We start from the raw sequence: 115,343 nt of genomic DNA on the forward strand, positions 1-115,343 counted from the left end.
ATTCTCAATGCCGCACGTGCAAACAATGTTTTCATTCCTGCTATTTGTTATTTGACACGATGTAGCCCTACATTGGCATGTCGTCTGTGTTTGGTAGAGGTGGATGGCAAGCAGGTCTATGCTTGTAATGCCAAAGTTAAGGAGGATATGGAGATCACGGTTGATACACCAAATATCCTTGAAGAGCGCCGTGCGATTATGGAGGTTTATGATGTGAACCACCCACTTCAGTGTGGCGTCTGTGACAAGTCTGGTGAATGTGAACTTCAGAACTATACCCTTGAACTGGCAGTGGACTCTCAAAGCTATGCTATCCCTGATACCAAAAGAGAGACTAAGAATTGGAGTTCAGTACTTCACTATGATGCAGGATTGTGTATTGTCTGTGAAAGATGTACAACCGTTTGTAAGGATATGATTGGTGATACAGCAATTAGTACAACCAAAAGAGGTGGAGAAGTACTCGATAAGGGTTACAAAGAAACAATGCCAAAAGATGCTTATGCAATGTGGAATAAACTTCAAAAATCAATCATTGCACCAAGTAATGGTACAGATTTTACTGACTGTTCAGACTGTGGTGAGTGTACAGCAGTTTGTCCAGTTGGTGCATTGACGGGAAGAGATTTTGTTTATGCCTCCAATGCTTGGGAGCTAAACCGTGTACCTGCAACTTGTGCGCACTGCTCATCAGGTTGCCAGATTTACTATGAGACAAAGCATACCTCAGTCTTTGACAGAAGCGAGAAGATTTATCGTGTTACAAATGAATGGAATTATGTCTCTCTTTGTGGTGCAGGACGCTATGGTTATGACTTTGAGAATTATGTAGATGGTAAAGATGAAGTAGCTTTCAATAGGGCAATTGAAGCACTTAAAAAAGCAGATACTATCCGCTTTAACTCTGTTATTACCAATGAAGAAGCATTGATGCTCCAGACACTAAAAGAGAAGATGGGGGTTAAGCTTGTCAACCCTGATGCATATGCTTTTCAAAAATTTCTTGGTGCATACAGTATAGTAGCCGGACACTCACTTTATAGCTATGACTTTAAGCAGGTGATGGCAACAGATTTTGTTATTAGCATTGGTGCGTCATTGCGTAATGATAACCCCAATGCACGTTATGCATTCAATAATGTTCAAAAGCTTAACAAGGGTGCAGGGCTCTACTTTCATCCAGTAGGCGATACATTAGTGCCAACCTTTGGAAAGAGTGTAGAGGTTTTTACGCATAAAGTAGGTTTAGAAGAGGCAGCACTTTATTTGATACTTGATCTTTTCTCAGATAAAAAGCAACTACCTACTAATGTGAAGGAATATATTGATAGTTTCAAATCTACTATAACTAAGACAGTTAAAGAGACGGTAATAAAAGAGGTTATCCAGACTGTTATTGATGAAGAAACTGGTGAAGAGAAGGAGGTTAAAAATAAGGCTTCTGAAGTAATAGAAAAAGAGATTACTATAGAAAAGAATGGTTTGATTGATTTGCTTGGTGGTGATAGTAATAGTTTTACTGAGACTTTTAAGAAGATGATGAAGAAAAAAGAAACATTTTCTATGATTATTGGAGAGGATCTATACTTTCATCCAAAGGCAGAGAATATTGCTAGACTTATTGCACTTATTGAGCAGACCTCTCCTATACATATTGCAATGATTCCACCAAAGACAAATTCTTTGGGTGTTGCACTTATTTGCGACCTTGACAATGAAGCCACAGGTTATACCGTTGGATATAATGAAAATGGTGATTTTAAACTCTCTGCACTTGGAGATGGTGACCTTGATATGCCAGCAATGAACCAGCAAGAGGGAACGCTGACTAACATGCATAAACGTGTTACGCCAACTAATGCCGCATTAGAATACAAAGGATATAATCTTAATGACTTAATGAAAGTTTTGGTAGGTGCACCCAATTTTACAGTTGATTGGACAGAAAAACTACCAATGCAAAAGGGTTTCAAGAAAACTAAATTTGATGATTTGCCAAATGGATATCTCAACAATGGTACCGAGAATAGGGGGTATATGCTTGAGAATATTGCTTGCAAAGTAGAAGAGATTGAAGTTAAAAATTTTGATGAGAATGAAGTACTCGAAGGTGAGATTATCTATCGCTGTAATCCACAGAGACAGTTTAATGACTTTAGCAATAAGGCACACCAGATTTTTGAAGCTTTTGGACTCTATGTATCTTCTGAAAAGGCAAAAGAGTTGGGTAAAAAGGTTGAGATTGACTTTGATGGCAGGAGTATTACGGTTGATGTGATTGTAGATGACCGTATGACAGGTGATATTGCAGCACTCTCTGATTTCAAGAGTGCAGAAGATGTCTATAGCCTCTTTGGTAATTCACGATATCAGAAAGTAACAATGAGAAAGGTATAATTATGAAAGCAACAACATATACAAATGTAGAGACATTTGTTACACACTTACCTGAAGTAACAGTGGTGGGCGTATGGATTAAGGCTGTCATTATTTTGGCTGTCATCTCTGCAATTGCAGGATTTGGTACTTACCTTGAAAGAAAGGTATTGGCATTTATGCAACGAAGACTTGGACCAATGCATGTTGGACCCTATGGATTGCTTCAGCTCATTGCTGATGGTATTAAGTTATTTACCAAAGAGGATATTGTGCCGCAGAATGCCAATAAGTTTATCTTTATGGTTGCACCAATTATTACTGCAGCAACAGCATTTATTGCATTAGCAGCAGTACCAGTATTTCCTGACTTCACAATCCCTGAACAGATTCCTGTTTTAGGTGGGACATTTGTTCCTTCTATTGCATCAGATTTAAATATTGGTATCTTATTTGTACTTGGTATGATGGCAGCAGGACTTTATGGCCCACTGCTTGCTGGTATGTCGCAGGCAAACAAATGGGGTATCATTGGTGCAGCACGTACAGCAATACAGTTTCTCTCCTATGAGGTAGTAACAGGGCTTTCTATTCTTGCACCAATTATGTTAGTGGGCTCACTCTCTTTTGTTGACTTTAATAATGCACAAGCAGGTGGGATTAGCCACTGGCTTATTTGGCAACAACCGGTTGCATTTGTACTTTTTCTTATTGCAGGATTTGCAGAAACAAATAGGACACCATTTGATTTGCTTGAAAATGAGGCAGAGATTATTTCTGGTTATGCGACAGAGTATTCTGGTATGCGATGGGGGATGTTTTTTATTGGTGAATATGCAAACATGATCACCATCTCTATTATTGCTGCAATAGTATTTCTTGGTGGATACAGTGAAGGTGGTATTGGGTGGCTAACAATCATTCTAAAAATTGGTTTCTTCTTCTTCCTTATGTTGTGGGTAAGGGCATCGTGGCCTCATATTAGACCTGATCAACTGATGTGGCTTTGCTGGAAGGTATTAATGCCAATAGCGGTAATCAATGTAGTTATCACTGGTATAGTGATGGTGGTATAAGGAGTAGTTATGGGATTAGAACAATTTAAAAATAGAAATATTGGACAACAGGAGTATGTACTTCTTGATCTTGGAGAGACACCGGTAACAGGAATGGCACAGTTTCAGCAGGTTATTAAAAGAACCTTCAAGGGAGAACTCTTTGTGGGGCTTTGGATAACGATGAGAGAGATGATTAACGCACTTTTTAAAGGGCAGATGCATACCGTAAAGTATCCATTTGAGAAGCTACCAATATCACCAAGATACAGAGCAATACATGATATGCTAAGATTACTTGAAAGTGGTCACTATCGGTGTATTGGTTGTGGTTTATGTGAAAAGATTTGTATCTCTAACTGTATTACGATGGATACACGATATGACGAAAACCAGCGCAAAGAAGTGAGTGAATACACTATTAATTTTGGGCGTTGTATCTTTTGTGGATACTGTGCAGAAGTATGTCCAGAGTTAGCGATTGTGCATGGACCCCGTTATGAGACAGCATCAGAGCAGAGAGCAAGTTTCTCTCTCTTTGAAGATATGCTTACACCAATTGATAAGCTCAATTTACAACAGGAGTATGATGGTTTTGGTGCCATCACACCTGATGCAGATGAGAATATTAAGAAAACGCCATTAGCGTATTAAAGGAGAGAAGATGCATGAAACAATAGCTTTTTATCTATTTTCGGTTTTAACAATAGGACTCTTCCTCGTCACTGTAATGAGCAAGAATGTACTATATGCAATGACATCATTGGCAGCAGGTATGGTACTTATTTCTGGATTCTTCTTTATTTTGGGGGCAGATTTTCTTGGTGTTGTACAGCTGATTGTTTATGTTGGTGCAGTGATGGCACTCTACTCGTTTGCTATGATGTTTTTTGATGCAACCAAAGATATTAATGAGAAAAATACATCCGGATCACTCGTCTTTCTTCTTGGGGGACTTAGTGCACTAGTGTTGGTACTAATGTTTATAGGACCAATTCATTCTGAAGCTATCCATGCACTCTATCCAATACATGAGAGTGTGGGTAATGCACAGGATGTGGGTATTGTACTTTTTACAAAGTACCTTGTGCCATTTGAAGTAGCTGCAGTGATGTTGCTTGTGGCAATGATTGCTGGCATTATTCTCGCAGGTAAGAAAATGGATCAGAGTTTAACAAAAGACATAAGTGTAGATGATGAAATCTTGACACAAAAGGATACAAAATGATAGGTCTATCACACTACCTTGTCGTATCGGCAATTCTTTTCTCAGTTGGGTTAATGGGTGTGCTTAGGAGAAGAAACTTACTAATGCTCTTTTTTGCAACTGAGGTTATGCTTAATGCGGTTAATATTGCATTTGCGGCAATTTCATACTACTACAATGATTTAACAGGTCAAATGTTTGCATTCTTTATTATTGCTATTGCAGCGAGTGAAGTGGCAGTAGGTCTTGGTATTCTGATTGTACTTTATAAGAAGCACGGTAGTCTTGATCTTGATGATCTTGCAACAATGAGGGGATAAGTATGGAAAATTTAATATATATAGCACTATTTGCTCCATTTGTAGGATCACTCTTTGCAGCACTATTTGGAATGAGTGAGAGAAGGATATTTGTTGGAATCATTGGTTCAGCTTTGATTGGTATCTCATTTTTGGCATCTGCTATGCTGGCACTATATGTTTTTCAGACAGGTAAAGGTGTGCATGTAACAATGATGGACTGGATTAGTGCAGGTGATCTTCATATTCCATTTGGTTTTATGATTGATCAGGTCTCTGTCACTATGATGACAGTTGTTACACTGGTCTCAACCATTGTTCATATATACTCTATTGGATATATGGATCATGATAAGAGTTTTAACCGCTTCTTCTCATACCTATCTGCATTTGTTTTCTCTATGATGGTTCTTGTTATGAGTGATAACTTTGCAGGACTCTTTATTGGCTGGGAAGGTGTTGGTGTCTGTTCTTGGTTGCTGGTTGGTTTTTGGTACCATAAGCCTGACCAGACAAGAGAAGAGAATCCATCCATCTCTCCTTCTTGGGCAGCGAATGAAGCATTCATCATGAATCGTATTGCTGACCTTGGAATGTTAATTGGTCTTTTTATTATTTATTGGAATGTTGGAAGCTTGCAATATAATGTAGTTTTTTCAACAGTACCTGAACTAAGTGGTACAGTACTTAATGCAGTAGCAATCGCACTTTTCATTGGAGCAATGGGGAAATCAGCACAGTTTCCATTGCATACATGGCTGACAGATGCAATGGAAGGTCCTACACCTGTTTCGGCACTGATTCATGCAGCAACAATGGTAACTGCGGGAGTCTTTTTGGTTATTCGTGCCAACCCTATCTTTGGTATGACACCAGAAGTGAGCTATTTTATCGCAGCACTGGGAACTTTTGTTGCATTTTTTGCAGCATCCATGGCACTGGTTAATAGGGACTTAAAACGCATTATTGCCTTTTCGACCCTTTCACAACTTGGCTATATGTTTGCAGCAGCAGGTCTTGGTGCCTACTGGATTGCACTTTTTCATCTTGCAGCACATGCTTTCTTTAAAGCCCTTCTCTTTCTTGGTGCAGGTAATGTTATGCATGCGATGCACGATGAACTTGATATCTTCAAGATGGGTGGATTAAAACGTGTGATGAAGTGGTCCTATATTTATATGGGTGTAGCATCATTGGCCTTGGCAGGTATTCCATTTTTTGCAGGCTTCTTTTCTAAAGATGCAATTATCGAAACTGCATGGAATGAAGGAACAATTGTACTTTGGGCAATCCTTGTAATTACTGCAGGAATGACAGCATTCTATAGTTTTAGACAGGTATTCTTGACCTTTAAAGGAAATGAACGATATCCTGAAGAAATTAATTACTTTAAAGATGGGAAGCATCATCCACATGAGATGTATGGTTATGTGTTGATTGCTATGTCTCCACTTGCAATTCTTGCAGTGGTGGCCGGTTTTGGAATGAATAAATTTGAACATTTTGTAACAAAATTACTTCCAGAATATCATATGAGTGAGCATACACATCATATTGCATGGATTCTTGGATTTATTGTATTGATATTTGCTGTAGGTGGTATTGTATTGGCATATAAAAAGTACTATAAGGAGCTTAAGAGAGATGATATACTTGAGCAAAGTTGGTACTATAAATTACTTGCTAATCAGTACTATATTCCAAATATCTATGAAGAGTTTATTACCAAGCCTTACGCAATGATCTCTGATATGATGTGGAATAAGATTGATCTTAAAATTGTTGATACAACAGTTGATGGGATTGCAAAGTTCCTTTACAAGACAGGCGATAGTTCAAGAAAAATGCAAACAGGTAATCTCTCTAACTATCTAAATTGGATGGCTGTGGGTGCCGTATTACTGCTAGTTGCTGCAACAATCTCTGTTGTAGTGCTAGGTTAAGGAGAGCCAAATGGATAGTATTTTAAGTGTATTAATATTTTTCCCAGCAATTGCAGGATTGCTTGGATTTGTTGTAGATAAAAATAGTGCAAGAGTCTATGGTATCACTGTTGCTATAATTGAGTTTCTACTCTCTTTATGGCTTTGGTTTAGTTTTGATGCTAATGATGCAGGTATGCAGTTCGTTGAAATGATTCCATTGATCCCTAACCTTGGAGTAAATTATTATCTTGGAGTAGATGGTATTTCTCTCTTTATTGTTCTTATGACAACACTCATGACCATGATTGGTATGATTAGTATGACCATAGAGAAAAATATGAAAAATATGGTTATCACACTTCTCTTTCTTGAGATGACCATGATTGGTGTTTTCATGGCGCTTGATGCAATTATTTTTTATCTTTTTTGGGAGTTATCGCTGGTACCAATGTTCTACATTGTTGGTGCATGGGGAGGCCCACTACGTATTTATGCTGCAATCAAATTTTTCCTCTATACCTTTATGGGATCTTTAATTATGCTAGTTGGTATGCTTTTTGTTGCATATGTCTACCATAGCTTGACTGGTATATGGAGCTTTGCAATTACTGATTGGTATGCATTGGTATTACCTATAGATTATCAGCTATGGCTCTTTGTGGCATTTTTTCTTGGGTTTGCTATTAAGGTACCAATGTTTCCGTTTCATACATGGCTTCCCTATGCACATGGTCAGGCACCAACTATCGGCTCAGTCATTCTTGCTGCAGTTTTATTGAAGATGGGTACTTATGGATTTGTAAGATTTTCTCTACCAATACTTCCTGACGCATCCGTGATGATGATTACACCAATTGCAGTACTCTCAATTATTATGATCATTTATACTGCAATGGTTGCCTATGCACAAAAAGATATGAAGCAGGTTGTTGCCTATTCATCTGTTTCGCATATGGGTATTATTATGATTGGTATTTTTGCTATGAATGCTGAGGGTATTGGTGGTTCTATTTTCCAGATGCTTTCGCATGGTATTGTTTCAGGGGCACTTTTTATGCTTGTTGGTGTTATCTATGACCGAAGACATACAAAATTGATGAGTGAGTTTGGTGGACTTGCGGCAGTCATGCCTAAATATGCTGTCATTTTTGGGATTATGCTGATGGCATCAGTTGGTTTGCCATTGACAATTGGATTTGTTGGAGAGTTTTTGGTACTACTTGGTTTCTATCAAATTTCTCCAATTATGACAATATTTGCTGGCACATCAATTATTATTGGTTCGGTCTATATGCTAGCAGTCTTTAAAAAGAGTTTTTTTGGTCCTGTAACTAAAAAGGAGAATCAAAAATTAATAGACCTTACACCAAAAGAAATATGGTCGCTTGTACCACTTGTGGCAATAGTAATTTGGCTGGGGGTTTACCCTAAGCCAGTCCTTGACCCAATCAATAAGTCAGTTAATGCAATGTTAGTTTTCATGAATGAAAAAGCAATCACAAGTGAGGCAAAGGATATTATTAGAGTGCCAAAGTTAGTGATTAATGCAGGGGGGGTAAAATAATGTTAGAACCAATTAAAGTAAGCTTGGAGAGTTTAAACCTTGTTGCCCTAGCACCAATGCTGCTTGCTATTGCAGGTGGCTTAGCGATTTTGATACTTGATTTGATTAATGAAAAGTTACACAAGTCACTTTATGTTATGTTGACAATCTTAATCCTTATGGTTGATTTTGGTGTAACTATTGGTCTTAATATCAATGAACGTGGTTTTTTTGATGTAATGCTCATAGATGGTATTTCTATCATATCACAATTACTAATTATTGTGGCATCTATTCTGTTTACACCACTTGCATTAACATCTAAGCGTTTTCATGAGTACTCTTACCCAGAGTTTTTTGCACTTTTCCTTTTTATGGTAGCAGGTCTTCAGTTTATGGTGGCAAGTGATAATTTAATTTTAATTTTTGTAGGTCTCGAAACAGCATCACTTTCACTCTATACGTTGATTGCACTACACAATAGGAGCAACTCCTATGAGGCAGCAGTTAAGTACTTCACAATGGGTGCATTGGCAGTAGGTTTTTTTGCAATGGGTTCGGCAGTTATATATGCATTGACTGGTTCGGTAGAGCTTTATCAAGTTGTAAAGGTACTTTCAGTACGGCTCAATGAACCAGACACCATGATGTTGATTTTTGGTTCTTCTGTATTGCTAATGGCAGCACTAGCATTTAAGTTATCGCTCTTTCCATTTCATACTTGGGCACCAGATGTCTATGAAGGTGCTTCTGCGCCGTTAGCTGGATATATGTCCATTGTACCAAAGATTGCATCATTTGTAGTAGCAATCAGAATATTTGGAATGTATCTTGATCTTGGTGTGGAATGGGTTCGTACTATGATTTTGGTACTTGCTGTAGTTACTATGACAATTACAAATGTTATGGCACTTGTGCAAGAAGATGTCAAACGTATGCTTGCTTATTCATCAATTTCTCATGCTGGATTTATCATGGCAGCATTAGCACTTAATACAACCGAAGCAACAACTAGTATCTTCTTTTACTATGCACTCTTTATGTTTACTAATCTTGGTGCATTTGCAATGCTGTGGATTTCTCGTCATAAAGCTAGAAGATTTAATACACGTTACGATCATCCATATGAGAAGTTTTCTGGTCTAATTCAAATTATGCCTATGGGTGCAGTGATTATGGCACTGTTTATGCTCTCATTGGCAGGAGTACCACCATTCTCTGTCTTTTGGGGTAAGATTTATGTTATGCAGGCAACGGTCAATGCTGGATATATTTGGCTTGCAGTTGTTATGGGACTCAACTCAGCAATAGCAGCATATTACTACCTTAAGTTGGTAGTCTATATGTTCCTCAAAGATTCAGTAAAAGATGTTGATACGGTTTACTATAACCTTTCACGCCCACTTATGGTAGTTATTGGATTTGCAGCAATAGCAACAATTGCAGCTATCTTCTACGTACAACCATTGGTATCGTACCTCTACTATATGATTTCTGCTTCAGGATATTAATATACAAGTACTCAGCATCTACTGCTGAATACTTTACTTTTCTCTGAACCCTTTAAATGGATGATCTAGCAATAATATTTCTAGTTCTTCTGGGTTTCTGCGTATTGCCTTGTTAAATTGTGAACGGTTGAAAGTCTCTTGACGTTTTGCCAGTCTTCCTGTGTTAATCATAATTTTGTCCATAAGTGCTACTTTGTTATAAATACCATCAAGATAAGCAAGAGTCTCTTTAATGCCAATGGCTTTCATACAGTTAGGTGCACGAGTATACTTCTTTTCTAATGAAAAAACTTCATCAATGAGCCCTTCTTGTATCATCTGTTTTGTACGTTGTTCAATGCGTTTTCTAAGCATATCACGCTTCCATACGATTTCATAAAGAGGCAATGGTTCTGCAATAATTGGTTTTGGAGGATTAGCTTTAAAATAGACACTCGGTATCTTGCCTGTGGCGAGGTAAACTTCTAATGCCTTTGTGATACGATAGGTATCCTTTGGTTCTATCCTTTTCATATACAAAGGATCACACTTTGCTAGCATTTCATAGACTGCCATTGGATTTTTCATGTGCATGCGGATCTCTTTTGCTTGTGTGTTTGAAAGTAGAGGGCGTTTAGATATTCCTTCAAGAAGTATTTTAAGGTAAAAACTTGTTCCTCCCACAATAATAAGATTTTTGTTCTTCTCTTGACACAATTTGTGCACATCTTTGTAGAGCTTAATAAATATGGTAACATCAAAGGCTTCATTTGGGAAGAGGTGATCAATACCAAAATGTTTAATTCCTTTCTGTACATCCTGTGTTGGTTTAGCGGAGACAATATTAACCTCTTTGTATACTGATAGCGAATCAAGAGAAAGAATATAGGCATTATGTGCATGTGCTATTTTAACAGCTAGTGTAGTTTTTCCTGAAGCAGTGGAGCCAATAAGTGCCAATTGTTTGAAGCCTAACATAATATAATCATAACAAGTTACTGCTAAGGGTTAAGTCTGAAAAGTGTAAAATACACATATGAATCTATTTGAAAAATATAACCATTTTAACTTTGCAAATCTTATTACCTTTGGCAATATTGCCTGTGGCGTAATAGCAATGTACTTTATTCAACAGAATAACTTTTTTCTAGCAATTATATTGGCATGGATTGCTGGAATTTTAGATATTGCAGACGGTAAAATGGCACGAAAGTATAATCTCTCTACTGAGTTTGGCGTACAGCTTGATAGTTTTGCAGATTTTCTTTCTTTTGTGGTAATGCCAGCTTTTTTGCTCTTTTATGCGACAAGATATTATGTGGCACTCAGCGGAATAGAGGAGTTTGTACTCGGACTAGTGTTTATTTGGTATATTATCTCTGGTCTTAGGCGTTTAGTAGAGTTTAATCTTAAGGTTGATGCAGGAAAAGTTTCAAAGTACTTTGAAGGAGTCCCTACACCATTGGGTGCAATTCTTCTATGGATTATCTATTTATTGACAGCATATGATATACTAACGAGTGGATATATTATTGCTATACTAGTATTGATAGTTTCAGAATCACTTAATAGTAATTTAAAAATTCCCCACCCATAAGACCCTCCTCTTGGAGTAGTGATATTGATTACTTACGAGTATTGAAGTGTGGTCAAAAGAGTAAAGCAGAAGGATAAAACTTGAAAGAGAATATATTTCTCAAAAAATTAAATTATTTTTCTGAATTGGTAATGTTTAAACATTCAATATTTTCGCTTCCATTCATTTTTATAGCAATGTTAGTAGGGTCCTACCTTGATACTGGATCAGGATGGTTTGGCTGGAAACTATTGCTGTTTGGTACACTGGAAGCTATTACTGCACGTAACTTTGCAATGGGTATTAACCGATATCTTGATAGAGATATAGATAGACTTAATCCACGCACAAAGAATAGGCCCTCTGTTGATGGGCGCATCACAGCTTCCCAGATGCTTTTTTTTATTCTTATTAATGCGATAGTATTTATATCTATTGCCTATTTTATTAATGATCTTGCATTTAAACTTACTTTACCCATACTTGTTGTGCTAGCAGCTTACCCCCTCTTTAAGCGTTTTTCAGCATTGGCACATCTAATACTTGGCATCAGCCTAGGTCTTGCACCTATTGCAGGAGTGATTGCAGTAAGTGGACAAGTTCCACTTTGGTCTCTTTGGCTTGCTATTGGGGTGATGTTTTGGGTTTCTGGGTTTGACCTGCTCTACTCTTTGCAAGATATAGAATTTGACAAAAAGCACCATTTGCACTCTATCCCATCATATTTTGGAGTACAAAATACAATGCGTATTGCCAAAGTATTTCATTTGTTGGCAGTATTTTTTTGGTCATGGTTCGTTTTTGGTGCCAGATTGGGCATATGGGCACAAGTTGCAGTTGTGTTTGCGGCAGTCATGTTGACATACGAGCACTACCTTGTCAACAAAGATTTTACAAAAATAGATAAAGCCTTTTTTACCGTCAATGGTTATCTGGGATTTATCTTTTTAATTTTTATTTTACTGGAGGTGATGTAAATGGAAACAATAGGTATAATTGCACTTGGATTATTTATGCTACTAGGGGTTACTTTGTCAGTATTAGCAGATGAGAATCGTAAACTAATTAAAGAGAACATACTTCTAAGGGAATCTGTAGGGAGTAGCAAGAATACAAAAAAAATAGATATAGAATATAGTCATAATGCTTCTGAAACAAAGCATATTATCAAGCTTATTGAAGATGGCAATAGTATTGAAGATATAGCTCAACTACTTAACTTTCCACTTGATAAAGTAGAGATGATTATTAAATTCAATAGGATTAAAAAAGAGCATGCCATATCATAGTTGGCAATATATACTCCAGCATGCTTATGCGCAACTAGATAAAGACTATAGATACTTTTTAGAGTCAAATAAAGGATACTTTCCTTCTTGTGAGCATTACTTTAATGCCTTTAAAACACTTCCCAGATATAAGGTAAAATATATTCTTTTTGGACAAGATCCCTATCCGAGGGCTGAAAGTGCAGGAGGTTATGCCTTTATCGATGAGAAAGTTAAAAAACTATTTAGTGAACAAGGATTAAGCAAAGAGGTAAACCGTGCTACTTCTTTACGTAATTTTATTAAGATGGCACTGGTGGCAAGAGGGGATCTTGGTGTAGCAGATACCTCACAACCAGCCATAGCAGCTCTGGACAAATTAACCTTGATAGACTCTATTACGCAACTACGAAAAAATTTTGAAAAGAATGGTATTTTACTGCTCAATACAGCATTGATCTTTACTGATAAGAAGAGTTCTAATAGGCACATAAAAGCATGGCAACCCTTTATGCAGTCACTTCTAAAAGAGATGAAAGAAAATAATCCTAAACTTATTCTTTTTGGTAACCATGCTAAGACTTTAAAAAAATTACTACCTCTAGAAACATATGAAACAATTGAGATGGAACATCCTTATAATTACACCTTTATTGCCAACAAAAAAGCACAAATGTTTTTTGGGCCCATGCACCTACTTGAAAAGTAAAGTTTTTTTGGTTACAATTCGCTCACAAAATATCGCAGTACTACTTTGTATGCACTCTTAGCTTAGCTGGATAGAGCATCGGTTTGCGGTACCGAAGGTCACAGGTTCGAATCCTGTAGAGTGTACCACCCCAACAAACTAATACTAATCATATTTATTCTATAATACAATCAATAATTTTTTGGAGCATTATATGAATATTCTCTTGATCAATACTAATCCTGTAGTTTCACGCCTCATTTCACTCTGTACACACAACGATAAATCCATTGTTTTTGAAGAGATAATGGATGTAACCGAAGCATCAGAAAATACATATGATATTATATTTGTTGATCATGCTTCTTATGATGACCAAGTAGTATTTTTAGACCAGATTGCCAATATTGGAAAGCTAGTATTTCTGTCGAGTTATGATACTGATGAAGAGGTAGCTAAAAAGTTTGATATTGTAGTTAAAAAACCTTTTTTACCTTCCCAAATACAGGCTATTGTAGACCAAGTTAAAACAGAAACTCCTTTAACAGAAGAAGAGCTCGCACTTCTTGAGGTAGAAGATTTAAATGAGATTATTTCAGAGAATACACCGGATATAGAATGTTGTCTCCTACTTTCAGTGGTTCAGTCTCCTGTAGTTTTGCCTCTTCCAGCTTCACCTGTTTACGCTTATGTGCCTCGTTGAGCAATCTATGCCCTTCACCAAGCTCTTTGACCTTAAGCACTTCACGTGCCTTTTTGGTCGCAGCATTATAACGATTTTCCAGTGTTGCCAGTGTTTTTCGGTGTTGCTCTTTCAGGGAAGCTTCTTCATCAAGAAGCTTTTGCTTCTGTTTTTCAATGGCTTTAAGTTCATGGTCTACCTGTCCAATCTTTTGTCGCATTTCTCGCTCTAAAGAGGTAGATCTCTCTATGAGATCATTGAGATTCTCTTTGTCCTCACCATAAACTTTTTTTGCCTCCTGTATAATGGCAGGAGGAACCCCATAGCGCTGCGCTGTCTCAAATGCATAACTCTTCCCAATACTCCCCTGCAAAAAAGTATAGGTAGGTACACGTTGCTCTTCATCATAGAGTGCGGCAACCAGTTCTACATCATCACTACTTGCCATCAAAGAGGCCAGACGTTTATGGTGGGTTGTAACTACAAAACTGATACCACGATTTTTTAATGTCTCAAGCATCACACGAAAGAGTGATGCCGCTTCATCCGAGTCTGTTCCAAGCTCAATTTCATCAACCCCAACAATGGCATCACTCTTGGTAAAAAGTCTAGCAAACTCCTGCATGCGCCCTGCAAAAGTGGAGATGTCATTCTTCACCGACTGCGGATCATCAATAACAGCCTCAATACTCTTGTAGTGCCCCACTTTTGTACGTGTTGCATCACACTTAAAAGGCAGTAGATACTTACTCATGTAGACTGCCGAGAGGACTGATTTAAGCAGCATAGTCTTTCCTCCGGCATTCACCCCTGTGATTAAAAAAATTGGTTTGGACATATCGATACTAACAGGTACAGGATTCTCAATAGCAGGGTGAATAAAGTTGTGCAAGATAACTTGCTTGCCTTTGCTTGGTAGAATAAACTCATACTCCATCATACGGGCAAAACTAACCCTTGCTTGATAATGGTCAAATCGATCGTAGGCTTTGTTGATAAATGAGAGAAAGCGCTCCCATTGATGAAATATTTCAGAAATCTGCTTGCAGTAGCGCCAAATCAGTTCCGAACGGCTACTTAAGAGTGCTGCCTCTTTCTCTTTAAGATGAGAAATATGTTGGGGGATAACATAAAAAAAGCCACCAGATGATCGCCCTACTACCGTTGCTTTAAGTGCATGATTGAACCCGCCACGCACCAAAAGAGTCTCTTCTCCACTATGAAAATGTACTTGTGTATCGACCAAATAGTCACGAAGTTTAGTAGAGTGCGTCAGACGATAAAGGGTCTCCTTGATCTCCCCCTTATTATGCTTAATAGCACGCTCTAAACTCATTAGCTCTGTATCGCGCTCTGGGTTAATCTTCCCCTCATCGGTAAAATACCCCAATGTCTCCATGATTGCTTCAGGAATTTCTATTTCACCTATCCAGCTGCCTACTGGCTCTGGCAGACTTGACGCCTTGAGGCGGTTAAAGTAACCAATCATCACTACAAATGCATAAATCTCTTCTAGAGCCAAAACCCCCTGTTTTTTAATGAGATTGAGCTCTTTATCAAGATTGGGAATCTCTTGGGGAACAGGAAACTGAACAGACGAAAGTGCCTTGATGTAACGAAAATGTTGGTTAATATCTCCTTCCATTGCAACCGATTTGTCTCGAGAAAGGAACTGTTTAAACTGGAAAATATAACCCTCTAAATCCAGTTTTTGTATGATTGGCTTTTCTTGGTTCCCTTGTGGCACATTTTATCCTTTCATTTTGAGAAAATGTAACTATCTATTTTAGCTATATGAAAGATAATACTTTAAATCTCGCCCCGTATCTGATAGGTGACATCTCCTGCACCAAATGCTGCTACAAGTCCTTCTGAATATTGGCGTATCACTTTGCCATCTTTAAGCACCTTAACCACACTATCCTCTCTGGTAACAGTATCTGCCATGAGTAACTCATAGCGACTAAATGCGCCCTTAAGATCAATATCTATCGATAGTTCACCTGCTGACCATATGGGCAGAATAACCAGTTCATCTACTCCCTCAAAACACTCAACAAAGCCATGCAGATTATCGATCGTACGAGAGTACTTGTGCGGTTGCCAAATCACACTGAGTGTATGAAAACCTTGTAGTTTTTTATAGACCTGAAGAGAGTGCATTGTTGCTTTAATCTCGGTGGGGTGATGTCCATAATCGTCTATAACTACTATCTGTTTCTGATTTTGGATAATATCAAAACGTTTTTTAACCCCTTTGTAGCATATCAACTTATGTACTTATCCAGATATAACTACCCTACCAGATTGATGGAATATCTATGAAATTAAAAGAAGAAGTTAATAGAATTATACATATTGCTTTTAAAAATGCAGGTATTGAGATAACTCCTATTTCTGTTTCTGAGGCAACTAAACCAGAATTTGGAGATTTTCAGTTTAATGGGGCAATGGCACTTGCCAAGCCATTAAAGCAAAATCCATATCAGATTGCACAATCTATTGTAAAGAATCTTGATCTTTCAGGAGCAATAAGTAAAGCAGAGATTGCGGGACCAGGATTTATTAATTTATGGTTGAATGATGAGTGGATTGCAAGTGAGTGTGAAAAAGTTGACAAAGATAAGCGTTTAGGAGTGAATAGACGAGAGATTCCTATTAAAGTGGTAGTAGACTATTCTGGTCCAAATATGGCAAAGCAGATGCATGTGGGACACTTACGCTCAACCATCATTGGAGATACACTTTCTAATTTACTGGACTTCCTTGGCGATGAAGTGATACGCCAAAACCATATTGGTGACTGGGGAACACAATTTGGAATGCTGATTGCTTATCTTGAAGAGACAGGCGAGGATGGTGATGGAACCCTGAGGGATTTGGAACAGTTTTACAAGGATGCTAAAACACGTTTTGATACTGATATTGAATTTGCTAATAAATCACGTAAATATGTAGTAAAGATACAAAGTGGTGACACGCATTGCCTGACACTTTGGAAAAAGTTTATTGATATCTCTCTTGGACACTGTGAAGAGGTATATAAAAAACTTGATATTAATTTAACTCGAGATAATGTACGGGCAGAAAGTTTTTATAATGAATTGCTAGCAATAGTAGTAGCCAATCTTGATAAATCTGGTCTACTTAGAGAGAGTGATGGTGCGCAATGTGTTTTTCTCAAAGAAGATGAGGTTCCAGTTATTGTGCAAAAACGTGATGGTGGCTATCTTTATGCTACAACAGATCTTGCAGCACTCTATTATCGTGCCAATACACTTGGTGCTATGCGTATTAGTTATGTAGTTGATGCTCGTCAAAGTGAGCATTTCAAACAGATATTTCGTGTGGCAAAAGAGGCAGGGTTTGTGCCTGAAGGTATTAGGTTAGAGCATATTGCGTTTGGTACCATGATGGATAAAAGCGGTAAGCCATTTAAAACACGTGATGGTGGTACGATTAAACTGATTGACCTGCTTGATGAAGCAGTAGTGCGGGCAAAAGAAGCTATTACAGCTAAAGATACTTATAGTCAAGAGGAGCTTGAACATACAGCAAAGATTATTGGTATTGGAGCAGTCAAGTATGCTGACTTGGCAATCAATCGTGAGTCAAACTATATTTTTAATTGGGACAAAATGCTCTCTTTTGAGGGGAACACCTCTCTCTATATGCAGTATGCCTATGCCCGTATTCAGAGTATTTTTCGAAAATATGGACAAAAGCCAAAAGGAAAGATTATTATAACGGATATACTTGAGCATCGTTTAGCAGTTATGTTGTTACATTTTGAAGATATACTTTTAAGGGCAGCAGAAGATACTGCTCCTAGCCAGATTACAACATACTTATATGAGCTTGTAACACTTTTTATGCGTTTTTATGAACATAATCCTATACTTAAAGAGGGGATCAAAGAAGACATAAAGCAATCACGGCTTCTGTTGGCAGGATTGACTGCCAAGACTATTAAGCAGGGTCTAGATATTTTGGGTATACAAGTTGTTGATAAGCTGTAGTATTGATTAAGATATCAGCCCTCTTTTCTCTTCTTCTGATTCTCTATTAACTCACCTAAAAACTGCTCTAGGTTATAACGTTGACGGTATTCAGGTGTCATAATGTGTATCAATATATCTCCAAGATCGGCAACAATCCACTCATCACTTATATCCGCATGTATAAATATTTCTCCTTTAGGCTTAAGTATATCTTTAAGTTGATCAAAAAGTGCCCGAGTATGTTTAAGATTGAGTGAGTTTGCAATAACCACACGGTCTGTAATATAATCTGCATCATCAAGGTTGAAGACTTCTATCTCTTCAGCTTTCTTTTCATCAAGTATCTTTATAATATTGTCAATTCTTTCTTCAGTTATCATTTAAGCTTTGTCCTTTTAAAATATATTTTACTGAGCTAACAATTTTCTTATCGATATATTCTGTCTGTCCACTCTTTTTAATTTGTGAAGAGCTTATAGGCATATTAAGTGTTAGTAGTTTCCAAGAATTAAGCATTTGTGTTATTAGTGAAAAACCAGGACGTGTAACAACTACCCAAGTAATCTCTTTATTGAGCCAATTAAAATTATACCACTGTGTCACTGTCGATAGGTTATCGGAGCCAATAATAAGATATTGGACATTATAGTACTTTTGAAAATATTTGATACTCTCTACTGTTTTAACACTTCTGTTTTGTTTTATTTCATAGTCACTAACTATTACTTTTGGAGTATTGCTAAAGAGATCTTTGCACCATTTGAAGCGCTGTGAGGCACCCGAAAGAGATGAGGATTTAAATGGGTTTAAATAGGTAGGTAGTATAATCAGTTTATCAATATTAAGGTGCTTGAGTACCTCTATGACAATTTGCTGGTGTCCTTGGTGGGGTGGGTCAAAACTTCCTCCAAATACGGCAACTGTGAGTCTGGTGTTATTAACCAAATGCTAACCTCATTTACTGTAAAATTACGCACTTTTCGGTGTGGACAGAACTCTTTTTATGGAGCTGTATTAAATAGCTATATTTTAGCATATCTCACCACAAGAGTTATTGAAGGGATTATGATGGCGGTAAAGGTAGCAATAAATGGACTAGGTCGTATTGGTAGGTGTGTAGCACGTATTATTGCAGATAGAGATGATATTGAACTCGTTGCGGTCAATGCCAGTGGTAGTGAGGAGATGATCGAATATAATCTCAAGTATGATTCTGTACATGGTGCGTATAAGAGCATAAAGGTTATAGGGGGGTATTTATGTATTGGTAATGATAAGGCAAAGATACTCTCTGAACGCAATCCTGTCAAACTCAATTTTGCTGACTTTGGTGCTGAGCTTGTACTAGAGTGTACCGGAGCATTTTTGACACAAGAGAGTGTACAGCCTTATCTCGAGAATGGTATTAAAAAAGTAGTTTTCTCTGCACCAGCCAAGGATGATACACCCACATTTGTTATTGGAGCCAATGCTGATAGCTATGCTGGAGAATCTATTGTTTCCAATGCCTCTTGTACGACCAATGGTCTAGCCCCTATAGTAAAAGTACTTGATAATGCATTTGGTATTGAGCATGGACTTATGACAACAATTCACTCCTATACCTCTTCTCAGCCTATTCTTGACGGAAAACACAAGAAAGACCCACGTAAAGGAAGATCTGGAGCGACCAACCTTGTGCCCACAACAACTGGTGCAGCAAAAGCAATTTCTAAAGTGTTACCATCTTTAAAAGGCAAACTGAACGGGCAAGCAATCCGTGTTCCGACACCAGATGTCTCATTGGTTGATTTGACAGTAGAGTTAAAGCAGTCTGTTACCAAAGAGGTTGTACAGACAGCCTTTAAAATAGCAAGTGAAGGTTCGCACAAGGGAATACTTGGCATTGATGAGTCATACCGTGTTTCTCAGGATTTTGTAGGAGAAGAGCTCAGTACAGTTGTTGCACTTGATACCATTCAAGTGATTGGCGAGAAAATGGTTAAAGTACTTTCATGGTATGACAATGAGTGGGGTTACTCATGTCGTCTGGTTGATATGGCTGTATTAATTAGTAAAAAGTAGAGAATAATAAAATAGATGAAAACAATTAAAGATATTAATATTGATGGCAAACGTGTATTTATCCGATGTGATTTCAATGTCCCCAAGGATGAGTTTGGAAATATTACTGATGATAGGCGTATTAGGGCAGCACTTCAGACAATACGTTATTGTATTGATAGGGATTGTAAGATTATTCTTGCGTCACATTATGAGCGTCCAGAACCAAAAAAGTATGAAGAAAAATACTCCCTTAAGCCTATTGCAAAGAGATTGCATACCCTATTGAAGATTAAGAATGAGCTTTATATGGCAGAGGATGTTGTGGGTCCCGATGCTAAAGCAAAAATAGCAAAGCTTGAAGCAGGTGATATTTTATTGTTAGAGAATCTCCGCTATGAAGTAGAGGAGACTAAAAATGGTGAAATATTTGCTAAAAAACTTGCTTCGTTTGCCGATGTATATATTAATGATGCATTTGGTGCCTGCCATAGAAAACATGCTTCTATTCATGCTATCGCCAAGTTTTTTGACAAGAACCATAAGGCAGCAGGTTTTTTGATGAGCAAGGAGGTGAACTTTTTCTCAAAAGTACTTGAAAACCCTGTACGTCCTTTTGTGGCTGTAGTGGGAGGCTCAAAGGTCTCTGGAAAGCTGGAAGCATTAAATAAACTACTTGATAAGGTAGATAAAGTAATTATTGGTGGAGGAATGGCATTTACTTTCTTAAAGGCAAAAGGGTACGAGATAGGACAATCACTTGTTGAAGATAATTTACTCAATGAGGCAACTAAAATTATGGAGAAGGCACATGAGCAAGGGACAAAATTCTATTTGCCTGTTGATTTTGTGGTTGCTCCAGAATTCTCTGAGAATACAGCAGTTAAATATCTGCCTTCACAGGAGATACCTTCAGGCTGGATGGGACTTGATACTGGTCCAGCATCTTCAAGGCTTTTTAGGGAAGTACTCAATGATGCACAGACAATTATTTGGAATGGACCAATGGGCGTCTATGAGATGGATAAATTTTCTAAAGGAAGTATTATGATGTCTCACCATATTGCTGAAACACATGCAACAACTATTGTTGGTGGTGGTGATACGGCAGATGTAGCGCAACGTGCTGGTGATGTTGATGAGATGACATTTGTTAGTACTGGGGGTGGTGCAAGTTTAAAGTTGATCGAAGGCGAGGAGCTTCCAGGGTTGATAGCCTTGGGAATAGATTAGTATGATTTTTGCTGCAAACTTTAAAACATACCATACACGACAAAGTACTCAAAACTATCTTCAATCTCTTGCCCTAAAGCTGGTAAATAAAAAAGTAGAAGATCGTATTTTCATCTTCCCCCCTACGACAGCATTGGATAAGTATGAGGGAGACTTCACTATTGGAGTACAGAATGCTTACCCAACACGAAATGGTGCTTTTACTGGAGAGATAGGTCTTGAACAGCTTGAAGAGTTTGATATCAGAACTATTCTTATTGGACACAGTGAGCGACGTGAGTATATGCTTGAAAACCAGAAGAGAGTGGCTGAAAAATATCACTTCTTTATGGAGCAGGGTTTTGAAATTATCTACTGTATTGGCGAACCTCTCGAGGTACGTGAGTTAGGCGAAGAGGCTGTAACAAAGTATCTGCTTGCACAATTTGAAGGAATTGACCTCTCCTATAAAAAGACTATTGTCGCCTATGAGCCAATTTGGGCAATTGGTACAGGTCGTTCAGCTACAACAGAAGAGATTGCTTCTACCCATGCAATACTTAAAACTAATATGAATAGGCCACTGCTTTATGGTGGTTCCGTAAAGCCTTCCAACATTAAAGAGATTATTACACTAGAGGGTGTAGATGGTGTTTTGGTAGGGAGTGCATCACTAGATACAAAAAGCTTTTCTGAAATCATTTTTTCCTAGTAATAAACAGGAATAAAGCTTTTATTTAGAGTGTATCTAAAACTATTTTATCTACAATTACCTAAAGAGATTCTCTAGTGCAGAAGTATCTGTTGTTTTGGTTGTCTCTGGTGTATCAGATGAACTATCTGCTTGTCTTTCTGTAACCCCTTCTATCTCATTGAGTTGAATATCATAACCTGTTAACATAGAGGCTAGACGGATATTGATACCACTTTTCCCAATTGCTTTAGCTTTTTGATCTCCAGTAATATCGATAATGGCTTTTTTCTCTTCTTGATCTATTTTGACACTTTGTGTAATTGCAGGAGAAAGTGCTCTTGTAATGAAAATTTCGGGAATTGGTGAGTATTCAATACAGTCAATATTTTCACCATTAAGTTCTGCACTGACAGCATTGATACGCACACCTTTCACTCCAACAGCTGCACCAATGGGATCAATGTTCATTTGATCTGTTTTAAGTGTAATTTTTGCTCTCTCACCAGGAATACGTGCTGCGGCAACAATCTCAACTGCACCATCAGAAATTTCTGGTACTTCGCTTGCCATTAATGCTTCAAGAAACTTTGGTGATGTGCGTGTCAATTCAAGAAAGAGACCATATTGTGGATCGACACTGACATACCGTAGTAGCGTTCTGATGGTATCTCCCCGCTTAAAACTCTCCCCTTTAATACGATTTCTTCGAGTTAGGATCCCCTTGAGTTCACCAATTTCTATATGCGTATTGTCATCAGTATCAATACGATTAACAGTTCCAAGCATGACTGTTCCAACCTTTTCTCTGTACTTCTCAAAAAGGTCTTGTTCAACTCGCCGTTGAACATGATATTCAAGCTCTTTAAAGAGATTTGCTGATGCAGTACGACCATGATCTTCAAGTATGAACTCTTCCTTGAGTTGATCACCAACCTCAATGGAATTATCAAACCCTTTGGCTTCACTCAAAGAGATATATGCATCAGGCTCCTCTTCAAGTTTTTCATCATTATCTAGAACAACAGTGATAACCTTGTTTATATTATATGTCTTAATATCATTATCAATTATAATTTCAAATGCACTTGAAGGGGTTGTTAATTTTTTTGCTGTATTTATAAGAGCATCTTTAAATGCTTCGAGTGTATTCTCTCTGGAGATATTTTTTTCATGTGCAATTGCTTCGATAATATCTAATATTTTTTCCATATGTAGTTTCCTTACTATTAAAATGAATTTACCGCTACAAGAGGTAACATAACAGTGTTAAGAACGTCTAGGAGGGCTTGTTTTTTGAAGTGGAAGATTATATCTAATCAAACCTTTACTGAAAATGAAGTATAATCAAACCAACTAGTAAGAGTACCCAAGACAGTGGGCAAATTCAAAGGAAGAAGAGATGAAATTGAAATTGGCTAGAACCACTTTAAAAGCAAAACCAAAGACCATAGAGCTAAAAAAATTGGAAGAGGAGCTAGCAAACAGGTCTATTTTTTATTTTGATAAAGATAATTCTCATAAAGAGCTTAAAGTATTAATTGAATATTTTGAAGAGAAGGGTTGCTCTGTTTATATGAGGGAAGTGAAATATGGTCTAGATGATAATGAGTATATCTACGAAGTACACATCATTGTCTAGTCTGAAGATTGCTTGCACTGATATGTAGTACTGCTTCCCCCTCCATTATTCTGTATATCTCTTTCTTAAATCTATAACTATAAAATGAGTCAAAAATATGAGTAAAAAATTATTTATTGAAACACTTGGATGTGCGATGAACGTACGCGATACTGAACATATGATTGCAGAATTGAGCACCAAGGAACAGTATAAATTAACTCAAGAAGTTTCTGAAGCAGATTTAATTATTATCAATACCTGCTCTGTGCGCGAAAAACCTGTAGCTAAACTCTTTTCTGAAATAGGGGTTTTTAATAAAAAGAAAAAAGAGGGGGCAAAGATTGGTGTTGCTGGATGTACAGCAAGTCATCTGGGTAAAGAGATTATTAAACGAGCCCCTGTGGTTGACTTTGTTCTTGGGGCAAGAAATGTTTCTAAGATTACGCAGGTGGTAAATCAAAAGCATACAGTAGAGATAAACACAGATTATGATGAAAGTACCTATGCGTTTAGTGAATATCGAACCAATCGCTTTAAGGCAATGGTTAATATTTCAATTGGTTGTGATAAATCATGTACGTTTTGTATTGTGCCTGCTACACGAGGTGATGAAATTAGTATTCCTAGCAATCTTCTTATGCAGGAGATTACCAAAGCAGTCAATGGTGGTGCCAAAGAGGTGATGTTGTTGGGGCAGAATGTTAATAATTATGGTAGATATTTTGGTAGTAGTAAGGAGCAAATTAACTTTACTGGACTTTTACAGAAAATTTCTACTATAAGGGGGTTGGAACGTATACGTTTCACCTCACCTCACCCACTTCATATGGATGATACCTTTTTAGAAGAGTTTGCTTCCAATCCAAAGATATGTAAACAGATACACGTACCGTTACAGAGTGGATCAACCAAACTACTGAAAAAAATGAAACGTGGCTATACTAAGGAGTGGTTTCTAAATCGTTGTGAAAGGATACGTACACTCTGTCCTGAGGCAACTATCTCAACTGATATTATTGTTGGGTTTCCTGGAGAGAGTAAAGCAGATTTTGAAGATACAATGGATGTACTTGAACAGGTATGTTTTGAGCAGCTTTTCTCTTTTAAATACTCTCCAAGACCTCACACAGAAGCAGCAGGGTATCCAGATCAAGTAGATGATAAGATAGCAGGAGAACGCTTAACGTACCTGCAGGCGTGCCATACGAAGATCCTTGATAAGGTAATGGATGCACAGGTAGGAAAAGTACACAGTGTTTACTTTGATGAGCTTAAACCCAATAATTATATTGCTGGACGCAGTGATGATGGCAAGCTTGTCTTTAGTGAGGGTAGTGAAGAGTTGCTTGGTAAGATTATTGATGTGAAGATTACCAAGGCTTCACGTGGTGCACTTGATGGAGTAGTTTTATCAGTATGAAATTTTTTTTTAGGGCTTTAGGAAAATATTTGTTGCCTCTATTTGGTTATGGTTTAATGCGTTTTTACTGGTATACATGTAAAAAGCGTTTTCATATTGAAGGTGAAATGACACAAACACAACATATTGTTATTTGTTGGCATGGTGAACTATTGATGTCGCCACAGGTATATAGACTTTACCATAAAAATCAGGGAGCATCAGGAATTGTCTCAAAACACTTTGATGGAGAGATTGTAGCTCGTACCTTTCAGATATTTGGTATTAAGCCACTTAGAGGTTCAAGTAGTTATGGAGCCAAGCAGGTTTTACTTAAAGCTTTTCGGAAACTGAAAAAAAAGGATGATCTATTGATTACCCCTGATGGCCCACGTGGTCCAAGGCATATCATGAGTAATGGTGCCATAGCACTGGCACATAAAGCCAAGGTTCCAGTGATGACAATAAATTATCTTCCAAAATCTTATTGGAAACTTAATAGTTGGGATCATTTTGTAATACCAAAACCTTTTACAACAATTGATTTTTATCTAAAAATTATTTCAATAGATAAAATGGAAATTGAAGAGGCACGAGAATACCTACGTAGAAGAATGATGGAGCATACGGTCATTTAATGAATGAGGCACTCAATCAATATATTACATCCTTTTTTGATTATCTTCTTAATATACGCGGCTATTCTGAAGCAACTGTAGAGACCTATGAGATTGCACTTCGACAGATGGTAAAAGTAAGTTATCTTTATAGGGAAGATGAGGTTTGGGTGCTTGATATTACACCTTTTCGCTTCAAAATTATTAAGAATAGTAAAAAAACTATAGTTAAAAAACTCTCTGCCATTCATTCGATGATAAAGTACCTTGAAGAGCAGTGTCATTTAAAAATTAAAGTAATCTCCGATGAGTCTATTAAGGTTCCCCAAAGTCTTCCAAAGCCGATCGAAGAGCAGTATATTGATGAGGTATTAGAAAAATCAACAATTGAAGAGAAGCTATTGATTTCCATGCTTTATGGGCTTGGATTGCGTATCTCTGAACTGAGTGGACTAAAACTCAATGATATACGCGGAGAATGGATTGAAATACACGGCAAAGGAAACAAGATGCGGCAACTCCCGCTATTAGATTCATTGCAAGAGTTGCTACAAACCTATTTCATGTACACTAAGCCAAAAAAATATCTTTTTGAGAAGGGTGATATCCCAATGAGTAGCGCACAACTACGCTATAAATTAACTAAACTTTTTAAAGCGTCTGGCATTAAAGCTACTCCACATCAACTGCGTCACTCTTTTGCTACCCATTTGCTTAATCATGGTGCACGTATTGCTGATGTGAGTGAGTTGCTTGGGCATGAGACAATGGCAACCACACAAGTATATACTAAGTTAGGAAGTGTAAAGAAGATGCAAGAGTACATGAAAGCACACCCACTAGCACATATTAAGTATTTATCAAACAATAAATAAAAAAGTTACTGCCTATAAGTTATCCATATTAATTTTTTCATAGTAGAGATAGGGTCGAATTTTTACAGGTATTTTTTTGATCCTACACATCTCTTTAAATACTTTAGGCATATTTTTCTTTAGATAGGGAGCAATATAAAGAAGATTATCTGCTAGCTCAATTACCCACTTCCCTCCAATAACTAAACTTTTTTCTCTTTCAATTTCTCTACGTTGGGAAGATGAAAGTACATAGCCAAGCTGTTTAAGTGTGATATCAGCTACCTTGCTTTTAAATTGTAGATTATATACCTTGAGTATTCGTAACTCTTTGGCTTGGTAGATTGTCTCAAAATTTTTTTCAAGTAGTACCTTGTCCTTCTTGAGGTAATTAAAACTACGCTTGATACCTTCGGCATATTGTGATATGAGTGGATCAGAAAAGTGTTTTCTAAAATAGTTACGTTCATACTGCTCGTTCATATTGCTTTCATCAGTAAAGTAAGGGTATCTATTTGATTCAAGATAGGCAATAAGTTCTGTCTTTGTGTAGGAAAGAAGTGGATGAATAAGAGTATAACCTTCTCTTTGGCTCACTGCTTCAAGTCCAACCAGCTCAGAAAGCCCTGCACCTTTTGTTAGCCGCATCAACATCCATTCAAGATGGTCATTGAGTTGATGGGCAGTTAACAGGTTATCGTAGTGATATTTGGCAATGAGCTTCTCAAAAAAATGATAGCGAAACTTACGGGCATTGAACTCAAAATGGCTTTGAAATAGAGGTGCCTTTATGGTATGACAGGTGAGGTTGTATTTGTCTGCTAAGGTTTTAGCATGCATGATCTCCTCCTTGCTTTGTGTTCGTATACCGTAATCAACAATGGCAATATCGAAGCAGATACTATTTTTTAGAAGTAGAAAAAAGAGTGCAGAAGAGTCGATACCAGCAGAAAAAGCCAATAAGTTTCGTTTTTGTGAGCAATAAGTAGTTATTGTTGGACAATTAAGTGTCATGGTAATCTTGTTTTGAGTGTTGCTATCAGTTGCATTCCAACACGCTCTGTTACTTTTGCCTTATAAACCCTTCCATACTCTACTTTTAAGTCATTTGTATCATTGATAAGAATTTCACCATCAATGTCAACAGCCCAAAGAAGAGGTCTAGCAGACAGAAGAAACTCATGCTCATCACTCTTTCCATCAATAACCAGTTCAATTTCTTTCCCTATCATCTTTTCAAGAGATTGAATGGTAGACATTTGTGCAATCTCTCCAAGAGTAGTGGTACGTTCTTCGGCAAGCTCTTTTGGGATCTGTTCCATCTTATAGGCAATAGTAGATGATTCATTGGAGTAGGTAAAAGTATTAAATCGATCAAAATTAAAATTTTCTATAAAATTACAAAGTTTTTGAAAACTTTCCTGACTTTCTCCAGGGTGTCCAGTAATGATTGAGGTTCTTAAAAAAGCACCAGACTTACTTTTCATATAGTTGAGCAGGGCAATGGTTTTTTCCTCTCCAAAACCACGCTTCATGGTTTTAAGTACATGCTCATCAATATGCTGAATAGGCATATCATAGTAGGTTTGGAAGACCTTTGAATTAGCAATATCATCAATGAGCTCAAAAGTAGTCGTAGAAGGGTAGAGGTAGAGAATACGTGCACTACGCACCTCTTCTATCTCTTCTACTGCTTTTATAAGGCTTCTTAGTCCATCTTTAAAGCCTATATCGCGTCCGTAGCTTGAGCTGTCTTGTGAGATAAAAGAGAAGTCGTAGAAACCCTTTTTGGCAAGCACATGCACCTCTTTAATGATAGACTCTAAAGAACGGGAATGAAGTTTTCCTTTGAAGCTTGGAATAGCACAGAATGAGCACTGCTGATTACACCCTTCGGAAATTTTGATATATGCGTGGTAGTTAGAGCCTGTGATAACCCTACCACTCTCTTCTGTTGCCAGATAGACTTCTGGGCTAAAGGTACTTTGTTTTTTGGCAATAAGTGTATCAATATTTTCATAGTCGCCCACACCAGTAAAGATATCAATCTCGGGGAGTTCTTGCATAAGTTCTTTTTTATAACGCTCGGAAAGACAGCCTGCCATGACCAGTATAGAATCTTTTTTTCGCTGCTTATGTAGATTAAGAATGGTGTTAATACTCTCTTCTTTTGCTGCATCAATGAAACCACAAGTGTTAACAATAATTACATCAGCATTAGTATTGTCATGAGTAATATCATACTCTTTAAGGCGTCCAAGCATAACTTCTGAGTCAACAAGGTTTTTGGTACAACCAAGACTGACAAGGTGTAATTTTTTTGACATAGCTACCCGCTGTTGTAATGAAATACTTTAATGAGTGAAAGTATAACACAATCATTAAAAAAAAGGAGGTAAAAAGAGTATAAGAGCGACACCACTTCTCATAAGGAAAAAGTGGTGTTGAGGTTAAGATTTACTTTGTATCAAATTTGTAGTCAAGCATTGCCCATATTTTAGTTGTTTTGGTAATTTTAGGGTCAAAAAATTCATCATTTTTAGTAAATAAAGAAGCCTTTACCATACCAGAAAGACCTTTGATGACAGGAATTTTGTTTTTATAAATCATATCTATTTCCGTACCATAATTTTCACCTGCCATATTGGAGGAGAAGGTGTGGTAAATAACTTTTGCAAGACCAAACTCGTTAGATTTGTATCCAATCATTCCATTCATATCTACAAGACCATCATCTGGTGTAGCCAAAAATATATCAGCCCATCCATTATGTGCATGCAGTGTTGCCAATGGTGTTTTAAAAGGAGCAGACATTCCTTCTTTATCTTCTTCAAGTACTTCATGCTGTACACCAATAAGAAAACCATGATTTATATTAAGATTAGCTTGAATATTGTGATAATTTGTATTTATTACATCAGTAGTAATCTTATCAGGGGTGGTAAGGGTTGGATTAGTCTGATGTGCATATTCTAAGCGGTAGTTTAGTTTTATAGGACCTTCATTGATATTCCCTGTTACGGCAATACCGTAAGTATCTGTAATATCTTTAATGAGATAATCATAAGCTGTTAGTGTCAATGTTGGAGTAAGGCGGTATGCTGCATGAAGTATAACAGATGCGGTACTAAAACCTGATTTTACTGGTTTGACACTCTCTTTGTCAAAAATAGTATTAACCTTCCCTACATATGCAGCCAAAAGATTAAGATTTTTAATAGAGTTATCAATGACTGCTACTGCATCATAGGTTTGTGGCATCTGTCTCCAGTTAACTGTACCAACAAATCTTTGGTTGTCAATATTGACACCTTGACGACCTGCTCTAATTAATGTTTTACCAAATGCGTAGTCAATATATGCCTGTGTTATACGAGTTTGAGCAGGGTCAGCTACCACTTGATAGAACTGCATTTCATCCCTTGTACTAGTGGAGAGATCCCAATAGTTTCCTAAACCAGAAACATTGGTTCCTTCGAAATAGGTTGATAGACCTTTTATTTGAGGTAAATCAATCTGGACACCAAGTTGTAATCTATTAGTAGATGCACCAGCCTTCTCTTTTCCATTATTGGGCACATCAACAGATTCATATCTTGGACGAATCTCACCTTTTGTAGTGAGCACAAACATAACATCACCATTTTCTGTTACTTTTTTAATTGTTTTTTGGCTAATGACTGGAACCATTCTCTCGTGAGACATTGGATTGTCTGTTGATCTCTTGACCATTCTCTCGTGAGACATTGGATTGTCTGTTGATCTCTTGACCATTCTCTCGTGAGACATTGGATTGTCTGTTGATCTCTTGACCATTCTCTCGTGAGAGACTGGATTACCTGTTGATCTCTTAACCATTTTCTTGTGAACTACTAGGTTATTTGCTGGTTCTTTGACCGCTCCTTCATGAATTACTGTAATCACTGGGTCAATATCTCCACCTGCTATCAGTGCAACTAACATTGCTACCAAAAGTAAAAGTATTTTTTTCATTTAATTCCTCCTTATGAAAATAATAAATACATCATAACAGAAAATATTTGATAATGTCAATAGAAGATGAAACATTAATAAGCTATCTATTTTTTGTTTTGTATAGATTAAAGTCTAGATTTTATTTTAGTAGAAAAAGTAATATTGGAGTAAAAGGTGGTGGCGCCGGACGGAATCGAACCGCCGACACATGGATTTTCAATCCATTGCTCTACCGACTGAGCTACGGAGCCATTAACTATAAATATCGTAAAGTGGATGAAATTATAGCTACGTAATCTTAAAAATAATTTATATCTCTTTTTGAAGGGACTATTTTGACAGTGCTTGAACCAATGACATGAATATTGTGCCTCTTTGCTTATAGGAGTCGAACTGATCAAAGCTTGCTGCAGCAGGGGAGAGGAGTGCAACACTCTCTTTGGTATGTAATTTGTCTACCTGAGCTATAGCATTTTTAAGTACACCCGCCTCTTGAAGGGTAACGCAGAATTTTTCTGCTAGTACTTTAATTTTTTTACTGTTAGCACCAATGCTATATACAGTGACATTCATGGTATGCAGTAGTTCAAAGAGTGGAGTAAGATTAATACCTTTATCATCTCCACCAAGGATAAGATGGATATATTTATCGCCATAACCCTTGACTGCCTGAATGGTTGCATCAAGATTAGTGGCCTTGGAGTCATTGACCCAAAGACGACCTTTTTTATCAGTAAACTCCTCTTGACGATGGGCATCACGGGTGAAGGTGTTTAGTAGATCATAGTTGACTTCATCAAAAAGAACTTTTGTAATTGCCAATGAGAGCAATGCATCTTGAAGGAAGGCACCTCTATAGTGAAGCTTGAAAGCATTAAGATCAAAATAGTTACAAAGGAATTCGTTACTGTCATATTCAACAACAAATGCATCTGTTTGAGGAAGATTGAGCCCTTTGGGGACAAGGGCAAGCTCACCCTCACCCATTGTTAGGAGTGGTCGTAATTTATCTGCCTCATATGCCTTAGGGGTACCGTGCCAGTCGAGATGGTCTGGAGTGATGGGCAGTAATAGGTAGATATTTGGTGAAGCAGTTTTGGTATGATGTAGTGTAAAAGAGCTTGTTTCTAGTATCCAAATAGGTGCATCTTTATTTAGGTTAGCAAGCGGGATGCCAATATTTCCACCACTAATTGCACCCCGTTTAGACAGAAGATGTGTAAGCATTTGGGTTGTAGTGGTTTTACCATTGGTGCCAGAAATCCAGATTGTAAAAGGATGACAAGTAGAGGATATGTTTTCATGCTTACCAAGAAAATAGTCATACTCACTCATGAGATATTTGGCTTTCTGAATAAGGGGGTGTTTGGGTGGAAGGCTTGGGGTGGTAACCTGAAACTTGCTGTCATCAGGACTGAATGTTATGGAAGGTCTAATAATATTACCCATTTCATCTGTATACACCTCCTTGCAGTTATCATCATAGAAGGTGCAACCACCACCAAGATTTTTTGCAATGGCTTTAGTGGTTAGACCATAGCCAAAAAGTATTGGTTTCATAACAAACCCCATTTTCTAGATAAGTAACCAAAACAAGAGTCACAATACATGTATTCTACCCTTTTAATTACTTAATTTATCCATTGTTATCGGAATTTAAATGAGATGAGTGCCAAAATATTAGTGATAAATGCAATCATCCAAAAGCGGATAATAATTTTATTCTCTGGCCATCCTTTGAGTTCAAAATGGTGATGGATGGGTGCCATACGGAAGATACGTTTTTGTCGTAGTTTGAAACTTCCCACTTGTAAGATAACTGAAATAGTTTCAATAACAAAAATAAACCCAATAAGTATAAGCAATAATTCACTTTTACCAAGAATAGCAAGATAAGCGATGAAGCCACCAATGGCAAGCGAGCCAGTATCGCCCATGAAAACCTCAGCAGGGTAAGAATTATACCACAGAAACCCCATGAGACCACCAGCAAGTGCCGAAGCAAGGATGATTGTTTCTCCAACTCCTTTGATATTGGGAATAAGTAAATAGTTGGAAAAAATGGCATGACCAGTAACGTAGACAATGACACCAAGTGTAAAGAGTGCAATGACAGATGGAACGGTTGCCAAACCATCTAAACCATCTGTGAGATTGACTGCATTGGTGGTGGCAAGAAAGATAAGTATCCAAAAAAAGAGAGAAAACCAGCCCATGTCAAAGAGTGGTGTTTTGAGAAATGGAACATAAAAATCAGTTGGAAACCCAGAGACAAGCAGAAGTCCTGTGGCAATTATCGCAATGATTGAAAGGAGTACCATTTTTCCTCCAGCACTGAGCCCTTCAAGATTATCGCCTGAGAGAACCTTCCTAATATCATCTTTCATGCCAACTGCACCAAATCCAACCAGTGTGATGATGCCACCCCAAATATAAAGATTGGAAAGGTCAACAGTCAGTATTGCCGCTATGAGCGCACCAAATATAAAAATAGCACCACCCATAGTTGGAGTTTTGCCTTTATTTTCATGTGCGGTGACAAATTTACTGATAGGCTGGTTAGCATTACGTGTTTTTGCCCAATAGATATATTTTGGCATAATAAGTAGTGTAAAAAGAAATGCCAGCATAAAAGCAAACCCAGCACGTACAGAGATGTAGCCGAAAAGATTAATATCAAAGAGCTGTGAGATGGTATACAACATAAGATGATTGCTTTCTAGTCTATTTAGATTTTAAAAAGGTTATTCTACTATGATTTTACTAAAAAAGTTGAAGAGCATACTATGATAGATGTACAAAAAACAATTCTTATCATCACTGATGGTATAGGTCACAAGCCAAATAGTGCCTGTAATGCGTTTACAGATGCGATAAAACCAACTTATGATGCACTAGAAAATGCACCTAAGGCACTCATCTCTACCCACGGGTTGAGTGTTGGTCTTCCTGAAGGGCAGATGGGGAATTCTGAAGTGGGACATATGACAATTGGTGCAGGGCGTATACTTTATCAGGACCTTGTCAAGATATCTTTAGCACTAGAGGATGGTAGCATTGAAAACAATGAATCACTTAATGTGGCATTGGAAACCAGTGATCGTATTCATCTTGTAGGGTTACTTAGTGATGGTGGAGTACATTCACATATTGAGCATACTGTTGGCTTAGCTACATTAGTAAAACATAGAGGCAAGAGGGTTTTTTTGCATCTCATTACTGATGGGCGTGATGTAAGTCCAACCTCTGCTAAAAGCTATATTGAGCAGATTGAGGCAGTTTGTGGTGAAGGTATTGTTATTGCAACACTAGGTGGTCGTTTCTATACAATGGATAGGGATAACCGATGGGAACGTATTGAGAAAGGATATCGTGCCATTGCAGAAGCAGTCCCCAAAACCAATCTTTTACCAAAAGAGTATATTGATGCAAGCTATACTAAAGGAGAGACAGACGAGTTTATTGAGCCAGTTTCTTTCGCAGAATATAATGGCATAGAAGAGGGTGATTTGGTCATTATGACTAATTTCCGTGCTGATAGGATGAGAGAAATTACCACAGTACTAGGTGATCCTAGTTTTGATATATTTGAACGCAAGTTTGTTTCGTTGTATATTGCTACAATGACACAATATGATGCCTCTTTTTCTTACCCAATTCTTTTTCCTAAAAAAGCCCCCAAAAATACACTTGCAGAGGTAATTAGTCATGCGGGTTTACGTCAAATGCATACAGCAGAAACAGAGAAATATGCTCATGTAACCTTCTTTTTAAATGGTGGCATTGAGGATCCAATGATGGGTGAGAGTCGTGTACTCATTCCTAGTCCTGATGTCAAGACCTATGATATGAAGCCCGATATGAGTGCACCTGAAGTAGGCGAGGTGGTACGTAAAGCAATGGATGAAGCATATGATTTTATTGTGGTTAACTTTGCTAATGGTGATATGGTAGGCCATACAGGAAATTATGAAGCAGCAAAAAAAGCAGTACAAGCAGTTGACGTGGAACTTGGAAAGATTATCACCAAAGCCAAAGAAGATGGGTATGCCATTGTGCTCACTTCTGACCATGGTAACTGTGAAGAGATGTGTGATGGTGAGGGACATGTACTTACCAATCATACGGTGGGAGATGTCTGGTGTTATATTTTGGCCAATGGTGTTAAACAGGTTAGAGAGGGTGGTGGGCTCAATCATATTGCACCAACGGTGCTAAAGCTGATGGGACTAGAGATACCCGAAGAGATGGATGACACACTTATTGATTAAGTCATGTTAAAATTTGATACAATGATAATATTTATTTAAAATTCTTAAAAAGGAAACAGATGAAATTTACAGGCAATAATGTATTGGTTACAGGAGCAAGTCGAGGGATTGGTTCGCAGATTGCAAAAACATTGGCTCAGATGGGACTAAAAGTATGGGTAAATTACCGTAGTGGTGAAGCAGAGGCAAGTGTAGTCAAAGCAGAGATAGAAGCAACAGGTGGAAAAGCAGAGACAATTGGGTTTGATGTGAGTGATGAGGTAGCATTCGTTGCTGCTATTAAGAGTATTATTGAGGCAGATGGTGAGCTAGGGTATCTGGTTAATAATGCTGGTATTACCAAAGATGGATTGGCAATGCGCATGAAGACTGAGCAGTTTATGGATGTCATTAATGCCAATCTTACTTCAACGTTTATTGGATGTCGTGAAGCATTGAAGGTAATGCGTAAAAAGCGTTTTGGATCAGTTGTAAATATTGCTTCTATTGTTGGTGAGGCAGGCAATGGTGGACAAACAAACTACTCAGCATCTAAAGGTGGAACTATTGCTATGACCAAAAGTTTTGCCATTGAGGCAGCAACTTCAGGTATTCGTTACAATACTGTTACGCCAGGCTTTATTGCCACAGAGATGACTGATATACTCAAAGATGAAGTTAAGGAGTCATTCACTGCAAAGATTCCCATGGGGCGTTTTGGTGAACCAAGTGAGGTGGCCGAAGCAGTGGCTTTTCTGCTCTCTGATCATGCATCATTTATTACGGGTGAAACCTTGAAGGTAAATGGTGGAATGTATATGTAAAACTGCTTATGGTTTGGTCATTTTGTACTAAGCGGTACCTCTAATTTTTTTCTTTAAAGGGGTTTTTCTTCCTTGGTGGATCAAAAATAGCTTATGCTGCTACCTTCTATGAAATATAAAACCAGATGAGTTGGTTTATGGTATGTTAATATAATTGATGTGAGTATATATAAAATAAAAAAGTAATTAAATGATGAAAATATTACTCCTAGAAGATGACAAACTTTTCAATGAGACTCTCGAAGATTTTCTTGAAGAGGAGGGATTTGATGTTGATGTGGTAATGGATCCTTATAGTGCAATTGACTTGATCTATGAGAGAAAATATGATCTTTATCTGTTTGATGTCAATCTTCCCTATGAAAGTGGTTTTGACCTACTTCGAAAACTCAGGGAGAGTGGAGATGCGACACCAACACTTTTCTTAACATCAAGAGAGGACAAGCCTTCCATGATACAAGGGTTTTCTGTTGGTGCGGATGACTATATGCGTAAGCCAATCGATATGGACGAACTGCTGTTACGCATACAGGCAATATTGCGACGGCAGGTGCGTAAGGAAAGGCTAACTTTTGGAGACTATATGGTTGATATGGTCTCCAAAGTACTCTATAAAGATGGCAAAGAGCTTGAGATTACACAAAAGGCAGTCAATCTGCTGGTATTGCTAATTGAGTTTAAAGGAGAGGTGGTTACTTTTGAGATGATAAAGGACCGCCTATGGGCAGCAGGACAGAGTGCTAGTGATGGCTCAATGAGAGTTTACATTACCCAACTGAAAAAGTATTTTCCTAATGAAATTATCAATATTTGGGGTATTGGTTATAGGTGGGAGTGTGGGTTGTAAATGCGTAAAGAGACCTGGTTAGCAACCCTTAGCTACCTTTCTAGTATACTGCTCCTACTAAGTTTTCTCTACTGGTTTCTTAAAAATGAGGGTTTTAATGAAACTACCTTTCTTTTTGGAGGTATGTTTACGTTGTTATTGGCAGTTGGTTGGGGATACATTATTGCTTCACACCTCATACTTCCTCGAAAAAAGACACAGGAATACCTACTTGATCTTACTAAAAATATTATCCATGAACTCAATATCCCCCTTGCTACCATACAGGCCAATAGCAGTATGGTAGCACGAAAACTAGAAGATGAAAAGTTGCAAAAGCGCCTTAAGCGTATTGAAGATGCCACATCTCGATTGAGGCGTCTTTATGAAGAACTTGTCTATGTCATTAAAAAAGAGGTACATGAGATTAAAAAAGAGGTATTTGATCTAAAATATTTGATAGAAGAGCGAACAGAGATATTTAAAGAACAGCAACGTAATCCAATTATATTGACACTAGAAAGTTTTTATGTACTGACAGATAAAATTGGATTTGAACAGATGTTTGATAATCTTCTTGTCAATGCAATGAAATACTCTTCCAAAGAAATGCCTATAGAAATTAGACTTACCAATGATACACTAAAGATTATTGATAGAGGGATTGGAATGGATGAGACACAAATTGTCAAAGTTTTTGAGCACTATTACCAAGGAGACATCAGGCAGAAAGGGGAGGGTATCGGATTGGCACTTGTTAAGGCTTTTTGTGATGGCGAGAAGATAACCATAACAATTAATTCACAAAAAGATAAAGGCACAGAAGTGATACTAGATCTTACGAAAATCATCCATACCTTGTTGTAACAAAAGTTTCAATATAATCTACCTTAACATTTCATACAAAGAGGTTCAATGCCAGTAGAACAAATTAAAGATATTGTTGACTATGGAATTATTGGATTCTTACTCTTTTTGAGTTTTCTTACTTTTGCTTTTGCCATTGAGCGGATACTCTATTTTGGGAGTATAAAACTTGAAGAATATACCCATGAAAAGCAATTAGAGCTTGACTTGGGAAAGCATCTTTCTCTTATTGCCTCCATTGGTGTTAATGCACCGTATATTGGATTGCTTGGGACAGTGATTGCAATTATTTTAACTTTTTATATTATTGGTGAAAATCAGGCAGATATCAACCCTGGTGAAATTATGCAACATCTCGCACTTGCACTCAAAGCAACCGCAGCAGGATTAGTGGTAGCAATCCCTGCTACGGTAATCTATAATGCACTATTATCAAAGGTTGACAGACTCCTTTCTCAGTGGGAAATACTACATGATGAGGGCAAGCTCAACCATGAGACGTGAACGTTTTGATAAGATGAATGTTGTACCATTTATTGATATTGTGCTGGTACTGCTAGTCATTGTACTTGCTACGGCAACTTTTGTACAGAATAAGTCCATCAAAATAGACCTTCCTAGCGCCAGCAGCAAGAAGAGTGAGAAGAAACAGAGTATTGTTGTCTCCATTGACAAAGAAGGGAAATATTTTTATAATAAGAAATACCTCTCCTTTGATGCACTAAAGGTAAAGCTAAAGGCACTAAACCCCAAGAAAGATATTGTCTCTTTGTATACAGATAAGTTGACACCATTTGATTACTTTGTCAAGGTGGTTGATGTAATGAAAGCAAAAGGGTTTGAGAATATTGCCATCGTAACAAAGCAGTAAGGTACAGGTGAAAAAACATCGCTATAAAATCTCCTTTTTGGTGACAGCACTTATCTATGTTGGATTTTTTTTACTCCTGTTTGATATAGATAAAAAACATCTTATACTTTTTCCCTCTTCTACAAAAGATACTATTAGCCTCTCCTTTTCTCAATTTGTTTCTAAAACAACATTACCATCTACCAATATCGCTCCAATTCAGAAAGAGCAGTTGGTTGAGGAAAAACCCCAACCCAAACCAGAAAAAAAAGAGCAGTTGGTTGAGGAAAAACTCCAACCCAAACCAGAAAAAATAGAAAAAAAAGAGTTACTTGTGACAAAGAAGGATCTTAGGGATAAAGCTTTTATTAAGAAAAAGATACCTAGGTCTCACAAAAAGACTATTAAAAAAAGTAAGCCCTCTAGAAAAAGACAGCTTAGTGGTGGAGGATCACCCCACTATAGCAGTAGAAGTCGTAATGATTTCCTTGCACACATTCGAGCAAAGATAGAACATGCAAAGTCCTACCCACGTATTGCATATCGGCGCGGAATACAAGGAATGGTTAAAGTACGTTTTACTATCTTACCTAATGGTCAAGTGGGACACATTATGCTCTCTGGCTCAAAAGTCTTCTATGCATCAGTACGTAAAGCAGTTAAAGGTGCTTTTCCTGTTGATGCTAAGAAAGCACCACTTGAATTACCAACTACTGTTAATCTATTATTACGCTATAGACTCCATTAGTTAAATATAAACTATTTAATTTTTATAAAGATAATCAAAAATTAACACAAAATTAACATAAGATTGTCATACTTCTCCTGTCTATGTATATACATTTTTAGGGGGGGATCATTGTGGTCAAAAAATATACTATAGCATTTTTATTGATTTGTGTTACATCGCTATTTGCCAATGAAGTACAAATGCAAACAATTGATGTAAATGCAAGCATTGATACAGAAGTGGTTGAAAATATCCATGGAGAAGATGTTAAATCTGCTGACCTTGCAGAAGCACTCTTTAAGCAGTCACCAAGTATTTCCATTGTCAGACGTTCAGGTATTGCCAATGATATTATTGTTAGAGGGCAAAAGAAGGATAATATTAATATTACCATAGATGGTGTCAAATTATATGGTGCTTGTCCTAACCGTATGGATCCACCAATATCACATGTGCTTACAAATAATATTGATTATATTAAGATTAATGAAGGACCCTACAATGTAGAGGATTCTGGAGTACTCTCTGCAGATGTGAAGATTCATACCCTTAAGCCTAAAAAAGAGTTTCATGGTGATACCAATATTGGTCTTGGAGGTTGGGGGTACCAGAAGGAAGCAGCCTTGCTAACAGGGGGAACCGATAGGGTACGTTTTCTTATTAGTGGCTCTGTAGAAGCAAGCAAACAGTATAAGGATGGCAATGGCAATGATTTTGCTGAACAGATACAAAGAGAGATTGATGCCAGAAGGGTCATATCATCAGTGCAGTATCAGAATAAATACAAAAACCTCAGTACTTACAATAAAAAGACTCTGATGACAAAACTTTTTTGGGATATTGCAAATAATCAGGAGTTAAGACTTTCCCATACTCAGAATAGAAGTGATGATGTACTTTACCCCTCATCAAAAATGGATGCCCTTTACGATAATTCTGATATTTACAATATTGAGTACAAGGCCAAAGGTCTTGGTCCATACTCCAAAGAGCTCTATTTTCAGCTTTATCGTTCTAGTGTTGAGCATCCCATGTCAACCAAGTATCGTAAAATGGCAATCATAAAGGGAGAGATAACCCATAAGTTAAATACCCAAGTAGATGGTATAAAGTTAAAACATACACTTGAAGTTGGTAAACATACAATTACTGTAGGTGCTAACCATACATTGCGTAATTGGGATGGAGGATACTATAAGAATGGTAACCCGTTTCCTTCTGGAAAATTCCACAGTATTTGGGATACTAATACCAAGAATATTGGTCTATTTGTTTCAGATACGATAAACCTTAATAAACTTATTTTAGATTTTGGCTTGAGATATGATGATACATTAGTTACGTCAGAAAATCTATATCAACAACATAATAACTATAATGAGGTAAATGGATATATTAATGGTACCTATCATATTGATGATACACTTAAAGTATTTGCTGGGCTTGGTAAATCTTCCAGAGTTCCTGATGCCAAAGAGCTCTACTGGTATGGAAGTAAAGGAAATGAGATTGGTACGCCAACCCTTAATAATGTAGTCAATTATGAGTTTGACTTGGCAGTTGAAAAGCAGTGGGATAGCAGTATTATGAAACTCAAGGCTTTCTACTCTAAGCTTAATAATTTTATTGCCTATAATGATAATAGTCTCAATGGAATGAACTTACCTTATCATGCTTATGAAAATACTGATGCGGTTATTTATGGTTTTGAATTAAGTGGTACCCATGTAGCTTCTGAGACCCTCTACGTTGACTATGGATTAGCATATCAAAGAGGAAAGAAAAAGAATCCTCTTTTTGGACAAAGTGGTACCAATATGCCAGAGATTTCACCACTAAAATTTAATGCAACAACCCATTATGATTGGGATGATACCTTTAGTTTTGAAACAGAGCTTATTGTGTCTGCACCATGGAATAAGTATGATGAAGAGAATGGGGAGCAGAAGTTGCTAAGCTATAGTATTATCAACATTAAAGCTATTAAAATACTTACAAACTTTGAATTGACAATTGGTATAGATAATATATTGGACACAACCTATGCTGTATCCAATACCTATAAAGATATGATATTACTTCCAACGGTTGCACCAAATAATACGATTATGTTAATGAATGAGCCAGGACGTTATATCTACACCAATTTAAAAATTCCCATTTTAGGTCTTTTTCCATAGTTTAAAGACAACTTTATTTGCTATGGAAGCTAAAGCACCAGACTCCATCATCCTAAATACAGGATGTGAAACATTTGCCATCGGTCCTGCAATGATAATTTTGTCTAATTTACCATTGTTTAGGGTAGAGGTTTTTTCAAATGTCTCTACTTCCATATTAATGCCTTTGAGGACAGTGAGTTTGAGTGTTATACCTATGGTAAGTAAAATAGTTAAGGTAATAAGTAGTTTTTTCATAGTCGCTAGCCTTTATTTTTTTTGTATTGTATTATTTTAATACGGATTTTGCTATACTTATCGTTGTATTTTAACATATTTAAGGAGTAATCAATGGCATTATTTGATGATGTGAAAGAAGTAGTTGTTGAACAACTAAATGTGAGCCCAGATGAGGTAAAAGAAGAGTCTAAATTTGTAGAGGATCTTGGGGCTGACAGTCTTGATGTCGTTGAATTGGTAATGGCACTTGAAGAGAAGTTTGATATTGAGATTCCTGATGATCAAGCAGAGGCAATTGCAACAGTTTCAGATGCTATTAAATTTATTGAGAATACTAAGGCATAAGTTTTTTCCCTTCCCTTGGAAGGTGAAAGGACACTAAGAGATAGATGAGTATTTGATAAATATTTATCTATATCTTATTGAACAAATAGATAGGAGTAGTAGTGAAAAGAGTAGTGGTAACAGGCTTGGGAATGATCAACTCTTTGGGGTTGGAGAAAGAGAGTGCATTTTCTGCTATTGTGGAGGGAAAATGTGGGATTAAGTTGATTGAATCATTTGATACAGAAAAACATACTGTGAAAATTGCAGGTGAAATTACTAACTTTGATCCAGCAACTGTGATGGATGCTAAGGAGATTAAGAAGGCTGATAGGTTTATTCAACTTGGTCTAGTTGCTGCTAAAGAAGCAATAATAGATGCAAAATTACCCGATAATGTAGATCGTGAACGTTTTGGTGTTGCTTCGGCTTCTGGGATTGGGGGATTGATTAATATTGAAAAGAACTCTGTCATTGCAGAGACTAGAGGACCAAGAAGAATCTCCCCATTCTTTATTCCTTCTTCATTGGTCAATATGCTTGGTGGATTTATATCTATCTATGAAAATCTCAAAGGACCAAACCTCTCTTCTGTAACTGCATGTGCCGCAGGAACACATGCTATTGGAGAAGCAGCAAAGTCTATTATGGTTGGAACAGCGGACAAGATGCTTGTTGTCGGTGCTGAAGCAACAATTTGTTCTGCGGGTATTGGTGGATTTGCTGCAATGAAAGCACTCTCTACACAAAACGATAGTCCTCAGTCTGCTTCTAGACCATTTGATAAGGATCGTGATGGATTTGTTATGGGCGAAGGGGCAGCAGCACTTGTACTAGAGACTTATGAGGATGCTGTAGCTCGTGGTGCATATATTTACGGTGAGATTATTGGTTTTGGGGAGAGTGGTGATGCCAACCATATTACAACACCAACAATGGATGGACCACTTCGTGCAATGAAGATGGCATACAAGATGGCCGGAAACCCAAAAGTTGATTATGTTAATGCGCATGGTACTTCTACAGCAATTAATGATAAGAATGAATCAGCGGCACTCAAAGAGCTTTTTGGCAGCAAAGAAAACTGTCCTCCTGTTAGTTCAATTAAAGGCCAGATAGGGCATTGTCTTGGTGCGGCCGGTACTACTGAAGCAGTTGTTTCTCTCATGGCAATTAGAGATAGTGTGCTACCACCGACTATCAATTATACTACACCAGATGAGAGTTGTGATCTTGACTACATACCAAATCAAGCACGCAAAGCTGATGTTAATGTTGTTATGAGTAACTCTTTTGGATTTGGCGGTACCAATGGTGTCGTGATTTTCAAAAAAGTATGAGCAAGGATCCCTTATGGCAACCTATCTAGATTTTGAGAGCAAGATAGAGACAATACAGGAAGAGATTATATCTGCCCATGCTGTTGCCAATATGGAACAGGTAGAAAAGCTTCAAAAAGATTTACAAAAAGAGATTGAGAAGACCTTTGGATCACTAAGCGACTACCAAAAACTACAATTGGCAAGACACCCTGATAGACCCTATGCGCTTGATTACATCAGAATGATTCTTGATAATGCCTATGAGATTCATGGTGACCGTGCATTCCGTGATGATCCAGCAATACTTTGCTATATTGGTTGGATAAATGGACAGAAAACAATGGTTATTGGTGAACAAAAAGGGCGTGGTGTTAAGAATAAAATTAAGCGCAACTTTGGTATGCCTAATCCTGAAGGGTATAGAAAGGCACTACGTGCTGTAAGATTGGCAGAGAGGTTTAATATTCCTGTATTGATGCTCATTGACACTCCTGGTGCTTATCCTGGACTTGGGGCAGAAGAGCGTGGACAGAGTGAAGCAATTGCCCGTAATCTTTTTGAGTTTGCTGCAATGAAAGTACCAATGGTTTCTGTAGTCATTGGTGAAGGTGGTTCTGGTGGTGCCCTTGCTATTGGTGTAGGTGATAAACTGGCAATGATGCGTTATTCTGTTTTTGCTGTTATCTCTCCTGAAGGGTGTTCTGCCATTCTTTGGAATGATGCGAGTAAAGTAGAAACTGCAACCAAGGCACTTAAGATTACACCAAGTGATCTTAAGGAGCATGGTCTTATCGATGATATACTCGATGAGCCACTTATCGGTGCACACCGTGATAAAACTACAGCTGCAGAAGTTCTAAAAACCTACTTCCTTGAGCAAGTTAAGCAACTTAGAGAACTTTCTATTGATGATCTCCTTGATCAGCGCTATAAGCACTTGACCACCGTCGGTGCTTTTAGCGAATAGTCTATGCTACTAGAAATTGTAACCTTTCTTATCAATACAATTGGCAGTATGGGTTACTGGGGTATCTTTTTTTTAATGTTTCTTGAGAGTACTTTTTTCCCTTTTCCTAGTGAAGTGGTAATGATACCTTCAGGCTATCTTGTCTACAAGGGTGAAATGAACTTTTACCTTGTGGTATTTGTGGGAATTTTAGGTTCAGTTTCAGGTGCACTTTTTAATTACTATTTTGCTATGCGTTTTGGGAGAGGGTTTCTACTTAAGTATGGTAAATATTTTTTTGTTAAACCAGAAATACTTGAAAAGCTTGAAATATTTTTTCAGAAGCATGGAGAGTTTTCAACTTTTAATGGCAGACTTATTCCTGGTATTCGTCAGCTTATCTCTCTTCCTGCTGGATTGGCAAGGATGAATCTTACTTATTTTTTACTCTATTCGGCACTAGGTGCTGCTATTTGGGTTATTATTCTTGTAGTATTAGGTTATTCTCTTGGCTCCAATGAAGAGATGATTACTAGGTATCTTCATACTATAATTTGGATTATATTAATTTTTGTGGTATTTATTACAGTGCTATATACTGTTTATCAAAAGAGGAAAAGAAGTGGGGAAAATAACCCACTATAGTAAGCTTGGTTCTATTTATTTTTTCTATACTCTAGAATCATTTTATAGACTTTATCTTTGAGTAGAAGCTTCTCTTTTTTAAGGGTTTCAATCTCCATATCTGTCATAGGAATATCACCATTTTCTGCTTTAGAAATTTTATCATCAAGCGTATTGTGTTTTTCAAACATCTTTGAAAAATGTGCATCCTTTTGCTTAAGGTCATGAATTTCATCTCTATATTCGTGTAGCATAGGCACTCCTGTATATATTTTCCATATTATAGCTCTTTTGTAATTAGAGATGTATTGTGTTTATATCACTTATTTTTTTGTACTGTTTTTCAAGAGATATAAAAAGGATTAAGTTCGATACTCTGCATTAATTTTAACGTATTCATAGCTCAAATCACACCCATATGCCGTATAGCTTCCATCTCCAAGACCAAGATTGCAAGTGATAGTAAAATGTGTCTGTTTCATAATATTGTATGCTTGCTTTTCACGTACTGTATCAAGTTCACGGCATGTATCTGAGTAGACAAGAAGGTCATCGTAATGAATGGTGAGGGTAGTATCATTGCAGGCAATACCACTAGCTCCAATAGTAGAAGCAATGCGTCCCCAATTAGGATCTTCACCAAAAAGGGCAGTCTTTACCAGTAAAGAATTGCTTAGTGCCATTGCCCCAATACGTGCCTCTTTATTGTTTTTGGCACCTTTAACTTTGAAAGTAACTATCTTATTTGCCCCTTCACCATCTTTAAGAACCATCATTGCAAGCTCAAGCATTAATCTATGGAGTACTTCGGAAAAGGCAGCCTTATCGTAGGCATTGCTTTGTTTATTGGCAAGCAGCATTACAGTGTCATTGGTTGAAGTATCTCCATCAACAGAGATACGGTTGAAAGAGTATTCTGTACTTTTATGCAATAATATATCCATATCAACTTTTGGAATGTTGGCATCAGTGACAATAAAACAGAGCATGGTTGCCATTGCTGGATTAATCATTCCTGCACCTTTACAGATGGCAGCAATATTGAAGTGAGTACCGTCTGCCAACTCCACACGATAAGCAAGTTCCTTTTTAAAACTGTCAGTGGTCATGATGGCACATGCTGTATCATCAGAATGACATGCATGAAAGTCAAGTGTATCAAATGCAGTAATAATTTTATCAACAGGAAGGCGGTAGCCAATAACTCCTGTAGAGCTCATAACAGGGTTTGTTACAGAAATTTTTGTCTGCAGTGCTGATAAAATGGTATCAATATCTTCAATACCTTTTTCTCCTGTCATTGCATTGGCATTCTTGGCATTGATAAGTATAAAATCAGTCTGAAAGTTTTTTCTATAACGCTGAAAGTGTTTAATAGGCGCTGCCTGAAACTGGTTAGAAGTAAAGACTGCAGCAATATCACACGGCACCTTTGATCGGATAAATGCTACATCTCCTTGGGCTACATCGGGACGCATTCCAACATTGACTGCATCACAGTAGAAACCCTGTACATTAGTAAGTCCATTTTCTAGTGTTACAATCGTATGATTTGTCATCAATGACCTCTCTTTGAGATAAAATTTTAACTAAATATATTTGAGTTCTTCTGGTTTCTCTTTTTTTCTAATAATCTTTTTTGCTTTTCTTATTCCTTCTCCAGTACCAATTAAGAGTAACTTGGATTCAGGCATAATGATGGTATCCCCTCTAGGCATAGGAATAAACTTTCCATCTTTTTGACGTATACCGATGATAGTTACATTGGCAATATCTCTAAAGCGTGCTACCTTGATTTGCTTGAGTGTTAGCCAAGAGGCTTTGGAGACCTTTGCTTCTTCCATATCGAGTGGTGTATCCTTTTTATAGAGAAACTCTTGTAGTAAGTTCTCCATATCTGGACGCGCGGCCATAGCATTAATGCGTTGTGCCATCAGTTTTGTTGCAGTGACTACTTTGTCTGCACCAAGTTTAAGAAGTTTTGTCTCATCTTCATGGCTTTTTGCATTGGCAATAATGAGGTATTTCCGTGAGCGTCCTATCTCTCTCTCATAGAGTCGTGCAGAAGCAATCGTAGCAATATTGTCTGCAACATTATTTGCCAATGTAATCATCCCTTTAGCAGAAGAGAGATGGGATTTGAGTATACCCTCTTCGGTATGGGCTTCTGCAGTTACAAAGTAGGGGTAATGATACTTTTTGGCAATCTCTTCAAGATCTTCCCTTGGATCAACAATAACAAACGGGATATGATTGGCACGAAGTTGTCTAGTTACTTGAATGGTGAATTCATTATGATAGCAGACAACAAAATGGTGCTTAAGTCTAGCGATCTCGTATAGCATTTTTCTCTCCTTAGCAGTTTTTTGAAACTCTCCCTTTTTAACTACTTCAGCAATAATTCCTACCGCAATAGAGAAAACAACAAAGCCAAATATAATCAGTGTGATGGTAAATATACGACCCAAATTAGAGATAGGCTGCACCTCTCCAAAGCCTACTGTTGTGAAGGTGATACCGGTTTGATAGATAGCATCCATTAGTGGAAATTTATCAATGACCATATAGCCAATCGTTCCGATTAGCATAATCAATACGGTAAGAATAAGGGGAAGTCTAAAAGGACCTAAATGACCGTAGTATTCATCGTTAAGTGTGATGTGTGGTCTGGGTGCGCTTCTCCAACCGAGAAACTTTTTAAACTTTTCAAATGAAGTCATGATAAGAGAGTATACCCTCTCCTATCTAAAAAATTAGTTAGTTTCAGTAGCTTGCGCAGCTTTTTTCTTCATTGTTCTCAGCGTAGAGGCAGCAACCTTAATTCGTTTTGTTGTTCCGTCTTCAAGTGTAATTTTTACAGATCTTAAGTTTGGAAGTTGTCTTCTTTTTGTTTTGTTGTTAGCATGAGATACGTTATTTCCTACCAGTGGACCTTTCCCACTTACTGAACATTTTCTTGCCATAATGATAACCTTTTATAAATGTAGATAGCATATTTAAGTATGTATGTGATCCCAAAATGCTTTAGTCGCGAATTATACAAGAAAAAACATAAATATCGCTTAAGATGACTAAAAGGCAAAGTAGCTTTTTGATATAATTTTTATTAATCTTTAAATTAAAAAAGGAAAAATAGAATGTTAGTTGCCCCTAGTATTCTTTCTGCAGACTTTGGAAAATTATCTGAAGATGTCAAAACTGTTTGTGAAGGTGGATGTGATTTTATTCATGTTGATGTGATGGATGGTCATTTTGTTCCTAATCTTACCATTGGTCCAGTTGTAGTTGAAACAGTAGCTAAAGTAGCAACCAAGCCACTCGATATTCATTTAATGGTGGAGAATAATCCTTTCTTTGTAGAGCTCTTTGCTTCTTTGAAACCTAGATATATCTCCTTCCATATAGAAGAGGAGAAAAATCCTCATAGGCTTATCCAGCGTATTAGGGAATTAGGGATTAAGCCAGCAGTTGTACTTAATCCTCATACGCCACCAGAAGCAGTTGAGTTTCTTATAGAAAATCTCGATATGATCCTACTGATGAGTGTTAATCCTGGTTTTGGTGGACAGAAGTTTATTCCTTCTATCATAGATAAGGCAAAACGCTTGAAGATATTAATTGAAAAATATAATCCAAATTGTCTAATTGAAGTCGATGGTGGTGTGAACGATGTCAATGTTAAAGAGCTTGCTGCTGCTGGTGTAGATATAGTGGTTGCAGGTTCATTTATCTATAAACACCCAGAGGGTGCTAGTACTGCTATTGCGGCATTGAAGGGAAGAGTAAATGATGTATCGTAAACACTGTAAGTATTTTAAAAAATGGCTTACACAAGAAGATAAACCAACACCATTTTTACTCCCGAAAAAGGATATTTTGTGAGAGTAAAAATTTGTGGTATTACTAATCTTCGAGATGCATTACATGCAGTAGAATGTGGTGCTGATGCACTAGGATTTGTATTTTATAATCAATCTCCACGTTACATTACACCTAAAAATGCTAAACATATCATTGATCTTTTGCCACCGTTTGTGGAACGAGTAGGATTATTTGTTCATGAGGGAGTTGAGACCATCGATACAATTTGTCGATATACCGGTATCTCTTTGGCGCAGATACACTTTGATGTCGATGAGGAATCTCTTGATATGGTTGAACCAAAGACATTACCAGTTGTACGTGCAAAGTCTCCCGAGGATATACATTGTTTTTCTAATCGTTATCGTCTTGTTGATGCCTACTGTGAGACGTATGGTGGTAGTGGAAAACGTTTGAATCTTGAATGGTTTAAGGGAGTGGATTGCTCAAAGATTATTCTTGCAGGTGGATTAACACCTGAAAATATAGTAGATATAAAAGGATATGGTTTCTATGGAGTGGATGTCAGCTCTGGAGTAGAGTCAGTCAAAGGAAAAAAAGATCTTCATAAAGTAAAGCAGTTTATTGCATATGCGAAAAGTCTTTGAAGGGTTAACTACCACTTTTTACAAACATAATGGTGTATTGACACAAGAGCAGTTCTCATATATTGTGATGAAGCATACTACTCTACTTGAAGAGAGTGATACCATCTTTATATTACTTCAGGCATCAGGATATCCCATAGAAAAAAAGAGTGGTTTTTATCGACTTAAAACCTTTTTTACACCCTATACTGAACAGAGATATTGTGTTATAGATATAGAGACCAATGGCAGTAAGCCAGGTACATCGCAAGTGATTGAGATAGGGGCAGTAATGATACAGCATGGTAAGGTTATTGACTGTTATGAAACTTTTGTTGAGTGCGCCTATTTGCCCGAATACATTACCAAGATTACTGGTATCGAGCCAGAAGATCTAAAGGAAGCACCTACAAGACGTGAAGCGCTTGTTGCACTACGAAAATTTATGGATGATGCAGTATTTGTTGCACATAATGCCAGTTTTGATTACACTTTTCTTTCTGCCTCTTTTGAGCGTTTTGGGCTTGGAAATATAGGAAATCCAATACTTTGTACGATTAATCTTGCTAAGCGAACATTTGAAAGTGAACGCTATGGACTTGCCTATTTGATTGAATCACTTGAGATGGAAACTGCTTGCCATCATCGTGCCTACTCTGATGCACTCTGTGCCTCTAAGGTTATGCTCAAAAGTTTTGAAACACTACCTGGGTATGTAAAGACAACCAGTGATCTCTTACAGTTTGCAGAATCAAGCAAAAAAACAAGACAAAATAAGACAAAACAGTAGCTAAGAAAATTTGTATAGCTTCTTGCTATTTATTTTCCTTGTCTATAATTGTATGTAAAAAAATAATCTCTGCAAATACTGGGGTAAAAATATTCAATATAGGAATATAGTTAAATATTGCGGCAACCATAGCAAGAACAGTTGCATTTTTAACCTCTATCTTCTGCTCCTGTGGCACAAAAAGTGATTGAATATCATAGATACTGGAGTCCTTGATGGGTATTGACCAAAGCCAAAGCATCCATATGGCCCCTATAAGGGGGATAAACATTAGCGGCAGTAGAAAAAGGAAGAGAAAAAAGAAGGATAGACCACTACGAATACTTAAGATGGTAGATTTCATAACAGAAGATGAATTTACTACCTTTGCATATGGATAGTGTTTTTGTGCAAGCATAATAAGTAGTGGTTCTATCATGAATGAAGTAACGACAGAGAGTGTTAAGATAAAGAGCATATAGCCTACTGCTACTATGGCAATAGATGCCCCAGTTGTTTGTGCCCACTCCCATGGTATCCATCCAAGATAATTGATAATGAATCCTTTTAATATATCTCCAAGTAGCCAAATGAGACCCCATGTGATTACGGTAGAAATCATACCAACTTTAAAGATAAAAAGCAGTACAGCAGAAGAGAAGATGTCTTTGAAACTTTTGATAATAATTGTATTCATTTTTTATACCTCTTTCAGTAGGTATTCATTCTTAAATTTTACATACCGTTCTGCTGATGCATAGAGCTCTGTAACCTCTTTATCTGTCAGCACTCTAATCACTTTTGCAGGACTACCCATAATGAGGCTTCGTGGTGGAAACCTTTTGTTCTTAGTCACAAGGCTTCCTGCACCTACGATAGACTCTTTGCCGATTACCGCACCATCAAGTATGGTGGCACTCATGCCAATAAGGCAGGCATCTTCAATGGTGCAACCATGCAACATAACACGATGTCCAACGGTGACATCATTGCCAATAATAGTGGGATTGCCATCACTCATATCCTCTTTTTTATGGTGGGTAACATGAATCATACTTAAGTCTTGAATGTTGGTACGATCACCAATTTTAACATAGTGCACATCTGCACGCACTACGCAACCAAACCATACTGCACTGTCATCTCCTATCTGGGTACGCCCAATGACTGAAGCCCCTTCAGCAATCCATGCATGCTTTCCTAGTTTTGGAACCCACTCTTTAAACTGTAAAATCATTTTATCCCTCTTTGATGATACGATTTGTTAAACGATGTACATAGTCTGGTATCTCTTTTTTGGTTTTATTGTATAGTTTATTGATATACCGCTCAAGTATTTCATGATTATTAATATTTTTACCAAGTGTTGGTACCTTGATGTATTCGCCACTCTTTTGTAATTTCCAGTGTAGTTGGTTATCTGTTGTCTGTAGTATAAGAATTTGTTCAATCTTTTGCGAGAGAGCTTTTTCGAGTATGGGTGTCATCAGTTCTACGCGACGCACAAGGTTTCGTGGCATCAGGTCAGCACTAGAGATATAGCACTGTACTTGATGGTGTTTAAAGTAATAGATACGCGGATGCTCCAAATATTTACCAATAATAGAAGAGACTGTAATATTCTCGCTTACGCCATTGACTCCTGGCTTAAGGCAGCAAATCCCACGAATAATAAGATTGATTTTGCATCCTTTTTGAGATGCCCTATAGAGTGTTTTGATAATATCAGTGTCGACCAATGAATTGGCCTTAAGAATAATATGTCCTTGTTTGCCGTGCTGACTCTCTTTTTCAATAAGATCTACGAGTTTGGGTTTAATTTGTGTTGGTGATACAAGGAGTGTATCTAGTTTTGTATGGGCTGAAAACCCTGTTAGAAAATGAAAGAAGTGAGTTGCATCGGTTGAAATAGTCTCTTTGGTAGTAAAATAAGAGATATCAGTGTATATCTTGGCAGTAGTTGGGTTGTAGTTTCCTGTAGCAAGATGAATATAGCTTTGTAATTTACGCCCTTTTCGTTTAATAATCTGTGTGATCTTTGCATGCACCTTGAGTCCAGGAATACCGTAGACCACATGCGCACCAGCATCTTCGAGTGCCTTGGCCCATCGTAGGTTATTTTCCTCATCAAAGCGTGCCTTAAGTTCGACAAGTACTGTCACCTGCTTGCCTTCACGTGTTGCATCAATGAGTGCTTTAATAATGTGGGACTTCTGTCCAGCACGGTAAAGTGTCATACGAATAGCAATGGTTTCAGGATCAGTGGCAGCCTGTTTAATGAATTGTATGACCGGTTCAAAGCTATCAAAAGGATGATAGAGCAATATATCCTGCTTCTCTATTGCTTCGAAGATATTTCCTGTATCAAATGGTGGTAAGATTTTTGGGGTAAAGGGTGGTAGCACTAGATGTGACAGTTGGCTATCTTCTACAATTTGCCAAAGTGCACCAAGGTTGAGAGGTAGGCTCTTGTAGGAGTAGATATCATTCTCATCAAGATTGAGATGTGTTAGCAGAAACTGTAACAGATTTGTATCGACCCCTTCAAGTATCTCAAGACGTATAAGTAAACCCTTGTTTCGCGAACGTAGCCCTTCTTGTAGTATTTCAAGAAAGTCATCTGCCTCCTCCTCTTCTATTTCAATATCAGCATTTCTGGTAACACGAAATGGGGTTGATGCAAGTGGGGTAAACCCTGGAAAAAGCTCTATTGTAAAATGTTCCACTATACTTTCAATGGGAATAAAGGTTTTTCCTATCTGAATAAAACGTGGCAGTATACGTGGAATACGAATGAGTCCATGTTTAATATTTTTTGACTCATCTTGAAGGGTAATTGCAAGTGCAAAACTGAGATTGTTTAGATGTGGGAAAGGGTGTGTTGCATCGATAGCAATAGGAATAATAACTGGATATATCTCATCAAAAAATATTTTTCTAATCTCAGCCTGCTCTTCTTGGGTTAGTACTTCATAGTTCTTAATGTGTACATCATGTGTATGTAATTCAGAGATAATGGAAGTATAGCAGACCTCAAGTACATGATGCTCTTTGTGTAAATAGGTATGTATCTGTTTAAGTTGCTCTATCGGTGCTAGCTTGTCTGCACCAGTCTCTTGTATGTGTGCTTTAAAGAGTGTCTTAAGCCCTGCGACACGAATCATATAAAATTCATCAAGGTTGGTACCGTAGATGGCAAGAAACTTTAGCCGTTCTAGTGGTGGTAGTTTTTCATCAAGTGCTTGTGCTAATACCCGTGAATTAAACTGTAACCAGCTTAATTCACGATTGAAGTAGAGCTGGGAAGAGTTAAGATCAATCATTGACACACCTCTATTGTTTGTAATTTCATAGAGAATTACCCCATATTACATAAAAACTTTTTTAAGAGAAAAGCATACCATAACTATCTACTATTCACTATTAAAGGGATCTCAAAGTTTCTTTATCTTTGCAATTTCATCACGTAGTCTTGCTGCTTCTTCAAACTCTAGATTTTTGGCTGCCGCAAGCATCTTAGCTTTAATTTCTTTAATAAGTTTTTGGCGTTCACCTTTGGGCATACGATCAAGTTTATCACGTTTATTGTAAAGCTCTCCAGCATCTTCAACCTTGAGATTGGTATCAAGCTCTCTAATGGTGGTTTTGGGTGTGATGTTATATTTTTTGTTATAAGCAACTTGTTTTTCTCTACGCTTTTGGGTAATTTCGATAGTTGTTTTCATTGAGTCAGTCATCTTTTTGGCATACATCAGAACCTTCCCATTGGCATTACGGGCAGCACGTCCGGCAGTCTGTATAAGGGAAGTTTTAGAACGAAGAAAACCCTCTTTGTCTGCATCAAGAATGGCAACCAGTGAGACTTCAGGTAGGTCGAGTCCTTCTCTGAGCAAGTTGATTCCTACTAGAATATCAAACTCTCCTAGACGCAAGGAGCGAATAATCTGATTTCGTTCGATTGCATCAAGATCGGAGTGCATATATTTACACCTAAGCCCAAGATCGTTGTAATAGCTTGTCAGTTCCTCTGCCATTTTTTTTGTTAATACAGTAATGAGTACTCGTTCATCCTGCTCAATGACTGGTTTCATGCGGTCATGTAGATTTTCAACTTGATAGGTACTATCAATGACTTCTATTTCGGGATCAAGTAACCCAGTAGGTCTGACAACCTGTTCGGCAATGGTACTAGAGAGTTCTAATTCCAGATCAGAAGGGGTGGCAGAAACAAAAAGGTAGTGAGGTGCCTTGTTGATATACTCCTCAAAACGTAGTGGACGATTGTCAAGTGCAGAAGGAAGGCGAAAACCATGATCTACTAGTACCTCCTTACGGCTACGGTCTCCAGCATACATGCCACGAAACTGTGGTAGAGAGACATGTGATTCATCAACGATAACCAGGTAATCCTCATGCATTATTTCAAAGTAGTCCATCATTGAGTAAGGAGTTTCTCCAGGTTTTTTACCAGTTAAGTGACGTGAGTAGTTCTCGATACCTTTGCAGATACCAGTGGCTTCTAGCATTTCAAGGTCAAATTCAGTACGTTGTTTAAGGCGACTATATTCTGCCATACGCTCTTCTCTTTGAAAATACACCAATCGTTCACTCAGTTCCTCTTCGATGGTTTTGATAGCATGTGTAAGCTTCTCTTTGCCAACAATAAATTGATTGGCAGAGTAGATAGTTGCCTCCTTCATTGATGCCTCTTTCTCTCCTGTAAGAGAGTTGAAGGTGTAGATATCTTCTATTTCGTCTGTAAAAAATTCCACACGGATAGCATATTCATCAGAGTAGGCAGGGTAGATATCAATTACCTCACCACTGACACGAAAGTTTCCAATATCGAAGAATTCATCGTTACGTTTATAGCCCATGTCAACCAAGCGTAATAGAAGCTCTTTTTGATTGTATGTTTCGCCCACACAGAGTTTTTGGACAATAGATCGGTAGTCTTCAGGTGATCCAAGCCCATAGTTTGCTGAGACTGAAGCAATAACAATGACATCGTCATGACTTAGCAAAGAAGCAGTAGTACTTAGTCTTAAACGTTCTAACTCCTGATTGATTGAACTATCTTTTTCGATGAAGAGATCTTGTCTTGGCAGGTAGGCTTCAGGCTGATAGTAGTCATAATAAGAGATAAAATACTCTACATGATTGTTAGGAAAAAAAGCTTTAAATTCTGAGTAAAGTTGTGCTGCTAGTGTCTTGTTATGTGTCATAATGAGTGTAGGTTTTTTGGTCTTTTCGATGATCTTTGCCATTGTATAGGTTTTACCAGAACCAGTTACACCCAATAAGGTTTGATAGCGGTTGCCTTTTTCAATAGATTGGGACAATGTATCGATAGCTTGAGGTTGATCTCCAGAAGGCTTGTAGGGGCTCTTAACGGTAAAGTTTGGCAAGTAAGCTCCTTTTGGTATATTCAGTTTTATGTATATTTCTGTTTCCACCACATAAAGGCAAACATTAGCCCAGGTGTTTTGGCAACAGATTCATTATAGATCAAGGTTTCCATTTCGTCAACAGGTACTTCAAGTACCTCAATCAGTTCATCATCGATTCCACCACCATTGGAGACTTGCATTTTGCTATCTACTTCAGCATAGTACAATGTCTGTTTACTTCCTGCAAAACCAACAGATGTATGAAATGCGGTTACACGCTCTATGGTATTTAGAGGTACACGGTAACCACACTCTTCTTCTATCTCTTCAATGGCAATCTGTATAAGGGAAAGGTCCTTATCAACAATGCCTGCACAAAGTTCTACCGTATTTCCATCCTCATTGTTCAAGTAGACAGCAGGACGAAACTGTTTAACGAGAATAAAGGTCTTTTTTTCTAGATGGTAAAGTAGTATTGCCACACTATCGTGTGCCTCAACAACCTCCCAGTTTTTAGTAATACCGCACTGTTCATAGCATGCCAGTGCTGTCTGTATAAAGTGTGACTTCTTTAAAGGTTCAAGCCTGAAGTTTGTGATTTTGCTCTTCATTCTCTACAACCTCTACAACTTCTGTATCTCGTAGTTTTCTAGAAAACCACTCTTGTCCCCAGATATAGGATGGAGTATTATTTGCAAGGTATACATTAAGTTTTTCCTTACTCTTTTCTATATCTGTTATTGCAAATTTTTTTAGTACTGCATTTCCAATTGATTTTTTTCTTAATACTCTCATTGGGTTAATCCAGTGCCCATATCTTGTTAAGCCAAAATGGAGGTGTGGACCAGTACTTCGTCCAGAGTTTCCTGAATATCCGATAATTTGCCCTTTTCTGACACGTTGCCCCCGTTTAACTCTAATGCGGCTTTGATGGGCATAAAGCGAGACATACCCCCCTGCATGCCTAATCTTAACAACACGTCCGTAGCCACCCATCCATCCGGAAAATATGATTCTTCCATCATTGACAGCACGCAAAGGTGTACCTTTGCGTGCTCTAAAATCAGTTCCTTGATGAGGGCGATATCGATGTAAAAGGGGGTGCCAACGTCGATATGAAAACCCTGATGTAATTTGTGTATGCCTTAGCGGCATACCAAATCTACCTCTTTTTGACGTACGACTACGACGACCATAGACAACCTTTTTGTTGCCTGATTTTTTTCTTTTTACCTCTTTGTATCCATACCCATCTCCATCGGTATAGACATATTGCTCTTTTTTTCTTGTACTGATTTTTATGAGTTGGATTTTTGGCATGGCATAAAGCTCTCCAAGCCGTGTTTTTTGCATATAGATAAATGCAATTTCATCACCTTTTTGCAGACTTTGGGTATCAATATCACTACTATCAAGAGCCAAGGAAAGACGTTTTGCAAGTTGAGGAGATTGAATACTGCTTAGTGCATCACTGTAGGGGTTACGCTCTACTGTTATTTTCCCAAAGTACTCTTTATTTTGATAGGTAACCGAGATGATATCAAACCCATATTCATCCAAATGGGGCTTTTTGAAAAGATGTATCTGCATCTCTTCATTGATGGGAATAAGCACTTGGTAGAGTATCCCATTTTTATCTTTTAATTCACAGTATTTGCTATTGCTACGTATCTCAAGAAGAAATTTTTTATCCTCGTCTGAGATCGATTGGAGTAGGCTTTTTGAAATATGATTTGTGCCAAGATAGTCTGAAAAAGTTTGATTCTTTTTCCATTGTTTATAGTCCACTTTCATACTGAGCACTAAAGTAGTCCAGAGTAGACACAAAATGATTATTTTCATCAATATTAATCTACTCCCAAATTTTGAGCATTATTATAGCCGAATTAGATTAAATTGGTTGTGTAGTCGTGATGTTCAAGGTAATTAAGCGGATACGTTTTAACCTCTCCTTCTTCAATAAACCAAAGTTTTGTTGCCAATTTTTTTGCTTCAGCTATATCGTGGCTTACCATTAGTGTGGTCATATTAAAACGCATATGAAGTTCTTTGATATGTATTGAGAGTTTATGTCGCATACGTGGATCAAGACTGCTTAGGGGCTCATCGAGTAGTAGTAGTTTTGGACGACGCATCAGTGCGCGTGCCAATGCAACTCGTTGTTTTTGTCCACTGCTAAGATATTGTACATTTTGGTTATCTAATCCCGTTATTTCCATTGTCTCCAGTAGCTCATCTGCCAGTTTGTTGTCAGTACTGACAAACATGAGATTTTCTTTAACAGACATATTGTCAAAAAGTGCAAAGTCTTGAAAGACAAAACCAACATTTCGTTGCTGTATAGATAGTGTACTTGTTTTGTTTTGCCATACTTCACCATCAACAACTATATCTCCGTTAGCACTTTCAAGTCCAGCAAGTATTCGTAGTAGAGTACTCTTTCCTGCACCACTCTCTCCCATAATAACAATAAAGTCTCCCTTGTTGACAGATTGTTTTACAAAGAGTGTCATCATGCCTTGACTGCCATATAACTCTTTTTGTAGTGTCATATTGATCATGGTACTACCTTTAAAAGGTTTTTACGACGACGATGGTTATAAACATAGACACCCAATAACACCAAAAAACTTAAACCAAGTAATATTGCTGCATAGATATGTGCTGTGTCATATGCCATAATCTCAACCAGTTCATAGATTGCTACAGAGGCTACTTTGGTTTCACCAGGAATGGAGCCACCCACCATTAGTACTACCCCAAATTCACCAACTGTATGGGCAAAAGTCATGATGAGTGCTGTGATCAGAAAGGGTTTAATGTTAGGAAGCGCTACATAACGCAATGTCTTCCAGTGACTTTTTCCTGCCAAATAGCTCGCTTCTATCATGTGTTGGTTGAGTGATTCAAAACCATTTTGAAGTGGTTGTACCATAAATGGCAGCGAATAAAAACAGCTTGCCACAACCAGTCCAGTAAAGGTAAATACTAGCTTTTCCCCCAAAAGTGACTCAATAAAACTACCCACAGGTGAGTTGGGTGAAAATATCACAAGTAGATAGAATCCCAATACTGAGGGAGGAAGTACAATTGGAAGTGCTGTTAAGGCTTCAAGAAAAGGCTTATATCTAGCATGAGTCCGAGAGAGCCACCATGCAAATGGAAGTGCAACCATAAAAAGAATTAGTGTGGTTAAAAATGCCAGTTTAAGAGAGTACAAAAGGGGTCATGTCTATCATAGTACGTGGTATCCATATTGGGTGAGTATCTTTTTAGCATCGGTACTTTGCATAAATGTAAAAAATAGCTTTGCTTGACTGTGATTGGTTGCACGTTTTAGTAAAACCATGCCTTGTGAAATGGGTGTATGGAGCTTGGTTGGCACATCAATCCAGTTAACTCCCTCTTTAAAGTGTTTCATTTGAGGAGAAAAAAGTGATGACTTTGCTACAATTCCTACATCGGCACCATGAAGTACATAAGTAAGTGTTTGAGCAATAGATTCACCATAGACAAGTTTTGAATATAATGTATCATAGAGCTTGGTATTTTTTAATGCTTCTACTGCTGCAACACCGTAGGGCGCTGTTTTGGGGTTGGCAATAGCAATGTGACTGACTGATGGGGAGGTCAATAGTTGTAGATTTTTCTTCATCTCTTTGGGTTTAATGGAAAACAGTACCAGTGTACCTTGTGCATAGACTATGGGTACTCCTACTGTGTGACCCTCTTCATAGAGCTTTTTGGGGTAGTCCATATTGGCAGAGAGAAATAGATCAAATGGTGCACCATTGGCAATCTGTGTTGCTAGTTTTCCACTTCCTCCTATGGTGTATTTGACATGAATTTGTGGGTATTGTTGTTCAAACTTTGTCACCAGTGCTTTGATCGCCTCACCCATATTGGCAGCTAGTGCAATGTAGATTGTTTCTCCATATGTGACAGAGAGAAGTAGCCATGAGACTAAAATTAGTTTATACATGTTAAGCCCTATTTCCCTACCGTCATATTTTATGCTAATGTCTGTCACCATGGCTTCTATTTAATAAATGGTGATTTAGGCAAGATGCTCTGGAAAATGTGTATGTTTCCTTTTTGGGATCTTGACAGATTTTTCAGTCGTTTTCCATAGATTGCATGAAAGAATATAACAAAAATATTACCACTATATACCTTAATACATAACGCGCTTGACAAAGTTGTTTGAAAGTGTTATTATCCTGCTCTACACTATGGGGGTGACTTGGTTTCGACTGGAGTAGTCGGGCTATGTGCATGTCGGACTGGGCAATTCCGTTACGCGGCCCAATGCGAATAAACGCAAACAATACAGATTATCGTCCAGCACGCAGTAACGTAAGTTACAACCGCTTATGCGGAGGACTGCCCTGCCGGCAGGTGTCGCAACGGACTTTTGGGTATCATTCTGATGACTATGCACCAAGGAAGCTATGTCTTGGGTGTGAGAATTTTAGCTGGTCTAGCAAGTTTTGGGTGTAGTACAAAGCCAGTTGAGGATATAACAACTAGACTAAGCATGTAGGAGTCATGGTTCTGGCTGTTTTAGGACGAGGGGTTCAATTCCCTCACCTCCACAAAACACTAGTATATCTCAAGAAAAATCATATATCAACTTTTATTATTTACTATGGAGTATTAATAAAATTTGACACTAACGCTTTTTTATTTTCGTGTAGGGTGGGACATCACTACAGGGGAAGAACTTATGATACCACTGCTTTGCTGTAAGGAATTAGTGATAGTCAGAAAGATTAAAGTTGTCATTGTCACTAGACCTCTGGTTTCCTCATGGATTTAGACCATGTCCTCCACTATACGAAAGGCGGTTTTAGCTCAGAAGTCATCGGGGTATGGTTAGCCCTGAGTAGGCACTAGAGTATCTCAGGCTTTGGGCTCAGTATTAGATCAGAGGAAAGAGCTTGTACAGTGGTGGGGTGGTGGCTGGATGAGCAAACTAAAGATGTATCTTTATAAGATTACAGTTTAATTCTTGTCTTAATATTCTCTTTAGGAATATCTAAAAATAGTTGATTCCTTCTAGTGCATCTATCATTGTTTCAAATTTGAGAATGGTAATTGCATTTAATTTTTTCATTATAGATATAAAACATTCACCTTTTTATGTAGTATATGTTTCATTACCTGACGCGTATCCTCCAACTCTTGTTTTGTTTCATTATTTAATGTTAATGGTAAGATATGACCAAATACAGACTTCTTTAATTCTTTTCAAAATAGTCTAATCTTATGTATTTAATTCTGTTGATTCAGCGAATTTTTCACCTGTTGCAAATCACTACCTTTTAATTCTGTAAGTACAATATCTTTAATATCACTTTCACTCTTCACGTAAAAATACAAATATCAGGTCAGTATTTTTATCTTTATCTTTAGATCCAAAATTTTATTATTATATCACTATAGCATAGTTGTAATCATAAATCTTTCATCAAATAACCATAATTATTATTTTTATATAACTTATCACTATCATTACTTGCATTTTCGTTTGCATAATCTTATTTAACAGATTATGGTTTCATTTGATTTTTAGTTAACATTTTCGAGATCTGCTTTTAATATCATTAATAATTTTTTTCTCAAGTCAGAAAATATATTCAGCCAACTCTGTGATTGCTGACATAAGCCTTTCTTCATAATCAGGTTTATTTTATTTTTATATTTCAATATACTCTTTGTCATATTAAATCTCTCTTTTGCCTCTTTAATAATCTCTGCACTATTAGCTTTATTAGTACTTTTTTAATATAAGATGTAGATATGGAGCTGATCTTATAAACTTTTAGATTGATTTTCTTTAACTTTTGCATCTATGTCGATACCATACTTTTTACAAACACTATCTATTGTTACAAAAGTTTCTATTAATTATTCTCCCAATCAAGTCCATCACTGAAGATTAATATTTTTATCTTTGATAATAAAGCTATTTGACTATCATCTACATGTTTATCAAAGTATTTAGAACTGACAAAATACAATATTCCTTTATCTTTTGCCGTGATAAGTTTCAATCTAATGTATCTGCCTTTTACTTCTTTTATCTGCACAATGGCCTTTAATTGAAGAGCACTTTTGCTTATGAAACAGTAAATTTTCGTCATTTCTCCCACTACCTTGATAGTAAATATTTCCATCCTCAAAACCCTTACCATGTTCTTTTTGCTTCTATTGTCGAGACTAATTTATTGTCAATATATGATCTAATCATCACATTTTGTATCATCTACCATGAATTTAAAGGTTTGAGAAAATGCCCAATAATTTCTTTTCTTCCCCTTTAAATCAATATCGTCCTCTTTTACATTGATAAAATCTACTTTGTTTTTTGAATAAGTGGTTCATTAGGTAATCGTATAGGTTTTAATTATCTCTCTCTATCTATATCGAAATCAAATTCAATGTTTCCTGTTATTGTAGCTTTAGATTAACTTTCTCACAGTTGTCAAATAGGTAAATCTCTATACCTTTTTGCATCCCAAAGTTTCTTTGTAATCGACAGATAATGATTAAAAAGAATCTATATTTTCATTGGTAAACCCATCTCCATTATATAGTACTAAATTTTTTTACTTTTCTTGTTTCTTTTTATAAGATCAACAGGTAAAAGTTTCAAATATATTTCAATTTCTGTGCATTTGCTTATACTAATGAAAGTTACTTAGCTACTGTAATACTGTTAACTTAATTTTAGATAATCTTTATATTTGTTTTGTTGTGACTAACTCCTTCCCCTAATCAAATTCATCTTGATTTCTCAAAATTACTGAAATTTATTAAATATGAGTCCTCTATTCACCTTAAATTTAAATAAATTAGACCAATTTAGCACAAATCCGCACCCCAAAAAAGAAGGCCAAAAATAGAAAACTGAATTTAATGCAACGACAGCATACCTCACCTCCTGCCAGCTGTTCCTCTACTTGCTCTGGGATTCTTTGAGACCAGATCGGTTTATATCTCTCTTGGCGGTGGCTATCGAGGTTTTGGGTATGAGATGTATTTTCTGGTACTTAGATCCGCCCTCAAAGACCATCAACTCCAGCATCAAGTGGTTGTGAGTACTTGGTTTGACAGTGTTTAATGAATACGCTCACTATCCTGAAATTGACTTTCTGTAGCTCTGTTTATCATGTCAGTATCTTGAGACTGTCCACTCTGTTGCTCTCTAAATTTTGTTATACACAAACTTTTGCTACAAGTAAAAACTGTAGTTTATTTCATTCATTAGGATTAAAGCAAGTAAGATACTTCATCATTCTTATTAACAGCATAACTTTAGGAGGCTGTCAAGTAGCTTATTACAAAGGGTACAAGTGTACCACAAAACAATCACAATCCAATTAGCCCCATGATTGTATCAGTCTAGGTTGAAAACGAGCATAGATGTTGGTGGGTAAAAAACAAATTCTGGACGCATTGCGATACAAAAATCACATGATGATGGCATCAACGTGCCAGCTATTTTTAAAGAACGTGGGTTTGGTCATGTCAGAATACGCCTATCAGAAAATATTTTAGATAACTCCTGCCGATATTACCGGCAAAGCACTTATGCAGGAGTTGATTGATGTGGTTGATGATTGTGTTGAAGCTGGTTTAATCCCTATTATTGCCTATCAGGCAAGATTTTAAACTAAATCCAGCGATGATAATACTCTATCTGATGTTATCGAATGGTGGGCTACAGTAGCTGAACGCTTTAAAACTATCCTTACGTTGTAGCTTATGACCTCATTATTGAAACGACTGAAGAGATTAAAAATCATAACGACAGGCTCAGTTTGCTATATCAGAGGCAACCCAAAAGAATACATCAGAATTGATACAGAAGAATTGTAATTGTGCACCCAATAATATCTCAGAATTGCTTTACAAGTTAAAGACCTAATTGTACCACAACCAGCGTTATGATGGTTGAATAGCATTTTTATGCAGCAGGACCGTAAAGAACCAACCCCAAAAAACTTTGGACAATCGGTACAGAGGCAGAAAAAGAGACATTTCAAACATCATAACAGCAAAAATGGTCTGATGACAGTACAATACCGGTTTGGTAGGAGCATGGAGAGCCAGCCGTTACACCAAAAATAGTACTGAAACTCTTTTATGATGGTGCTCACGGTGGTGAGTAGATACAATGTTACAGAACATAGAGTTGAAATAGCAGACCACATCAGCAAGCACTTCTAATCTCAGAACATTCCATATGCAGTTAACTCAGATACCAAATTTTTCAACAGAGACACCAATAGGTGGTAATGCATCCAATGAACAATGTTGGACGCAATGCTGCAACGTAATCACAAGCCTATCTCTGCTGCTCGTATGTTTCCCTCTTGTGGAACTTATCATTTACTTCTTTGTCTACACACTATATACACACAAAATCAGTATATTCAAGAAAAACTAGAAAGGATAAGATGAAACACCATATCTATTTTTGGTGAAACAGTAGAGGTATGATATACCGTACTTAATACGAACATGAGCAAGAGCAGGTAGAGGATCCTGCACCTGCTACATTTTCATTTTTAAATGCCTATTTGACCCATGATTTTTTCTTTACAAAAAATATTTATTACATTTTTATATTGGAATTTTTTATGCTGGATATAAACCCAAAAGTATGCACCTACGCTTATATTGGGTAAGGTTTTTTGTGAAAATCAGATTCCTGCCAAGTATGTAGGTGCCCCACAAAAAGATTTGCATAGCTCATTAGGTTTGTACTTTCTGTTAATGATATTTTTATTATTGTGTTTTGAGATTATGACCCACCTATTAAGGTATTACGCCTTACATGCATAGCATTACTTTTAATTAAACAGCTTTTGGCATCTGTCTAGGGTGGTGTCTCATTTACCATAAGGTATATTACAAAGTCCAAGTATTGTCTGGCAATGCATGTGAAATACAAAAGCATGACATACAACAGATATCAAAAAGTCAATGGATAATTATTGTGTTATTTTTGATAGGGTAGCCACTATATGGCTTTTATTAGATAAAATTGACCATAACCACTCAAAATACTATGAAATTAATGCTCTGCTGAAATGCAGGAGTAGTATGTTAAGGTAAAAGTATGGTTGATTGCATCAGCCATCTAACCTTGCCTCTATACCTCTTACGCCTTCTTAATTTAAGCCTGGTTGGGTGGTTGTGGGTGAATTAGGATGACAATAGTTTTATCTCCCTATGATGCCAGAGAGAACAACAGCCTCCCCACTCCTTTATTTTGTAGCTTACGGCTAAATGCCCAGTAGTGGTCATGTACACCTTGACATAAAAATGTTAAAACAGTAGAAATATCATCAGGCTATGAGGCGTCTTTACTTTTTCTATGTTTCATTTAAATCATCAATCTTGGTAACTTCTACCATACATCCTACTTATGTGCAGCAATTTCGAAACTGAACCTCTTAAAATCAGTGAATTGCGGGTTTGAATGGAAGGAATATCATAGTTCCAGCAGGCCTTATCTTCGATGGATACATTGGCATGATCAAATGACAATTTATCATTATTTAAAATATTTCTTAAACAAGGCGCTTGAATGGTCACAGATATTAATTACTCTGATTTGCTTGGCGTTGTTAAGCTCTTTTGTGCCATGCTGGTTGTAGAGTCCATTGTAAATATCATAGATGGCTGCTCTTCATCCATTGTACAGAACAATGGCCACATCCAGAGCTCTTGGCCGATGTCTGGAGCTTTCAGAGGTAGTGGCTCAATTGCCTTTTTATTTTATCTGGTATTCCTGATGTTCACCAGCAAACATGAGAGAGCAGTTGCTAGAAGTATAAATGTTATAGTTTGTTTTTTCATTATAGAAATCCTTATTTTAATACCATATCTTATAATTTATTTTTAAATAGGATACTAGAATTTCCTTTAAACTAAAATAAATTTACCTTTTATCTAAACTATTATTATAAATTCAGTTTAATTTTATGAATTGTTGTGCTATACTTTGAGTAGACTGACTATTGGGTCGGTACTAAAATTTTTAATAGGGGTTAATTATGACTAATAATATGAGACGTGGATTTACAATGATTGAACTGGTTTTTGTTATTGTAATTATTGGTATTTTAGCAGCGGTAGCTATTCCAAAACTAGCACAAAACAGAGATGATGCTGCAGCATCGGTGTGTGTATCAGATGTTGGAAATATTATCTCAGGTGCTACAGTGAGATATACAAAAGAGGGCTTTGCAGGCTTCCGTACTGTACAAATTCAAGATATATTCAATGGGAATATGGCTGTACAAAATAACACTAGTGGTGTGGTAGAACTTGCAACAGACCCAGTGAGAGCTGGCATTACCTATAATTGTGAAGGTGGACAGGCAGTCGCTATTACTTTTGCACAAGATGCAAATAATCCAGAGATTTACCAGATGACTCTTAGTACAGCAGGTGCAAGTACAACAATTCCAACTGCCATTAAAGCAGCTAGGTTGATAGCAAAAGCAAATGGTTTTGAAGGACAGACTTCAAAAACAATTGATATGTAATTTTACAACAGATTGATTGAAGCAGATAAACTAGGGTTTATTCCCGGTTTATCAATGATGTGAAGCGTGGTTATTTTTTTGATTGTTCAAATGAAAAATAAGAAGAGTAACCAACATGTTGCATAGAGATTATTGTTTATGTGTGAAGAGTAAGGTGTGGTAAATTATTAAGGGGTAGATTGATGAAATTAAGAGATGCATTTACAGCATTGGAGTTAGTGTTTATTATTGTGATTATCGGCATACTCGCATCTGTTGCAATTCCAAAGTTTTCTGGTACACGCAATGATGCAGTGATAAGTAAAGCAAAAGGTACTATTGGATCTGTCAGAAGTGCTGTTGCAATGGAGAGGCAAAAGCGTATTTTGAAGGGAAATTTTACTACAATAAAGAGATTAAGTTCTTCATCGAGCTATGGTAGTCCAATATTTGATGCATTTGATGGTAATACATCAAAGCCAGTACTTGCCTATCCTCCAATATCTTGTGCAAATAGCACTTCACAAGAGTGCTGGAAAGAGACTCGTGTGGGACAAGGTACCAGCAGTGATCCAAGTACCTATACTTTCTATATGCCTGTATCGGGAGTGGGTGTTGTTTTTGCACTGGAAAATAATAGATTTGATTGTGATGAACTCAATAGTACATATGGGAATGACTGTAAAAAATTAACACACTAGGTTTTTCTTATTTCCCTATCAATATAAATAAGTTAAAAAGATAGCTTGGCATACTTTGGCATCATCTCATCTTTAGCATGTGTGCCTCTGGGTCCGGCGGACTCAATAGCGTGTGCGCCAGCATAATGGTTCCACCTGGTGTTTCTTAACATGCGCTCATACCTACCATGATTCTCCAGCAATATCAATACGTCCTATTCCATGTTTTTTTTACTTAAAATTGTATTGCAAGTGTTTCAAGAATAGTTGCTGGACTCAGCTCTTTACCATTAATTGCCTAGGATCACCATGTTTAGTAACGGTAATATACTCTGGTTTTATCTGTTGCCTCTTCGGAAACAGACCAAAGCCACATATCCTCTTCAAGGTTCATTGTATGGATTCTCTAGCCCTCTCACCCTCATGAGATGTGCAGAAGATTTGCATCATTTGAATAAGGCTTTGGTTTACCGCGTAGTATCAATACCATGGTTTTAGCATACTCAAGTAACTTAGTGCGAGAATTAAGATCCCACTCTCTCATGGTGCAATAACTGCTATGTCTGGGTCAAGTTACAGAATTATCCAAGTTCAAAGCTGTGCCTGATCGTTCCCTTTTCCTGTTGCCCCAAGAGCAGCATCTGCACCTGTCTGTATTTTAATTTCAATCTGCTTCTTGGCATGAGTGGGCGTGCGATAGAGGTGCCAAGCAGGTACTCTCCTTCATGGTGCGTTGGCTCAGAAACATTGGAGAAAAACAAAGTCTTTAACAAACTCTTCCTGTGGATGAGACAAGGCTGTTCTTAGAAACTGTACCCATGTAAGTGCTTTCTGGCGTGCAGGCTCTACCTCTTCGCTGCTTATTAGGGTCTGCAGTGTACCACTTGCATGAGCTGTTGTCCTGTAGCCACTTGAGAATAATACTGGTATCAAGCCCACCAAGGGCAGCCAATACCATGTCTCTCTTTGCCATCATTACAGTATTAAAATAATATTGTTGCGATTTTATCACAATCTTGGTTAATGCTTACACGCCCTCAAGAGAGTCTAGCAATATATCATATCACCAAAGCGGGTTTTAATCTTTTTTGTGTAAATCAAAGGATACTTTATTTTAAAGGGATTTTGTGCAGGAATAAGGAGCAGTCATTTTTCAGCACTACCTCTTTGCAAGATTTTTCCTCAACGAGTACACAGCTGTGTGCCTCTGCCTCGTCAAAACGGTACAGACATCAAATTAAAAGGTCATTCCTGTATGGTATGAGTGAGTGGCTGTGATTCATCATTATGGCAATGATCTTAAAGGCCATTGCGGTATTACCCAAATTCTTGAGTGGCGAACCAAACTGGTGGCCGAGGTTGTTCCGCATGAAAAACTTCCTACCATTAAGTGATACAGACAGCTGACCCATCGCAGTTTGAGCCTTACTTAGATAACTATGAGGCATTTTTAAAAGATGAGATGCTCTTTTTGGAGATTGCCCAGTATCCACCTTTCTTTTCATTGGCACGTATTCTCATTGCCAATAAGGATGAGAGCAGGGCAGGGAAAATAACACTTGATACTGTCACAAGGCTTGAACAGTTTGATGGCATAGAGATTGTTGGGCATGGCAAGGCACCCATAGAACGAATTGCCAACAAGTATCGGTTTCAGATATTGTTGCGGGCAAAAAATCGTACACCTCTGCTTCAGGCACTACATTCGGTTAATTGTCGTGAAATAGAAATTGATATGGACCCAGTTGAATTTTTGTAAGAGTATTGAGTATGACTATAAGCGATTGCCCTGTGGGTTAATGGTTTTTTAGATAGAATGAGACATAATAAATATATGGGAATATTCACCTTATAGGGATGATTATGAAAGAACGCTACCCCACTAAAAAAATCTATGTCGGAGATGTTGCTGTTGGTGGTGATGCCCCTATCTCTGTGCAGTCGATGACCTATTCCGATACGTATAATGTAACCAAAACAGTTGAACAGATTAATCGGTTACATTTTGCAGGAGCGGATATGGTGCGTGTAGCGGTACCAGAGATGAAAGATGCATTGGCACTTAAGGTGATTAAAGAGCAGGTATCATTACCTCTAATTGCCGATATTCATTTTAACTATAAGCTTGCACTTGAAGCAGCCAAGTGGGTTGATTGCATCCGATTTAACCCAGGGAATATTGGAGAGAAAGGGCGCATTAAAGAGATTGTCAAGGCATGTCAAGAGCGCAACCTTCCTATTCGTATAGGGGTTAATGCTGGAAGTCTTGAGAAAGAGTTTGAAGAACGTTATGGTGCAACGGCAGAAGGTATGGTTGCTTCTGCAGAGTATAATATTAAGTTTCTTGAAGATCTTGGGTTTACTGATATTAAAGTTTCACTCAAAGCATCTGATGTAGACAGAACAGTTAAAGCCTACCGTATGCTTAGACCAAAAAATAACTACCCTTTTCATCTTGGTGTAACTGAAGCGGGAACAATCTTTCATGCAACAATTAAATCTTCTATTGGGTTAGGTACACTGTTACTTGATGGTATTGGCGATACATTGCGTGTTTCTATGACGGGGGAACTTGAAGAGGAGATTAAAGTTGGCAAAGCAATTCTCAAAGATAGTGGCCGCATACAAGAGGGAATTAACATTATCTCCTGCCCTACCTGTGGACGTATTGAAGCAGATTTGGTATCTGCTGTAGCAGAGGTAGAAGAGCGTACTGCACATATTAAAACACCCATGGATGTTTCGGTTATGGGTTGCGTAGTTAATGCTATTGGTGAAGCCAAACATGCTGATGTTGCCATTGCTTACGGTAAGGGAGCTGGGCTTGTGATGGTTCAAGGAGAAGTGATAGCAAGACTACCAGAGAGTAGGTTAGTAGATAGGTTTGTAGAAGAAGTTGAGAAGTTTGCCAAGGAGAATGCATAGATGGAGAATATGTACAACCTTAATATCGAACGTGCTGTTCTTTCAGCCATTATTTTTGATCCTGAGGCTTACGAAGAGATTGCCTCTAAGCTCAACTCACATGACTTCTATTTCCCATTTCATCAGTATATTTTTATGGCAATGGAAGAGCTCTCAAGAGAAGAGAAGCCTATAGATGAAGAGTTTCTTAAGTCAAAACTTCAAAATATGGGTAAGTTTGATGAGGTCGCAATGCTCGATTTACTCTCAGCAAACCCTATTTCTAATACTATGGCATATATTACTGAGATCAAAGCCAAATCTACTAAACGTGCATTAGCAACATTGGCAACAGAGATCAAAAAGGTAACCATTGAAGATAATCTTCCTGCTGAGGAAGTCATGAACCTTGTAGAGAAAAAACTCTATGAGATTACACAAAACAATACCAATGAGGATTTTAGGGAGTCCAAAGAGATTGCCATTGCAATGATGGAGGATATTAATCGTCTCAAGGCATTAGGGAACTCCAAGCTCATTGGTACTGACACTGGGTTTAAGAGTCTTAATGATAAGACATCAGGTTTTGGAAAAGGAGACCTTGTTATTATTGCAGCAAGACCGGCAATGGGAAAAACTGCCTTAGTGCTTAATATGGCACTTAAAGCCATAGAGCGTAATGAAGGAGTGGCACTCTTCTCTTTAGAAATGCCTGCAGAGCAACTGATGCTTAGGCTACTTTCGGTAAAAACCTCTATCCCATTACAGCAACTACGTGTGGGTGATCTTAATGATGATCAATGGTCACAGCTCTCTGCAGCAACCAATGAACTTTCTCAAAAGAAGCTCTTTGTTGATGATGGTGGGTATGCGACTATCCATCATGTACGTTCTAAACTTAGAAAACTCAAAACACAACATCCTGAGATTTCACTGGCAATTATTGATTACCTTCAGTTGATGAGTGGAGAGGGTCGTGAAGGCAGACAGCAGGAGATCTCTGAAATCTCTCGTGGACTCAAGCAACTTGCTAGAGAGCTTCAGATACCAATATTGGCACTTTCACAACTCAACCGAGGACTTGAGAGTCGTGACAATAAGCGTCCAATGCTCTCAGACCTTAGAGAATCAGGAGCCATCGAGCAGGATGCAGATATTATCCTCTTTGTTTATCGTAGTATTGTTTACAAAATTAATGAAATGAAAGAGAAACTAGAGAAGGCAAAAACAGATGGTAATGCTGAAAAGATCAATGAGCACCAAAGAAAGTACGATGAACTACTTCGCAATAATGAAGAGGAGACAGAACTCATTATTGGAAAACAGCGTAATGGCCCAACGGGTACAGTTGACTTGGTTTTCCAAAAGCGCTATACCCGCTTTGTTGACGCTTCGCATTCCCCTGCAGTTGAAATAGTCTATGAAGATGCAGATATTCCCGCTCATACTGGAAACATTGAATTGCCACCAATATAATATATAAAAAATAGTAGGCAGTAACTTTGGAAAAACCAAAACTTTTTGAAGAGAAAAAAGAGTTTTTCTGGACAATTTTTATTCTTTTTTTGATACTTCTGGTACGGCTTGGATGGGAATACCGCACATATCAAGAGTTTATCTCCAAACCCTTCTATTTTACAGAAGCAACGGTACTTAATGCTTATGAGAAACATAAAGAGAAGTACCGCTATCAGGTATTGAAACTTCACGACAATACTGGTCATACTTTCTATACAACAACACATCGTAAAGATAATCTCTTTAAGAAAACAGTAAGAGTACAGCTATTTCCTGATATGCGTATTACATTTTGGGATTATCTGGGTACTTTTTATGTCAAGAGTCGGATAAAATATGTTCAAAAACAGCCTACAAGTTTGGCAGGCATCTTGCATGAGAAAGTTGCATCACAACATACCCTCAAATCTATGCAGGTATTCTATAGTGCAATCTTTTTTGCCACACCACTTTCTGGTGTGCTCAGAGAGAAAGTTTCCCTGCTGGGGATTAGTCACCTTATCGCACTTAGTGGGTTTCATCTTGGTATTTTGTGGGCAATTGTGTATGGCTTGTTGTTAATACCTTATCGCCCTTTGCAGCAATACTGCTTTCCTTACCGTTTTGCTCTTATTGATATAGGCATTGTATCGCTACTACTTATTGGTTTATATGTTTGGTTTGTTGGTGCACCACCCTCACTACTTCGTGCTTATGTAATGCTTTTGATAGGGTGGGTTATGCTGGTATTAGGGCTAGAGTTACTAAGTTTTAAGTTTCTTTTCTTTGTGCTATTTTTACTGGTTATGCTCGTACCTTCTCTGCTTGTTTCATTGGGGTTTTGGTTTTCAATTATAGGTGTTTTTTATATCTACTTACTTCTGTATTATGCCAAAGGGTGGTCAAGGTGGCACATTATGCTTTGGATCATCCCTCTGGGCATTTTTATATTGATGTTACCCATTGTACATACATTTTTCTCAGCGACAAACCCATGGCAACTTATCTCTCCATTGCTCTCTTTGCTCTTTATTCCTTTTTACCCAATAACAATACTACTACACTTGTTTGGATATGGAGATATATTTGATAATGCATTGCAATGGCTCTTTGCTTTACCACAGGGGAGTAGACCTGCATTGCTTTCTGTATGGAAAGCCATCATTTATATAGGACTCTCACTTGTTGCCATCAAAAGCCATAAGGTGTTTTATGTATTGTTTGTTTTGGCTTTGTCTTATGCGTTATATCTTTTTGTAGGGTTTGATATTGCATATATACCCATGTAGGTTTCATGGTGCTTGATTTATGCTATTGGGGGAGTCCCATTTTCCCTGGATTGAGAATATTATTAGGATCAAATGCTTTTTTAATATCTCTAAAGAGCTGTAGTTCTATTTCATTGAAGGCAATGTTCATAAATGGTGCCTTAGAGGTACCAATGCCATGTTCTCCACTGAGTGTGCCACCCATCTCCACAACAAGCTCAAAAATCTCTTCAATCGCTTTATGCCCTTTTTCAAGTTGGTTTTCATCTGATCCATCAACCATCACATTGACATGGATATTGCCATCGCCCGCATGTCCAAAACAGGGGACCTTGAACCCATGCTTTTCACCTATTTCATAGATCTTATTGAGTGCTTCAGGTAGCATACTGCGTGGTACAGAGATATCCTCATTGAGCTTTTTGCTACCAAAAATAGTAATAGAAGGAGAAGCATTTCGTCTAGCATACCAGAGTTTATCTCGCTCTTCATCGGTGTGAGCAACTGTAAAATCTTGTGCACCATTTCTTTTGAAAGATTTTTCAAGAATTTCAAGTTGAAAATTAACCTCTTCGATAACATTGCCATCCACATCACCAATAAGTAGCGCACCAGCACTCTTGGGAAGATTAATACTAAGCTTCTCCTTGAGTGCCTGTACAACAAGTGCATCCATAAACTCCATTGCAACTGGATTGGCACCACTTGCAAGAGATTTAAAAACAGCTTTCATTGCATCTTCAACTGAAGAGAATACTCCCATGTAGGCCTTTCGAAACTTTGGCTTAGGTAAAAGTTTGACAGTAATTTCGGTAATGACTGCAAGTGTTCCCTCTGAACCAATGAGAATACCAGAAATATTGTAGCCTGCTACATCCTTGATAGTACGTTTCCCTGCACGGATAATGTCACCATTGGTGCGTACCGCACGTAGTGCCATGACATAGTCTTTCGTAATGCCATATTTGGCTGCACGCATTCCCCCTGCATTTTCACTTACATTTCCACCAATAGTGGAGTACTCCTCACTCGCTGGATCAGGTGGATAGAATAGCCCTATCTTTTCGACAGCATTCTGTAGATCCATATTGATAACACCAGGCTGTACTACGGCAACCATGTTTTCTATGTCAATTTCAAGAATCTTATTCATATGCTTTTCCATTGCAAGGGTGATTCCACCATTGATAGGCAATGCCCCGCCAGTAAATCCACTTCCTGCACCTCGTGGTGTAATGACAATATGGTGATGATTGCAGTAGGATAAAATATGGCTAATATCTTTTTCATTGCGTGGGAAAATGACTGCATCAGGCTCAAAACGAGTACGGGTTGCATCATAGCTATAAGCAATCATATGTGCTTTGTCGCTATAAACATTCTCTTTGCCAACAAGCTCTTGAAGGGCCTTTATATGTTGAGGGTCAAGCATTAAAATTGCTCCATAGTCTTATAATAGTCTTTAGAGGTACTGTTAGAAAACCATCCACTTTGGATCTCATCAAAATGCATAAAAAATGGAAACTGTGTTTTTTGAGACGTATTGTGGAAAGCCTTTTTGCCAACAATTTTTCCAGAGATGGGGTCAAGCAGTACAGCACTATTTTTCTTGATAATATAAATAAGCCCAACCTGATATTGTTTGGCAAAAAGTGCAAGATTGGCTTTGGTAGGATAGCCCTCTCCTAACTCTGAAAGAAATGCAGCAAAGAGATCAGGATGAATCCATTTTTTAGATACTGCCTTGGTGATTTTTGTATAGGTATTTGCATTAGGGGCTAAAAGTAGTATATTGTTATAAAGGTATCCACCAATGATTTCATCACCTTTTGAGATAGATGTCTTAATGGTAGGAAGTTTTTCATGGTGAATAATCTCTTTGGCTACCAGTTTACCTATGCCACTCGAAGAGACTTGGGTAATATACCCAGTAATTGCCTTAAGATCATTGCCATAATGATGAATCACAATACCACTCATGCCATTAATAGGGAATGGCCTATTTAATTTTATATCTGTACCATTTGATAAGACAGAGGCAACAGTTGTATGTACTGTTGGAGGAAAAAATCTTGCAAAAAGAGGTAGTGCCAAAAGCATGATCAAAATGATCTTTTGCATAGCAATCCTTTAAAATAAAGTATCTTTTGGATTATACAGCCAAAAGATTAAAAAAACCCGCTTTGCGATATAGATATATTATAGGCTTCTTGGGGGGCATGTGAGCATTAACCAAGATTGTGATAAAATCGCAAAATATTATTTTAATACAAGGCTGCAATGATGGCAAAGAGAGAGATTAAAAAAGTGGTATTGGCTTATTCTGGTGGGCTTGATACCAGTATTATTCTCAAGTGGCTACAGGATGAATATGGTTGTGAAGTGGTAACTTTTACTGCAGATCTTGGACAAGGCGAAGAGGTAGAGCCTGCACGCCAGAAAGCACTTGATATGGGTATTAAGCCTAAGAATATCTTTATTCTTGATCTAAGAGAAGAGTTTGTTAAAGACTTTGTTTTTCCAATGTTTCGAGCCAACGCAATCTATGAAGGAGAGTACCTGCTTGGCACCTCTATCGCACGCCCACTTATTGCCAAGAAGCAGATTGAAATTGCACATGAGACAGGTGCAGATGCTGTTTCTCATGGGGCAACAGGAAAAGGGAACGATCAGGTACGTTTTGAACTTGGATACCTTGCACTTGACCCAGACATAGCAGTTATTGCACCATGGAGAGAGTGGGATCTTAATTCTCGCACTAAGTTACTTGAGTATGCTAAAAACCATGGTATTGATATTGACGGCAAGGGTAAACCAAAGCCTTATTCAATGGATGCAAATCTTCTGCACATCTCTTATGAGGGTGAGTGGCTAGAGAATCCATACAATGAACCTGAAGAGGATATGTGGCTTTGGTCTGTTTCCCCCGAAGAGGCACCAGATAAACCAGAGTATATTACCGTTACTTACAAACATGGTGATCCTGTAGCAATTAATGGTAAAGAGCTGAGTCCAGCAACTATTCTTGAAACACTTAATACACTTGGTAAAAAACATGGAATAGGACGTATTGATATTGTTGAGAACCGTATGGTAGGCATGAAAGCACGCGGATGTTACGAAACACCAGGTGGAACCATTATGCTTAAGGCACATCGTGCTATTGAGTCCATTACGCTTGATCGTGAAGAGGCACATGCTAAAGATGAGATGATGCCAAAGTATGCCAAGCTTATCTATAATGGTTTGTGGTGGTCTCCTGAGCGTAAAATGATGCAAGCAGCCATTGATGCAACACAGGAGCAAGTTAATGGAGAAGTGCGTCTTAAGCTCTATAAAGGAAATGTGGTAATTGTTGGTCGCAAATCTGAGAATTCACTCTATTCTGAAGAGCACTCTACTTTTGAGGCTGATGATGTTTATAACCAAAAGGATGCTGAAGGGTTCATTCGGCTCAATGCACTACGGTTTATTATTGAAGGAAAAAAACAGCCTGAGCGTATTGCTTCATTGGTTAAAAAAATATCATAAAGAGAGAAGCATAAATACCCAAATGGGTTATGCTGTAGTTTAAAAGCAATATATTATGTCAAGAGTTTTTTCATTGCCTCAAAAGTATAAGATGGTTTAAATACTGAAAGAGGTTCCCGATAGAAAAGGCTTGGAACTATTTCTAAAAAGAGATATGTAATAAAGAGCATAGGATAGAAAAGATAATATTCGTATTGAAACATCTTGAAAGTGTAGTATTTTTTGAACCATTTTCGAGCACTTTCTAGCCCATAATAAAACAGAAGCAGTTCCATAGAAAAAACAAAACTCCATACCACATAACCAAACATAAAAAGTAGTAAAGCTACTTCTGTACCGTAAAGAGCCATAATTGAAGCGATGATAATGGCACCATAGATAGCAAAAGAACGAAAACCAATTGTAGCAAAAACAATTAATACAGAGAAGATAAATAGGATAGATCCACCAAAATAAAATAGTTCAAGAAAGTTTTTTTGTTCCTCAAAGGTTGGAGAGAAGATTGCACCAATAAAAACAATTCCAAAAAGGGCAACAATAGTTAATAATAGGTAGACATACTCTTTCACTTCTTTCTCTTTTTATGTCATTTCATAGAGTTTGATAAGACTTTCTATTTGTGGTTTTCGTCCAAGCCATTCAGTGTAAAGTTCACCCATTTCTTTAATACCCCCACTATTGAGGATATATCTTTTGTATCCTTTTGCTTTCTCTTCATCAAAGCCTTTTGTCTTACCAAGGCAAGCAAAGAAGGCATCAGCACTGAGTACCTCTGCCCATTTGTAAGCGTAATAACCTGCAGCATAACCACCAGCAAAAATATGAGAGAAACTATGCTGGAATTTGTTGTAGCTTGGTGGCTTAAGTAAAGTAGTTTTTTCTCTAATGTTATTAAGTAATACCTGTATCTCATCGCCTTGGTAGAGTGCTTGGTGTAATTTAAAGTCAAAAAGAGAGAACTCCACTTGCCGTAGAATACTTAATGCGGCTTGAAAGTTTTTAGTCTCTTTTATTTTAGAAACAAGATCATTGGGGATAGGTGCCCCTGTTTTATAGTGGAAGCCTAAACGTTTGATAATAGTAGGTTCGTAAGCAAAATTCTCTAAAAATTGTGAAGGGAACTCTACTACATCCCATGCTACACCATTGATGCCTGAGATGGAACGCTCTTTACATTTTCCAAATAGATGATGGATAGCATGTCCCATCTCATGGAAAAGAGTAACCACATCATTGTGTCGCAATAATGAAGGAGTATCTTTTGTTGCGGGAGTATAATTACAGACAACAAAGGCAGAGGCAAGGTGTGTTTTGTTTTTTGTATCAACAAAGTGGGTTTCCCAGTCATTCATCCATGCACCACCACTCTTCTCTTGGCGTGCTTCAAGATCGAAATATATACGTCCTGAGAGTTTCTCATTTTCAAATATATCGTAGGTTTTAACACAGTTGTGCCATGTGGGCACATTGGTGTATTTAAAGGTAACACCAAAGAGTTCAGAGATAATTGTAAGTAGCCCATCAAGGACACGCTGTTGTTCGAAATAAGGCTTCGTCATTGCATCATCGTAGTCAAACCTCTCTTTTTTAAGTTTTTCAGAATAGTAAGCAACGTCGTAGCTAGAAAGGCTATTAATGTTATCTATCTTTTTGGCAAACTCTTTGAGTGATTTAAACTCCTCTCTTGCTTGAGGCAAGGCAGAACTAGTAAGATGATCAAGAAACCCTAGAACCTCTTCCTCACTAGAGGCATCACGTGTTTGAAGTGCATAGAGAGCATAGTTCTCAAAACCAAGTATTTTTGCTTTCTCTTGCCTGAGTGAGAGTATGTGGTCTATTACCTCTGCATTTTGGGGAGCACGGGTGCTGTAGGCTTTGTAGAGTTTTTCTCTGTAGGATCTGTTGGAGCCATAGGTCATATAGGCAAGATAGCTTGGGATTTGTAGAGTGAACTTATAGACAATTTTGCCCTCTATCTCTGTTTCGGATGCATCAATATCTGTCTGTGGCATTCCTGCCACATCTTTCTTGTCTTCAATGATAAGCTCATAGGCATTGGTAGCATCAAGAAGGTTCTGTGAAAAGGCATTAGAGAGTTTAGAGAGTTCGAGATTGATCTCCTCTAAACGTTTTTTCTCTGCCTTAGGTAGGTTGATACCTGAAAGCCTAAAGTCACGAATATTGTTTTCAATGACTTTTTGTTGCTCACTGTTGCCACTGTTAAGTTTCTCTATCTTTTTGAAAAGTGGTACATTCTGTGCCATCTCTGAGTCGAACTTTGAGAGTATTGGCAGGGAGGCTTCATAGGCTTTTTGTGTCTCTTTTGAGTTCATTACTGCATTAAGATGGGAAAGTGGGGAAAAGAAGAGATTTAGTTCCTCATCAAGGTCCTGTAATGGCTTGAGTACCTTTTCATAGTCTATGTCACTGTCTTGAGTAATTGCTTTAATCTTCTTGCGTTGTTGTTGAAGTAGCACTTCAAGTGATTTAGGAAAATAATTTAAATTCTCTATCTGAAAAGTTTGAAACATTATGGTGTGCCTACTGAAATTAAATTTTTGTGATTGTATCATACACATTAGCATATTTAGGATAAAATAATATCTAATTATTTAGTACAAGGAAAATTTGATGAAAGTATTGTTGATCAAAGATGTTAAAACACTAGGAAAAGCTGGTGAGATTAAAGAGGTCAAAGATGGTTATGGTCAAAATTTTCTTATCAATAAAGGGTTGGCAAAATTGGCAACTTCTGAAGTAGTAGAGAGCTGGAAAGTGGAGCAAGCACGGATAAAGCAAGAGGCTGAAGAGGAGCTTGCACGTCTAGAGAAAGAGAAAAAAGTACTTGAGAAGACAACAATTCGTATTGAAAAGAAGATAGCACCTGTAGGCATTAAGGGTTCTGTGGGAAATACTGATATTGCTATTGCTATTGAGAAACAGCTTGGTATTATACTTGACAAGAAACATATTAATCTTCAAAAAGCACTTAAGTCCACAGGTATTCATGAAGTTGATGCCAAACTAGGTCATGGTATACACGCGATCTTGAAAGTGGAAGTGGTGGGCGTCTAATGTTTGAAGCAACTACCATACTTGGCTATAAGGGTGAAGGAAAAGCAGTCATTGGTGGTGATGGGCAGGTAACTTTTGGTGATACGGTACTGAAGAGTAATGCCACTAAAATACGAACTCTTTATGAGGGAAAAATACTTGCAGGCTTTGCTGGAAGTACTGCAGATGCCTTCAATCTTTTTGATATGTTTGAGGGATTTTTAAATGAAAAACGTGGCGATCTTTTTAAATCAGTGATTGCTTTCTCTAAAGCATGGCGTAAAGATAAGCACCTACGCCAGCTTGAAGCAATGATGATTGTACTTAATAAGGAGCATATTTTCATTCTTTCAGGAACAGGTGATGTGGTTGAACCTCAAGACAGTAGGATTGCAGCTATTGGTAGTGGGGGAAACTATGCTATCTCGGCAGCACGTGCACTAGATAAGCATGCATCATTAGAGCCGGTCAATCTGGTGAAGGAGTCATTGCAGATTGCAGGAGAGCTTTGTGTCTATACAAATACCAATATTAAAATATTAGAACTATAAGATTAGGTTTATCGCCCTATATAAGAAGGAAAGAAAAAAGTGGACAATTTAACACCAAAAGAGATTGTGACATACCTTGATAGATATGTCATTGGACAAAATAGTGCCAAAAGGACAATTGCCGTTGCACTACGTAATCGCTACAGACGGATGCAGTTAAGTGAAGAGATGCAGCAAGATGTAATACCAAAGAATATTTTGATGATTGGAAGTACTGGTGTTGGGAAGACTGAGATTGCTCGTCGCTTGGCAAAGATGATGCAACTACCATTTATTAAAGTAGAGGCAAGCAAATATACTGAAGTGGGATTTGTTGGGCGTGATGTAGAGTCAATGATACGTGATCTTGCTATAATGGCAATGGGAATTGTTCGTGAGACAGAAAATATAAAGCATAAAGAGAAAATTGCTAACTATATTGAGAATAAGATTATTGAAAAGTTGTTACCACCACTGCCTGTAGGTGCAAGCGAGCAGAAGCAAGCAGAATATGATGCTTCATTTTTACGCATGCAGGAAAAGTTTGCCAAAGGGGAGCTTGATCATCTGATGGTAAAAGTTAATATGCCACGTAAGGCTGATCTTCCAGAAGACGGTTTGCCACCACAGATGATACAGGTGCAGGAGTCTATTGTTAAGGTATTGGGTGGCTACGACAAGAAAGGCCCCGAAAAAGAGATAATGGTTTCTGAGGCAAAGAAGATACTAGAACATGAGGCAAGTGAGGAGCTGCTTGATGAAGAGAAGCTTAAAGAGCTGGCACGAGAGAAGGTAGAAAAGGGTGGTATTGTTTTTCTTGATGAGGTAGATAAAATTGCTGTTTCATCAACATCTCAAAGCAGACAAGATCCAAGTAAAGAGGGAGTGCAAAGAGACCTGTTACCCATTGTAGAGGGCTCTACTGTCAATACCAAACTTGGTTCAATTAAGACAGATCATATACTTTTTATTGCTGCAGGAGCATTCCACTTAAGTAAGCCGAGTGATCTTATTCCTGAATTGCAGGGACGTTTTCCACTACGTGTGGAACTAGAGAGCCTCAATGAAGAAGCACTTTACCGTATTTTAACTGAGCCTAAAAGTTCATTAATTAGACAATACCAAGCATTATTGGCAGTTGAAGAGGTTAAGCTTATTTTTGAAGAAGAGGCAATCAGGGCTATTGCACACTATTCACTGCTTGCCAATGAAAAGACTGAAGATATTGGTGCTAGACGATTGCATACTGTGATGGAGAAAATTGTTGAGGAGATTAGTTTTGAGGCAGATGCTCGTAAAGGTGAAACCTATACTGTAACAAAAATATTGGTTGAAGAGAAGGTTGGTAGTGTGGTAGAAGATCAGGATATGACAAGATATATTTTGTAAAATAGTAGTACTATGCACATAGATAAAAGTGGTAAATTGATAAAAAAATAGGGAAATAATGTTTGGTTCAAAAAACAAAGAAACCAAAGCAGGCTTTGTAGCAGTTGTGGGAAGACCCAATGCAGGAAAGAGTACACTACTTAACCATCTTGCTGGTGAAAAATTGGCAATGGTCTCTAAAAAAGCACAGGCAACACGTAAGCGTATGAATATTATTGTGATGCATGAGAGTGCACAGATTATTTTTATTGATACACCAGGTATCCATAAGAAAGAGCGTTTACTCAATCAGTTTATGCTTGATGAGGCACTCAAGGCGATGGGTGACAGTGACCTTATTATTTTTCTGATACCAGTAACAGACAAGCTAGATGAATATAAAAAATTTTTAATACTTAATGAGTCTAAAAGAACTAAACATATTATAGTCCTTACTAAAATTGATTATACCAAACAGGGGGAGATTCTCAAAAAACTTAGTGAGTACCAGAGGTACCAAGATAAATTTGAAGCAATCATTCCTTTTTCTGTCAATAAGAATATTGGTAAAGAGCAGTTACTTAATGAAATCACAAAATATCTACCTGGATCACCATGGCTTTTTGATTCAGAGATATTAACTACAGACAATGTACGAGATATCTATAAAGAGTTTATTCGTGAATCAATTTTTGAGAATATGAGTGATGAGATTCCCTATGAGAGTGATGTGCTTATTGAAAAAATCTATGAAGAAGACCATATTGATCGTGTGCACGCAACCATTATTGTCGAGAAAGAGACCCAGAAGGGAATGATTGTTGGACAAAAGGGTATAGGGATTAAACGTATTGGCAAGCATGCTAGAGAAGTGATGGAGAAGTTTTCAAGAAAAAAGATCTTCCTTGATCTGTATGTCTCAGTGAAAAAAGGATGGAGTAAAAGCAGAAAGAGCCTTGAAGAGTTTGGATATATTGTTTAATGTCCCATATATTCCTATTTAAATAATGGGTTTTAGTTTAATTTTAAGTTAAGAAAATTATTTTTTTAATCTTTTATCTCTCTTCCCAAGATACTTTTAATATTATTATATATATAATCAACCAACGACTTTAAGAAAGCTGAGATATGTTTTTTAAAAAAAATAAACCACAAGAACCACAATCTGACATAAAGAATATTGCTACAATAAATGCATATACTGATCAGAACTATATCTATGCAGAAGGTACTTTTAGACCTTTAAAAAAATTAACCTTCAATAAAACAAACCTTATCATTTCATATTTAAGTAATAAAGATTTTATCACATCCCTTGCACGGGTTAGCAAGAGTGTACCAGATGAAGATTTAGATGATGTACTTGAAATTAAGGTATTTGAGGAACTTGGGCTTAGTCTAGAAGGTGATTATGTTGTCACTTCATATGAGACAAAAGATACTGAAAAAGAGAGGGCTTTTCATTTTTTTGTCTCTGAAACAGAAAAGCTTGAAAGTCTCTATTTTCCTATCAAGAAAGAGACAAAATATATTGATTTAATTACCCCTGCACCACTGCTCTTTAGGGCACTCTATCAAAAAGAGATATTGGATTGTGAATCGTGCACACACTGCTTTGTCTATTTGACTCGTAATGATGCATTCGTGACACTCTATGCCAATGGTGAGTATATCTATTCAAAGTCTATAGATTTTTCTTTGGAGCAAATTTATGATAAATTTTGCGAAATTGAAGGTGAGCAGGTAGACAAGAACCACTTTTTTTCAATATTGAAGAGAGAGGGTTTGGCAACAGAAGATACCATATATCAACAAAATTTTATAAAAATATTTGAAGAGATGTTTGTCATTATTAATGATATTATTATCTACACTAAGCGGGCGTTTGAGCTTGATTCTATTGACTGTGTTTATATTGGAAGTGCTAAAGGACCAATTGTTGGCTTGAGTGAACATGGTCACAACTGCTTGAGACTTCCTTCTGAAGATCTTAATTTTGACTATCAGGTCAATAGTGATGAACAATATGTTGATCAGCTACAATCTCTGATGCTACTAACGGCAATGATACATCTAGAGGGCGAGCATAAGGTTTTAAAGATACCTATGTATGCTAGGCTTCCAGCATTTACTAATCGTGCAAGTGGTCAGTTTATTATTGCCACATCTGCAGCAGTACTCATTGGGCTTTCTTGGCCACTCTATAATCTTATGGCCACTTATATCAATGATGTTAAAACTGATGTACTCATAAACCAAAATAAAATATTGCAAAAGCAAGTTTCTAAGTATAAAAATATATTAAATCAAAAGAGAGCAGAGCTAGAAAAACTCGACAAAAAGTTGAATTATTTATCGACATTTTATAATAAAAAAACAAAGACACTTAAAGCAATTTATCATAAAAAAGTAGACTATCGTCTTAAGTCTGATTCCTTTTATGTATTGGCAAATGAATTACATAAATTTGGACTTTACGTTGATAAGATAAGAACCAAAGAGAATATCGTAAAACTCTTTTTATCTGGTTCAAATGATAGAAAACTAACAGAGTTAATTAAATATATCTCAGAAATACATGTTAATGACATTAAAGGGATTAGTATTAAATTAATTGAGAGAGACCCTAGGAGTGGGTACTATCGAGGCATATTGAAGATGGAGTTTAAATGAAAATTTTAGAAGATAAGCTAGAAGCCATGGATACCTATTTTTCGTCTAAGAAAGAGAGTGAAAAATGGGTAATTATCTTGGGGGTTGCCATCATTATTGTCTATCTTGTATATAATCAGATTTTCCCCTACACGGAACAACTTTATAAAAATAGCAAAATAGCAAAAAAAACAGTACAAAAAAGTATTCAGGATAATACAGCATACCTCAATAGTATTACCATTAACGGTGATCGTGATTTTTATGTTAAAAAATATATTGTAGATATTGCTAAAAAGAAAAAATATATAGTCAAAAAAGAGCAAGACCTTAAATCTATCGATATTAACCTTCAAAAATTATCAGATATGCTGTTTAACCAAAAAAGTTGGTCAATTTTCTTAAATTCTATTACCAAAAAGGCTGAAATACGTAATATAAATTTGAAATATATCCACAACCAGTATGTAGACAATAATGGAAGTTTTGGGCATGTATTGGAGGTGAGCATAGGGTGTGAAGGCAGTTATAAAAATATTGTAATGTTTCTAAATGATATGGAACAAAATGTACTTGTAACCGATGTGTATGGTACTGATATTAGGATGGATATCAATTCATCTTTGGTGATTGCTGATATCAATATTTCAGTATGGGGGATTAATCATTAATGAAAAAACTAATTATGACTATACTTGGGAGTGTAGGTTTGCTTCATGCTGAATTGAGTATTAAGCAAATAGAGCAGATGGTCGAACAAATACATTTAAAACGTAAAGGTCGTGAAGGTATTGATATTGAGACCTTGAAGCACACAAAAGAACCGTTTATGTTTGGTAAAAATAGGCAAGACTCAATGACTATCAATTCATCTAAAAAAGAAGAATCCAGAATAGTACTGCATGCAATTATGTCTAACAGGGCATACATTAATGATGGGTGGAAAAAGGTTGATGATAAAGTACTTGAATATACAGTAAAGTATATTGGAAAACATGGTGCTGTACTAAGAAATGGTGACTCAATCAAGAAGTTATTTTTTCGCAAACCGAAAGATAATTTTATCACGATAAAAGAGAGAAAATAGAATGAAAAATATAAAATTTAAAGAAATAAGATTTGCCATAATATAATATTTTTATATTAGGTTTTATGAATGTGGCATCAGCTAGCAGTTGCTCCAATAAACTTTTTTCAGTCACTATTGATAGTCAACTAACAATAGAAGATGTGATTGAAAATTTGGCAGATACTTGTGCATTAACGGTTATCATCAAAGATGAAGCAACACAACAACGTATGAAAAAAAATTTTTATTACGTCAAACTAAAAAATAGTACATTAAAAGGATTTCTCAATACAGTTTTAGAGGACAATGATCTTCACTATACACTAATTGGAAACAAGCTGAAAATCTCATACTTAATTACAAGAACATTTAAGATGCACTATATTTCTGGTCAGAGGATAGGAAAGAGTACGGCAAATGTAACAATTGCTAATTCTCAAAATTCTAGTTCATCACAGGGAGGTTCTGGTGGAAAAGGTGGTGGCAGCAAAGATGGTGAGAATCTTTCTAAAACAGGAATTACTATTGAGAGCAATGACAAGTTTCAATTTTGGAAAACGGTTGAGAAGGAGGTGCAGAGAGTCTTGGTGGGGGCAGCTGATGAAAGCATGCACTATACCCGCAGCGGGGATGAATGGAAAGGTTCGGATGGTAAGGTATGGGAGTACAATCCACTTGCACCTATTGTTAATCCTGAAGCAGGTATGATCACTGTTACAGGTACGCAGAGACAAATTGATAGGGTTGCAAAATATATTCATACACTCAGTAAACAGATTAAGCAACAGGTTCTTATTGATGTTAGGATTCTTTCTGTAATACTTGATGATAGTCGTAAAACCGGTATTGACTGGTCACAATTGCACTCATTGCAGAATTTTACAGCAAACTCTCTGGGTATGGTACAAAACAATATTGCATCCTATGCATTTGATGCAGTTCAAGGAATTACTGATACCGAATTTGTGGCAAATACTGGGACAAATATTAATCCATTTGGGGAAAGTATCACTCCACCTAATGCAGGTGTTATAAGTATTACCGGACATGCTCAAGTACAAGAAGTAATAAAGTTTCTTGGTACACAAGGAGATGTAAAATCTATCTCTAGCCCAAGAGTCATGACCTTAAACAATCAGCCAGCAATGATAAGTGTGGGACGAGAATTATTTTACAAGATTCAATCTTCTAGTACTTGGTACACAAGGAGATGTAAAATCTATCTCTAGCCCAAGAGTCATGACCTTAAACAATCAGCCAGCAATGATAAGTGTGGGACGAGAATTATTTTACAAGATTCAATCTTCTAGTACGGCATCAGGAAGTGGTGGTGCAGTTTCAGCACAAGGCGAGCTTGTAGATTCTGTTTTTGCAGGTATCCTGCTTGATATTACTCCAGAAATTGATACAGATGGGATGATTACTTTAAAAATTAACCCCTCCATATCTGAAACAGTTCAGGTTACCAGTGGAAGTAATTCTTTAAGAAATATTCCCCCAGATTTGATTAGAAGACAGATTGCTTCGGTTGTAAAAGTAGAGGATGGGGATCATGCAATTTTAGGGGGATTGATTACAACAAAATCTGGTCTTAAGTCCAATAAAGTTCCTTTACTCGGGGATCTTCCGCTTTTTGGTTATCTATTTAAGCAAGAAGAGAAGATTGAAACTGTTGAAGAGCTAGTGTTAATTATTACACCGCATATTATCAAAAATGGAAAATCTATTTCCTTAAAAGACTTGGGGTATAGCAACGTTAATGAAAAGTAGATACGAGGCTGCTAAAAATATTTTTGTAGATTCAATTGATACGAATGACTATATTGAATTAGAAACTTCTCCTTCGCCATACCAGCAACTAGAAGCCAGTATTGAAAAACCATTAAAAATAATTCTTCTTTTTGGGCGCCCAGGAACTGGAAAAAGCATGTTGTTAAACCGCCTCTATAATAAACTGAAACATAAGCGAGAGATACACTATTTTGATACACCAGCTATTGATGATAAAGAATTCTTTTGTGAAATATTTAAAGTTTTAACAAATAAATCATTGCCTCAAAATACCAAGGTAAACTTTTCTGCATTGGTGAACTATTGTAAAAAACTTCGTGGAAAGCGTGAGATTATTATTTTGTTAGATGAAGCACAAATGTACAGCCCAGAAATAATGGAAAAGATACGTCTACTTTCAGATAGTCGTACTGTAAAATTTATTATATCTTTGCATAAAACAGATGATGAGGACCTTATTGCCAAGGAACACTTTCAATCAAGGATTTGGGAAGTTGTTGAATTGCATAATGTAACATTGAAGGAACAGGAAACTTATATTCATAAAAAACTTTTGAAGAAAAATTTATTTGAGATTGCAAATAGCATTAAAGAGAAAAATATGAAGATAATACATAAATTCACAAAAGGGAACTATAGAGAGTGCAACAAGATGATGTTCACAATTTTTGAAATTTGTGAACATTATGATAAACATGAACCTAATAAGATTAACTACAATCAGATACCTAAGCGTATTATAGAGATGGCTGCATTAAAACTAAGGTATATTCATGCATAACGTAAAAGTACTAGAAGAAAAATGGGGAAAATATTACTATAAAAAAAAGAGACCACTATACCTACTGGTTCTATTTTTCTTTGTTTTAATTATTACAGGAATGGTTTTGATGGATACCAATGTAATGAATCAAAATAAAAATATATTAGAAATGCTAACAGCTAATCAAAATTTGGCAATACCAAAGAAGGTACATGAAGTAACTAAGAGTTTGCCAAAGAAAATGCATGAAATAACTAAGAGTTTGCCAAAGAAAATGTATGAAGTAGCTAAGAGTTTGCCAAAGTTGGAAGTCAATAACACACAAAAAATAGTTGATATCCCAATAGACTTGGAGACGGTGACTGAAGATATAAATACAGAGATATCCCCACAAAGTAAGATCAAACAGCCCCCCATAAAGAAAAAATTTCTTATTGATATGATTGAGGCTAAAAAAAATCAAAATTTACTAAAAGAGATTGCAAAGCGTTTTCAGCTTGGACATAATACGGATGACTCTCTTTTTCTTGCTAAAGTATATTATGAGAAAGGTGAGTATGAAAAAGCAGAATACTGGGCATTTCAAACAAATAATGTGGATCCAACCATTGAAGAGAGTTGGCTGTTATTTGCTAAAGTTAAAATAAAATATGGACATAAAAAGGAAGCAATACATATTTTGAATGTATTTTTTAAAAAAACCCATTCTCCAAAGGCTGCACAACTGTTACGTAAAATACAAAATAGAGGATTCTAATCATGAATAGATACCACATTATCTACATTAAATTATGAGGTGAAATATGGAAAATTTTATAAAAATAATGCTTGATGAAAAAATTATTACCAAAGATGATGTCTTAAAGCTAGTAAAGTCTAGACCACCCAAAAAGATTTCTCTTGCTAGTTTACTTAGTGAAAATATCGTCTCTGCTTCAAAGGTTAATATGTTTTTAGCAGAGAAAATACGACAAGGTATTATTAGAATTGAAGAGATTGAAGAGATTGAAGAGACTGAAGACTTTGATGCAACGACCCTATATCAATATATTGCAAAAGAGCTTGGCATGGAATATATTGATCTTAATGAAAGAGATATTGATATAAAACTTGTTTCAAAAATTCCCTACAAACAACTACTTCAATATAAAGCTATTCCAGTAGAGGAGACAGATCTTAATATTATATTTGTATTTGAGGATCCTTTTAATATAGATGCACAAGATATGATTCAAAGATTGTTTCCAAAAAAACCAATTAAGATTGCTTTTGCTACTCCAAGCTATATACGGCAACAACTTCAAAATATTGAAATCAGTGAAAGTGTCAAGGGACTTGTGGGAGAGATTAGGAAAGATTTAAGTCAAGATGGTGCCATGAATATTGACGATGAAGATTCATCTGCAGTACTAAAGCTAATCGATGTTATTTTAAAATCTGCAATTTATGCTGGAGCATCAGATATTCACGTAGAGGCAACAGAAAAAAAGTGTGTTGTGCGTGAAAGGGTTGAGGGCATGTTGCGCCAAAGTTTTATTTTTGATAAAGATATTTTTTACCCCCTATCTTCAAGAATGAAATTATTAGCCAATTTGGATATTGCCGAAAAGAGAAAGCCACAAGATGGTAGATTCTCTGCAACTGTTGGAAGTCAAGATTTTGATTTTAGGGTTTCTACTCTGCCAACAATACATGGTGAATCGATTGTTTTTAGGATTCTTGATAAAACCAAAGCCATGATACGACTTAAAGATTCTGGCATGAGCAAGCTCTGCTATGAGCGGTTTTTGCAGGCCATTAAAGTACCCTATGGTATTGTGCTTGTCACTGGACCTACTGGTTCTGGTAAAACAACAACATTATATGGTGCACTAAATACCATTAAAGATGTTAAAGATAAAACGATTACAGTAGAAGATCCTGTTGAGTATCAGATGGCTGGTTTGCAACAAGTTCAGGTACGTCCCAATGTTGGCTTAAGTTTTGCTGCAGCACTCAAATCCATATTGAGACAGGACCCTGACAAAATTATGATTGGGGAAATACGAGATACAGAAACATTGCGTATAGCAATACAAGCTGCACTGACTGGACACCTCGTACTTTCAACGCTCCATACAAATGATGCAGTTTCAGCAGTAATAAGAATATTGGATATGGGCATTGAAGAGTATTTGGTAAGTGGTGCACTTGTTGCAATACAAGCACAAAGACTTGTACGAAAAATATGTGCACATTGTAAAAAAGAGATCGAGATAGAAGAAGAAGCTTTACGTACAATCAGGTCATATTTGAAAGACAAACCCATTTTCTATAAAGGAGAAGGGTGTGTAAAGTGCGACATGAGTGGCTACAAGGGAAGAGAGATGATTTCTGAAGTTTTAACTATTAGTGAGGATTTATCTCGTATGATTGCAAGGAGTGCATCTAAGGAAGAGCTAGAGAAACAAGCTGTTGAGGAGGGATTTGTTAGTATGTTTGAAGATGGTATTCAAAAGGCACTTGATGGAAAGACAACAATTGAAGAAGTCTATAGGGTAGCAAGGTTGTAATATGAAATATTATAGCGTGAGTGTTAGGGAGCGTGGTGTAAAGCGTAAAGAGATTGTAAAAACCAATTCAAAAATGCTTGCTATAAGTATTGTTAAAAGTAGGGTTTCTCCACATGCTATTGTTACCAAGGCTGTTGAGACAACTGTGCCCATCGATATGCTTGTATCTGATTTTTTTACTAAGTTTCAAAAATCTATAGCATCCAAAATCCCCATAAATGATAAAATTTCAACCATACGTCAAATTGCAGTTATGACTGATGCTGGAATTGCAATTACTGATACATTTGAAGATGTAGCTGGCAATATATCAAACAAGAGACTCAAAGAGATTTATACTAAAATTAATACAGATATCAATGCGGGGAATAGTTTATCTGATGCCATGAAGCCATATACAGAAGATTTTGGGCATATTGCTTTAGCTATGACAAAATTGGGAGAAAAAACAGGTAATATTTCTGGCTCATATCACAAGCTTGCAGATATTTTAGAGAATATACGTGACAATATAGCTAAATTTAAAAAAGCAATCAGAACACCACTGATTACTTTTGTTGCTATGATGATTGCTTTTACGATTCTTATTATGGTTGTAGTTCCTAAATTCAAAGATATTTTTGCTAAATTTAAAACAGAATTACCATTACCTACGCAGATACTGCTTAAAATTGAGTGGGCATTTAATAACTACGGTTTGTATATCCTCTTGTCTCTTATTGTAGGAATTTTTCTACTTAAATATATATATAAGACTAACCCCAATTTTCAATATAAGGTTGATAAGGTACTAATTCATCCTAAGTTCTATTTAATCAATAAGGCAATACATCTTTCGACAATGCATAAATATAATTTAGTATTTGGGGAGTTGGTTCGTTCAGGTAGTCCTGTATCGGAAGCACTTGAGACCGCAGTAGGCATGGTTGATAACTTGGTGATGAAGGAACAGTTGTTAACAGTCAATGCAAACATTGGAAAAGGAATGGGTCTTGCGGAGTCTTTTGAGATTACTGGCTTGTATGAGAATATGCTACTTCAGATGATAAGAGCTGGAGAGACTGGTGGACAGCTAGATATCATGCTTGAGAAAGTAACCTTGTATTATGATATGCAGTTTCAGAGTCTAATTGATAATCTATCAGCATATATTGAGCCAATTATGCTTTTTTTTATTGCTGCACTTGTACTTTTGATGGCACTAGGTATCTTTATGCCAATGTGGGATATTGGAAAAGCTGTTAATGGCTAAGGAAAAGGTTGATCATTATGAAAGCCCATGGTATGTCATTGCTTTTTCTAAATCTTCAGGAGTGTCAATGCCAAAACTCTCTGTTGTTACTTCTGTCATAGCTACACCATAGCTGTGATACAGTACACGAAGTTGTTCAAGTTTTTCTATCTCTTCAAGTGGTGAGTGTTTAAGTGAACAGAAGGTACGTAGAGATTTAACTGTAAAACCATAGATGCCAATGTGTCCCTTATAGTGGTCAAAGTGGTAGTCTCTAGGATAGGGGATCTTGGCACGCGAGAAATACAGTGCGATATCTTTTGTATCGACAACAACCTTGACAATATTGGGATTATCTGCTTCTGGGTTGGTGATCTGCTTATAGCAAGAGTTCATGAGTATTTTATTGTTACTGCTATTATGTTTGGTTAAATCATAGACTTTTTGCACTACTTCACTCTCAATAAAGGGCTCATCTCCTTGTACATTGATAATAATTTCATTCTCATCCAATTCTAGCTTTTGTACCACTTCATAAATACGATCTGTACCACTTTGATGACTTTTGGAGGTCATGACTGCCTTGATACCATGTGTTGCTGTGATATTGATTACTTCTTCAGAGTCTGTAGCAATGACAACAGTGTCAATACCCTGTACAGCCATAGCGGTACGAATGATCATTGGTATACCACCTATATCAGCAAGAACCTTATTTGGAAAACGACTAGAGCCAATACGTGCGGGTATAATAATCATTTTATACTTCCTTTGATATGAATCTTGCTACGATTTTACACTCTCTATGCTAAAATACAGGACTTTGCCTAAATCTAAAATTAGACTCTTTAATCTTTGATTGTTGGTTTCTATTTAATATTTAGGCCTTAAAAGGATAATAAATGAAACAGGCGCTTCTACTTCTCAATATGGGAGGACCCAATAATATTGAAGAGGTAGAACTTTTTTTAAGAAATATGTTTTCAGATAAGAATATTTTGCCCATGAATCCCTATTTACGTAGCTTTGTGGGTAGCATTATTATCTCAAAACGCCTAGAAGAGGTAAAAAAAAATTATCAGCTTCTTGGTGGGAAATCACCACTTCTAGCATTAACCAAAAGGCTAATACAAAAGATTAAAAAAAAGATAGATATACCAATATTTGCTACAATGAGGTATGTGCCACCATTTGCAGACAGTGCATTATATACGTGTAAAGAAAAAGGAATATGTGAATTACTGCTCTTTCCAATGTATCCTCAGTACTCTACTACGACTACACTGTCATCTGTTGAAGATATTGAGAAATGTTGCAAAGCAATAGGATATGCTCCTAAGATTACGGTGATAGACCCTTATTATGATGATTATGATTATATCGAAGCTTCTGTATCGAAGATTATAGAGGCAATGGAAGGAAAAATGACAGAAGAGTATGATCTGTTACTTTCTGCACATGGGTTGCCTATGGGTATCATCAAGGCAGGTGATCCCTATCAGAACCATATAGAGAGGAGTGTCTCTGCCATAAAAACCTATCTTGCTTGTAAGGGTATAAAGTTTCATGATATTAAATTGGCCTATCAGTCCAAAGTAGGCTCATCAGCATGGCTAGAACCTAATCTTGTTGATGTATTGCGTAATCCAACACATAGGAAGGTTATTGTCTATCCGTTAGCGTTTACTATTGATAATTCTGAAACAGTTTTTGAGCTTGATATTGAGCATCGACAAATTGCTAAGAAGCTTAAATATGAGGATTATATTATTTCCAAATGTATGAATGATGATGAGAAATTTGTTGATCTCATTGTAAGGAGAGTAAATACCCATACCCTATAGCATAGAACCACTATAGGGTATCTTTTGTAGTGTTTACTTTTTAGCCCTATAGTGCCTCTTCATCCTCTTCATCTGTTCTGATACGGATGGTTTTGGTAATATCGGAGACAAAAATCTTTCCATCACCTATCTTACCTGTTTTAGCAGTAGATTTAATGGCTTCAATTGCTTTGCTGAGATACTCTTCACCACTGACAACAATCTCTATCTTAACTTTAGGGATAAACTCAACGACATACTCTGCACCACGGTAGAGCTCAGAATGCCCTTGTTGTCTTCCGTACCCCTTAACCTCAGAAATAGTCATCCCTTCAATGCCGGCTTCCACAAGTGCCTCTTTAACATCATCTAGCTTGAATGGTTTTATGATTGCTTCTATTTTTTTCATAATAATTACTCCTTTTGGTTAGATACTACGCTTAAATTCTGGATAGGCCTCAAGTCCACACTCTTCAATATCAAGACCTTGTACCTGCTCTTCATCATTTGCCCTAAATGGTATAAATTTATTAATAAGATAGAGTACAACAAAAGAGCTTGTAAATGCAAACAAACCTACTACTATCACTCCCTTTATCTGTGCCCACATAGAAGTCTCAGTAAAAATAGCTACGGCAATAGTTCCCCAAATACCATTAAGCAAATGAACAGAGAGTGCACCAACGGGATCATCAAGTTTGAGTTTATCAAAAAATGAGACACCGTAAACAACAATAATGCCACCAATGGCACCAACATAAATAGGAGAGTAGATATCAAACATATCCGCACCTGCTGTTACAGATACCAGACCCCCAAGTGCACCATTTAAAATCATAGTGATATCAAATTTTTTGTACTGAATGTACATGATGAGTCCAACCATGATTGCACCAGCAAGTCCTGCAGTATTGGTATTCATAATAGTAAGTGCAACAAGATCGGCATTTTCTTTAGTAGAAATAGATCCAACTGAACCACCATTAAAACCAAACCAACCTATCCATAGAAGCAGAGCACCAAGTACAACCAAAGGGATATTGGAAGCAGGAATGACTCTGACTTGCCCCCCTTCTCCATAGCGTCCTTTTCTTGGTCCAATGATAAGAATTGCAGCCAACAGTGCCCATGCGCCAGTAGAGTGAATGACTGTACATCCTGCTAAATCATGCATAGTAGAGATATCGAAGATAGTCCCTTCTAGCATATTGGCTCCCCATGTAACATTGACTACCAGTGGATAGATGAAAGCTGCCATAACGATGGTGAACCAAATTAGAGGCACAATGCGTATGCGTTCACTTACCCCACCACTCATAATATTAACCGTTTTCCCCACAAATGCCATCTGAAAAAGAAAGGCAGCCCATTTGCTCATACTTTCATTCTCCCAACTACCAAAAGCAAGTGTATATCCAATCAGTAAAAAAGCCATAGAGGCTATAGCATAAATCATGGTATTAACTGTCAAAACAGCAGTCACATTTTTGGTACGTACAAGTCCTGCTTCGAGCATGGCAAATCCTGGTACCATAAATATAATAAGGGTCATTGCAAAAAGTGCAAAGAAGGTATCAATAACATAATTTATTTCCATTTTTTCTCCAATACTACATAGATTTTTAATGATTAAGTATAGCAAGACAAAAGAGTAAATAGAAAGAGAGATATGATTATTTTTTAGTCAAAAAACTGATAAATTTTAAAAATAGAAGGTTTTTATGGTTAATTTTTATACAATTAATATAGAAAAATAAGAAACCACTGGGTATTCAGTAGTTTCATGCTTTTTATAGTGCCTCTTCATCCTCTTCATCTGTTCTGATACGGATGGTTTTGGTAATATCGGAGACAAAAATCTTTCCATCACCTATCTTGCCTGTTTTAGCAACAGACTTAATAGCTTCAATGGCTTTATTCATATATTCTTCAGAACTTACAACGACCTCAAGTTTAATCTTGGGGATAAACTCAATAACATACTCTGCGCCCCTATAGAGCTCAGAGTGCCCCTGTTGCCTTCCATACCCTTTGACTTCAGAAACGGTCATCCCTTCGATACCTGCCTCAACCAAAGCTTCTTTAACATCTTCTAATTTAAATGGCTTAATAATTGCTTCTATCTTTTTCATACGCTATCCTTTGTTTCTATGTTCATAAGTATGAATCTATATTATAGATTCATACTTCTTTCTCCATGTACTGCTTCATCAAGACCCATTTCTTCGGTCTCAGCATCCACTCTTGTGCCACCAGTAAGAGTACTTGCAATGTAATAAACAACGATTGTTCCAATAAGTGTCCAAAGACCAACGACAATAACAGACTCAATTTGTACTATAAGTTGTCCTACTCTATCCCCACTCTCTTTCATTGGTCCATCCCAGAGAAGATCTTTGTCATTGAGTGCAAGAATGCCTGTCATTAGTGCACCCCAGAGTCCTGCAAGGAAGTGGATACCAAATGCATCAAGGGAGTCATCATAGCCAAATATCTTTTTAAGTTTGACAACACCAAAAAACCCAACAAGAGAGCCACCAACACCTACAATAAATGCACCACCTACAGAGACAAAACCAGCTGCTGGCGTAATGGCAACAAGACCTGCAACAATGCCAGAAGCAATACCAAGTAGTGTCGGCTTCTTATAGACAACCCATTCGATAAGCATCCATGTTAAGCCTGCCACAGATGCAGCAACAGTTGTTGTTAGAAGTGCGACACCAGCAATGGCATTTGCACCAAATGCAGAACCGGCATTAAATCCATACCAACCAAACCAGAGGATAGCAGCACCTGCAGCAGTGAAGATGATACTAAAAGGTTTCATAGGCAGTTTTGGATACCCCGATCTTTTACCAACAAGAATTGCAAGCACTAGACCAGCCAAGCCACCATTCATATGAACAACCGTACCACCAGCAAAATCAAGTGCACCTGCATCAAAGAGCAATGCACCATCTCCGCCCCAAACCATGTGAGTAATTGGTGCATAGACGACAAGTCCCCAAAGTGCTACGATGATCATCCACGTAGAGAATTTCATGCGCCCAATAATGGAACCTGAAGCAATCGCAACAGTGATTGCTGCAAATGTTCCCTGAAATGCAATAAATACGAATGTTGGATAGGTACCACTCAAGTCAGTCCATTTTGTATTTGAGAGGAAAAGATTTCCAAGACCACCAATAAATTTTTGGATATCTGCAGATTCAGCAGTCCCAAATGCGAGAGAATATCCTGCAATAATCCATACAGTAAATGCCAGTACAAAAGCACCCATAACCATGGCATAGGTATTTAGTGCATTTTTTGTCCTTGACATACCTGCATAAAAGAGTGCAAGACCTGCAGGGGTCATTAGCAGAACGAGTGCAGTGGAAATCATCATCCATGCCGTATCGCCCGAATCAAGTTTATCTTCAGCCATAGCGACTATCGGTAGTAATGTTGCAAGTAGAGCAAAAATTTTTAATTTCATACTATAGTCCTTTATATGATTTTACCTTACAAAGGAGATAATAGCACGAGAAAGAGAGATTTTTATTATATTTTTGATTAATTTTTAATCATTATTACATAAGAGGGATATCAAGTTTAATTCCATATTCTGAAAAAGAAGTGGTAATATGACACTTCTTGGAGATAGAGCGAATCTCTTCATCGGTATCAACATAGCGACCATTTGCTTCAATGGAGAGTTGGACAATAGGAATCTTTTGTTTATCTATCACAATATATTCTCCAACAAGAAGCTTAAGTGTAATACAGATAGAGTTAGAAGTTCTATAAGATTCAAGAATTTTTCGTAGTAACTTTGAAAAATGGTTTTGATCTATTTTGAGCTTAGGTATATCTGGGTCAGTCAGTAGTTGAAGATTATTTTTATTCTTTGTTCTAAAGAGTGCAATATTGGCTTCTAAAAGTAAATTAATATCAGTTATGGAAAGCTTCTCTCTTTCGAATGGTGTTGCCGCTTTGATGCGTGGTGTGTTGTAGAAACGAATAGATATCTGCTCTTTATTCTCATAACCTACGGTAATTGCATAGAAGTTAAATGCATTGTAGTTAAGTGTCAGTGTAGTGGTTTTGTAGCCAAAGTTTTGTGGTGCATAGGAGAGTGCAAGATCATAGAGTTCTTTTTTGGAGACATAACCAAAAAGTATCTCTGCACTGTTGTTCAAATAAAGTATTTTCCCTTCATAGCTAAAGAGGACAAAGGGACTATTGTCCCAATCTACAAAAGACTGAAAATCAATCGATATGGTGTTCATGAATCTTTTTTCTTAGTGTATTTCGGTTAATACCAAGTATCTGTGAAAGTTTAAGCTGAGAATAGAACTTTTTCAGACCAGCCTTAATTAGTGGCACCTCATAGAGATCGATATATTCCCTGTATCCATTGTTACCATCAAGATTTTCTAGAATATAGTGGTAGACAGCCTGCTGTATTTGCCTTTTGTTCATATTTCTACTCATGAGGTATTGATAGACAGATTTTTTAAGTGTACGGCTATTTTGACTTAAATTAATTGGAATAGTATGAAGAGGGATATTACTATTTTCAATCATAAGATCATAACATGCTTGGTCAATAAATTTTTGTTTGATATAGGCAACATCCTCTAGACGCTCTTTAAGAGAAGGTAAATGATAGATGAAGGCAAAAAGAGAATCAATAGTTTGCTGATTTGCAACATAATTGGCAGTAGCAATGATTCGTTTGTTATCAAAGTTGAGTACTTCATGGTTGTGTAATTTTTCAATATCAGTGATGATGAGTTCATCGCTTTCTTGAAGTAGGGTCTCAACTGCTTCTTGGTCTGCTCCTGAAACTATTGGGGTATTTGGAAAAATGTATTGCACGAGCATCTTTTTACCAATATGTGGCTCTCCTATTACTACAGAGGAGACAAAAAGTGTCTTGGTTAAATTTAAACCTTTGATAATTTGCTGCACTTCTTCTGATTGTGTATAAAATAATTCCATCAAGGATCTTTTGTATAAAATATATGATTAAAAAATAATCATTTTTTGAGTTAAAAGTATTATATCAAACTTGTGTTAAACTACTAGAAAATATGATTTTTCTAATAAATAAAGAGAAGGAAAAGGCAATAAAAGAAGTATTTAATAGATTTTGTCACCATTACCCATTTCTCCCGCTAGAGAGTGCCATTGAATATTTTTCTATACTTGGTGGCATGGAAGAGATGGTTACATTAGACTACTTTGAAGATATTGCGTCGATGGTTACCGTTAACTTTGTAGAGAACTTTACTCTTTTTAAACAACAGATGCAACCATCCTATCTGCTTGAGCCCCCCTACTGTAAACTTTTAAGTGCTGTTGCTAGAGGGGATGGTAGAATGCATTCAGCACTACGTAAAGCACATCTGAGCGAAGAGGTGGGGGAGTATATTATTAAAGAGTTGGTTGCACTTGGTATTCTACGTATAGAACCAAGTAGGGAAAAGCCCCTTAAGACCCATCCCAAGCACAAGCTCAAAAAATCACTTCGACATTACCGTATACAGGATAAACTTCGCTTTATTTCACCTTTTATGCGCTTTTGGTTTGGATTTATTTTTCAGTATCAAAATGACTTAATAAGAGGAGAGGGTAGGGTTTTTTTACAAAATTTTCATAATCATCATGAACGTCTATATACACTTGTTTATGAGCAGCTTTGTGATGTATTTTTGGTAAACTATTTTACCCAAATATCACCACTTGTGACCCATGGAAGTTATTGGAATCAGCATAGTGAGTTTGATATATTGGGAATGACAAGCGATAGCAGACTAGTATTGGGAGAGTGTAAATACAAAGATAGAAAAGTATGTAAAAATGAACTCAATAAACTTAGAGCAAAAGCAGAGAAATCCAGAATAAAGGTAGATATTTATGTACTCTTTTCTAAGGATGGTTTTTCTAATGAATTATTGGGGATGAAAGATGAAAGATTATTACTATTTGACTTGAATGATATTCAAGGACTGTGTCATTAATAAAGAGATGATTATTGATAACCCTACCCATACCAAAATAATCAATTATGGCCTATATACCCTTATATTTTCTACGCCTTCCATATCTCTTAAATATTGTGCGTGTAACTGACTCATAACTCCTTTGTCACAGTAAAAAAGATACTCTTTGTCTTTGGGAAGTTTTTTAAACTCAGTTTTGAGTTGATAAAAAGGTATTTTTATGGTCTTGCATTCTGTTTCTATACATTTCCCTTCAGTACGAATATCAATGATGATATGCTTGTTTATATCGAGAACTGTAACAATTTCAACTGGAGCCTGACTTGTAATATCATCGATGATATCATCGACATAAATTTTTTGTGCAGAGGCTACTGCTTTTTCAAGTATTTTATCGTTAAATCGCTGTGCTTCTTTTCTTATCCGCTTGAAAGAGCCATGAGTGATAGGGTTTTTTGAGATAACACCACAATATTCAGGCATATTTTCTGCAAATTGACGAGTACCTATTTTGTTGGCAATATGGATAATATCAGGTTTATTCATTGTAGCAAGTGGACGAAGTATTAATTTATTTGTTACTTCATCAATAAGTGCAAGGTTTCGTAGGGTTTGACTAGAAACTTGTGCAACACTCTCACCTGTAAGTAGGGCATCTATCCCCATTTCATCTGCAATCTTCTCAGCCGCTATAAGCATGAGACGTTTAAGTATCACACCCATATAAGTTTCTGCGGTAGAGCGGAAAATTTCGGTAACAACATCCTCAAAAGGAATGGAAACAAACTTAACACGATGTGATGTGCCAAACTTATTCCAAAGATACCATGCCACTTGTTTTACCCCAATTTCATGTGTAATACCGCCAAGATTGAAGAAGATAAAGTGGGTTTTTATTCCACGTTTCATTGTTAGATAGCTGGCAACAGTGGAGTCAAATCCACCTGACATTAATGAGAGTATATCCCCTTGTGTACCAATAGGAAAGCCAGAAAGCCCCTGATGCTTTGCGGTGATAATGTTGAGTTGCTGGTTGATCAGTTCAATTCGTACAGTTATTTCTGGCATATGAAGATCAACTTTTTTGGCATCGGTATGTGCCAAGACAAAGCCGCCAACAACACGTTCTATTTCTGATGAGTTAAAAGAGTGGCTACCGGTACGTTTGGCACGAACAACAAAGCTTTTGCCAACAATCTCTTTTTTGACCACTTCGGCCACTTTTACTTTAATAACATCGAGTGTCTCCATTTTGTCAAACTGTAATGCCTCTAGAACTTGCTCAATACCTGGTGTTTGAAGAAGAATGGTACGGACTGTATCAATTTTTTCAACAGGGGTAACTACTTCAATTTTATCAGAGAATTTTTTAGTTGCTATAGCTTCATCAACTGGCTTGAGTAAATTATTAATGTTGCTGAAGAGTTGGGCAATCATTTGTTTCTTAGCAGAAGTGCCCTTGACCATTATTTCGGGAAAAAGTTTAACGATAAACTTTTGTGTGGTAACTTTGGATGAATGCACAATAGATACCTTGTAAATAAATTGAAGTGGATTATATCATAACCCATTGTAATGATATGTCAGACCACATAAAAATATTACTGTGACTACTAAACCTATGATTCCTTTACAGTTTTGCTGCTACTAACTATTTGTTTACTGATCGCCTTCTCTTCTTCGTAAACCTTTACTCTTTCAAGATACCCACTAATTTCTACCTCTTCATAGGAGATCCCTTCTGGTACTGCTTTAGAGTGCAATTGTACGGCACATTGTTTATAATTAGGTTCAAATGATTTAGGGTCAAATTCAGGGATAGTTACAGTGTTGATGAGTTGCTCATTGAAGTGAAACGGTATGAAAATATTTCCTTCACGGACAGTTTCACTGACTTTGACAATGATATCCTCCACCTTTCCACGTGTACCCGATATAGCAATACGGTCACCACTTTTAACTTTGAGTTTAGTGGCATCTTTGGGATTGATATCGACCCATGCTTCGGGTGCAAGATTATTTAGAATACTGATAGTGCCTGTCTTGGTACGGGTATGGAATTGCTCGACTGTACGACCAGTATTAAGCATAAGTGGTAACCCTTTGCATTGTACTTCACTAAGCGGCCTCCAATCTACCGGCAGTAGTTGTGCCTTGCCACTTGGAGTTTGACAAGGCATCTCTTTGGTGTAGAGCCGCTTGGTTCCTTGAGGTGATTTTTTATTGCAAGGCCACTGAATGCCTCCTAATTCTTCAATAAGTTCATAATTCATGCCACTATAGTCACAGAGACGACCTTTGCTCACACGTCTAATCTCCTCAAAAGCATCTTGTGGTTTGTTTAGGTTTCCAAAGAGTAGTTCATGTATACCATCAAAATATTTAGAGAATTCCTTAATGATAAAAAAGTCTGCTTTAGATTCTCCCATTGGATCAATAGCTTTTTTAGCATAGTTGCATCGCCGTTCACTATTAGTATAACATCCCTCTTTCTCACTCCAAGTTGCTGCAGCAAAAACCACATCAGCAACTTGTGCAGTATCAGACATAAATGAATCCTGTACTACCAATAGATCAAGTTTTTTAAGTGCTTCTCTTAGGGTATTTTGGTCAGGGTAGCTTACCAGTGGATTGGTGGCAACCACCCAAAGTGCTTTGATCTTACCACAATTGATTGCATCAATAATCTGTGGGTAGGCATAGCCACGTTTGGTTGGTATGCGTTCTACAGGTACATTAATAATAGAGGCAAACTCCTCTCTTTCAGTATTATTCGTATAGCTTCGGTAGCCAGGAATAGATGAAGTAAACCCAAATTCTCTTGTTCCCATAGCATTGCACTGCCCAGTAATGGACATGGGACCACTGCCTTCTTTGCCGAGATTTCCTGTAATGAGCGCAAGATTGCAGATTGCAGAGACAGTATCTGTGCCAAGGGTACTTTGGTTAACTCCCATTGTCCATGCACTCATGGCAGCATTGGCACTAGCATAGACACGAGCAAGAGTATAAAGCTCCTTGGTCTCAATACCTGTAATATGTGCAACCTCTTGTGGTGGATAGTTTTTCATAATATGCTTTCTAAATTCTTTGTATCCTTCGGTACGCTCTTTAATAAAGTTTTCGTTTTCCCAACCTTGTTCCATAATGATATAGCATAGTCCATTGATGAGTGCTAAATCTGAACGTGGTTTAAGTGGTACGAAAATATCTGCCATTTGTGAAGTCTTAGACTTTCGCGGGTCTATAACAATAATGGTTGGCTTCTTGCCAGTTTCTTTCTTATTTTTGGCAATATGGAGCTTTAAAATAGGGTGGTTATCAGCAATATTTGCACCAATTAGCATGATGACATCGGCTTTGGAGAAGTCCTCATAGCACCCCACTGGTCCATCGCTGCCAAAAGTTTGCTTATAACCCATGACAGCACTTGCCATACAAAGTGTAGTATTGCCATCGTAGTTGTTAGTCTGAAGTCCAAGCTGAACAAACTTACCTAGCATATAGAACTCTTCTGTCAGAAGCTGTCCAGTAGAAATTACTGCTACTGCACCATTGCCATACTTATGTTGAATACGCTTAAACTCTTCTGCTGTTTTGCTAAAAGCTTCATCCCAGCTAACAGGCGTTAGTTCTCCATTCTTTTGTAGCAGAGGGTGTACTACACGACTATTGGTATGCACCATTTCATGCTCACTTAAGCCCTTAGGGCAGAGCGTACCCATATTAACAGGGTGTTTTGGGTCACCTTTAGAGCAGACAGCCTTATTGTTTTTGATCCCAATATACATACCACACCCTACACCACAATAACCACAAGTGGTACGCACCCACTTATCTGGTATTTTGGTCTTGGCAATTTTACCAAAGAGAGGATCATCAACAAGGGCATACTTTTCTTCTCTAATATCAAATCCGAGAAATTTTTTTACTTTTTTGACTAAACCCATTTTATTTTCCTTGAAATTGATACTTTTTAAATATGGTACTCTTGCCACTACAGCTTTTGTACGTACAGTTAGTGCCGCTGATTTCCTGCAAAGAAATTTCCTGCCAGCCCAAGTGGTACAACTGTTCGATAAAAGAGGTAGCGTCCTACCAACTCACTGATAAATGCACCTAACATTGCAATTGCTAGTGTTATAACTGCTAAGTTTACTAGTCCACTAGAAATAAATAAAATAGCAAATAATGGCAGCGCTAGTGCAAAGGCTACGAGTGAATAAATCCTAAACTTTTTTACTCTACCAAAATGTTCCTGAAGTAGAATACGAGTACGGTTAAGTTGATAATAGAGAGGATCTTTTTTATCAAGGTAGTGATAAAACATTACCTCTTCGAGGATTATTAATACCTGCCCCATACCTGCGAGTAGTGCAACTGAGAGCAATACCGTTGTGCTTTGTGCACTATTTGTGGAAAGTAGTACCGTGGAAATAAGCAAAAACCCCACATATCCTGACCCAAAAAAGCGCTTGGTTGTACTTTTGCGGTTCCAGCTTGGGCGTGCTTTGATACGGTAGATCATTGATTGAGCATAAATGCCATAAATACCTAGTATAAGGGTGATTATCTCAGTAAAAAGTAGTGTAAAGCCACCAATACCAATAAAATACATTCCTGCTACTATTGTAGCAAGTCCCGTATAGGTACCTAGTGCAATTGCTTCACGACTAAGCCATGAGGTGCGCCAGTTTTTCATTGCCATCATTGCCTTGATGGGGCGTCCAAGATGGAGTGCTGAAAGTGGTAGACCGATGGCAGCAGGCAAGAAGGCTAAAATTGCTATGATTGGTGTTGGCTTAGGTAAGTTAAAACCAATTGAAAAAAGTATTTGCCCCAAACAAAGAGCAAGAAATGCACCTACGCTTATCTGTGTTAATACTGTCATAAACACTAGAGGGAGTTCGGAATGGGCAGGTTTAAGTAGGTGTTCATTGGCAACACGCATCTCTTCATCTTCGGGAATATTAGGTAAAGTATAGCGTGTAGTTGGTTTGGTGATATCTATATTGGGTAGATGTGGGGCAACCCCCTCTTTTGCCATCCCACTTTCGAGCCACTCATCCACTTTTACTGCTTCGATCTCAATGGCGCCACCTGGGCATGCTTGTACGCATGCAGGAGTTTGATTTAGTTCAAGCTTGTCTGCACACATATGACACTTGGTAACAATGCCACGATCTGGATTGAAAACTGGCACCTCATAAGGACAGTTCCATGTACAGTATTGACAGCCAATACAGCTTGGATCATCATGAAAAACGATACCATTTTCTAGTTTGATATAGCTCTCAGTTGGACAGCCTCGAAGGCATTCAGGGTCAATACAGTGGTTGCAGCTCATAGAATTAAAAAGCTGAAGTGTATTGGGAAATATCCCCATCTCTATTTCACCCACACGACGCCATTTAATATCAGGACTGTTGTTGTTCTGTTCGTTGCAGGCAACCTCACAGCAGTGGCAACCTACACAAGCAGTGGCATCGAAGTGGAAACGATATTGCTCACCAGGATTTAGTTTGGGAATATCTATAGTATAGTTTCCGCACTGCATACCAGTGTTATTTTTATGGTTAATAAAGCTTTCTAGTGGTGTATTTTTTGATAATGATTCATCAACCATAAAATTTTTCCCTTTATAAAGTGGTAATTAGAGCTCTTTTAGCGCAACAATTAATTCAGAAAATACCTGCGCACGTTCACTTTTATTTTCATGAGTCATATTATAGATAATTTCAGAGAGTTTAGGTGGTACAGCAATGTTGAGTCTACTTACTTCATCGCGTCTAATTTTGCGTGGACGGGCAAATGTGGGAGTGAGTCCATCAATGGCTTTAAAACGTTTTTCTCCTGTGAGAAGCTTAAAGAGTTTTAGTCCGAATGTAAAAAGCTCATACTCCTCTCTGCGCCCACTTTTAGGTTCTCTGTCTAGCTCAAAGAAAATATCTATTCCTAATTTGTCATTTAGAATATAGTTTATTTTGGTGTAAAATGCCAATGCTTGATAGCTATAGTTTCGACTTAAAAAGTGTGTTTCAAAGTTCTCAAAAGTTTCACCACGTTTTTTAAGTGTGGCATAGGCTTTGAGTAGGTACTTGATATGGTATTTGGCTTCAGTAACAGGAAGTGACTTATGTAGTGTATGCCCCTCTTTAGCATGATAGGTAATTTTGCCACCAAGGAATAGATGGACACCATCTACGCGATTACCATCAGCATCTTTAGCTTTACATCCCTCAAAACCAATGTCAGCAATACCATGTATCCCGCATCCCTTAGGACAGGCTGACCAGTTCATACGTACTGCAGCATTCTCAATAGCAATTTCAGAGTTAAGAAAGTGTGCCATTTCGATAGCATCAGATTTATTAGGGATAACCCCATAGCTACAAGTAGCTGTCCCTGCACAGGCAATCATGTCAGTAAAATAGAGATTATTGTACTTGGCATATCTCTGTATAATATCGGTTTGCTCAAATAGGGTAGTTTTTTCTGCATTGATGTGGATAATATAGAGATTTTGGTCGTACGTGAGACAGATGCCCCCACTGCCATATTTGGTTGCAACTTTGGCTACTTCTATCATATCTGTACCACTAAAGATACCAGAGGGGACAATAAGCTTATAGGCAAAATTACTATCTTTAAGTAGTACACGATTTGTACCCAGTGCAATATTTTGTGACTGCACCATGGTGATACCTGCGGTTGTAAAGTCTATGCCTGCCTCTTTCTTGACTGCCTTAATAAGCGTATTGATGCCAATATCATTAAGCAAGAAAACTAGACGGTTTTTATTTCGATTATCACGGTAGCCATAGTTTTTAAATACTGTTAGTAGTGCAGTAAAAAATGTTGGAACCTCCTCTTTGGTGACAAAGAGATTAGCATCTTTTGCTTGCATACCAACACGTGCTCCAAGGTAGATATTGAATCCAAAAATACCATTTTTTTGTGCCAATACAAAGTTACAGTCATGCCCAAAAATATTACAAGAGTTAGAGAGAGAGCCAAGAATACCGGTATTGAATTTTCGCGGTAATACTGAAATCCATTCAGGGTTTTCGCCAATGATATCTTGTAGCTTATCTATAATAGGCTTGGTTTCAATAATGTTGTCATAAGAGATACCATCAAGTGGGTCAGTAACGATATTTCTTGGGTTATCGACACCGGTTTGAAAAGTACTAATACCTACTTCTTTGAGTTCACGTAAGACTTTAGCAATATCGCCTATGGATAGGTAACGAAGTTCTACTTGCATACGAGTGGTGATATCGATATAGTTATTGCCATACTTTTGTGCCACTTCACCAATACGGATTGCCTGTATATTGGTTAGTTTTCCCCCAGGAATACGTACACGTAACATAAAGTTCTCACCTTTATCGAAGAGTCCAAAACACTTTAGAAAATAGGTGCTATCTTCTTTGGAAAGATTCTCATACCCACCAGAAGCAATCTTATCAAGTTTTTTGTAGACCTCCATTGGGTCTTTTAGGGTTTTGGTTGTTTCTATTTTGTTAACTTTTTTACTTCGAGCTTCCAAGGCTTTTGCTAATACTTCCATAGTAGTAAAATACACTCCTGAGATGAAATTGAGGCTATTATACCAAAGAGCAATAGAAATTTATAGTCATAAATTGATTAAAAAATAATCATTTTGATATTAAATATATTTTTATATATGTAGGCTCTATCCCTAAAATAGATACTATATAATTGATTAAAAAATAATCATTTTATTTTAATAAATACAGTTAAGACTGATGTATACTTCTACTATTCATAATTTTAAGGAGAATAAAATGGCTGGCTTTAAAGCACTCAAAGGACAAGGAGACACAAAGACCCTTTTTGCAGCATTTCTCTACTTTGATTTTAGTTTTATGGTATGGACAATGCTTGGACCTTTGGCAACTGAGATTAGTGAGTCGATGGCGATGAATGGAGGGGGACTGACTGCAGGACAGACTGCAACACTACTTTCTATTCCTATTCTCTCAGGAGCATTGCTACGTATTGTACTTGGTTTTTTTGTTGACAAGGTTGGTCCCAAAAAGACAGCAATTTCAGCACAGCTTATTGTTATTTTGGCACTTTTCTATGCCTATAGTCGAGGAATAACCATTACCTATGATGAACTTCTTTTCGTAGCACTAGGACTTGGTTTTGCAGGAGCATCATTTGCAGTGGCATTGCCTCAAGCAGGACAATGGTATCCACCAAAGCTTCAAGGAGTTGTTCTTGGAATTGCTGGTGCAGGGAATATTGGGGTAGTTGTTGATTTTCTATTTGCACCAAAGATTGCAGAGAAGTGGGGTTGGGAAGCAGTTTTTCTAGTTGGTGGATTGCTCTCTTTTGCCGTACTGTTTGCCTATATTCTTATGGCAAAAGATGCACCTGAATCTATCTATAGACCAAGAGTTAAGAAAATGAGAGACTACTGGAAGCTATTAAAAGATCGTGATAGTTGGTGGTTTATGCTCTTTTATGCAGTAAGTTTTGGAGGATTTGTTGGATTTGCCAACTATATGAAGGTTTATCTTATGAATACCTATCAGGTGGACATGAAGGCATTTGGGTTGGACATATTTAATGAGCCAAATGTTAAAGTTATTGCTGGATATTTTGGAGCACTGACAATCTTTGCTGGAGCAATTCTTAGACCAGTCGGTGGAAGTATTGCTGACAAGATGGGTGGGATCAAGGCACTATATATCTTTTTTGGTATGGTAACAGTGCTAGTAGCACTGAATGGGTTTATAACATTACCATTTTGGATAGCTATTATAGTACTTTTTTTCATTATGGCAAGTCTTGGTATGGCAAATGGTGCAGTATTCCAACTTGTACCACAGCGTTTTGGTAAAGATATTGGTATTATGACAGGACTTATTGGTGCAGCAGGTGGAATTGGCGGTACCTTTCTTGTCAAAACACTTGGTTGGGCAAAAGGAACTTTTGATAGTTACAGTATTGGCTTTTTTATATTTGCTGGATTGGTACTGATTGCTATTGGTGCAATATCTCTAGTTAAAACAAAATGGAGAACTACATGGGGCGCCAATGCTGGTGGAATGATCTAAAATTTAAAGACTTTTAGGAATAATCAAGAGTGAAAAGGAAATTTATGTCTAAACAGAATATTGAAACTTCCGTCTTTTCTCTTGCCAAAGGTACCCAATTAACCGGCGATGACTATGCTGAGGTAAAGGTACTGGAAAATATCACCATTGCAGTTGTTTGTGATGGTGTAGGGTCTGCAATTTTAGGTGCTGAAGCAGCAAAGCGGACTACACAGTTTTTAGTACAATCGCTGAAGAATAGACCACGTAGTTGGGGTATGGAGAAATCCATTAAGCACTTCATTGAGAAGATAAACCATGTGCTTTATATGGAGTCAGTGGAACAGTATGAGCGTCAAGAGTTAGTAACAACCCTCACACTAGTAGTGATTGAAGGGGATAGGCTTTATGGAGCAAATGTTGGAGATAGTCGTATCTATCTAGAGCGTAATGGGCAGTTTTCTCAGTTATCTAGTGATCACAGCATGAATGAAAAGGGAATGGAGAATGTACTTACCTCTGCCATTGGACTTGAGGAGTATGTAGAGCCATACTATTTTGAGAATAATCTACAGCCCAAAGATCGTATACTACTTTGCAGTGATGGGCTCTATAATGAACTAACCCACAAAGAATTGGTTTCTGGAATATATATTGGAGCCTCTTTTCTTGTAAAAAGGGTAAGTAAGAAATATGAGGACAATCTACCCGATGATGCAACAGCAGTAGTTGTAGAGATTAATCATCTTGATCCACGCTTGAAACTTAAACAGACAGAATTGATTATACAGGAGTATTACAGAAAAGATGAAATTATTGATGGCTACAGACTGCTTAAGCCACTAATACAGAATGAACGTACTTGGCTATGTGAAAACAAAGGGGTACAGTATGTTATTAAGTTTTCTCCCCATGAGGCACTGGATAATGAGGTTATACTTGATCATTTTGTCAAAGAGGTTTGGATGGCACAACGCCTTAAGGCAGGTTTTTTTCCTAAAGCAGTTATTCCCAAGAAACGTACTCATCGATACTATATTATGAGTTATGTAAAAGGTGTACCACTTAAAAACTTGATTGCCAAGAAGCCACTTTCTGTTGATCTTGGAATTGATTTAGTACATTTTTTATTGAAGATGGCACAGTATTTAATTAGGCAAAATCTAGTACATGGAGACATTAAGCCTGAGAATATTATTGTTACCAAGAGGAGGGAAAAAACAGTTTTTAAAATGGTTGACTTTGGTTCCATTACCGAAGCCTATTCGGATGTAACACGTGCCGGTACACCGAGTTATTTAGCACCTGAACGATTTTTACAAGCACCAATTACAGAGCAAACAGAAGTATATGCTATTGGAGCAACACTTTATGAAGCATTAACGCAAAAATTTCCATTTGGAGAAATAGAGCCATTTCAGACACCAAAATTTGAGAAAATACCTAAATATCCAACTAAATTGAATCCAAAGATTCCTGAGTGGCTAGAAAGTGTGATGTTGCGTGCAATAGAGACCAGCACAGATAAACGTTACCACAACTACTCTGAGATAATTTTTGAGATAGACAACCCTGAAAAAGTACAACCCTATTTTGATAAAAGTATTTCATTTATTGAGCGGCATGAGAAGATGGTTTATAAAATCGGTTTTATTCTAATGTTCATGCTTAATATTATACAATTTCTTTTTATATACTAGACTTTTGACTCTTTGAATATTTTTTCGATGTGACCTGAATGTTTTACTAAAATTGTGCCGATTCTCTTTATTTTTCATAAAATAGAGGTAATCTGTTTTGACAGGATTGATAGCTGCTTTGATGGCAGCAAGGGAGACTGACCCAATAGGAGAGGGAGGGAGCCCTTTAAATTTGTAAGTATTAAAGGTGCTATTGTCATCTTTGATACGTTTTGATGTAACTTTGACATGAGAATACTTGCCATAGTTGAGTGTCCCATCCATCTGAAGGCGCATTCCTTTTTTAAGACGGTTATAGATAACAGAGGAGACTAGAGCCATCTCTTTATCATTTGCTGCCTCCTTTTGAATAATTGAGGCAATGATAAGGATCTCTTGCCACTGTTTGATGTCATAATTGCCATAGATTTTTTGAGAGAGATTTTGATAATATTTTTCAGATTCCCGTACTAGAAAATGAATGAGGTGCTCCTCTTTCATATTTATAGGAACATAGTAGGTATCAGCATAGATACCTGCTTCAGGATAATGAGAATATTCTTGATAGTACTGTTTTAGTTTATTTTTATCAAGTTTAAACTTTTTGGCAAGATTTTCAAAGAAAATATCAAGTGTCTCTCCAGGAATTAAAATTACTTTATGTATCATTGCTTTGGATGAGGTAAGCTTATGTAGGAAATCGATACGGTTAAGTCTATTGTTTCCTATAAATATCCACCCTTGTTGAGGTTGCCCCATAAGTCTTACAAGATAGCTATCAACCTTCGAAAGCTCATACCCACTTTTGGTCAGATATGATATAATACCATCAATTGTACCCTGTGGGATGTAGACTGTTTGCGTTGATTTCACTGGTAGAGAAATATAATAGGCAAGCGAAATGATCAAAACCACAGCAATACTCTCTGCTCGCAACATCCATATTGCTATCCGCGATTTTTTCATTACACTCATTGTCCTTATTGCATTACTCTTTTTCTGGCTTTTCCATGGCATTAATATCGATAAGCTAGATATTGGGAAGTACAGAATTGAAAAATTATACATCAAACTCAATAAAAAGTTAACATTAAAGATTGCAGAGATTTCCTTCCCTAAAAAAAAGTCTACTCTTCTACTTGATAATGCAGATAAAACATTTGATCGGATCAAAAATCTTCTTACTTTTTTTGATACAGTAGCACTAGAAAAGGTTCATTTTAAGAATAATTCTCTAGCACTATTTTATGCTGATAATATACTCTATATTACCAGCAATGACTACGAGATTGTGAGCAATATTAGCAGAGAAAAGAAAGAGCTTGTTGCAGATATTTCACTGCTTTACTTAAAAAAAGATCATGTGACAATTTCGGGGAAACTCCGTTATGATTTGAAAAAAAATAAGTTGAAAGTTGAAGGAGTATTTGATGCCTACGGTATTAAAGGAAATTTTAGAGCAATTCAGCAAGATAAAGAGATTGTTTATGCCCTAAATACAGATGAGTTTGATACGCTTAGCCCACTTATTAAACGGTTTAAAATGGATCCAGCAATAGAGTCATGGGTGATTGACAAAGTACAAGCAAAACATTATAAGATTGAGTACCTTAAAGGAAAAATATCTATCGATAAAGGTACAATCAAATTTAATCCTGTTGGACTGAATGGAAAAGTGCTTTTTAATGATGTATCCATTCGTTATCATGATGCACTTTCCCCAGCATATGCCAAAAACTTGAGATTAACATATAGAAAAGGAAACCTCTATTTTGATCTAGAAGACCCAATGTATCAGGGGCGGGATCTCAATGGTACTACGGTAGTGATTAAACATATTGTAGGCTCACAGTCACCATCGTTAACACTTGATCTCCATATTGTTTCACCAATGGATAATAAAGTAGAGGAGATACTGCGTGCCTATAGCCTAAAGATTCCAGTACAACATACAGGAGAAAAAAACCAAATTATAGTCAATCTTAAAATTCCTTTAGGGCGCTCATCAGCTACAAAAAAAATTAAAGCAATAGTGGATGTCAATATAGATAAAGGACTACTGAAGATCACAGACCTTCCGCTTTATGTGGAAGGAGGTAAGGCTCACTATGAATCAGGTATGCTTCTTTTTGAAGAGATAGGAATCAATGAGACATGGTGTAAGGGAAAGATCGGTGGAAAGGTTAATATTGATAAGCAATATGCAGACCTTTCTTTAAAAGTAGATGACTTTATTTTGGGAGAAGAAAAAAACCCTTTTATTGAGATAAAAGAGAAAAAGTTACCGTTACACCTTTCATACAACAAGACTCTCTATGTTAATCTACCTACACTAAAAACAGAAATACAAAAGAGTGAAAATACCTTACACATTTCACTATCTGATATTGGCCTATTGGTACCATTTCTGCAACAAAATATATTGGGATTAAATGGAGGTAAACTTCAAATTATCAGTAAAGATTTTAAACAATATGAGTTCAATGGCACTATTCAAGATAAGATATGCCTTTTTTATGATAGCTCTAATACTTGCTATACTCATATACCAGTTAATGGAATATTTAATACCAAAACAGAACAGATGACATTTGATGCCCTCAATCAATATTTTTATACAAATGCAACCAAAACATGGGTACAACTTAAAGATATTAATATTGACCTGAAGCTTTTTCTTGCTGAGCATAAAAAATTCCAAAAAAGAAACAAGAAGGAGCCTTTATCGCATAAAAAATTTATTATTATTGGGAAAAATAGCCAACTTCGCTATGGATCATATTCTCTTGTCACAGATACTTATGATATAGAGATACTTCCAAATGGAGATATTGAGGCAACAGGAAGTATTGATGGAGATGTGGTAAGGTTTACTAAGGAAAAAGAGCATTTTACCATAAATGCATTTCGTGTTAAAGACAGAATGCTGCACCCACTTATCAATTTTACTGGATTAAAAAATGGACGGTACTCTCTTAAGAAAGAGGGAAACCCAGATACGAAGATGAAGGGTCGCATTATTATTGAAGGGGGTGTTTTGAGTGATTTTAAAGTTTACAATAATATATTGGCTTTAATTAATACACTACCTGCACTTACTATGTTTAACAATCCTGGTTTTTCTGTTAAGGGCTTTAAGATTGAAGAGGGAGTGGTTGAATATACGATGACACCTAAAAAAATTATACTAGATTCAATATATTTAAAAGGAAGTTCAGCTGTAGTGCTTGGCAAAGGTGAAATAGACACTGTTACAAAAAAGATTAATGTAAAACTAGCAATACTGACAATTAGAGATTTTGGTAAGATTGTTTCCACCGTACCGCTTCTAGGATATATTTTGATGGGAGATAATGATAGTATGACAGTAGGAATGACAATTTCTGGGACACTTGATCATCCAAAAGTCTCTACATCAGTAGCAAAAGATATACTTACCTTGCCGGTTGAAATATTGAAACGTATGATGATGACACCAGTAAAACTTAGAAATCAAAAGCAGAATCTATATAAAATTTTGAAGATAAAGTAAATAGAGATTTCTTCTCTATTTAAATTAGATCATACTAAAAGGGATTATTCATTCCGAAGTACTGTCAGGGGATCTGTTTGAGAGGCCTTTTTGGCAGGGTAGTGTGATGAGAGTATAATGATAATCGATGTACCAATGATAATAAAGAGAAAGTCATGTGTTGCTAGATTGACAGGTAGTCTACTGGTACCATAAACATCTGCAGGCATTGAGATAATATCAAAAGTTTTTAATATCCAGATACCAAGTGTGCCTAATAGTGTACCTGTAAGCATACCAGTACTGCCTATGATGAGCCCAAGCTGGAAAAAGATTGCTCTAATCTCTTTTTGGGTAGCTCCAAGTGTACGCATGAGGGCAATCTCGTTACGTCGGCTCATTACTGTCATAAGCAGAGAGGAGATAATATTCAATGAAGCAACAAGAATGATAAGAAGTAGCACAAGAAAAAGTGCTTGCTTTTCCATTTCCATAGCAGAGAAGAAATTTCCATTTTGCTGCCACCACCCCTCTATAATCACATTATCAGGAAGTATTTTCTTAATTTCCTTAATATCATTCATGGGATCTTCTGTGTAGATATGAAGCCCATCATAAACTCCTTTTTTGCGTTTGAGAAGTTTTTCAAAGGCTTGAAGTGTAGTATACATAATTGCCTTGTCGTAAGACTTAAGCCCAGAATCAAATATACCATCGACTATAAAACGTTTCTGCAATGGCATAGTCCCAAAACCAATTGCCTCCTGTTCAGAGAAATAGATGGTTACTTTGCTACCTTTTGGTGCATCCATTTCATAAGAGAGAGAATCACCTATAATAATTCTAAATTTTTCTACTCCACTCCCTTGTTGCCCCTTCCTAAAGACAGAATTGATAGCACTTTCTTGATTAAAGTTGATACCATAAAGTAGGGATCCCTGTACTACTCCAGCATTTTTGGTGATAACTTGAGTGGTATAATAGGGACTAAGTTTTAAATGAGGAAAGGTTTGGATAAGCGTTTGGGTGAGATTATTATCAATTACACCTTCTGTTAGCGGAAGTATAGTGAGTGGATAGTTCATAATAAAAAGGCGCTTCTTCCACTCTTTTTCAGTACCATTCATAATTCCCATAGCAATCATGAGTACCATGACACCCATTGCAATTCCAAGAAAAGCAAGAATACCTGCAATAAAAATAAATGGATTTTCTTTGTCGTATTTGAGGTAGTGCCTGACAATTCGTCTGACAAAATTCTTATCAGGTGAAGAGAGAGACTTTGGCATTATGCCAACAGACCTTTTTTGGGTCCACTCTTTCCACAACAGTTCTTGTATTTTTGACCAGAACCACAAGGGCATGGATTATTTCTTTTTGGTTTTTTTGTACCAATGGCTGGCTTGGATTTATTGTTCTCTTCATTAAAGGGGTGACTCAATGTAGTATCTACCACTTCACTTTCAAGCTCTTCTTTTATTTGTTCAATGGCTGCCTCTTCTTCTTCAGGGGACTTAAAATCAAATTGTACTAAGTGTAGGGTTTTGACAGCCTCATATTTGATACGTTGTACGAGATCGGTAAAGAGCCTGTAGCTATCTTGTTTGTATTCTGTTAATGGATCTTTTTGATTGTATCCACGTAGTCCAATACCAGTCTTGAGTACATCCATTTCATAGAGATGATCTCTCCACTGTGGGTCAAGTACTTGAAGATAGAGAATGCATTCAATCTCTTTGCGCTGTCTAGGTTCAATTTGGCTCATCTTCTCTTCATAGAGTTCTACCATCATTATATCAATCATTTCAGCAATCTCATCAGCCTCTTTATCCTTAAAGTGTTCTGCTTCTACCTCTATGAGTAACTCTTCACGAATGAGTGCAATTAGTTTGTCAAGATTATAATCTTCTCTTGGCATCCCCTCAATAATATTGGACATATCAAGTAAATATTCTATATATTCTCGACGATTTTCTTTGATTTTTGCACCAATGTTAAATTCTGGGTCAAGTAATTGGTTACGGAAGGCGTAAATTGCCTTACGTTGATGGTTGGCAACATCATCATACTCAAGGATATGCTTGCGTGACTCATAGTGTTGGTTCTCTACCTTTTTTTGTGCTTTTTCAACTGAACGTGTAACAATCTTGGAGTCAATATATTCTCCCTCTTTAACGCCAAGACGGTTCATAATATTGCGTATTTTTTCTCCACCAAAGATACGTAGAAGATTATCATCAAGGCTAAGGAAAAACTGGCTTTCTCCTGGGTCACCTTGACGACCCGAACGTCCTCGTAATTGATTATCGATACGGCGTGATTCGTGACGCTCTGTACCAATAATGGCAAGTCCATCTAATTCTCTAACTTCATTGTCAATCTTGATATCAACTCCACGTCCAGCCATATTGGTTGCAACAGTTACTGCACCTTTCTGTCCTGCATTCTTAATAATTTCTGCCTCTTGAAAATGATTCTTGGCATTGAGAATATTATGTGGAATCTCCTCTTTTTTAAGACGCTCATGAATCATCTCAGACTTCTCAATAGAAGCAGTACCAATAAGTACAGGTTGCCCTCTGTCATGATATTCTTTAATTTTTTGTACTACGGCATTGAGTTTTTCACGTTCAGAGTTGTAGATAAGATCATTTTTATCTATGCGTCGTACTGGAACATTGGTTGGGATAGAGATAACTTCCAGTTCATAAATTTGACTAAATTCGGTTGCTTCAGTT

General features: G+C 37.1%; 105 protein-coding genes, 2 tRNA genes, 1 other RNA gene and 1 pseudogene (2 of these 109 running past the window's edge). 63 read left to right on the plus strand and 46 right to left on the minus strand.

The genetic code is table 11. The features are described 5' to 3' along the window. The 8 genes in view from LGB01_02565 to nuoN are tightly spaced (at most 10 nt apart) and all read left to right on the plus strand, a layout consistent with a single transcriptional unit that may run on beyond the window. Positions 1 to 2,397, plus strand: the 3' portion of a protein-coding gene (locus tag LGB01_02565; GenBank protein MCB4753099.1) for an NADH-quinone oxidoreductase subunit G. The gene continues 81 nt to the left of window position 1, outside the view; 2,397 of the gene's 2,478 nt are visible here — the last part of the coding sequence; its start codon lies beyond the left edge, outside the window; the stop codon is at positions 2,395 to 2,397. 2 nt (positions 2,398 to 2,399) lie between these two features. Further along, positions 2,400 to 3,452 (plus strand): NADH-quinone oxidoreductase subunit NuoH, encoded by a 1,053-nt coding sequence (gene nuoH, locus LGB01_02570; GenBank protein ID MCB4753100.1) that lies wholly within the window; start codon positions 2,400 to 2,402, stop codon positions 3,450 to 3,452. A 9-nt stretch (positions 3,453 to 3,461) separates the two neighbouring features. Then, entirely contained in the window at positions 3,462 to 4,085 is a 624-nt protein-coding gene (gene nuoI, locus LGB01_02575; GenBank protein ID MCB4753101.1) for an NADH-quinone oxidoreductase subunit NuoI, read from the plus strand. Positions 4,086 to 4,095: 10 nt separating this feature from the next. Continuing rightward, entirely contained in the window at positions 4,096 to 4,659 is a 564-nt protein-coding gene (locus tag LGB01_02580) for an NADH-quinone oxidoreductase subunit J (protein MCB4753102.1), read from the plus strand. Beyond that, positions 4,656 to 4,958 carry an NADH-quinone oxidoreductase subunit NuoK gene (nuoK, locus tag LGB01_02585; GenBank protein MCB4753103.1) on the plus strand — a complete coding sequence of 101 codons (303 nt, stop codon included), beginning with the start codon at positions 4,656 to 4,658 and terminating at the stop codon, positions 4,956 to 4,958. Before LGB01_02580 ends, nuoK begins: the two co-directional genes overlap by 4 nt. A 2-nt stretch (positions 4,959 to 4,960) precedes the next feature. Further along, on the plus strand, positions 4,961 to 6,880 hold the full coding sequence (gene nuoL / locus LGB01_02590; GenBank protein MCB4753104.1) for an NADH-quinone oxidoreductase subunit L: 1,920 nt from the start codon (positions 4,961 to 4,963) through the stop codon (positions 6,878 to 6,880). 10 nt (positions 6,881 to 6,890) lie between these two features. Next, entirely contained in the window at positions 6,891 to 8,426 is a 1,536-nt protein-coding gene (locus LGB01_02595) for an NADH-quinone oxidoreductase subunit M (protein ID MCB4753105.1), read from the plus strand. Beyond that, entirely contained in the window at positions 8,426 to 9,916 is a 1,491-nt protein-coding gene (nuoN, locus tag LGB01_02600) for an NADH-quinone oxidoreductase subunit NuoN (protein MCB4753106.1), read from the plus strand. The genes LGB01_02595 and nuoN overlap by 1 nt, the downstream gene beginning before the upstream one ends. Positions 9,917 to 9,949: 33 nt before the next feature. Here nuoN and miaA read toward each other — a convergent pair whose 3' ends face one another. After that, positions 9,950 to 10,873 carry a tRNA (adenosine(37)-N6)-dimethylallyltransferase MiaA gene (gene miaA, locus LGB01_02605; GenBank protein ID MCB4753107.1) on the minus strand — a complete coding sequence of 308 codons (924 nt, stop codon included), beginning with the start codon at positions 10,871 to 10,873 and terminating at the stop codon, positions 9,950 to 9,952. A 58-nt stretch (positions 10,874 to 10,931) separates the two neighbouring features. Between miaA and LGB01_02610 the strand changes: the two genes are divergently transcribed. The 6 genes from LGB01_02610 (at position 10,932) to LGB01_02635 (ending at position 14,130) form a co-directional block, all read left to right on the plus strand. After that, a complete protein-coding gene (locus LGB01_02610) occupies positions 10,932 to 11,492 on the plus strand; it encodes a CDP-alcohol phosphatidyltransferase family protein (protein ID MCB4753108.1) in 561 nt (186 codons plus the stop codon). 80 nt (positions 11,493 to 11,572) lie between these two features. Next, positions 11,573 to 12,448 carry a 4-hydroxybenzoate polyprenyltransferase gene (locus LGB01_02615; GenBank protein MCB4753109.1) on the plus strand — a complete coding sequence of 292 codons (876 nt, stop codon included), beginning with the start codon at positions 11,573 to 11,575 and terminating at the stop codon, positions 12,446 to 12,448. Continuing rightward, positions 12,449 to 12,760, plus strand: coding sequence for a hypothetical protein (locus tag LGB01_02620; protein ID MCB4753110.1), 312 nt, complete (start codon positions 12,449 to 12,451; stop codon positions 12,758 to 12,760). Then, positions 12,747 to 13,448: a uracil-DNA glycosylase gene (locus tag LGB01_02625; GenBank protein ID MCB4753111.1), complete on the plus strand. Its 702-nt coding sequence runs from the start codon at positions 12,747 to 12,749 to the stop codon at positions 13,446 to 13,448. The genes LGB01_02620 and LGB01_02625 overlap by 14 nt, the downstream gene beginning before the upstream one ends. Positions 13,449 to 13,499: 51 nt before the next feature. After that, positions 13,500 to 13,576, plus strand: a tRNA-Arg gene (locus LGB01_02630). Positions 13,577 to 13,641: 65 nt separating this feature from the next. Then, positions 13,642 to 14,130 (plus strand): hypothetical protein, encoded by a 489-nt coding sequence (locus LGB01_02635; GenBank protein MCB4753112.1) that lies wholly within the window; start codon positions 13,642 to 13,644, stop codon positions 14,128 to 14,130. Here the strand turns inward: LGB01_02635 and LGB01_02640 are convergent. Then, positions 14,018 to 15,856: an endonuclease MutS2 gene (locus LGB01_02640; GenBank protein ID MCB4753113.1), complete on the minus strand. Its 1,839-nt coding sequence runs from the start codon at positions 15,854 to 15,856 to the stop codon at positions 14,018 to 14,020. The genes LGB01_02635 and LGB01_02640 overlap by 113 nt on opposite strands. A gap of 62 nt (positions 15,857 to 15,918) precedes the next feature. After that, on the minus strand, positions 15,919 to 16,380 hold the full coding sequence (locus LGB01_02645) for a hypothetical protein (GenBank protein MCB4753114.1): 462 nt from the start codon (positions 16,378 to 16,380) through the stop codon (positions 15,919 to 15,921). A 50-nt stretch (positions 16,381 to 16,430) separates the two neighbouring features. On the opposite strand from LGB01_02645, the gene argS reads away from it, so the two are divergent. Beyond that, on the plus strand, positions 16,431 to 18,128 hold the full coding sequence (gene argS / locus LGB01_02650) for an arginine--tRNA ligase (protein MCB4753115.1): 1,698 nt from the start codon (positions 16,431 to 16,433) through the stop codon (positions 18,126 to 18,128). Positions 18,129 to 18,142: 14 nt separating this feature from the next. On the opposite strand, the gene rsfS is transcribed toward argS, so the two are convergent. Together rsfS and nadD are read right to left on the minus strand one after the other, a co-directional pair. Next, positions 18,143 to 18,490, minus strand: a complete 348-nt coding sequence (rsfS, locus tag LGB01_02655) for a ribosome silencing factor (protein MCB4753116.1) — start codon at positions 18,488 to 18,490, stop codon at positions 18,143 to 18,145. Beyond that, positions 18,480 to 19,055, minus strand: a complete 576-nt coding sequence (gene nadD, locus LGB01_02660; GenBank protein ID MCB4753117.1) for a nicotinate (nicotinamide) nucleotide adenylyltransferase — start codon at positions 19,053 to 19,055, stop codon at positions 18,480 to 18,482. The genes rsfS and nadD overlap by 11 nt, the downstream gene beginning before the upstream one ends. A gap of 123 nt (positions 19,056 to 19,178) precedes the next feature. Between nadD and gap the strand changes: the two genes are divergently transcribed. The 3 genes from gap to LGB01_02675 are packed head-to-tail and all read left to right on the plus strand — an operon-like array spanning position 19,179 to position 22,077. Further along, complete coding sequence (gene gap, locus LGB01_02665; protein MCB4753118.1) at positions 19,179 to 20,174, plus strand: type I glyceraldehyde-3-phosphate dehydrogenase; 996 nt, start codon at positions 19,179 to 19,181, stop codon at positions 20,172 to 20,174. A 15-nt stretch (positions 20,175 to 20,189) separates the two neighbouring features. Beyond that, positions 20,190 to 21,386 (plus strand): phosphoglycerate kinase, encoded by a 1,197-nt coding sequence (locus LGB01_02670; GenBank protein MCB4753119.1) that lies wholly within the window; start codon positions 20,190 to 20,192, stop codon positions 21,384 to 21,386. A 1-nt stretch (position 21,387) separates the two neighbouring features. Continuing rightward, positions 21,388 to 22,077, plus strand: coding sequence for a triose-phosphate isomerase (locus tag LGB01_02675; GenBank protein ID MCB4753120.1), 690 nt, complete (start codon positions 21,388 to 21,390; stop codon positions 22,075 to 22,077). A 57-nt stretch (positions 22,078 to 22,134) separates the two neighbouring features. Here LGB01_02675 and nusA read toward each other — a convergent pair whose 3' ends face one another. Further along, positions 22,135 to 23,268, minus strand: coding sequence for a transcription termination factor NusA (gene nusA, locus LGB01_02680; GenBank protein MCB4753121.1), 1,134 nt, complete (start codon positions 23,266 to 23,268; stop codon positions 22,135 to 22,137). Between the two features lie 190 nt (positions 23,269 to 23,458). Between nusA and LGB01_02685 the strand changes: the two genes are divergently transcribed. The 4 genes from LGB01_02685 (at position 23,459) to LGB01_02700 (ending at position 26,571) form a co-directional block, all read left to right on the plus strand. Continuing rightward, a complete protein-coding gene (locus tag LGB01_02685) occupies positions 23,459 to 23,698 on the plus strand; it encodes a hypothetical protein (protein MCB4753122.1) in 240 nt (79 codons plus the stop codon). Between the two features lie 97 nt (positions 23,699 to 23,795). After that, positions 23,796 to 25,100 carry a tRNA (N6-isopentenyl adenosine(37)-C2)-methylthiotransferase MiaB gene (gene miaB, locus LGB01_02690; protein ID MCB4753123.1) on the plus strand — a complete coding sequence of 435 codons (1,305 nt, stop codon included), beginning with the start codon at positions 23,796 to 23,798 and terminating at the stop codon, positions 25,098 to 25,100. Next, positions 25,097 to 25,717: a lysophospholipid acyltransferase family protein gene (locus LGB01_02695; protein MCB4753124.1), complete on the plus strand. Its 621-nt coding sequence runs from the start codon at positions 25,097 to 25,099 to the stop codon at positions 25,715 to 25,717. The genes miaB and LGB01_02695 overlap by 4 nt, the downstream gene beginning before the upstream one ends. Continuing rightward, positions 25,717 to 26,571: a tyrosine-type recombinase/integrase gene (locus tag LGB01_02700; protein MCB4753125.1), complete on the plus strand. Its 855-nt coding sequence runs from the start codon at positions 25,717 to 25,719 to the stop codon at positions 26,569 to 26,571. The genes LGB01_02695 and LGB01_02700 overlap by 1 nt, the downstream gene beginning before the upstream one ends. 12 nt (positions 26,572 to 26,583) lie before the next feature. Here LGB01_02700 and tilS read toward each other — a convergent pair whose 3' ends face one another. The 6 genes from tilS to mraY all read right to left on the minus strand — a co-directional run bounded on the left by tilS (position 26,584) and on the right by mraY (position 33,230). Then, positions 26,584 to 27,564 (minus strand): tRNA lysidine(34) synthetase TilS, encoded by a 981-nt coding sequence (gene tilS, locus LGB01_02705; GenBank protein MCB4753126.1) that lies wholly within the window; start codon positions 27,562 to 27,564, stop codon positions 26,584 to 26,586. After that, positions 27,561 to 28,877 (minus strand): 30S ribosomal protein S12 methylthiotransferase RimO, encoded by a 1,317-nt coding sequence (gene rimO / locus LGB01_02710; GenBank protein ID MCB4753127.1) that lies wholly within the window; start codon positions 28,875 to 28,877, stop codon positions 27,561 to 27,563. Before rimO ends, tilS begins: the two co-directional genes overlap by 4 nt. A 130-nt stretch (positions 28,878 to 29,007) precedes the next feature. Beyond that, complete coding sequence (locus LGB01_02715; GenBank protein MCB4753128.1) at positions 29,008 to 30,543, minus strand: alginate export family protein; 1,536 nt, start codon at positions 30,541 to 30,543, stop codon at positions 29,008 to 29,010. 157 nt (positions 30,544 to 30,700) lie between these two features. Next, positions 30,701 to 30,776: transfer RNA gene (locus LGB01_02720), tRNA-Phe, on the minus strand. A 79-nt stretch (positions 30,777 to 30,855) separates the two neighbouring features. Then, entirely contained in the window at positions 30,856 to 32,085 is a 1,230-nt protein-coding gene (gene murD, locus LGB01_02725) for a UDP-N-acetylmuramoyl-L-alanine--D-glutamate ligase (protein ID MCB4753129.1), read from the minus strand. Between the two features lie 86 nt (positions 32,086 to 32,171). Further along, the gene (mraY, locus tag LGB01_02730) at positions 32,172 to 33,230 is read right to left on the minus strand and encodes a phospho-N-acetylmuramoyl-pentapeptide-transferase (GenBank protein ID MCB4753130.1); all 1,059 of its coding nucleotides are present in this window, start codon (positions 33,228 to 33,230) and stop codon (positions 32,172 to 32,174) included. An 81-nt stretch (positions 33,231 to 33,311) separates the two neighbouring features. On the opposite strand from mraY, the gene gpmI reads away from it, so the two are divergent. The 8 genes from gpmI to LGB01_02770 all read left to right on the plus strand — a co-directional run bounded on the left by gpmI (position 33,312) and on the right by LGB01_02770 (position 41,052). Beyond that, the gene (gene gpmI / locus LGB01_02735) at positions 33,312 to 34,796 is read left to right on the plus strand and encodes a 2,3-bisphosphoglycerate-independent phosphoglycerate mutase (protein ID MCB4753131.1); all 1,485 of its coding nucleotides are present in this window, start codon (positions 33,312 to 33,314) and stop codon (positions 34,794 to 34,796) included. Positions 34,797 to 34,855: 59 nt separating this feature from the next. Continuing rightward, positions 34,856 to 35,599: a 3-oxoacyl-ACP reductase FabG gene (gene fabG, locus LGB01_02740; protein MCB4753132.1), complete on the plus strand. Its 744-nt coding sequence runs from the start codon at positions 34,856 to 34,858 to the stop codon at positions 35,597 to 35,599. Between the two features lie 190 nt (positions 35,600 to 35,789). Beyond that, a complete protein-coding gene (locus LGB01_02745; protein ID MCB4753133.1) occupies positions 35,790 to 36,446 on the plus strand; it encodes a response regulator transcription factor in 657 nt (218 codons plus the stop codon). Further along, complete coding sequence (locus tag LGB01_02750) at positions 36,447 to 37,292, plus strand: HAMP domain-containing histidine kinase (GenBank protein MCB4753134.1); 846 nt, start codon at positions 36,447 to 36,449, stop codon at positions 37,290 to 37,292. A gap of 63 nt (positions 37,293 to 37,355) precedes the next feature. Further along, entirely contained in the window at positions 37,356 to 37,796 is a 441-nt protein-coding gene (exbB, locus tag LGB01_02755; GenBank protein ID MCB4753135.1) for a TonB-system energizer ExbB, read from the plus strand. Then, positions 37,765 to 38,163, plus strand: coding sequence for a biopolymer transporter ExbD (locus tag LGB01_02760; GenBank protein MCB4753136.1), 399 nt, complete (start codon positions 37,765 to 37,767; stop codon positions 38,161 to 38,163). The genes exbB and LGB01_02760 overlap by 32 nt, the downstream gene beginning before the upstream one ends. A 7-nt stretch (positions 38,164 to 38,170) precedes the next feature. Next, entirely contained in the window at positions 38,171 to 38,890 is a 720-nt protein-coding gene (locus LGB01_02765) for an energy transducer TonB (GenBank protein ID MCB4753137.1), read from the plus strand. A 113-nt stretch (positions 38,891 to 39,003) separates the two neighbouring features. After that, positions 39,004 to 41,052 carry a TonB-dependent receptor gene (locus tag LGB01_02770; protein MCB4753138.1) on the plus strand — a complete coding sequence of 683 codons (2,049 nt, stop codon included), beginning with the start codon at positions 39,004 to 39,006 and terminating at the stop codon, positions 41,050 to 41,052. On the opposite strand, the gene LGB01_02775 is transcribed toward LGB01_02770, so the two are convergent. Then, positions 41,035 to 41,289, minus strand: coding sequence for a hypothetical protein (locus tag LGB01_02775; GenBank protein MCB4753139.1), 255 nt, complete (start codon positions 41,287 to 41,289; stop codon positions 41,035 to 41,037). The genes LGB01_02770 and LGB01_02775 overlap by 18 nt on opposite strands. A 93-nt stretch (positions 41,290 to 41,382) precedes the next feature. Here LGB01_02775 and acpP point away from each other — a divergent pair, with 93 nt between their 5' ends. From acpP to LGB01_02795, 4 genes are all read left to right on the plus strand, one after another. Beyond that, complete coding sequence (gene acpP / locus LGB01_02780; protein ID MCB4753140.1) at positions 41,383 to 41,616, plus strand: acyl carrier protein; 234 nt, start codon at positions 41,383 to 41,385, stop codon at positions 41,614 to 41,616. Between the two features lie 101 nt (positions 41,617 to 41,717). Beyond that, positions 41,718 to 42,935, plus strand: a complete 1,218-nt coding sequence (locus LGB01_02785; protein ID MCB4753141.1) for a beta-ketoacyl-ACP synthase II — start codon at positions 41,718 to 41,720, stop codon at positions 42,933 to 42,935. Between the two features lie 13 nt (positions 42,936 to 42,948). Next, complete coding sequence (gene accA / locus LGB01_02790) at positions 42,949 to 43,884, plus strand: acetyl-CoA carboxylase carboxyl transferase subunit alpha (protein MCB4753142.1); 936 nt, start codon at positions 42,949 to 42,951, stop codon at positions 43,882 to 43,884. Between the two features lie 3 nt (positions 43,885 to 43,887). Then, a complete protein-coding gene (locus LGB01_02795; GenBank protein ID MCB4753143.1) occupies positions 43,888 to 44,508 on the plus strand; it encodes a DedA family protein in 621 nt (206 codons plus the stop codon). 11 nt (positions 44,509 to 44,519) lie between these two features. On the opposite strand, the gene LGB01_02800 is transcribed toward LGB01_02795, so the two are convergent. The 4 genes from LGB01_02800 to rpmB all read right to left on the minus strand — a co-directional run bounded on the left by LGB01_02800 (position 44,520) and on the right by rpmB (position 47,450). Continuing rightward, complete coding sequence (locus tag LGB01_02800; protein ID MCB4753144.1) at positions 44,520 to 44,741, minus strand: DUF465 domain-containing protein; 222 nt, start codon at positions 44,739 to 44,741, stop codon at positions 44,520 to 44,522. Positions 44,742 to 44,849: 108 nt separating this feature from the next. Next, a complete protein-coding gene (gene argJ / locus LGB01_02805) occupies positions 44,850 to 46,046 on the minus strand; it encodes a bifunctional glutamate N-acetyltransferase/amino-acid acetyltransferase ArgJ (GenBank protein MCB4753145.1) in 1,197 nt (398 codons plus the stop codon). A gap of 30 nt (positions 46,047 to 46,076) precedes the next feature. Further along, positions 46,077 to 47,207, minus strand: coding sequence for an NAD-binding protein (locus LGB01_02810; protein ID MCB4753146.1), 1,131 nt, complete (start codon positions 47,205 to 47,207; stop codon positions 46,077 to 46,079). Between the two features lie 33 nt (positions 47,208 to 47,240). Further along, positions 47,241 to 47,450: a 50S ribosomal protein L28 gene (gene rpmB, locus LGB01_02815; GenBank protein ID MCB4753147.1), complete on the minus strand. Its 210-nt coding sequence runs from the start codon at positions 47,448 to 47,450 to the stop codon at positions 47,241 to 47,243. A gap of 174 nt (positions 47,451 to 47,624) precedes the next feature. Here rpmB and rpe point away from each other — a divergent pair, with 174 nt between their 5' ends. The 3 genes from rpe to LGB01_02830 all read left to right on the plus strand — a co-directional run bounded on the left by rpe (position 47,625) and on the right by LGB01_02830 (position 49,725). Then, a complete protein-coding gene (gene rpe / locus LGB01_02820; GenBank protein MCB4753148.1) occupies positions 47,625 to 48,287 on the plus strand; it encodes a ribulose-phosphate 3-epimerase in 663 nt (220 codons plus the stop codon). A gap of 78 nt (positions 48,288 to 48,365) precedes the next feature. Next, complete coding sequence (locus LGB01_02825) at positions 48,366 to 48,956, plus strand: phosphoribosylanthranilate isomerase (protein ID MCB4753149.1); 591 nt, start codon at positions 48,366 to 48,368, stop codon at positions 48,954 to 48,956. After that, positions 48,940 to 49,725 (plus strand): 3'-5' exonuclease, encoded by a 786-nt coding sequence (locus LGB01_02830; GenBank protein MCB4753150.1) that lies wholly within the window; start codon positions 48,940 to 48,942, stop codon positions 49,723 to 49,725. The genes LGB01_02825 and LGB01_02830 overlap by 17 nt, the downstream gene beginning before the upstream one ends. A 25-nt stretch (positions 49,726 to 49,750) precedes the next feature. On the opposite strand, the gene LGB01_02835 is transcribed toward LGB01_02830, so the two are convergent. The 9 genes from LGB01_02835 to modA all read right to left on the minus strand — a co-directional run bounded on the left by LGB01_02835 (position 49,751) and on the right by modA (position 59,076). Further along, positions 49,751 to 50,401, minus strand: a complete 651-nt coding sequence (locus LGB01_02835; protein MCB4753151.1) for a hypothetical protein — start codon at positions 50,399 to 50,401, stop codon at positions 49,751 to 49,753. A 3-nt stretch (positions 50,402 to 50,404) separates the two neighbouring features. Further along, complete coding sequence (locus LGB01_02840; GenBank protein MCB4753152.1) at positions 50,405 to 50,941, minus strand: gamma carbonic anhydrase family protein; 537 nt, start codon at positions 50,939 to 50,941, stop codon at positions 50,405 to 50,407. A gap of 1 nt (position 50,942) precedes the next feature. After that, positions 50,943 to 53,027 carry an RNA degradosome polyphosphate kinase gene (locus tag LGB01_02845; protein MCB4753153.1) on the minus strand — a complete coding sequence of 695 codons (2,085 nt, stop codon included), beginning with the start codon at positions 53,025 to 53,027 and terminating at the stop codon, positions 50,943 to 50,945. A gap of 111 nt (positions 53,028 to 53,138) precedes the next feature. Beyond that, positions 53,139 to 55,112 (minus strand): excinuclease ABC subunit UvrB, encoded by a 1,974-nt coding sequence (uvrB, locus tag LGB01_02850; protein ID MCB4753154.1) that lies wholly within the window; start codon positions 55,110 to 55,112, stop codon positions 53,139 to 53,141. A gap of 26 nt (positions 55,113 to 55,138) precedes the next feature. Next, positions 55,139 to 55,705, minus strand: coding sequence for an NUDIX domain-containing protein (locus LGB01_02855; GenBank protein MCB4753155.1), 567 nt, complete (start codon positions 55,703 to 55,705; stop codon positions 55,139 to 55,141). Continuing rightward, positions 55,674 to 56,936: a peptidoglycan DD-metalloendopeptidase family protein gene (locus LGB01_02860; protein ID MCB4753156.1), complete on the minus strand. Its 1,263-nt coding sequence runs from the start codon at positions 56,934 to 56,936 to the stop codon at positions 55,674 to 55,676. Before LGB01_02860 ends, LGB01_02855 begins: the two co-directional genes overlap by 32 nt. A 44-nt stretch (positions 56,937 to 56,980) precedes the next feature. Next, positions 56,981 to 57,655 (minus strand): ATP-binding cassette domain-containing protein, encoded by a 675-nt coding sequence (locus tag LGB01_02865; protein MCB4753157.1) that lies wholly within the window; start codon positions 57,653 to 57,655, stop codon positions 56,981 to 56,983. After that, positions 57,652 to 58,314 carry a molybdate ABC transporter permease subunit gene (gene modB, locus LGB01_02870; GenBank protein MCB4753158.1) on the minus strand — a complete coding sequence of 221 codons (663 nt, stop codon included), beginning with the start codon at positions 58,312 to 58,314 and terminating at the stop codon, positions 57,652 to 57,654. The genes LGB01_02865 and modB overlap by 4 nt, the downstream gene beginning before the upstream one ends. A 15-nt stretch (positions 58,315 to 58,329) precedes the next feature. Next, positions 58,330 to 59,076, minus strand: coding sequence for a molybdate ABC transporter substrate-binding protein (modA, locus tag LGB01_02875; protein ID MCB4753159.1), 747 nt, complete (start codon positions 59,074 to 59,076; stop codon positions 58,330 to 58,332). A gap of 252 nt (positions 59,077 to 59,328) precedes the next feature. Between modA and ssrA the strand changes: the two genes are divergently transcribed. After that, positions 59,329 to 59,692: a transfer-messenger RNA gene (gene ssrA, locus LGB01_02880) on the plus strand. A gap of 1,308 nt (positions 59,693 to 61,000) precedes the next feature. Here the strand turns inward: ssrA and LGB01_02885 are convergent. Continuing rightward, the gene (locus tag LGB01_02885; GenBank protein MCB4753160.1) at positions 61,001 to 61,273 is read right to left on the minus strand and encodes a hypothetical protein; all 273 of its coding nucleotides are present in this window, start codon (positions 61,271 to 61,273) and stop codon (positions 61,001 to 61,003) included. A 3,903-nt stretch (positions 61,274 to 65,176) separates the two neighbouring features. On the opposite strand from LGB01_02885, the pseudogene LGB01_02890 reads away from it, so the two are divergent. After that, a pseudogene (locus LGB01_02890) lies at positions 65,177 to 65,260 on the plus strand (prepilin-type N-terminal cleavage/methylation domain-containing protein). 581 nt (positions 65,261 to 65,841) lie between these two features. Beyond that, positions 65,842 to 66,339 carry a type II secretion system GspH family protein gene (locus LGB01_02895; GenBank protein ID MCB4753161.1) on the plus strand — a complete coding sequence of 166 codons (498 nt, stop codon included), beginning with the start codon at positions 65,842 to 65,844 and terminating at the stop codon, positions 66,337 to 66,339. Positions 66,340 to 66,899: 560 nt separating this feature from the next. On the opposite strand, the gene LGB01_02900 is transcribed toward LGB01_02895, so the two are convergent. Further along, positions 66,900 to 67,091: a hypothetical protein gene (locus LGB01_02900; GenBank protein ID MCB4753162.1), complete on the minus strand. Its 192-nt coding sequence runs from the start codon at positions 67,089 to 67,091 to the stop codon at positions 66,900 to 66,902. A 617-nt stretch (positions 67,092 to 67,708) separates the two neighbouring features. Here LGB01_02900 and LGB01_02905 point away from each other — a divergent pair. The 4 genes from LGB01_02905 to LGB01_02920 all read left to right on the plus strand — a co-directional run bounded on the left by LGB01_02905 (position 67,709) and on the right by LGB01_02920 (position 72,008). Then, a complete protein-coding gene (locus LGB01_02905; GenBank protein ID MCB4753163.1) occupies positions 67,709 to 68,077 on the plus strand; it encodes a hypothetical protein in 369 nt (122 codons plus the stop codon). A 104-nt stretch (positions 68,078 to 68,181) separates the two neighbouring features. Continuing rightward, the gene (ispG, locus tag LGB01_02910; protein MCB4753164.1) at positions 68,182 to 69,243 is read left to right on the plus strand and encodes a flavodoxin-dependent (E)-4-hydroxy-3-methylbut-2-enyl-diphosphate synthase; all 1,062 of its coding nucleotides are present in this window, start codon (positions 68,182 to 68,184) and stop codon (positions 69,241 to 69,243) included. Beyond that, positions 69,244 to 70,698 carry a replicative DNA helicase gene (locus LGB01_02915; protein MCB4753165.1) on the plus strand — a complete coding sequence of 485 codons (1,455 nt, stop codon included), beginning with the start codon at positions 69,244 to 69,246 and terminating at the stop codon, positions 70,696 to 70,698. It begins immediately after the preceding gene. 26 nt (positions 70,699 to 70,724) lie between these two features. Further along, positions 70,725 to 72,008 carry a ComEC/Rec2 family competence protein gene (locus tag LGB01_02920; protein ID MCB4753166.1) on the plus strand — a complete coding sequence of 428 codons (1,284 nt, stop codon included), beginning with the start codon at positions 70,725 to 70,727 and terminating at the stop codon, positions 72,006 to 72,008. Between the two features lie 22 nt (positions 72,009 to 72,030). On the opposite strand, the gene LGB01_02925 is transcribed toward LGB01_02920, so the two are convergent. Then, the gene (locus LGB01_02925; protein MCB4753167.1) at positions 72,031 to 73,419 is read right to left on the minus strand and encodes an FAD-binding protein; all 1,389 of its coding nucleotides are present in this window, start codon (positions 73,417 to 73,419) and stop codon (positions 72,031 to 72,033) included. Next, positions 73,419 to 74,108 (minus strand): plasminogen-binding N-terminal domain-containing protein, encoded by a 690-nt coding sequence (locus tag LGB01_02930; GenBank protein MCB4753168.1) that lies wholly within the window; start codon positions 74,106 to 74,108, stop codon positions 73,419 to 73,421. The genes LGB01_02925 and LGB01_02930 overlap by 1 nt, the downstream gene beginning before the upstream one ends. A 162-nt stretch (positions 74,109 to 74,270) precedes the next feature. On the opposite strand from LGB01_02930, the gene LGB01_02935 reads away from it, so the two are divergent. Beyond that, the gene (locus LGB01_02935) at positions 74,271 to 75,518 is read left to right on the plus strand and encodes an argininosuccinate synthase (GenBank protein ID MCB4753169.1); all 1,248 of its coding nucleotides are present in this window, start codon (positions 74,271 to 74,273) and stop codon (positions 75,516 to 75,518) included. 53 nt (positions 75,519 to 75,571) lie between these two features. On the opposite strand, the gene LGB01_02940 is transcribed toward LGB01_02935, so the two are convergent. Together LGB01_02940 and LGB01_02945 are read right to left on the minus strand one after the other, a co-directional pair. Continuing rightward, a complete protein-coding gene (locus LGB01_02940; GenBank protein MCB4753170.1) occupies positions 75,572 to 76,087 on the minus strand; it encodes a hypothetical protein in 516 nt (171 codons plus the stop codon). Between the two features lie 12 nt (positions 76,088 to 76,099). Then, positions 76,100 to 78,049, minus strand: coding sequence for a M3 family metallopeptidase (locus LGB01_02945; GenBank protein MCB4753171.1), 1,950 nt, complete (start codon positions 78,047 to 78,049; stop codon positions 76,100 to 76,102). 100 nt (positions 78,050 to 78,149) lie between these two features. Here LGB01_02945 and rplI point away from each other — a divergent pair, with 100 nt between their 5' ends. The 13 genes from rplI (at position 78,150) to LGB01_03010 (ending at position 90,549) form a co-directional block, all read left to right on the plus strand. Beyond that, on the plus strand, positions 78,150 to 78,593 hold the full coding sequence (gene rplI / locus LGB01_02950; protein ID MCB4753172.1) for a 50S ribosomal protein L9: 444 nt from the start codon (positions 78,150 to 78,152) through the stop codon (positions 78,591 to 78,593). After that, a complete protein-coding gene (hslV, locus tag LGB01_02955; GenBank protein MCB4753173.1) occupies positions 78,593 to 79,123 on the plus strand; it encodes an ATP-dependent protease subunit HslV in 531 nt (176 codons plus the stop codon). The genes rplI and hslV overlap by 1 nt, the downstream gene beginning before the upstream one ends. Positions 79,124 to 79,162: 39 nt before the next feature. After that, positions 79,163 to 80,491 (plus strand): ATP-dependent protease ATPase subunit HslU, encoded by a 1,329-nt coding sequence (gene hslU, locus LGB01_02960; GenBank protein ID MCB4753174.1) that lies wholly within the window; start codon positions 79,163 to 79,165, stop codon positions 80,489 to 80,491. Between the two features lie 58 nt (positions 80,492 to 80,549). Continuing rightward, positions 80,550 to 81,452, plus strand: coding sequence for a GTPase Era (gene era / locus LGB01_02965; protein ID MCB4753175.1), 903 nt, complete (start codon positions 80,550 to 80,552; stop codon positions 81,450 to 81,452). A gap of 146 nt (positions 81,453 to 81,598) precedes the next feature. Further along, positions 81,599 to 83,143, plus strand: coding sequence for a hypothetical protein (locus LGB01_02970; protein ID MCB4753176.1), 1,545 nt, complete (start codon positions 81,599 to 81,601; stop codon positions 83,141 to 83,143). After that, positions 83,140 to 83,793 (plus strand): hypothetical protein, encoded by a 654-nt coding sequence (locus LGB01_02975; GenBank protein MCB4753177.1) that lies wholly within the window; start codon positions 83,140 to 83,142, stop codon positions 83,791 to 83,793. The genes LGB01_02970 and LGB01_02975 overlap by 4 nt, the downstream gene beginning before the upstream one ends. After that, complete coding sequence (locus LGB01_02980) at positions 83,793 to 84,209, plus strand: hypothetical protein (protein MCB4753178.1); 417 nt, start codon at positions 83,793 to 83,795, stop codon at positions 84,207 to 84,209. The genes LGB01_02975 and LGB01_02980 overlap by 1 nt, the downstream gene beginning before the upstream one ends. Positions 84,210 to 84,280: 71 nt before the next feature. Beyond that, positions 84,281 to 85,420, plus strand: a complete 1,140-nt coding sequence (locus LGB01_02985) for a secretin N-terminal domain-containing protein (protein ID MCB4753179.1) — start codon at positions 84,281 to 84,283, stop codon at positions 85,418 to 85,420. Between the two features lie 10 nt (positions 85,421 to 85,430). Beyond that, positions 85,431 to 85,961: a hypothetical protein gene (locus tag LGB01_02990; protein MCB4753180.1), complete on the plus strand. Its 531-nt coding sequence runs from the start codon at positions 85,431 to 85,433 to the stop codon at positions 85,959 to 85,961. Continuing rightward, on the plus strand, positions 85,951 to 86,763 hold the full coding sequence (locus LGB01_02995; GenBank protein ID MCB4753181.1) for an AAA family ATPase: 813 nt from the start codon (positions 85,951 to 85,953) through the stop codon (positions 86,761 to 86,763). Before LGB01_02990 ends, LGB01_02995 begins: the two co-directional genes overlap by 11 nt. Positions 86,764 to 86,887: 124 nt before the next feature. Further along, complete coding sequence (locus LGB01_03000; protein MCB4753182.1) at positions 86,888 to 87,502, plus strand: CDC27 family protein; 615 nt, start codon at positions 86,888 to 86,890, stop codon at positions 87,500 to 87,502. 46 nt (positions 87,503 to 87,548) lie between these two features. Next, positions 87,549 to 89,297 carry a GspE/PulE family protein gene (locus tag LGB01_03005; protein MCB4753183.1) on the plus strand — a complete coding sequence of 583 codons (1,749 nt, stop codon included), beginning with the start codon at positions 87,549 to 87,551 and terminating at the stop codon, positions 89,295 to 89,297. 1 nt (position 89,298) lies between these two features. Next, the gene (locus LGB01_03010; GenBank protein ID MCB4753184.1) at positions 89,299 to 90,549 is read left to right on the plus strand and encodes a type II secretion system F family protein; all 1,251 of its coding nucleotides are present in this window, start codon (positions 89,299 to 89,301) and stop codon (positions 90,547 to 90,549) included. Positions 90,550 to 90,564: 15 nt separating this feature from the next. Here the strand turns inward: LGB01_03010 and kdsB are convergent, their stop codons facing one another. Further along, positions 90,565 to 91,287: a 3-deoxy-manno-octulosonate cytidylyltransferase gene (gene kdsB / locus LGB01_03015; GenBank protein MCB4753185.1), complete on the minus strand. Its 723-nt coding sequence runs from the start codon at positions 91,285 to 91,287 to the stop codon at positions 90,565 to 90,567. Positions 91,288 to 91,430: 143 nt separating this feature from the next. Between kdsB and hemH the strand changes: the two genes are divergently transcribed. Beyond that, the gene (hemH, locus tag LGB01_03020) at positions 91,431 to 92,372 is read left to right on the plus strand and encodes a ferrochelatase (protein ID MCB4753186.1); all 942 of its coding nucleotides are present in this window, start codon (positions 91,431 to 91,433) and stop codon (positions 92,370 to 92,372) included. A 46-nt stretch (positions 92,373 to 92,418) separates the two neighbouring features. Here hemH and LGB01_03025 read toward each other — a convergent pair whose 3' ends face one another. The 6 genes from LGB01_03025 to LGB01_03050 all read right to left on the minus strand — a co-directional run bounded on the left by LGB01_03025 (position 92,419) and on the right by LGB01_03050 (position 97,340). Then, positions 92,419 to 92,760: a P-II family nitrogen regulator gene (locus LGB01_03025; GenBank protein ID MCB4753187.1), complete on the minus strand. Its 342-nt coding sequence runs from the start codon at positions 92,758 to 92,760 to the stop codon at positions 92,419 to 92,421. An 18-nt stretch (positions 92,761 to 92,778) separates the two neighbouring features. Next, positions 92,779 to 93,948, minus strand: coding sequence for an ammonium transporter (locus LGB01_03030; GenBank protein ID MCB4753188.1), 1,170 nt, complete (start codon positions 93,946 to 93,948; stop codon positions 92,779 to 92,781). Between the two features lie 193 nt (positions 93,949 to 94,141). Beyond that, positions 94,142 to 94,483 carry a P-II family nitrogen regulator gene (locus LGB01_03035; GenBank protein ID MCB4753189.1) on the minus strand — a complete coding sequence of 114 codons (342 nt, stop codon included), beginning with the start codon at positions 94,481 to 94,483 and terminating at the stop codon, positions 94,142 to 94,144. 41 nt (positions 94,484 to 94,524) lie between these two features. Then, positions 94,525 to 95,832 (minus strand): ammonium transporter, encoded by a 1,308-nt coding sequence (locus LGB01_03040; protein ID MCB4753190.1) that lies wholly within the window; start codon positions 95,830 to 95,832, stop codon positions 94,525 to 94,527. A 94-nt stretch (positions 95,833 to 95,926) separates the two neighbouring features. Further along, positions 95,927 to 96,625, minus strand: coding sequence for a hypothetical protein (locus LGB01_03045; GenBank protein ID MCB4753191.1), 699 nt, complete (start codon positions 96,623 to 96,625; stop codon positions 95,927 to 95,929). Then, complete coding sequence (locus LGB01_03050) at positions 96,606 to 97,340, minus strand: Fis family transcriptional regulator (GenBank protein MCB4753192.1); 735 nt, start codon at positions 97,338 to 97,340, stop codon at positions 96,606 to 96,608. Before LGB01_03050 ends, LGB01_03045 begins: the two co-directional genes overlap by 20 nt. Positions 97,341 to 97,432: 92 nt before the next feature. Between LGB01_03050 and LGB01_03055 the strand changes: the two genes are divergently transcribed. Continuing rightward, positions 97,433 to 98,362 carry a DUF234 domain-containing protein gene (locus tag LGB01_03055; GenBank protein ID MCB4753193.1) on the plus strand — a complete coding sequence of 310 codons (930 nt, stop codon included), beginning with the start codon at positions 97,433 to 97,435 and terminating at the stop codon, positions 98,360 to 98,362. A gap of 45 nt (positions 98,363 to 98,407) precedes the next feature. Here LGB01_03055 and thiI read toward each other — a convergent pair whose 3' ends face one another. From thiI to LGB01_03075, 4 genes are all read right to left on the minus strand, one after another. Beyond that, a complete protein-coding gene (thiI, locus tag LGB01_03060) occupies positions 98,408 to 99,868 on the minus strand; it encodes a tRNA 4-thiouridine(8) synthase ThiI (protein ID MCB4753194.1) in 1,461 nt (486 codons plus the stop codon). A 95-nt stretch (positions 99,869 to 99,963) separates the two neighbouring features. Next, the gene (locus LGB01_03065) at positions 99,964 to 102,294 is read right to left on the minus strand and encodes a nitrate reductase (GenBank protein MCB4753195.1); all 2,331 of its coding nucleotides are present in this window, start codon (positions 102,292 to 102,294) and stop codon (positions 99,964 to 99,966) included. Between the two features lie 68 nt (positions 102,295 to 102,362). Further along, on the minus strand, positions 102,363 to 103,970 hold the full coding sequence (locus LGB01_03070; protein ID MCB4753196.1) for a dimethyl sulfoxide reductase anchor subunit: 1,608 nt from the start codon (positions 103,968 to 103,970) through the stop codon (positions 102,363 to 102,365). Between the two features lie 27 nt (positions 103,971 to 103,997). Further along, the gene (locus LGB01_03075) at positions 103,998 to 105,917 is read right to left on the minus strand and encodes a ferredoxin--nitrite reductase (GenBank protein ID MCB4753197.1); all 1,920 of its coding nucleotides are present in this window, start codon (positions 105,915 to 105,917) and stop codon (positions 103,998 to 104,000) included. Between the two features lie 238 nt (positions 105,918 to 106,155). Between LGB01_03075 and LGB01_03080 the strand changes: the two genes are divergently transcribed. Both LGB01_03080 and LGB01_03085 read left to right on the plus strand, forming a co-directional pair. Continuing rightward, positions 106,156 to 107,436 carry an MFS transporter gene (locus tag LGB01_03080; protein MCB4753198.1) on the plus strand — a complete coding sequence of 427 codons (1,281 nt, stop codon included), beginning with the start codon at positions 106,156 to 106,158 and terminating at the stop codon, positions 107,434 to 107,436. A 44-nt stretch (positions 107,437 to 107,480) separates the two neighbouring features. After that, the gene (locus tag LGB01_03085) at positions 107,481 to 109,115 is read left to right on the plus strand and encodes a protein phosphatase 2C domain-containing protein (GenBank protein ID MCB4753199.1); all 1,635 of its coding nucleotides are present in this window, start codon (positions 107,481 to 107,483) and stop codon (positions 109,113 to 109,115) included. Here LGB01_03085 and mltG read toward each other — a convergent pair. Continuing rightward, the gene (gene mltG / locus LGB01_03090) at positions 109,071 to 110,060 is read right to left on the minus strand and encodes an endolytic transglycosylase MltG (GenBank protein ID MCB4753200.1); all 990 of its coding nucleotides are present in this window, start codon (positions 110,058 to 110,060) and stop codon (positions 109,071 to 109,073) included. The genes LGB01_03085 and mltG overlap by 45 nt on opposite strands. Between mltG and LGB01_03095 the strand changes: the two genes are divergently transcribed. Next, entirely contained in the window at positions 109,996 to 112,626 is a 2,631-nt protein-coding gene (locus LGB01_03095) for an AsmA-like C-terminal domain-containing protein (protein ID MCB4753201.1), read from the plus strand. The two genes, mltG and LGB01_03095, sit on opposite strands and share 65 nt — an antisense overlap. Before the next feature lie 44 nt (positions 112,627 to 112,670). Here LGB01_03095 and LGB01_03100 read toward each other — a convergent pair whose 3' ends face one another. Both LGB01_03100 and secA read right to left on the minus strand, forming a co-directional pair. Beyond that, entirely contained in the window at positions 112,671 to 113,894 is a 1,224-nt protein-coding gene (locus LGB01_03100) for an ABC transporter permease (GenBank protein ID MCB4753202.1), read from the minus strand. Then, positions 113,894 to 115,343 carry the 3' portion of a preprotein translocase subunit SecA gene (gene secA, locus LGB01_03105; protein MCB4753203.1) on the minus strand. Its footprint extends 1,175 nt past the window's final position, so only the last 1,450 of its 2,625 coding nucleotides appear in the window; its start codon lies beyond the right edge, outside the window; it ends in the stop codon at positions 113,894 to 113,896. The genes LGB01_03100 and secA overlap by 1 nt, the downstream gene beginning before the upstream one ends.

This window comes from Sulfurovum sp., assembly GCA_020525365.1.
Lineage (GTDB): Bacteria > Campylobacterota > Campylobacteria > Campylobacterales > Sulfurovaceae > Sulfurovum.

What these genes read in the sequence shown, in the direction of transcription:
- nuoH (MCB4753100.1), top strand. Translation starts at nt 2,400, where the DNA reads ATGAAAGCAACAACATATACAAATGTAGAGACATTTGTTACACACTTA.
- nuoI (MCB4753101.1), top strand. Translation starts at nt 3,462, where the DNA reads ATGGGATTAGAACAATTTAAAAATAGAAATATTGGACAACAGGAGTAT.
- LGB01_02580 (MCB4753102.1), top strand. Translation starts at nt 4,096, where the DNA reads ATGCATGAAACAATAGCTTTTTATCTATTTTCGGTTTTAACAATAGGA.
- nuoK (MCB4753103.1), top strand. Translation starts at nt 4,656, where the DNA reads ATGATAGGTCTATCACACTACCTTGTCGTATCGGCAATTCTTTTCTCA.
- nuoL (MCB4753104.1), top strand. Translation starts at nt 4,961, where the DNA reads ATGGAAAATTTAATATATATAGCACTATTTGCTCCATTTGTAGGATCA.
- LGB01_02595 (MCB4753105.1), top strand. Translation starts at nt 6,891, where the DNA reads ATGGATAGTATTTTAAGTGTATTAATATTTTTCCCAGCAATTGCAGGA.
- nuoN (MCB4753106.1), top strand. Translation starts at nt 8,426, where the DNA reads ATGTTAGAACCAATTAAAGTAAGCTTGGAGAGTTTAAACCTTGTTGCC.
- miaA (MCB4753107.1), bottom strand. Translation starts at nt 10,873, where the DNA reads ATGTTAGGCTTCAAACAATTGGCACTTATTGGCTCCACTGCTTCAGGA.
- LGB01_02610 (MCB4753108.1), top strand. Translation starts at nt 10,932, where the DNA reads ATGAATCTATTTGAAAAATATAACCATTTTAACTTTGCAAATCTTATT.
- LGB01_02620 (MCB4753110.1), top strand. Translation starts at nt 12,449, where the DNA reads ATGGAAACAATAGGTATAATTGCACTTGGATTATTTATGCTACTAGGG.
- LGB01_02625 (MCB4753111.1), top strand. Translation starts at nt 12,747, where the DNA reads ATGCCATATCATAGTTGGCAATATATACTCCAGCATGCTTATGCGCAA.
- LGB01_02635 (MCB4753112.1), top strand. Translation starts at nt 13,642, where the DNA reads ATGAATATTCTCTTGATCAATACTAATCCTGTAGTTTCACGCCTCATT.
- argS (MCB4753115.1), top strand. Translation starts at nt 16,431, where the DNA reads ATGAAATTAAAAGAAGAAGTTAATAGAATTATACATATTGCTTTTAAA.
- rsfS (MCB4753116.1), bottom strand. Translation starts at nt 18,490, where the DNA reads ATGATAACTGAAGAAAGAATTGACAATATTATAAAGATACTTGATGAA.
- gap (MCB4753118.1), top strand. Translation starts at nt 19,179, where the DNA reads ATGGCGGTAAAGGTAGCAATAAATGGACTAGGTCGTATTGGTAGGTGT.
- LGB01_02670 (MCB4753119.1), top strand. Translation starts at nt 20,190, where the DNA reads ATGAAAACAATTAAAGATATTAATATTGATGGCAAACGTGTATTTATC.
- LGB01_02675 (MCB4753120.1), top strand. Translation starts at nt 21,388, where the DNA reads ATGATTTTTGCTGCAAACTTTAAAACATACCATACACGACAAAGTACT.
- nusA (MCB4753121.1), bottom strand. Translation starts at nt 23,268, where the DNA reads ATGGAAAAAATATTAGATATTATCGAAGCAATTGCACATGAAAAAAAT.
- LGB01_02685 (MCB4753122.1), top strand. Translation starts at nt 23,459, where the DNA reads ATGAAATTGAAATTGGCTAGAACCACTTTAAAAGCAAAACCAAAGACC.
- miaB (MCB4753123.1), top strand. Translation starts at nt 23,796, where the DNA reads ATGAGTAAAAAATTATTTATTGAAACACTTGGATGTGCGATGAACGTA.
- LGB01_02695 (MCB4753124.1), top strand. Translation starts at nt 25,097, where the DNA reads ATGAAATTTTTTTTTAGGGCTTTAGGAAAATATTTGTTGCCTCTATTT.
- LGB01_02700 (MCB4753125.1), top strand. Translation starts at nt 25,717, where the DNA reads ATGAATGAGGCACTCAATCAATATATTACATCCTTTTTTGATTATCTT.
- tilS (MCB4753126.1), bottom strand. Translation starts at nt 27,564, where the DNA reads ATGACACTTAATTGTCCAACAATAACTACTTATTGCTCACAAAAACGA.
- rimO (MCB4753127.1), bottom strand. Translation starts at nt 28,877, where the DNA reads ATGTCAAAAAAATTACACCTTGTCAGTCTTGGTTGTACCAAAAACCTT.
- LGB01_02715 (MCB4753128.1), bottom strand. Translation starts at nt 30,543, where the DNA reads ATGAAAAAAATACTTTTACTTTTGGTAGCAATGTTAGTTGCACTGATA.
- murD (MCB4753129.1), bottom strand. Translation starts at nt 32,085, where the DNA reads ATGAAACCAATACTTTTTGGCTATGGTCTAACCACTAAAGCCATTGCA.
- mraY (MCB4753130.1), bottom strand. Translation starts at nt 33,230, where the DNA reads ATGTTGTATACCATCTCACAGCTCTTTGATATTAATCTTTTCGGCTAC.
- gpmI (MCB4753131.1), top strand. Translation starts at nt 33,312, where the DNA reads ATGATAGATGTACAAAAAACAATTCTTATCATCACTGATGGTATAGGT.
- fabG (MCB4753132.1), top strand. Translation starts at nt 34,856, where the DNA reads ATGAAATTTACAGGCAATAATGTATTGGTTACAGGAGCAAGTCGAGGG.
- LGB01_02745 (MCB4753133.1), top strand. Translation starts at nt 35,790, where the DNA reads ATGATGAAAATATTACTCCTAGAAGATGACAAACTTTTCAATGAGACT.
- LGB01_02750 (MCB4753134.1), top strand. Translation starts at nt 36,447, where the DNA reads ATGCGTAAAGAGACCTGGTTAGCAACCCTTAGCTACCTTTCTAGTATA.
- LGB01_02760 (MCB4753136.1), top strand. Translation starts at nt 37,765, where the DNA reads ATGATGAGGGCAAGCTCAACCATGAGACGTGAACGTTTTGATAAGATG.
- LGB01_02775 (MCB4753139.1), bottom strand. Translation starts at nt 41,289, where the DNA reads ATGAAAAAACTACTTATTACCTTAACTATTTTACTTACCATAGGTATA.
- acpP (MCB4753140.1), top strand. Translation starts at nt 41,383, where the DNA reads ATGGCATTATTTGATGATGTGAAAGAAGTAGTTGTTGAACAACTAAAT.
- accA (MCB4753142.1), top strand. Translation starts at nt 42,949, where the DNA reads ATGGCAACCTATCTAGATTTTGAGAGCAAGATAGAGACAATACAGGAA.
- LGB01_02795 (MCB4753143.1), top strand. Translation starts at nt 43,888, where the DNA reads ATGCTACTAGAAATTGTAACCTTTCTTATCAATACAATTGGCAGTATG.
- LGB01_02800 (MCB4753144.1), bottom strand. Translation starts at nt 44,741, where the DNA reads ATGCTACACGAATATAGAGATGAAATTCATGACCTTAAGCAAAAGGAT.
- argJ (MCB4753145.1), bottom strand. Translation starts at nt 46,046, where the DNA reads ATGACAAATCATACGATTGTAACACTAGAAAATGGACTTACTAATGTA.
- LGB01_02810 (MCB4753146.1), bottom strand. Translation starts at nt 47,207, where the DNA reads ATGACTTCATTTGAAAAGTTTAAAAAGTTTCTCGGTTGGAGAAGCGCA.
- rpmB (MCB4753147.1), bottom strand. Translation starts at nt 47,450, where the DNA reads ATGGCAAGAAAATGTTCAGTAAGTGGGAAAGGTCCACTGGTAGGAAAT.
- rpe (MCB4753148.1), top strand. Translation starts at nt 47,625, where the DNA reads ATGTTAGTTGCCCCTAGTATTCTTTCTGCAGACTTTGGAAAATTATCT.
- LGB01_02830 (MCB4753150.1), top strand. Translation starts at nt 48,940, where the DNA reads ATGCGAAAAGTCTTTGAAGGGTTAACTACCACTTTTTACAAACATAAT.
- LGB01_02835 (MCB4753151.1), bottom strand. Translation starts at nt 50,401, where the DNA reads ATGAATACAATTATTATCAAAAGTTTCAAAGACATCTTCTCTTCTGCT.
- LGB01_02840 (MCB4753152.1), bottom strand. Translation starts at nt 50,941, where the DNA reads ATGATTTTACAGTTTAAAGAGTGGGTTCCAAAACTAGGAAAGCATGCA.
- LGB01_02845 (MCB4753153.1), bottom strand. Translation starts at nt 53,027, where the DNA reads ATGATTGATCTTAACTCTTCCCAGCTCTACTTCAATCGTGAATTAAGC.
- LGB01_02855 (MCB4753155.1), bottom strand. Translation starts at nt 55,705, where the DNA reads ATGAAGAGCAAAATCACAAACTTCAGGCTTGAACCTTTAAAGAAGTCA.
- LGB01_02860 (MCB4753156.1), bottom strand. Translation starts at nt 56,936, where the DNA reads ATGAAAATAATCATTTTGTGTCTACTCTGGACTACTTTAGTGCTCAGT.
- LGB01_02865 (MCB4753157.1), bottom strand. Translation starts at nt 57,655, where the DNA reads ATGATCAATATGACACTACAAAAAGAGTTATATGGCAGTCAAGGCATG.
- modA (MCB4753159.1), bottom strand. Translation starts at nt 59,076, where the DNA reads ATGTATAAACTAATTTTAGTCTCATGGCTACTTCTCTCTGTCACATAT.
- LGB01_02885 (MCB4753160.1), bottom strand. Translation starts at nt 61,273, where the DNA reads ATGGAAATATTTACTATCAAGGTAGTGGGAGAAATGACGAAAATTTAC.
- LGB01_02895 (MCB4753161.1), top strand. Translation starts at nt 65,842, where the DNA reads ATGAAATTAAGAGATGCATTTACAGCATTGGAGTTAGTGTTTATTATT.
- ispG (MCB4753164.1), top strand. Translation starts at nt 68,182, where the DNA reads ATGAAAGAACGCTACCCCACTAAAAAAATCTATGTCGGAGATGTTGCT.
- LGB01_02915 (MCB4753165.1), top strand. Translation starts at nt 69,244, where the DNA reads ATGGAGAATATGTACAACCTTAATATCGAACGTGCTGTTCTTTCAGCC.
- LGB01_02925 (MCB4753167.1), bottom strand. Translation starts at nt 73,419, where the DNA reads ATGCTTGACCCTCAACATATAAAGGCCCTTCAAGAGCTTGTTGGCAAA.
- LGB01_02930 (MCB4753168.1), bottom strand. Translation starts at nt 74,108, where the DNA reads ATGCAAAAGATCATTTTGATCATGCTTTTGGCACTACCTCTTTTTGCA.
- LGB01_02935 (MCB4753169.1), top strand. Translation starts at nt 74,271, where the DNA reads ATGGCAAAGAGAGAGATTAAAAAAGTGGTATTGGCTTATTCTGGTGGG.
- LGB01_02945 (MCB4753171.1), bottom strand. Translation starts at nt 78,049, where the DNA reads ATGTTTCAAACTTTTCAGATAGAGAATTTAAATTATTTTCCTAAATCA.
- rplI (MCB4753172.1), top strand. Translation starts at nt 78,150, where the DNA reads ATGAAAGTATTGTTGATCAAAGATGTTAAAACACTAGGAAAAGCTGGT.
- hslV (MCB4753173.1), top strand. Translation starts at nt 78,593, where the DNA reads ATGTTTGAAGCAACTACCATACTTGGCTATAAGGGTGAAGGAAAAGCA.
- era (MCB4753175.1), top strand. Translation starts at nt 80,550, where the DNA reads ATGTTTGGTTCAAAAAACAAAGAAACCAAAGCAGGCTTTGTAGCAGTT.
- LGB01_02970 (MCB4753176.1), top strand. Translation starts at nt 81,599, where the DNA reads ATGTTTTTTAAAAAAAATAAACCACAAGAACCACAATCTGACATAAAG.
- LGB01_02975 (MCB4753177.1), top strand. Translation starts at nt 83,140, where the DNA reads ATGAAAATTTTAGAAGATAAGCTAGAAGCCATGGATACCTATTTTTCG.
- LGB01_02980 (MCB4753178.1), top strand. Translation starts at nt 83,793, where the DNA reads ATGAAAAAACTAATTATGACTATACTTGGGAGTGTAGGTTTGCTTCAT.
- LGB01_02990 (MCB4753180.1), top strand. Translation starts at nt 85,431, where the DNA reads ATGACCTTAAACAATCAGCCAGCAATGATAAGTGTGGGACGAGAATTA.
- LGB01_02995 (MCB4753181.1), top strand. Translation starts at nt 85,951, where the DNA reads ATGAAAAGTAGATACGAGGCTGCTAAAAATATTTTTGTAGATTCAATT.
- LGB01_03000 (MCB4753182.1), top strand. Translation starts at nt 86,888, where the DNA reads ATGAATCAAAATAAAAATATATTAGAAATGCTAACAGCTAATCAAAAT.
- LGB01_03005 (MCB4753183.1), top strand. Translation starts at nt 87,549, where the DNA reads ATGGAAAATTTTATAAAAATAATGCTTGATGAAAAAATTATTACCAAA.
- LGB01_03010 (MCB4753184.1), top strand. Translation starts at nt 89,299, where the DNA reads ATGAAATATTATAGCGTGAGTGTTAGGGAGCGTGGTGTAAAGCGTAAA.
- kdsB (MCB4753185.1), bottom strand. Translation starts at nt 91,287, where the DNA reads ATGATTATTATACCCGCACGTATTGGCTCTAGTCGTTTTCCAAATAAG.
- hemH (MCB4753186.1), top strand. Translation starts at nt 91,431, where the DNA reads ATGAAACAGGCGCTTCTACTTCTCAATATGGGAGGACCCAATAATATT.
- LGB01_03025 (MCB4753187.1), bottom strand. Translation starts at nt 92,760, where the DNA reads ATGAAAAAAATAGAAGCAATCATAAAACCATTCAAGCTAGATGATGTT.
- LGB01_03030 (MCB4753188.1), bottom strand. Translation starts at nt 93,948, where the DNA reads ATGGAAATAAATTATGTTATTGATACCTTCTTTGCACTTTTTGCAATG.
- LGB01_03035 (MCB4753189.1), bottom strand. Translation starts at nt 94,483, where the DNA reads ATGAAAAAGATAGAAGCAATTATTAAGCCATTTAAATTAGAAGATGTT.
- LGB01_03040 (MCB4753190.1), bottom strand. Translation starts at nt 95,832, where the DNA reads ATGAAATTAAAAATTTTTGCTCTACTTGCAACATTACTACCGATAGTC.
- LGB01_03045 (MCB4753191.1), bottom strand. Translation starts at nt 96,625, where the DNA reads ATGAACACCATATCGATTGATTTTCAGTCTTTTGTAGATTGGGACAAT.
- LGB01_03050 (MCB4753192.1), bottom strand. Translation starts at nt 97,340, where the DNA reads ATGGAATTATTTTATACACAATCAGAAGAAGTGCAGCAAATTATCAAA.
- LGB01_03055 (MCB4753193.1), top strand. Translation starts at nt 97,433, where the DNA reads ATGATTTTTCTAATAAATAAAGAGAAGGAAAAGGCAATAAAAGAAGTA.
- LGB01_03065 (MCB4753195.1), bottom strand. Translation starts at nt 102,294, where the DNA reads ATGGGTTTAGTCAAAAAAGTAAAAAAATTTCTCGGATTTGATATTAGA.
- LGB01_03070 (MCB4753196.1), bottom strand. Translation starts at nt 103,970, where the DNA reads ATGGTTGATGAATCATTATCAAAAAATACACCACTAGAAAGCTTTATT.
- LGB01_03075 (MCB4753197.1), bottom strand. Translation starts at nt 105,917, where the DNA reads ATGGAAGTATTAGCAAAAGCCTTGGAAGCTCGAAGTAAAAAAGTTAAC.
- LGB01_03080 (MCB4753198.1), top strand. Translation starts at nt 106,156, where the DNA reads ATGGCTGGCTTTAAAGCACTCAAAGGACAAGGAGACACAAAGACCCTT.
- LGB01_03085 (MCB4753199.1), top strand. Translation starts at nt 107,481, where the DNA reads ATGTCTAAACAGAATATTGAAACTTCCGTCTTTTCTCTTGCCAAAGGT.
- LGB01_03095 (MCB4753201.1), top strand. Translation starts at nt 109,996, where the DNA reads ATGATCAAAACCACAGCAATACTCTCTGCTCGCAACATCCATATTGCT.
- mltG (MCB4753200.1), bottom strand. Translation starts at nt 110,060, where the DNA reads ATGAAAAAATCGCGGATAGCAATATGGATGTTGCGAGCAGAGAGTATT.
- LGB01_03100 (MCB4753202.1), bottom strand. Translation starts at nt 113,894, where the DNA reads ATGCCAAAGTCTCTCTCTTCACCTGATAAGAATTTTGTCAGACGAATT.